Source organism: Amycolatopsis heterodermiae (genome assembly GCF_034929455.1).
Taxonomy (GTDB): domain Bacteria; phylum Actinomycetota; class Actinomycetes; order Mycobacteriales; family Pseudonocardiaceae; genus Amycolatopsis; species Amycolatopsis heterodermiae.
The window spans coordinates 1-114530 of sequence record NZ_JAYFSI010000020.1; the positions used below are offsets into that span (position 1 = coordinate 1).

The 114530-nt window shown below is 69.3% G+C and carries 112 protein-coding genes and 4 pseudogenes; 59 read left to right on the forward strand and 57 right to left on the reverse strand.

Going from position 1 to position 114530, the window contains the following annotated elements:
- The 7 genes and pseudogenes from VA596_RS46790 to VA596_RS46820 all read left to right on the forward strand — a co-directional run.
- Nucleotides 1-1045: cytochrome c oxidase subunit I (locus VA596_RS46790; protein WP_323336841.1), on the forward strand; the 1045-nt coding region annotated here is incomplete at its 5' end.
- Nucleotides 1046-1049: 4 nt separating this feature from the next.
- Complete coding sequence (locus VA596_RS46795; protein WP_323336843.1) at nt 1050-1307, forward strand: hypothetical protein; 258 nt, start codon at nt 1050-1052, stop codon at nt 1305-1307.
- Nucleotides 1295-1537, forward strand: coding sequence for a hypothetical protein (locus VA596_RS46800; protein ID WP_323336844.1), 243 nt, complete (start codon nt 1295-1297; stop codon nt 1535-1537). Before VA596_RS46795 ends, VA596_RS46800 begins: the two co-directional genes overlap by 13 nt.
- A 57-nt stretch (nt 1538-1594) precedes the next feature.
- Nucleotides 1595-2080 carry a hypothetical protein gene (locus VA596_RS46805; protein ID WP_323336846.1) on the forward strand — a complete coding sequence of 162 codons (486 nt, stop codon included), beginning with the start codon at nt 1595-1597 and terminating at the stop codon, nt 2078-2080.
- Nucleotides 2081-2325: 245 nt separating this feature from the next.
- Nucleotides 2326-2793 (forward strand): DUF4383 domain-containing protein, encoded by a 468-nt coding sequence (locus VA596_RS46810; RefSeq protein ID WP_323336848.1) that lies wholly within the window; start codon nt 2326-2328, stop codon nt 2791-2793.
- 434 nt (nt 2794-3227) lie between these two features.
- The gene (locus tag VA596_RS46815; protein ID WP_323336850.1) at nt 3228-3488 is read left to right on the forward strand and encodes a DUF3040 domain-containing protein; all 261 of its coding nucleotides are present in this window, start codon (nt 3228-3230) and stop codon (nt 3486-3488) included.
- Between the two features lie 18 nt (nt 3489-3506).
- Nucleotides 3507-3821, forward strand: a pseudogene (locus VA596_RS46820) (DUF6098 family protein); the annotation flags it as partial.
- Nucleotides 3822-3838: 17 nt separating this feature from the next.
- On the opposite strand, the gene VA596_RS46825 reads toward VA596_RS46820, so the two are convergent.
- Nucleotides 3839-4207, reverse strand: a complete 369-nt coding sequence (locus tag VA596_RS46825; RefSeq protein WP_323337099.1) for a hypothetical protein — start codon at nt 4205-4207, stop codon at nt 3839-3841.
- A 298-nt stretch (nt 4208-4505) separates the two neighbouring features.
- Here VA596_RS46825 and VA596_RS46830 point away from each other — a divergent pair, with 298 nt between their 5' ends.
- Complete coding sequence (locus VA596_RS46830) at nt 4506-4748, forward strand: acyl carrier protein (RefSeq protein WP_323337091.1); 243 nt, start codon at nt 4506-4508, stop codon at nt 4746-4748.
- A gap of 98 nt (nt 4749-4846) precedes the next feature.
- On the opposite strand, the gene VA596_RS46835 is transcribed toward VA596_RS46830, so the two are convergent.
- The 4 genes from VA596_RS46835 to VA596_RS46850 form a co-directional block, all read right to left on the reverse strand.
- On the reverse strand, nt 4847-5314 hold the full coding sequence (locus tag VA596_RS46835) for a hypothetical protein (RefSeq protein WP_323336851.1): 468 nt from the start codon (nt 5312-5314) through the stop codon (nt 4847-4849).
- Nucleotides 5311-5670: a hypothetical protein gene (locus VA596_RS46840; RefSeq protein ID WP_323336853.1), complete on the reverse strand. Its 360-nt coding sequence runs from the start codon at nt 5668-5670 to the stop codon at nt 5311-5313. The genes VA596_RS46835 and VA596_RS46840 overlap by 4 nt, the downstream gene beginning before the upstream one ends.
- Before the next feature lie 163 nt (nt 5671-5833).
- Entirely contained in the window at nt 5834-7288 is a 1455-nt protein-coding gene (locus tag VA596_RS46845; RefSeq protein ID WP_323336855.1) for a PP2C family protein-serine/threonine phosphatase, read from the reverse strand.
- Nucleotides 7285-8007: a GAF and ANTAR domain-containing protein gene (locus VA596_RS46850; RefSeq protein ID WP_323336857.1), complete on the reverse strand. Its 723-nt coding sequence runs from the start codon at nt 8005-8007 to the stop codon at nt 7285-7287. Before VA596_RS46850 ends, VA596_RS46845 begins: the two co-directional genes overlap by 4 nt.
- Before the next feature lie 395 nt (nt 8008-8402).
- On the opposite strand from VA596_RS46850, the gene VA596_RS46855 reads away from it, so the two are divergent.
- From VA596_RS46855 to VA596_RS46870, 4 genes are all read left to right on the forward strand, one after another.
- A complete protein-coding gene (locus tag VA596_RS46855) occupies nt 8403-9494 on the forward strand; it encodes an L-dopachrome tautomerase-related protein (protein ID WP_323336859.1) in 1092 nt (363 codons plus the stop codon).
- Nucleotides 9495-9563: 69 nt separating this feature from the next.
- Nucleotides 9564-10757 carry an acyl-CoA dehydrogenase family protein gene (locus VA596_RS46860; RefSeq protein WP_323336860.1) on the forward strand — a complete coding sequence of 398 codons (1194 nt, stop codon included), beginning with the start codon at nt 9564-9566 and terminating at the stop codon, nt 10755-10757.
- A 166-nt stretch (nt 10758-10923) separates the two neighbouring features.
- Complete coding sequence (locus VA596_RS46865; RefSeq protein WP_323337093.1) at nt 10924-12054, forward strand: zinc-dependent alcohol dehydrogenase; 1131 nt, start codon at nt 10924-10926, stop codon at nt 12052-12054.
- A 14-nt stretch (nt 12055-12068) separates the two neighbouring features.
- Nucleotides 12069-12653 carry a hypothetical protein gene (locus VA596_RS46870; protein WP_323336862.1) on the forward strand — a complete coding sequence of 195 codons (585 nt, stop codon included), beginning with the start codon at nt 12069-12071 and terminating at the stop codon, nt 12651-12653.
- A gap of 45 nt (nt 12654-12698) precedes the next feature.
- On the opposite strand, the gene VA596_RS50775 is transcribed toward VA596_RS46870, so the two are convergent.
- From VA596_RS50775 to VA596_RS46920, 10 genes and pseudogenes are all read right to left on the reverse strand, one after another.
- On the reverse strand, nt 12699-13364 hold the full coding sequence (locus VA596_RS50775) for a hypothetical protein (protein WP_410171994.1): 666 nt from the start codon (nt 13362-13364) through the stop codon (nt 12699-12701).
- Between the two features lie 392 nt (nt 13365-13756).
- Entirely contained in the window at nt 13757-14065 is a 309-nt protein-coding gene (locus VA596_RS46880) for a chemotaxis protein CheB (RefSeq protein ID WP_323336864.1), read from the reverse strand.
- Between the two features lie 130 nt (nt 14066-14195).
- A pseudogene (locus VA596_RS46885) lies at nt 14196-14484 on the reverse strand (glycosyltransferase family 1 protein); the annotation flags it as partial.
- A 118-nt stretch (nt 14485-14602) separates the two neighbouring features.
- Nucleotides 14603-15064 (reverse strand): DUF2231 domain-containing protein, encoded by a 462-nt coding sequence (locus VA596_RS46890; RefSeq protein WP_410171995.1) that lies wholly within the window; start codon nt 15062-15064, stop codon nt 14603-14605.
- 119 nt (nt 15065-15183) lie between these two features.
- The gene (locus VA596_RS46895) at nt 15184-15321 is read right to left on the reverse strand and encodes a CDGSH iron-sulfur domain-containing protein (RefSeq protein WP_323337094.1); all 138 of its coding nucleotides are present in this window, start codon (nt 15319-15321) and stop codon (nt 15184-15186) included.
- A gap of 124 nt (nt 15322-15445) precedes the next feature.
- Nucleotides 15446-16222 (reverse strand): annotated as a pseudogene (locus tag VA596_RS46900) (alcohol dehydrogenase catalytic domain-containing protein); the annotation flags it as partial.
- 45 nt (nt 16223-16267) lie between these two features.
- Nucleotides 16268-16822: a hemerythrin domain-containing protein gene (locus VA596_RS46905; protein ID WP_323336868.1), complete on the reverse strand. Its 555-nt coding sequence runs from the start codon at nt 16820-16822 to the stop codon at nt 16268-16270.
- A 170-nt stretch (nt 16823-16992) separates the two neighbouring features.
- Entirely contained in the window at nt 16993-17856 is an 864-nt protein-coding gene (locus VA596_RS46910; protein ID WP_323336870.1) for a manganese catalase, read from the reverse strand.
- 178 nt (nt 17857-18034) lie between these two features.
- Complete coding sequence (locus VA596_RS46915; RefSeq protein ID WP_323336872.1) at nt 18035-18643, reverse strand: STAS domain-containing protein; 609 nt, start codon at nt 18641-18643, stop codon at nt 18035-18037.
- 248 nt (nt 18644-18891) lie between these two features.
- Nucleotides 18892-19083: a hypothetical protein gene (locus VA596_RS46920; protein ID WP_323336874.1), complete on the reverse strand. Its 192-nt coding sequence runs from the start codon at nt 19081-19083 to the stop codon at nt 18892-18894.
- Nucleotides 19084-19105: 22 nt separating this feature from the next.
- Here VA596_RS46920 and VA596_RS46925 point away from each other — a divergent pair, with 22 nt between their 5' ends.
- Entirely contained in the window at nt 19106-19621 is a 516-nt protein-coding gene (locus VA596_RS46925) for a GAF and ANTAR domain-containing protein (protein ID WP_323336876.1), read from the forward strand.
- A 4-nt stretch (nt 19622-19625) separates the two neighbouring features.
- Here the strand turns inward: VA596_RS46925 and VA596_RS46930 are convergent, their stop codons facing one another.
- Together VA596_RS46930 and VA596_RS46935 are read right to left on the reverse strand one after the other, a co-directional pair.
- Nucleotides 19626-20204, reverse strand: coding sequence for a hypothetical protein (locus VA596_RS46930; protein ID WP_323336878.1), 579 nt, complete (start codon nt 20202-20204; stop codon nt 19626-19628).
- 140 nt (nt 20205-20344) lie between these two features.
- Complete coding sequence (locus VA596_RS46935) at nt 20345-20614, reverse strand: hypothetical protein (RefSeq protein ID WP_323336880.1); 270 nt, start codon at nt 20612-20614, stop codon at nt 20345-20347.
- 1310 nt (nt 20615-21924) lie between these two features.
- On the opposite strand from VA596_RS46935, the gene VA596_RS46945 reads away from it, so the two are divergent.
- From VA596_RS46945 to VA596_RS46980, 8 genes are all read left to right on the forward strand, one after another.
- Nucleotides 21925-22374: a Fur family transcriptional regulator gene (locus VA596_RS46945; protein WP_323336883.1), complete on the forward strand. Its 450-nt coding sequence runs from the start codon at nt 21925-21927 to the stop codon at nt 22372-22374.
- Nucleotides 22371-24647, forward strand: a complete 2277-nt coding sequence (katG, locus tag VA596_RS46950; protein WP_323336885.1) for a catalase/peroxidase HPI — start codon at nt 22371-22373, stop codon at nt 24645-24647. The genes VA596_RS46945 and katG overlap by 4 nt, the downstream gene beginning before the upstream one ends.
- A gap of 286 nt (nt 24648-24933) precedes the next feature.
- Nucleotides 24934-25677: a hypothetical protein gene (locus VA596_RS46955; protein WP_323336887.1), complete on the forward strand. Its 744-nt coding sequence runs from the start codon at nt 24934-24936 to the stop codon at nt 25675-25677.
- Nucleotides 25674-26102: a phage holin family protein gene (locus tag VA596_RS46960; protein WP_323336888.1), complete on the forward strand. Its 429-nt coding sequence runs from the start codon at nt 25674-25676 to the stop codon at nt 26100-26102. The genes VA596_RS46955 and VA596_RS46960 overlap by 4 nt, the downstream gene beginning before the upstream one ends.
- Complete coding sequence (locus VA596_RS46965) at nt 26099-26695, forward strand: DUF3618 domain-containing protein (protein ID WP_323336891.1); 597 nt, start codon at nt 26099-26101, stop codon at nt 26693-26695. Before VA596_RS46960 ends, VA596_RS46965 begins: the two co-directional genes overlap by 4 nt.
- A gap of 307 nt (nt 26696-27002) precedes the next feature.
- Nucleotides 27003-27401: an STAS domain-containing protein gene (locus VA596_RS46970; protein ID WP_323336893.1), complete on the forward strand. Its 399-nt coding sequence runs from the start codon at nt 27003-27005 to the stop codon at nt 27399-27401.
- Between the two features lie 306 nt (nt 27402-27707).
- Entirely contained in the window at nt 27708-28436 is a 729-nt protein-coding gene (locus tag VA596_RS46975; RefSeq protein ID WP_323336895.1) for a GAF and ANTAR domain-containing protein, read from the forward strand.
- 228 nt (nt 28437-28664) lie between these two features.
- Nucleotides 28665-29180: a GAF and ANTAR domain-containing protein gene (locus VA596_RS46980; RefSeq protein ID WP_323336897.1), complete on the forward strand. Its 516-nt coding sequence runs from the start codon at nt 28665-28667 to the stop codon at nt 29178-29180.
- Between the two features lie 84 nt (nt 29181-29264).
- Here the strand turns inward: VA596_RS46980 and VA596_RS46985 are convergent, their stop codons facing one another.
- Entirely contained in the window at nt 29265-30329 is a 1065-nt protein-coding gene (locus tag VA596_RS46985) for an ANTAR domain-containing protein (RefSeq protein ID WP_323336898.1), read from the reverse strand.
- Here VA596_RS46985 and VA596_RS46990 point away from each other — a divergent pair.
- Nucleotides 30328-30840: a hypothetical protein gene (locus tag VA596_RS46990; protein ID WP_323336900.1), complete on the forward strand. Its 513-nt coding sequence runs from the start codon at nt 30328-30330 to the stop codon at nt 30838-30840. The genes VA596_RS46985 and VA596_RS46990 overlap by 2 nt on opposite strands.
- Complete coding sequence (locus VA596_RS46995; RefSeq protein WP_323336902.1) at nt 30779-31552, forward strand: hypothetical protein; 774 nt, start codon at nt 30779-30781, stop codon at nt 31550-31552. Before VA596_RS46990 ends, VA596_RS46995 begins: the two co-directional genes overlap by 62 nt.
- Here VA596_RS46995 and VA596_RS47000 read toward each other — a convergent pair whose 3' ends face one another.
- From VA596_RS47000 to VA596_RS47020, 5 genes are all read right to left on the reverse strand, one after another.
- Nucleotides 31553-32713: a hypothetical protein gene (locus VA596_RS47000; RefSeq protein ID WP_323336904.1), complete on the reverse strand. Its 1161-nt coding sequence runs from the start codon at nt 32711-32713 to the stop codon at nt 31553-31555. It abuts the gene before it with no gap.
- 141 nt (nt 32714-32854) lie between these two features.
- Entirely contained in the window at nt 32855-33487 is a 633-nt protein-coding gene (locus VA596_RS47005) for an arsenate-mycothiol transferase ArsC (RefSeq protein ID WP_323336906.1), read from the reverse strand.
- A 35-nt stretch (nt 33488-33522) separates the two neighbouring features.
- Nucleotides 33523-34242: an MIP/aquaporin family protein gene (locus VA596_RS47010; protein ID WP_323336908.1), complete on the reverse strand. Its 720-nt coding sequence runs from the start codon at nt 34240-34242 to the stop codon at nt 33523-33525.
- A gap of 49 nt (nt 34243-34291) precedes the next feature.
- Nucleotides 34292-34951 carry an arsenate reductase ArsC gene (locus VA596_RS47015; RefSeq protein ID WP_323336910.1) on the reverse strand — a complete coding sequence of 220 codons (660 nt, stop codon included), beginning with the start codon at nt 34949-34951 and terminating at the stop codon, nt 34292-34294.
- Nucleotides 34944-35642: an arsenate reductase/protein-tyrosine-phosphatase family protein gene (locus tag VA596_RS47020; protein ID WP_323336912.1), complete on the reverse strand. Its 699-nt coding sequence runs from the start codon at nt 35640-35642 to the stop codon at nt 34944-34946. The genes VA596_RS47015 and VA596_RS47020 overlap by 8 nt, the downstream gene beginning before the upstream one ends.
- 70 nt (nt 35643-35712) lie before the next feature.
- Here VA596_RS47020 and VA596_RS47025 point away from each other — a divergent pair, with 70 nt between their 5' ends.
- Both VA596_RS47025 and VA596_RS47030 read left to right on the forward strand, forming a co-directional pair.
- Nucleotides 35713-37065: an FAD-dependent oxidoreductase gene (locus VA596_RS47025; protein WP_323336914.1), complete on the forward strand. Its 1353-nt coding sequence runs from the start codon at nt 35713-35715 to the stop codon at nt 37063-37065.
- 38 nt (nt 37066-37103) lie between these two features.
- Entirely contained in the window at nt 37104-37628 is a 525-nt protein-coding gene (locus VA596_RS47030) for a DinB family protein (RefSeq protein ID WP_323336916.1), read from the forward strand.
- Here the strand turns inward: VA596_RS47030 and VA596_RS47035 are convergent.
- The 3 genes from VA596_RS47035 to VA596_RS47045 all read right to left on the reverse strand — a co-directional run bounded on the left by VA596_RS47035 (nt 37625) and on the right by VA596_RS47045 (nt 39637).
- Nucleotides 37625-38842: a GNAT family N-acetyltransferase gene (locus VA596_RS47035; RefSeq protein ID WP_323336918.1), complete on the reverse strand. Its 1218-nt coding sequence runs from the start codon at nt 38840-38842 to the stop codon at nt 37625-37627. The genes VA596_RS47030 and VA596_RS47035 overlap by 4 nt on opposite strands.
- Nucleotides 38839-39186 carry an ArsR/SmtB family transcription factor gene (locus tag VA596_RS47040; protein ID WP_323336919.1) on the reverse strand — a complete coding sequence of 116 codons (348 nt, stop codon included), beginning with the start codon at nt 39184-39186 and terminating at the stop codon, nt 38839-38841. Before VA596_RS47040 ends, VA596_RS47035 begins: the two co-directional genes overlap by 4 nt.
- A gap of 85 nt (nt 39187-39271) precedes the next feature.
- Complete coding sequence (locus VA596_RS47045) at nt 39272-39637, reverse strand: metalloregulator ArsR/SmtB family transcription factor (RefSeq protein ID WP_323336921.1); 366 nt, start codon at nt 39635-39637, stop codon at nt 39272-39274.
- Between the two features lie 82 nt (nt 39638-39719).
- Between VA596_RS47045 and VA596_RS47050 the strand changes: the two genes are divergently transcribed.
- From VA596_RS47050 to VA596_RS47065, 4 genes are all read left to right on the forward strand, one after another.
- The gene (locus VA596_RS47050) at nt 39720-40199 is read left to right on the forward strand and encodes an ArsI/CadI family heavy metal resistance metalloenzyme (protein ID WP_323336923.1); all 480 of its coding nucleotides are present in this window, start codon (nt 39720-39722) and stop codon (nt 40197-40199) included.
- 330 nt (nt 40200-40529) lie between these two features.
- Nucleotides 40530-43856, forward strand: coding sequence for an error-prone DNA polymerase (locus VA596_RS47055; RefSeq protein ID WP_323336925.1), 3327 nt, complete (start codon nt 40530-40532; stop codon nt 43854-43856).
- A gap of 291 nt (nt 43857-44147) precedes the next feature.
- Nucleotides 44148-46829, forward strand: coding sequence for an ATP-binding protein (locus tag VA596_RS47060; RefSeq protein WP_323336927.1), 2682 nt, complete (start codon nt 44148-44150; stop codon nt 46827-46829).
- A 653-nt stretch (nt 46830-47482) separates the two neighbouring features.
- A complete protein-coding gene (locus VA596_RS47065; RefSeq protein WP_323336929.1) occupies nt 47483-49234 on the forward strand; it encodes a hypothetical protein in 1752 nt (583 codons plus the stop codon).
- 514 nt (nt 49235-49748) lie between these two features.
- Here the strand turns inward: VA596_RS47065 and cas2 are convergent.
- From cas2 to VA596_RS47085, 4 genes and pseudogenes are all read right to left on the reverse strand, one after another.
- Nucleotides 49749-50030 carry a CRISPR-associated endonuclease Cas2 gene (gene cas2 / locus VA596_RS47070; RefSeq protein WP_323336931.1) on the reverse strand — a complete coding sequence of 94 codons (282 nt, stop codon included), beginning with the start codon at nt 50028-50030 and terminating at the stop codon, nt 49749-49751.
- Between the two features lie 383 nt (nt 50031-50413).
- A pseudogene (locus VA596_RS47075) lies at nt 50414-51038 on the reverse strand (glycosyltransferase); the annotation flags it as partial.
- Between the two features lie 106 nt (nt 51039-51144).
- Entirely contained in the window at nt 51145-51726 is a 582-nt protein-coding gene (locus VA596_RS47080) for a hypothetical protein (RefSeq protein ID WP_323336933.1), read from the reverse strand.
- Nucleotides 51723-52040, reverse strand: coding sequence for a hypothetical protein (locus VA596_RS47085; RefSeq protein WP_323336935.1), 318 nt, complete (start codon nt 52038-52040; stop codon nt 51723-51725). Before VA596_RS47085 ends, VA596_RS47080 begins: the two co-directional genes overlap by 4 nt.
- Nucleotides 52041-52364: 324 nt before the next feature.
- On the opposite strand from VA596_RS47085, the gene VA596_RS47090 reads away from it, so the two are divergent.
- The 6 genes from VA596_RS47090 to VA596_RS47115 all read left to right on the forward strand — a co-directional run bounded on the left by VA596_RS47090 (nt 52365) and on the right by VA596_RS47115 (nt 56208).
- Entirely contained in the window at nt 52365-52508 is a 144-nt protein-coding gene (locus tag VA596_RS47090) for a hypothetical protein (RefSeq protein WP_323336937.1), read from the forward strand.
- A 453-nt stretch (nt 52509-52961) separates the two neighbouring features.
- Nucleotides 52962-53867 (forward strand): helix-turn-helix domain-containing protein, encoded by a 906-nt coding sequence (locus tag VA596_RS47095; RefSeq protein ID WP_323336938.1) that lies wholly within the window; start codon nt 52962-52964, stop codon nt 53865-53867.
- Between the two features lie 795 nt (nt 53868-54662).
- Complete coding sequence (locus VA596_RS47100; protein ID WP_323336940.1) at nt 54663-55208, forward strand: dCTP deaminase; 546 nt, start codon at nt 54663-54665, stop codon at nt 55206-55208.
- Nucleotides 55199-55408: a hypothetical protein gene (locus tag VA596_RS47105; RefSeq protein ID WP_323336942.1), complete on the forward strand. Its 210-nt coding sequence runs from the start codon at nt 55199-55201 to the stop codon at nt 55406-55408. Before VA596_RS47100 ends, VA596_RS47105 begins: the two co-directional genes overlap by 10 nt.
- A gap of 156 nt (nt 55409-55564) precedes the next feature.
- Nucleotides 55565-55741, forward strand: coding sequence for a hypothetical protein (locus tag VA596_RS47110; RefSeq protein WP_323336944.1), 177 nt, complete (start codon nt 55565-55567; stop codon nt 55739-55741).
- 44 nt (nt 55742-55785) lie between these two features.
- On the forward strand, nt 55786-56208 hold the full coding sequence (locus VA596_RS47115) for a hypothetical protein (RefSeq protein ID WP_323336946.1): 423 nt from the start codon (nt 55786-55788) through the stop codon (nt 56206-56208).
- 152 nt (nt 56209-56360) lie between these two features.
- Here VA596_RS47115 and VA596_RS47120 read toward each other — a convergent pair whose 3' ends face one another.
- The 9 genes from VA596_RS47120 to VA596_RS47160 form a co-directional block, all read right to left on the reverse strand.
- Nucleotides 56361-57350: a UDP-N-acetylglucosamine--N-acetylmuramyl-(pentapeptide) pyrophosphoryl-undecaprenol N-acetylglucosamine transferase gene (locus tag VA596_RS47120; RefSeq protein ID WP_323337096.1), complete on the reverse strand. Its 990-nt coding sequence runs from the start codon at nt 57348-57350 to the stop codon at nt 56361-56363.
- Between the two features lie 723 nt (nt 57351-58073).
- Entirely contained in the window at nt 58074-58961 is an 888-nt protein-coding gene (locus VA596_RS47125; protein WP_323336948.1) for a hypothetical protein, read from the reverse strand.
- A 208-nt stretch (nt 58962-59169) separates the two neighbouring features.
- Nucleotides 59170-59430 (reverse strand): hypothetical protein, encoded by a 261-nt coding sequence (locus VA596_RS47130; protein WP_323336949.1) that lies wholly within the window; start codon nt 59428-59430, stop codon nt 59170-59172.
- A gap of 341 nt (nt 59431-59771) precedes the next feature.
- Nucleotides 59772-60983 (reverse strand): M20 family metallopeptidase, encoded by a 1212-nt coding sequence (locus tag VA596_RS47135; protein ID WP_323336951.1) that lies wholly within the window; start codon nt 60981-60983, stop codon nt 59772-59774.
- A gap of 51 nt (nt 60984-61034) precedes the next feature.
- Nucleotides 61035-61466, reverse strand: coding sequence for a hypothetical protein (locus VA596_RS47140; protein WP_323336953.1), 432 nt, complete (start codon nt 61464-61466; stop codon nt 61035-61037).
- A 306-nt stretch (nt 61467-61772) separates the two neighbouring features.
- Nucleotides 61773-62138, reverse strand: a complete 366-nt coding sequence (locus tag VA596_RS47145; RefSeq protein ID WP_323336955.1) for a hypothetical protein — start codon at nt 62136-62138, stop codon at nt 61773-61775.
- A gap of 97 nt (nt 62139-62235) precedes the next feature.
- The gene (locus VA596_RS47150) at nt 62236-62580 is read right to left on the reverse strand and encodes a helix-turn-helix domain-containing protein (protein ID WP_323336957.1); all 345 of its coding nucleotides are present in this window, start codon (nt 62578-62580) and stop codon (nt 62236-62238) included.
- Between the two features lie 894 nt (nt 62581-63474).
- The gene (locus VA596_RS47155; protein ID WP_323336959.1) at nt 63475-63834 is read right to left on the reverse strand and encodes a hypothetical protein; all 360 of its coding nucleotides are present in this window, start codon (nt 63832-63834) and stop codon (nt 63475-63477) included.
- Between the two features lie 220 nt (nt 63835-64054).
- A complete protein-coding gene (locus VA596_RS47160) occupies nt 64055-64552 on the reverse strand; it encodes a hypothetical protein (RefSeq protein ID WP_323336961.1) in 498 nt (165 codons plus the stop codon).
- Nucleotides 64553-65509: 957 nt separating this feature from the next.
- On the opposite strand from VA596_RS47160, the gene VA596_RS50780 reads away from it, so the two are divergent.
- Complete coding sequence (locus VA596_RS50780) at nt 65510-65851, forward strand: exonuclease domain-containing protein (RefSeq protein WP_410171996.1); 342 nt, start codon at nt 65510-65512, stop codon at nt 65849-65851.
- Here VA596_RS50780 and VA596_RS47170 read toward each other — a convergent pair.
- Entirely contained in the window at nt 65833-65976 is a 144-nt protein-coding gene (locus VA596_RS47170) for a hypothetical protein (RefSeq protein ID WP_323336965.1), read from the reverse strand. The two genes, VA596_RS50780 and VA596_RS47170, sit on opposite strands and share 19 nt — an antisense overlap.
- 11 nt (nt 65977-65987) lie before the next feature.
- Entirely contained in the window at nt 65988-66446 is a 459-nt protein-coding gene (locus tag VA596_RS47175) for a thiopeptide-type bacteriocin biosynthesis protein (RefSeq protein ID WP_323337098.1), read from the reverse strand.
- Nucleotides 66447-66453: 7 nt separating this feature from the next.
- Here VA596_RS47175 and VA596_RS47180 point away from each other — a divergent pair, with 7 nt between their 5' ends.
- Nucleotides 66454-66621 (forward strand): hypothetical protein, encoded by a 168-nt coding sequence (locus VA596_RS47180; protein ID WP_323336967.1) that lies wholly within the window; start codon nt 66454-66456, stop codon nt 66619-66621.
- Between the two features lie 27 nt (nt 66622-66648).
- Here VA596_RS47180 and VA596_RS47185 read toward each other — a convergent pair whose 3' ends face one another.
- From VA596_RS47185 to VA596_RS47195, 3 genes are all read right to left on the reverse strand, one after another.
- Entirely contained in the window at nt 66649-66939 is a 291-nt protein-coding gene (locus tag VA596_RS47185; protein WP_323336969.1) for a hypothetical protein, read from the reverse strand.
- Between the two features lie 19 nt (nt 66940-66958).
- Nucleotides 66959-68206, reverse strand: coding sequence for a methyltransferase, FxLD system (gene fxlM / locus VA596_RS47190; protein WP_323336971.1), 1248 nt, complete (start codon nt 68204-68206; stop codon nt 66959-66961).
- A gap of 532 nt (nt 68207-68738) precedes the next feature.
- The gene (locus tag VA596_RS47195; RefSeq protein WP_323336973.1) at nt 68739-70067 is read right to left on the reverse strand and encodes a helix-turn-helix domain-containing protein; all 1329 of its coding nucleotides are present in this window, start codon (nt 70065-70067) and stop codon (nt 68739-68741) included.
- 195 nt (nt 70068-70262) lie between these two features.
- Between VA596_RS47195 and VA596_RS47200 the strand changes: the two genes are divergently transcribed.
- Genes VA596_RS47200 through VA596_RS47215 form a run of 4 tightly spaced genes read left to right on the forward strand, consistent with a single transcriptional unit; the run spans nt 70263 to nt 73729 of the window.
- Nucleotides 70263-70874: a dTDP-4-dehydrorhamnose 3,5-epimerase family protein gene (locus VA596_RS47200; protein WP_323336975.1), complete on the forward strand. Its 612-nt coding sequence runs from the start codon at nt 70263-70265 to the stop codon at nt 70872-70874.
- 43 nt (nt 70875-70917) lie between these two features.
- A complete protein-coding gene (locus tag VA596_RS47205) occupies nt 70918-71898 on the forward strand; it encodes a dTDP-glucose 4,6-dehydratase (protein WP_323336977.1) in 981 nt (326 codons plus the stop codon).
- Nucleotides 71895-73082: a DegT/DnrJ/EryC1/StrS family aminotransferase gene (locus tag VA596_RS47210; protein WP_323336978.1), complete on the forward strand. Its 1188-nt coding sequence runs from the start codon at nt 71895-71897 to the stop codon at nt 73080-73082. Before VA596_RS47205 ends, VA596_RS47210 begins: the two co-directional genes overlap by 4 nt.
- Nucleotides 73082-73729, forward strand: coding sequence for a formyltransferase family protein (locus tag VA596_RS47215; RefSeq protein ID WP_323336980.1), 648 nt, complete (start codon nt 73082-73084; stop codon nt 73727-73729). Before VA596_RS47210 ends, VA596_RS47215 begins: the two co-directional genes overlap by 1 nt.
- A gap of 34 nt (nt 73730-73763) precedes the next feature.
- Here the strand turns inward: VA596_RS47215 and VA596_RS47220 are convergent, their stop codons facing one another.
- The 4 genes from VA596_RS47220 to VA596_RS47235 form a co-directional block, all read right to left on the reverse strand.
- Nucleotides 73764-74957 (reverse strand): UDP-N-acetylglucosamine--N-acetylmuramyl-(pentapeptide) pyrophosphoryl-undecaprenol N-acetylglucosamine transferase, encoded by a 1194-nt coding sequence (locus VA596_RS47220; RefSeq protein ID WP_323336982.1) that lies wholly within the window; start codon nt 74955-74957, stop codon nt 73764-73766.
- Nucleotides 74958-75280: 323 nt separating this feature from the next.
- The gene (locus VA596_RS47225) at nt 75281-77893 is read right to left on the reverse strand and encodes an ATP-binding protein (protein WP_323336984.1); all 2613 of its coding nucleotides are present in this window, start codon (nt 77891-77893) and stop codon (nt 75281-75283) included.
- 31 nt (nt 77894-77924) lie between these two features.
- Nucleotides 77925-80345 carry an NACHT domain-containing protein gene (locus VA596_RS47230; protein ID WP_323336986.1) on the reverse strand — a complete coding sequence of 807 codons (2421 nt, stop codon included), beginning with the start codon at nt 80343-80345 and terminating at the stop codon, nt 77925-77927.
- Nucleotides 80346-80446: 101 nt separating this feature from the next.
- A complete protein-coding gene (locus VA596_RS47235; RefSeq protein ID WP_323336988.1) occupies nt 80447-80662 on the reverse strand; it encodes a hypothetical protein in 216 nt (71 codons plus the stop codon).
- A 320-nt stretch (nt 80663-80982) separates the two neighbouring features.
- Here VA596_RS47235 and cutA point away from each other — a divergent pair, with 320 nt between their 5' ends.
- A complete protein-coding gene (gene cutA / locus VA596_RS47240) occupies nt 80983-81291 on the forward strand; it encodes a divalent-cation tolerance protein CutA (protein ID WP_323336990.1) in 309 nt (102 codons plus the stop codon).
- Here cutA and VA596_RS47245 read toward each other — a convergent pair.
- Both VA596_RS47245 and VA596_RS47250 read right to left on the reverse strand, forming a co-directional pair.
- Complete coding sequence (locus VA596_RS47245) at nt 81288-82517, reverse strand: helix-turn-helix domain-containing protein (protein WP_323336991.1); 1230 nt, start codon at nt 82515-82517, stop codon at nt 81288-81290. The two genes, cutA and VA596_RS47245, sit on opposite strands and share 4 nt — an antisense overlap.
- Before the next feature lie 163 nt (nt 82518-82680).
- On the reverse strand, nt 82681-83799 hold the full coding sequence (locus VA596_RS47250) for a helix-turn-helix transcriptional regulator (protein WP_323336993.1): 1119 nt from the start codon (nt 83797-83799) through the stop codon (nt 82681-82683).
- Between the two features lie 161 nt (nt 83800-83960).
- Between VA596_RS47250 and VA596_RS47255 the strand changes: the two genes are divergently transcribed.
- From VA596_RS47255 to VA596_RS47320, 14 genes are all read left to right on the forward strand, one after another.
- Complete coding sequence (locus VA596_RS47255; protein ID WP_323336995.1) at nt 83961-84143, forward strand: hypothetical protein; 183 nt, start codon at nt 83961-83963, stop codon at nt 84141-84143.
- The gene (locus VA596_RS47260; RefSeq protein WP_323336997.1) at nt 84140-84493 is read left to right on the forward strand and encodes a hypothetical protein; all 354 of its coding nucleotides are present in this window, start codon (nt 84140-84142) and stop codon (nt 84491-84493) included. Before VA596_RS47255 ends, VA596_RS47260 begins: the two co-directional genes overlap by 4 nt.
- 35 nt (nt 84494-84528) lie before the next feature.
- Nucleotides 84529-84882: a hypothetical protein gene (locus VA596_RS47265; RefSeq protein ID WP_323336999.1), complete on the forward strand. Its 354-nt coding sequence runs from the start codon at nt 84529-84531 to the stop codon at nt 84880-84882.
- Nucleotides 84883-85539: 657 nt separating this feature from the next.
- Nucleotides 85540-86010, forward strand: a complete 471-nt coding sequence (locus VA596_RS47270) for a helix-turn-helix domain-containing protein (protein ID WP_323337001.1) — start codon at nt 85540-85542, stop codon at nt 86008-86010.
- A 107-nt stretch (nt 86011-86117) separates the two neighbouring features.
- Nucleotides 86118-87068 (forward strand): SAM-dependent methyltransferase, encoded by a 951-nt coding sequence (locus VA596_RS47275; RefSeq protein WP_323337003.1) that lies wholly within the window; start codon nt 86118-86120, stop codon nt 87066-87068.
- 308 nt (nt 87069-87376) lie between these two features.
- Nucleotides 87377-88360, forward strand: coding sequence for a S1 family peptidase (locus tag VA596_RS47280; RefSeq protein WP_323337005.1), 984 nt, complete (start codon nt 87377-87379; stop codon nt 88358-88360).
- Between the two features lie 120 nt (nt 88361-88480).
- Nucleotides 88481-89347, forward strand: a complete 867-nt coding sequence (locus VA596_RS47285; RefSeq protein WP_323337007.1) for an SAM-dependent methyltransferase — start codon at nt 88481-88483, stop codon at nt 89345-89347.
- Between the two features lie 168 nt (nt 89348-89515).
- Nucleotides 89516-90040, forward strand: a complete 525-nt coding sequence (locus tag VA596_RS47290; RefSeq protein ID WP_323337009.1) for a hypothetical protein — start codon at nt 89516-89518, stop codon at nt 90038-90040.
- Nucleotides 90041-90479: 439 nt separating this feature from the next.
- Entirely contained in the window at nt 90480-91388 is a 909-nt protein-coding gene (locus tag VA596_RS47295; RefSeq protein ID WP_323337011.1) for a trypsin-like serine protease, read from the forward strand.
- 145 nt (nt 91389-91533) lie between these two features.
- A complete protein-coding gene (locus tag VA596_RS47300; protein ID WP_323337013.1) occupies nt 91534-92154 on the forward strand; it encodes a hypothetical protein in 621 nt (206 codons plus the stop codon).
- Entirely contained in the window at nt 92151-92591 is a 441-nt protein-coding gene (locus VA596_RS47305; RefSeq protein WP_323337014.1) for a hypothetical protein, read from the forward strand. The genes VA596_RS47300 and VA596_RS47305 overlap by 4 nt, the downstream gene beginning before the upstream one ends.
- Before the next feature lie 93 nt (nt 92592-92684).
- On the forward strand, nt 92685-92867 hold the full coding sequence (locus VA596_RS47310) for a hypothetical protein (RefSeq protein ID WP_323337016.1): 183 nt from the start codon (nt 92685-92687) through the stop codon (nt 92865-92867).
- Between the two features lie 928 nt (nt 92868-93795).
- Nucleotides 93796-94413 carry a DUF7715 family protein gene (locus tag VA596_RS47315; protein ID WP_323337018.1) on the forward strand — a complete coding sequence of 206 codons (618 nt, stop codon included), beginning with the start codon at nt 93796-93798 and terminating at the stop codon, nt 94411-94413.
- Nucleotides 94414-94741: 328 nt separating this feature from the next.
- Entirely contained in the window at nt 94742-95578 is an 837-nt protein-coding gene (locus VA596_RS47320) for a DUF4192 family protein (protein ID WP_323337020.1), read from the forward strand.
- Between the two features lie 847 nt (nt 95579-96425).
- Here VA596_RS47320 and VA596_RS47325 read toward each other — a convergent pair.
- From VA596_RS47325 to VA596_RS47335, 3 genes are all read right to left on the reverse strand, one after another.
- Nucleotides 96426-97673, reverse strand: a complete 1248-nt coding sequence (locus VA596_RS47325; protein WP_323337022.1) for a hypothetical protein — start codon at nt 97671-97673, stop codon at nt 96426-96428.
- 315 nt (nt 97674-97988) lie between these two features.
- Nucleotides 97989-99365 (reverse strand): MFS transporter, encoded by a 1377-nt coding sequence (locus VA596_RS47330; RefSeq protein WP_323337024.1) that lies wholly within the window; start codon nt 99363-99365, stop codon nt 97989-97991.
- On the reverse strand, nt 99362-100207 hold the full coding sequence (locus VA596_RS47335) for an alpha/beta hydrolase (protein WP_323337025.1): 846 nt from the start codon (nt 100205-100207) through the stop codon (nt 99362-99364). The genes VA596_RS47330 and VA596_RS47335 overlap by 4 nt, the downstream gene beginning before the upstream one ends.
- A 76-nt stretch (nt 100208-100283) precedes the next feature.
- Between VA596_RS47335 and VA596_RS47340 the strand changes: the two genes are divergently transcribed.
- The gene (locus tag VA596_RS47340; RefSeq protein ID WP_323337027.1) at nt 100284-101234 is read left to right on the forward strand and encodes a LysR family transcriptional regulator; all 951 of its coding nucleotides are present in this window, start codon (nt 100284-100286) and stop codon (nt 101232-101234) included.
- A 12-nt stretch (nt 101235-101246) separates the two neighbouring features.
- On the opposite strand, the gene VA596_RS47345 is transcribed toward VA596_RS47340, so the two are convergent.
- Complete coding sequence (locus tag VA596_RS47345; protein ID WP_323337029.1) at nt 101247-102149, reverse strand: LysR family transcriptional regulator; 903 nt, start codon at nt 102147-102149, stop codon at nt 101247-101249.
- A 125-nt stretch (nt 102150-102274) separates the two neighbouring features.
- Here VA596_RS47345 and VA596_RS47350 point away from each other — a divergent pair, with 125 nt between their 5' ends.
- On the forward strand, nt 102275-103024 hold the full coding sequence (locus VA596_RS47350) for an SDR family NAD(P)-dependent oxidoreductase (RefSeq protein WP_323337030.1): 750 nt from the start codon (nt 102275-102277) through the stop codon (nt 103022-103024).
- A 666-nt stretch (nt 103025-103690) separates the two neighbouring features.
- Here the strand turns inward: VA596_RS47350 and VA596_RS47355 are convergent.
- Genes VA596_RS47355 through VA596_RS47365 form a run of 3 tightly spaced genes read right to left on the reverse strand, consistent with a single transcriptional unit; the run spans nt 103691 to nt 113665 of the window.
- A complete protein-coding gene (locus tag VA596_RS47355) occupies nt 103691-104122 on the reverse strand; it encodes a hypothetical protein (RefSeq protein ID WP_323337031.1) in 432 nt (143 codons plus the stop codon).
- Nucleotides 104123-104136: 14 nt separating this feature from the next.
- On the reverse strand, nt 104137-104820 hold the full coding sequence (locus tag VA596_RS47360; RefSeq protein ID WP_323337033.1) for a hypothetical protein: 684 nt from the start codon (nt 104818-104820) through the stop codon (nt 104137-104139).
- A 58-nt stretch (nt 104821-104878) separates the two neighbouring features.
- The gene (locus VA596_RS47365; RefSeq protein WP_323337035.1) at nt 104879-113665 is read right to left on the reverse strand and encodes a LamG-like jellyroll fold domain-containing protein; all 8787 of its coding nucleotides are present in this window, start codon (nt 113663-113665) and stop codon (nt 104879-104881) included.
- A gap of 187 nt (nt 113666-113852) precedes the next feature.
- Between VA596_RS47365 and VA596_RS47370 the strand changes: the two genes are divergently transcribed.
- On the forward strand, nt 113853-114092 hold the full coding sequence (locus VA596_RS47370) for a hypothetical protein (protein WP_323337037.1): 240 nt from the start codon (nt 113853-113855) through the stop codon (nt 114090-114092).
- Nucleotides 114093-114530: the final 438 nt, after the last annotated feature.

A 114530-nucleotide genomic window follows, 5' to 3' on the forward strand; every position in this document is an offset into this window, starting at 1 on the left:
CCCCGAAAACGGCGGCCCGATCCTCTGGCAGCACCTGTTCTGGTTCTTCGGCCACCCCGAGGTCTACGTCGTCGCCCTCCCCTACTTCGGCATCGTCACCGAAATCCTTCCCGTGTTCAGCCGCAAACCCCTCTTCGGCTACAAAACCATGGTCTTCGCCACCATCGGCATCACGGCGCTGTCGGTGGCGGTGTGGGCGCACCACATGTTCGCCACCGGCGCGGTGCTGCTGCCGTTCTTCTCCTTCATGACATTCCTCATTGCGGTGCCGACCGGCATCAAGTTCTTCAACTGGATCGGCACCATGTGGAAAGGCAGCCTCACCTTCGAATCGCCGATGCTGTGGTCGGTCGGGTTCCTGGTGACGTTCCTGCTCGGCGGCCTCACCGGCATCATCCTCGCCTCACCACCACTGGATTTCCACGTCCACGACAGCTACTTCGTCGTCGCCCACTTCCACTACGTCCTCTTCGGCACCATCGTCTTCGCCACCTTCGCCGGCATCTACTTCTGGTTCCCCAAAATCACCGGAAGAATGCTCGACGAAAAACTCGCCAAGTGGCACTTTTGGACCACGTTCCTCGGCTTCCACACCACGTTCCTCGTCCAGCACTGGCTCGGCGACGCCGGCATGCCCCGGCGTTACGCCGACTACCTCTCCACCGACGGCTTCACCTGGATGCACATGGTCTCCACCATCGGCGCGTTCCTGCTCGGGCTGTCGGTACTGCCGTTCATCTACAACGTCGTCAAGACCTACCGCTACGGCCCGCCGATCGACGTCGACGACCCGTGGGGCTACGGCAACTCCCTCGAATGGGCCACCACCAGCCCACCACCCCGGCACAACTTCCTCGAGCTGCCGCGGATCCGCTCCGAACGACCCGCGTTCGAACTCCACTATCCGCACATGGTGCAACGGATGCGGGACGAAGCCCACATCACCAAAGGACACCCCAAAGACAAGGCATCCCCCGCCGAGGTCGTGGCCGGCGCCCTTCAACCGGACGACCAAGGTGGCAGCGACGACCCCCGTGGCCGGTGACGCCGTGGCAACCCGCCCGGAGTCCGTCCGTCTGACCGCCCGGGAACGGCGGCAGCTGCACGGAATCGAGCGCGGACTGCGCGGCGCGTCCGGCCTGGGCGGGACGGTGGTGCGCCTTGGGCTGGACGCCGCCGCACTCGCCCTCGTGACCGCCGGGATCTTCGTGGACCTGTCGTGGCTCTTCGCCGGCTGCGTCGCCGCGAACTTCGCCGCCTGCCTGCACCTCGACCGACGACCCGGAGGACCGAAATGCTCGAAGTGACCATCGACGACCTGCGCCGCCTGCTCGGGTCTTCGCTGCCGGAGCCGGTGCTCGTACTGACCGGCGGCCGCATGGAGGTCGAGAACGCTGCTGCCGAGACGGCCGGAGCGAGCGACGTCATCACCCGCGCCGACCTGCGAGCGCGGCTGGACGGGGAGGAGGCGACGGACCACGAGCTGAAGCTGATCGCGGCCACGCTCACCACAGGCGTCGTCCAGCGCGGAGGCTGAACCGATGGTTCCGGGTTCTTTCCGGTTGAGCACGACGATCCCGGGTATGCCGGCCGGATGACCGACGACCGAGATCCGTCACCAGCACCGGAGGTGTCGGTCCAGCAGTTCACCGACGAACTGCTGGACGCCGCGACGGCGGGCGCCTACGACAACGTCGCCGAGGCGCTGGCCGTTCTGGCCGGCGCGGATTCGGCACGGGCTCCCGCCGGCGTCGTCACCGAACTGGTCGGCCGGTGCGCCGCCGCGGTCCGCGCCCACCACGGCGAAGACGCCGGCACGCTCTTCACCGTCGTCCTGGAGGACGAGCGGGGAGACCTCGCCGAAGTGGAACGGCTGCCGCCGGGGCCGAGGTCCGCGATGCGCGCCCTCCTCGCGGCGCTCAACCACGACGGGCCGAGCCGCGACATCCAGGTCGAGCTGGCCACCAGCGGCACCCCGGCCGACGTCCTGGGTGTCCTCACCCACCTGCTGGTCTGGATCGCGGAACTCTCGGTGCCCTCCGCGGCGGTGTTCCCCCCGCTGAGCTGCTTCACCGACTGAGAACCGACGCCATCCCGGATCGGCCGCCGGTGGGCGACAACGTTCGCGGTTCTGACGACCGGACCGACCCACCAGACCGCGCACGCCGCGTAGGTCTCTTGCCCGATCGAGGTGTGTCCGGGGCAGAAAGGGGAAGCCAGCCGGAACCCTGCCCGAACCGAATCGAGGAATCGGAGGGCGGCTTCCTCCCGGCCGTCCTGCACCCTGAATCCGCTGTACCCCTGTATCCCAAGGAAAGGAAAGTCATGTCGGCAACCACTCCCACCCGCACGCGGACCCCGGTGCAGCTCACCGCGATGGTCGTCTCGGCCGTCTTCCTGCTCGTCGGCCTGCTGGGCTTCGTCCCGGGCGTCACGACCGACTACGACCAGCTGAGCTTCGCCGGGCACGACTCGATGGCGATGCTGCTGGGCGTGTTCATGGTTTCGGTGCTGCACAACATCGTGCATCTGCTGTTCGGTATCGCCGGCTTCGCCGCAGCGCGCACCGCGCGTGGCGCGAAGACGTACCTGATCGCCGGCGGTGCCGTGTACCTGGTTCTCTGGTTGTACGGACTGCTGATCGATCACGGCAGTGACGCCAATTTCGTGCCGGTCAACACCGCGGACAACTGGCTGCACCTGGGCCTGGGTGTCGGCATGATCGCCCTCGGCCTGCTCACCGCCCGCGCGGGAACCGCCGCGCGTACGGACCGCGGCCCGGGGCTCGGCTAGTGTCGCAGATCCAAGGTCCGTTGACAGAGATCCGGCGGCGCGCACCGCTCCCCGCGGAATCGTCCGGCTGAGGCATCGCCGCGAGGTGACGATGGAGGCCCTGCGGCGTCACGACCTTGAAGGCGCCACCATGAGCGACCTGGTCTCGCCAGAACTTCTCTGGCAGAACCCCGTTCCGGTGTCCAACATCTTGCGACGCGCGACATTAGCGGGAGCCTCCGCTCCGGGGTCCGGGTGGAGGAATCCCGATTTTCGTCAGTGGATCCGACCAGGTCGCCGTCCGGCGGCTTGGTCGGGTTCGTGGTGGGCCGGGTGTGCCGGTTCCGCCGGCCGGGTGATTACATCGTTCGGGTGACGTGTTCCGTTGTCGGGTTGTCGGTCACCCAGACGGGCACCCGCACCGCCACCGGCTCGCCGCGGCGAAGGAGGTTCCCGTGTTGCACGACCACGAACGGCGAGCGCTCGAACGGATCGAGGCCGAGATCACCGCCACGGATCCCACTTTCGCCGACCGCCTCCGCCGGCCGCTGACGAGCTGGCGGTTCGTCCTCATGCTGGTGGCGATCACCGGCGTCTGCGCGCTGGCGGTGGGGATCTTCGCCGACCAGGTCACCTTGGCTCTCGTGGGGGTCGTGACGGTCGCGGTGTTCGTCATGCGGCGCTTCTCGCGGCGGACCGGCACCACCGGCGAGTGATGCTCCCAGCACCAGACGATGCGCGGCCATCCGGCGGGGTCGTGGCTCGGACCGGCAGAGCCGCGACGGCCTGATCGGCCTGTGGCTCCCGGGTTGTCCGCGAACCTGGTGAAACCGGGGCCGTGGTGGCACGGTCGCTCGACGAGGTTGTGGCTGGCTTGCCGGCTTTACGACTACCAGCACCTGCGCGATCTCCGCGGACGGGGAGTGCGGCCTTGGTTGCTGCGCGCCACCGAAGTCGCGCGAGGACCCGACAACGAGCCCCTCGTGCGGTGCGTCGTGCCGCCGGCCTGGGTCGCGGACGCCGTGTTGGTGGAGGCGAAGGCTCTGGTGGACATGACCGGAAGGGATCAGGGTCCGGTCAGGTCTCTCATGGCCGTCTGCGAATGCTCGAGTTCCTTGGTCATCCGCAGCGCCAGCGTACGAGCGTGGGCGAGCGCGCACCCCACCTCGCCCACCCGGTCCCAGGTGTCGGTGACTTCGTCGCCGACGGCGTGCCGGACCAGCCGTCCGGCGAGCAGGCCGTCTTCGAGTTCTGCCTGTACCGAGGGCAGCAATTGGCCGACGTCCTCGACCAGCAGTTGCAGGATGCCGAGCACCTGGTACATCTCGGCCGGTGCGCGCAGCTTCCCGCCGTCGACGCAGCAAGCCAGCCGGCGCACGGCGACGCCTGCTTCAGCGGCCAGCACCGAGGGCGTGGCGTCGTCGTGCGGTTCCATGCCGGATCGGATACCCGCTTCGCCGAGAGAAAACCGGCCGAACCGAAAGACTGTTCGGTGGCCGGGGTCCGGGGGTTTCCCGGCACGCACCGGCGGACAACCGCGTCGCCGGCCGCTACCCGCCGATGATCGGTCCGAACAGCGGACCGGCCGTGGTGGACGGCGGCCCTTCCCGCCGCACGTGACATCCGGGTTTTCGGTGAGTGTCGCAGGATTATCCGCCCGCGCCGCGGGAACGCCCTCTTCTACGCCGGTCCCCGGCCGGCCTGGTGAACACCGAGATGAGAGGAACCGATTCATGGCTACCGGAGAAACCGGCTTCGACGACGTCACCTTCGACCTGGTGTCCGTGCAGTACCACGCGTTGAAGGCCGGGCACGACTACGGCCAGTACGTCCGCGATGCCGACAACGCGGGCCGCTCGGACATCGCCGACTTCTTCCGCTCGGTGATGAAGGAGGATTCGGCGCGGGGAAAGCAGTGTCACGAGTTCATCAAGAGCCTGTCGGGCAGTTCCGAATCGGGCCCCGCGGTCTCCTGACCTCGTAGGACCCAGCGCACCACCTCTTGTCACCGAGTCCGCCACGGATCCACGGGTCAGCCGGCCGTCGTGGCCGTGGCGGACTCGACGACACCGCGTCAGAGCCGGTCGGCGGGGTTGAAGGTGCGTGCCTCGATGTGCTGGCGGATCCGGTGCGCCAGCCGGTAGGACTGCTCGACGGTCACCGTGATCGACCGTGCGCGCGGTACCGACCAACCGGGAACTCCGGGAACCGCCCCGTCGAGCTCGATCGCGATCCGCGGTCCGGCGCCGGTGATCAGGCGCAGGCCGTGGCGCGTCGCTGTGATGCGCGGACCCACCACCGGCTCGCCGAAGGAGAAAACGGAACCGACCGACGACACCGGCGTGCGCATCGTCAACGGCCCGAACCGCAGGTGCAGGTGTTCGTCGTCGACCTCGACCCACGCGGTGTCCTGGTGCACGCCCAGCACCGCCAGCGCCGGTGCCAGCCGGCGGCCGATCACGAACGGATGCCGCACCCGTCGGGGGGCCGGCACTTCGCGGGCGGCCGGGCTCGCGGCCGGGATCATCAGGCGGGCACTCACCGGGTCACCGCCGAGATCGCGCACAGCGCGGCCCAGAACACGGCGAACACCGCGACTTTCCTGCGTGCGCGCTTGTCGGGCAAGGTGAGGCCGAAGATCAGCGCGTCGGCCGCGTCCGAAGCGACTCGCGCGGCGAGGGCCGTCCGCAGCACCCGGCCGGGCGGGGCGGCCATCATCGCGACGCCGATCGCGGCGTCGCGGGCCCCGATGCCTTTGATCAGCGTTCGCACCGGAGCGGGTGTCGACCCAGTCACCGTGGTCAGCCGGCAGGGTTTCGCGAGGACTTGGGGTGCGGCGATGATCGTGGCGCTGTAGGCGGCGGTCGCCGCGCCGAGCACTCGGGTCAGGGTCGGCATGCGGATCCTCCTGGGCTGGCCGGTACTTGCGTGGTCACCGGAATAACCTGTCGAATCGACGACAAACCGTTTCACCGCAGTTGATCACCCGGTTTCGGCCACCCGGCACGAGAACGCGGCGCACGATCGGGACGCCGAGGCCGGGCGCGCCGGGACCGGCGTTTCACGGCAGCACCTGTCCGGGATCGGGCCAGCGCGCGAGGAGGACCGTGGCGTCGTCCTGGAACTCGTCGTCCTGGTGCGCCGACACGGCTCGGATGAGCCGCCGGACCGTCTCCGCGGGCGGGTATCCCGCCGAGGCTTCGCGCACCAGGAAGTCGGCGAGACGCCGCTCGCCGAAGAACTCGCCGGCGGGGTTGCGGGCTTCGGTTATGCCGTCGGTGTGCAGCACCAGCCAGTCGTCCGGTTGCAGCCGTTCTTCCCCCAGGGTGAACTCGCGGCCGGGGCCGAGCCCGAGCGGCAGCCGCCGGCCGCCGGACAGCGGCTTGAGGACCTTGCCGCCGCGCATGATCCACGGCGGTGGGTGTCCGGCGTTGACGTAGCGCAGCCGTCCGCTGACGAGGTCGATCTCGGCGAGGACCGCGGTGGCGTAGGAGGCGTCGCCGAACGTGGTGCTGATGGTTTCGTCGATGAGCCGGGCCTGCTCGTAGAGACCGTGACGGGCGTGCCGGGCGGCCCGGTAGGCCGCCACCGCGGCCGTGGCGAGCAACCCGCTGCGGAGGTCGTGGCCGACGGCGTCGAGGACCAGCAGGCGCGCGGTGTCTTCCGACAGGTCGTAGTCGAAGGCGTCACCGGCCACGGCGTGCCGTGGCTCGACCACTCCGCTGACGATGAAACCGTCGACGCCCGCGGTCAGCGGGGGCAGCAGCGACCAGATGAGCTCCCCGGTGACCGTCCGCGGCCGTCGGTGACGGAACTGGTCCAACCCGTCGCCGTAGTGGGTCATCACCACCACGAGGTGCCCGATCAGCAGCGAAGCCCACCGGCACTGCGTGCGCAGGCCGGGATCGTAGAGGTCTTCGACGGACGCCACCTCGGCCGACAGCACACCCAGTCGCTCGGTCCCGTCGAGAAGAGGCACCCACAACCGCAGTGGGCCGGCCTCCGCGGGCAGCGTCTCCAGCCGGCGGAACGCCCTTCCCGCGAGGGTCGTCTCGATGTGCAGCGCGGGCTCGTCCGATCCAGTTCCCGGCGGCACCACCGCGTTCAGGTACCGCTGTTCGTAGTCCACCAGGTAGAGCGCCAGCCGGATGCCCAAAACCTCGCCCGCGGCCGCGACCAGCACCGGCAGCCGCTCCGGCGGCGCGAGTTCGGCGCCTTCGAGCAGTTCGATCAGCGCCGTCAGCGGCACGCCGTGCGGGAGTACCTCCCGGACCGTCCGGCTGTAGGAGGCCCGCCGGTGCCAGGCCAGCTCGTCCAGGCGCTCGTTCACCGCGTGGGCCAGCACGTCGCGGTCGAAACCGGGTGCCTGCAGGACGCCGCGCAGATACCCGTCGACTTCCAGGAATCCCAGTGACCCACCCAGTGCGAAGTACCGCATCCACAGCTCTTCCGCGGTGAGTTCGGCCCGTGCGAACGCCGACGCGAGAGCCTTCTGCTGGTCGTCGCCGGTGGTCACCGCAGCCGCCGGGCCGTCGCCCGCGACGTCTCCTCCGCGACCTCGCGCACGCTCCGGCGTCGCTGCCGGGCGGTGTCGGCCAGTTGCAGGAACGCGGTCTGCTCGTCGACGCGGCCCTGGCCCATCAAGATCCCCTTGGCCAGGTTGACCACATCCCGGTCGCGGAGGGACGCCTGGAGGGCGGTACTGACCCGGCTCGTGTCGGCGTACGACTTCGCGTTGGCCACCAGCACGGCTGCCTGCGTGGCGAACATCGCCAGCAGCGACTCCTCCCGCGGGCCGTAGACGCCGGGTTGTCCCGCGTAGATCTTCATCGCGCCGACGGCGACGTCACCGGCGACCATCGGAGCGCTCATCACCGACCGCAAGCCCAGCTCGGCGGTCTGCCGGCTCCACGCCGGCCATCGGGTGTCGGTGGCGAGATCGTCGATGCGCACGACCGTCCGCTGAGCCCACGCGGTCAAGCAGGGACCCGCCTTCATCTCGTACTGGATGCGATCGGCCCGCTCGACCAGCTCGCCGGTCGCCGCCTTCGTGATCCGTTCCCCGTCGGGATCGAGCACGCTCAGCCCCGCTCCCCGGCACTCGGGAAACACCTCGCGGGCCAGCGTCGCGATCAGCCGCAGCACCGAGCCGACCGTCTCCTCGGACAGCAACAGACCCGACATCCGGGCGAACACGGTCGCCAGCTCGTCCGACGTCGCTGGTTCGTGCGCCACGCGCATCACGTCCATCCCTCGCGTCCGGCATAACCGTGGACGCCGTTTACCCACTGCTGCGAGCGCTAACCAGCGGGGTTATCCGGGCGCCGGCCGGGCAACCACCACGCGCCCGGCCGAATCCGGTCGCGGCCGCCGCTACGCCGGCTTTGACAGGAGAGACGATGCCCCGTCGAACGCGCCCACCAGCCGAGGGGCCGTTCCTTGAGCGCGTTTTTCCCACCCCGAGCGTCTCGAGGTGGTGCGCGTACACGGCGACTCCGAAGGCATCGTCTTCAGCTTGTACGGCGAGCTGGACGCCGCCACCGCACCGAAACTCGGGCAGGTCCTCGGCTCGGTGCTCGCCGCGAGGTACCTGCCAAGCCGCCAAGAACACCCCGAACGGAGCAGCCACCGTGCCGGAAACCGACCAGCCGCTGGGCAACCTCGAAGTGGTGCACGAGTTCACCGGGCCGATGCCGACCGGAGTCAGCGTGTCCCGCCACGGCCGCGTCTTCGTGAACTTTCCGAAGTGGGGTGATGACGTCCGCTTCACCGTCGCCGAAATTCGCGACGGCGGCCTTCTCCCCTACCCCAGCCAAGCCTTCAACGACTGCAAAAGCCCCACCGATCCGGACGCGCTGGTGTCGGTGCAGAGCATCGTCGTCGACCCCGCCGATCGGCTCTGGATCCTCGACACCGGCAGCCCGCTCTTCCGGCCCACCGCACACGGCGGACCCAAGCTGGTGTGTGCCGACCTCGGCCGGGACGAGGTGGTGCGCACCATCCTCTTCCCCGAAGACGTCGCGCTGCCCACCACCTACCTCAACGACGTCCGCTTCGACCTCGGCCGGGGCAACGCCGGTTTCGCGTTCATCACCGACTCCTCGGACCAGGGTCCCAACGGCATCATCGTCGTCGACCTGGACAGCGGCCAGTCCTGGCGGCGGTTGCACGACCACCCCAGCACCAAGGCCGAGACCCCGCCGGACCTGCGCATGGTCGTCGAGGGGCAGGAGTTCCTCGAGCGGTCCGAAGACGGCTCCACGAGCCCGGTCGAGATGGGTGCGGACGGCATCGCCATCGGCGCCGACGGCGCCCGCCTGTACTACTGCTGCCTCGCTTCCCGCCGCTGGTGGAGCGTCTCCACCGCCGCGCTGATCGACCGCGCCCTCGACGACGACGCGGTCGCCGGGACGATCATCGACGAAGGCGACAAGGGCGCGGCCGGCGACGGCATGGAAACCGACGACCAGGGCCGTCTCTACGTCACCGACGGCGAACACAACGCCATCCACCGCCGTCACCCCGACGGTCACTGGGAAACGATCGTGCACGACCCGCGTCTGTTGTGGCCGGACACGATGTCCGTCGCCGACGGCTACCTGTACGTCACCGCGAACCAGCTGCACCGCCAGGACAAGTACCGCGGTGGCAAGGACGAACGGCAGTACCCGTACCTGCTGTGCCGCGTTCCGATCGACGCTGGCCCGGTCAACCTGCGCTGAGGTCGTGAGTGGTCAGGAGGGTTCCCACCCTTTTGACCACTCGAGGCCATTTGACGGAAAGGACCTGGCATGACCACGACCCAGCCCGCATTCACCACGCACACCGGTGACTTCTACGGCTTCGAAGACCTGCTGTCCGGCACCGAGCGCGGCATCGTGCTGCGGGTGCGCGACTTCCTGCGGACGCAGGTCGACCCGATCATCAACGACTACTGGGCCCGCGCGGAGTTCCCCTTCCAGATCATCGACGGCTTCCGCGAACTCGACATCGCCGGCCTGATGTACGACGGGCTTTCGGCTCACCGGGGAACCCGGCTGCTCACCGGGTTCCTCGCCCTGGAGATCTGCCGCAGCGACCCCTCGGTCAACACGTTCTACGGCGTCCACACCGGACTCGCGATGGGCAGCGTCAACCGCTGCGGCTCCGAGGAACAGCGGCGACGCTGGTTACCGCCCATGGCCCGGATGGACCGGATCGGGGCGTTCGCGCTCACCGAACCGCACGGCGGTTCCGACGTCGCGGGCGGGCTGGAGACCACCGCGCGACGCGACGGCGACAGCTGGATCCTCGATGGCGAGAAGAAGTGGATCGGCAACGCCACCTTCGCCGACCTGGTCGTCGTCTGGGCCCGTGACACCGAAGACGGACATGTCAAGGGATTCGTCGTCGAGAAGGACACCCCGGGCTTCCACCCCACCAAGATCGAAGGCAAGGTCGCCCTGCGGGCGGTGCAGAACGCGAACATCGTCTTCGACGGCTGCCGGGTCAGCGAAGAGAACCGGCTGCAGGGGGCGCACAGCTTCCGCGACACCAGCGACGTGCTGCGCCTGACCCGCGGCGGCGTAGCCTGGGGCTCGGTCGGCTGCATGATGGCCGCCTACGAGCTGGCCCTGGCCTACGCCAAGGAACGCGAACAGTTCGGCCGCCCGATCGCGAAGTTCCAGCTCGTCCAGGACCACCTCGCGACCATGCTGGGCAACGTCACCTCGTCGTTGGCCATGGTGGTCGGTCTCGCCCAGCTGCAGGACCGCGGCGTCAACCGGGACGAGCACTCGGCGATGGCGAAGTCGGTCGTCACCACCCGCATGCGTGAGACGGTGGCACTCGCGCGGGAAGTGTTCGGTGGCAACGGGATCCTGCTAGAGAACAATGTCGCCCGCTACTTCGCCGACGCCGAAGCCCTCTACAGCTACGAGGGAACTCGCGAGATCAACCAGCTGATCGTCGGCCGCGCGGTGACCGGCATGGGCGCGTTCGTCTGAGTCCTCGCGCGCCGCACCGGAGTCCGCCGGCACGGTCGTGCGGGTCGCGGTTACGCGGACCGGACCCGGGTACTCCGCCCGCTCGGCTCGGGTGACCCGCTGTCGCGACGACCGGTTCGCCCGGGCTCCCGCCGAACGACTGGCCGGAGGTGGCCCCGTGCGTGCCATGGTGTATCGCGGACCGTACAAGATCCGTGTCGAAGAAAAGGACGTTCCCCCGATCGAACACCCCGGCGACGCGATCGTCCGGGTCACGACGGCCGCGATCTGCGGCTCCGACCTGCACCTCTACCACGGGATGATGCCGGACACCCGGGTCGGCATGACCTTCGGCCACGAGTTCATCGGCGTGGTCGAGGAGGTGGGCTCCGGTGTGCAGCGGCTCAAGCGCGGCGACCGCGTCATGGTGCCGTTCAACGTCTACTGCGGGACGTGCTGGTTCTGTGCGCGCGGCCTGTTTTCGAACTGCCACAACGTCAACCCCAACGCCACCGCCGTCGGCGGCATCTACGGCTACTCCCACACCACCGGCGGCTACGACGGCGGCCAAGCGGAGTTCGTCCGGGTCCCCTTCGCCGACGTCGGCCCGGCGGTGATCCCGGACTGGCTGGACGACGAGGACGCCGTCCTGCTCACCGACGCGCTGGCCACTGGGTACTTCGGCGCCCAGCTCGGCGACATCGTCGAAGGCGACGTCGTCGTGGTCTTCGGCGCCGGGCCGGTCGGCCTGTTCGCCGCCAAGTCGGCCTGGCTGATGGGCGCGGGCCGGGTCATCGTCATCGACCACCTCGAGTACCGCCTGGAGAAGGCGCGGACCTTCGCCCACGCCGAGACGTACAACTTCGCCGAGTACGACGACATCGTGGTGCACCTGAAGAAGCTCACCGACCACCTCGGCGCGGACGTGGCGATCGACGCGGTCGGCGCCGAGGCCGACGGCAACTTCACCCAGCACGTCACTTCGGCCAAGCTCAAGCTGCAGGGCGGTTCGCCGGTCGCGCTCAACTGGGCGATCGACGGCGTCCGCAAGGGCGGCACCATCTCGGTGATGGGCGCCTACGGCCCGATGTTCAGCGCCGTCAAGTTCGGCGACGCGCTCAACAAGGGCCTGACCCTGCGGATGAACCAGTGCCCCGTCAAGCGCCAGTGGCCGCGGCTGTTCGAGCACGTCCGCAACGGCTACCTCAAGCCCAGCGACATCGTCACCCACCGGATCCCGCTCGAGCACATCGCCGAGGGTTACCACATCTTCTCCGCCAAGCTGGACGGCTGCATCAAGCCGCTCATCGTCGTCTGAGGAAGGCAGCAACCATGACCTACACATCGGAGCGGCCGCCGATCGCCGAGTCGAGCGACGAACTGCGCGCCCGGATCCCCGGCTGGGGCGCCGACCTGGACCCGAAGGACCGGCCGTCGGTGCCGAAGCTGCAATGGCAGGAGGACCGCTCGGGCGCCCACTGGGAGTTCCCCGAACGACAGCCGGAGAAGTGGCCGCGGGAACGGTCGATCGAGCACAGGTTCCTCACCCCCGTCTTCGGCACCTCGTGCCCGCCGAAGGGGATTTCCGGTGCACTGCGCAAGCTCTCCTACCGCAAGTACAGCGAGGGACGAGCCGCGCACTGGCTCCTGCTGCTGGCCGCCGACCGGGTGGACGCGTGGGAGAGCCACCTGCGCTCGTTCGCCACGCTGCGCCCGGACAACCCGATCACCGAGACCGGCGTGCTGAGTGAGTTCCGCCGGCACGGGATCTCCTCGCGGCTCGGGAAGAACCGCGCGGACGTCAAGCACCAGGTGCTCGATCCGATCATCGTGGCGGGTCCGTGGGTGCTGGCCGGCGGTCTCGCTTTCTCCGCCGCCCGGAAGCTGGTGCGGCGGGCGGGACGCGGCCCGCGGTGACGACGGTTCCGGCGCGGCCGTATCCGTCGGCCGCGCCGGAACCGCTCAGCGCTCGTCCTCGACGTGCAGGGAGGCCTGCTCCGGTCCGGCCGCCGGGCCCGAGCCACCCGCCACGGCCACTTCGTCCGGCTCGGTGTCGACCGGCGGACCGTCACCCTCGACCGCGTGCAGCTGTGTCGGCCGCCGGGACGACGCGCCGGCGTCCGGGTCGTCCCGCTCCCAGGCGCGGGAGTCGAGCCCGCCGGGTTCGGGATCCCCGTCCAGCTCGAGCCGCTCCTGCTGTTCCGAACCGAGGGCCGGTCCCGAACCGGCGACGTCCGGTCCGGACGTTCGCGGTGGCTCCCGGATCTCCGCCGCCATCGAACCGCCGGGGACGTCGGCGGAGATCCCGGTGTCTTCGGCGTACTGCTGATCGGACGCGTCCTCTTCGGACGGCTCGGCGTCGAGGACGACTTCCGCGGCCGGGTCGGGGCGCTCCTCGGCGAGCCGCTCCCCCAGCGGCCGCGGGTGCGCCTCCTCCCACGGCGTCATGCCGTACTTCGTAACGCCCGACCAGTGCTCGGGCGGGTCCATGCCCTGCTCGAGGGGATCGACGTGGAGCCGATCCTCGTCCAGGTCCTCGGCCGCGTTCAAGGCGGCCGGGTCGGTCTCCACGGAATCCGGCGGACCGGTGTCCTGCGGGGCGTCGTAGGGCTGGCTGGGCTCGGTCAACGGTGCCACCTTCCTTCATCCGGTGGTCCCGGGGCTTCCCGCTGCCCAGCCCGCGAAACCCGGTCCGCGCCGAAGAACCCGGTGAAACCCTCCTGGCTTCCCGTGAACGGCCGGATCGCCACGACGGCGTACCTGCGATCCGGCACCCGGCACGGTTGAGCGTTCCCGTGAACCGCGTTTCCGCTGTACCCGCAGAACGCGCGACAGTGAAGATCAGCGAACTCGAACCCCCGGCAAGGATGTCCGGCGCGATGACATCCACAGATCAAAACGCAGCTGACCATCCACCCGGCGGGACAGCCACCGGCCCAGCCGACACGGTAGCGACGCTGACCGGGCTCGCGGAGGTCTTCCCTCTCCAGCCGTGACCGCCAAGCCGGGAAGGCGACGGGTCACCCCTCGGCTTGCCGGGTGCCGAGGACGCCGGATCCGGTGAAGGCGGTCAGCAGGCCTGCGATGTCGTCGAGGTCGACGACGGCGTTGACGATCGAGTCACGGTCGATGGCGGCTTCGGGCATCGCCGAGGCCGTCGCGGTGGCAGGTGCGGTCGCGATGACCGTGCCGCCGAACCGGCGGACCGCGGTCGCGCCGGTGGCGCCGTCGTTGCCGCGGCCGGACAACACCACCGCGACGACGCGGGGCCCGGCGACCACGGCCAGCGTGGCCAGCAGCAGGTCGGCCGAGGGGCGGTAGGGCGGCACCCCGGCCGCGAGGGATGGTCGCGACCGTGCCGTCGGTGGTGGCCACCAGGTGCTGCCCGGGTGCGGCGACCAGTACCCGGCCCGGCAGCAGAGGCGAGCCGTCGACGGCGGGACCGACCGGCAGCGCGGGCGGAGCGTTGTGTTCCACGTAGACGGCCGGCACGTTCAGGCCCGCGACGAGCTCCAGCTCTTCCGGACGTTGCAGCACAACGACCTCCGGCTGCGCTTCGCCGAGCCGGTCCAGCGGTACCTCGGTCACCGAAGGCCAGTCCCGGCCCGCGCGTCCCGGCCCCCAGGGGTGCACCTTCACGGGAAACCGGCACGAGGTAGTCGTGGCGGCCCCGGACGAAGGCGTCCGTCCACGAACCGTGGACGTGCCAGAGCAGCACTCTCGAACGCCGGGAACCGGATGCGGTCATGGGCACAGGGATTTCCGGGAAACGGCCGGATAAACGCGGAACGGCCGGATCGGGTGTGCCCGGACGCTCTCGCGTCCGGCCACCGAGGACGGTGGCCTGGTGATCGAGCGCGCGGCGATCAGGCGGGGTCGCGCGGAGCGGCCGGGTCGGCACCGGCCAGTTCGGCGGGATCGGCGAGCTCCTGCCAGCGGTACGCCCCGGCGCCCTGGGCGTAGGACAGGTGCCCGCCGAGAGCGCCGGCGGCGCTCGCCACGGCGAGGCCGGCCGCTCCCGGCAGCTTGCCCCGGGTGAGCCGCCCTTCGCGGCGAGCGAGGTAGGAGACGGCGAACAGCGTGGTGGCCACGGCGTTGGCCGCGGCGTGCGCCACCCCCACGCGGCGCTGCCGTCGGTCGAGATCGGCGTAGTCCGCCAGCCCGAGCACGACGGCCACGGGCACCGCGGCCAGACCGGTCGCGACCAGCCGCCGGGCCGGTTCTTCCTGGCCGGGAACCAGGTCGAACACCGCCGAGCACAGCCAGGCCTCGATCGGCACGGTGACGGCCAGTGGGTGCAGCGGGTGCCCGAGCCACGGGCCGCGCAGTACCTGGCCGAGCGCAGAACCCGGCCGCCGCGGCCGACGTCCTCTTCGGCGCGGCCTGCGGGCTGGCGGTGGAGCCGGAGTTCGGCCGGACGCTGCTCACGGCGTGGGAGAACGGCCGCTCAGCGCTGATCATCGCCGGCGGCGCGGAACCCACGGACCTTGTGGGTGCCGTAGCAGAAGGGCTTGACGACGGAGAGCCCGCACCGGCACAGCGCGACCGTCTTCGTACGGGGTGATGGACGCGGGTGCCGCGCCAGTGAATCCGGCGCTCAGCCGAACAGGTCGACCGCCCGCAGCAGGAAGAACGCGGCCATCCCGATGACGAGGACACCGATGATCACCAGCGCCACCACCGGGACCGTCCTCGACGGCGAGGCCGCCGCCGTGGGCTTCCATCCCGACGGCGTCGATGGTGGCGTCCGGGCGGCGGCCGTCGACCAGCTCGATCAGCGTGGCGGCGACGTCGTCGAGGTTGACGGGTTCGACGCCGTACCGCGCGGCGAGCGCGAGCCGTTCGGGGACCCGGTCGACGCCGATGATCCGGCCGGCGCCGAGGTGCGCGGCGATGCGGACGGCGAACTGCCCGACCGGCCCGAGACCGAGCACCGCGACGGTCCCGCCGGGTGGCACGTCGGCGTAACGGACGGCCTGCCACGCCGTCGGCAGGATGTCGGACAAGAACAGTAACTGCTCGTCCGGCGTGCCTTCGGGGACGACGATCGGCCCGAACTGGGCCTGCGGCACCCGCAGGTACTCGGCCTGGCCGCCGGGCACGGAACCGTAGAGATCGGTGCAGCCGAAGAGGCTCGCCCCTTTGCCGTGCGCGCGGACCTGGGTTGTCTCGCACTGCGCGAACAGGCCCCGGCCGCACATCCAGCAGTGCCCGCAGGAGATGGTGAAGGGCACCACGACCCGGTCCCCCACGGACAGGTGACCGGCGGCGCCGGGACCCACCTCCTCCGCGACGCCCATCGCCTCGTGGCCGAGCACGTCACCCGGTTTGAGGTACGGGCCCAGCACGCCGTAGAGGTGCAAGTCGGACCCGCAGATCGCGGTCGAAGTGACCTTGACGATCGCGTCGGTCGGCTCCTCGATGCGCGGGTCCGGTACGTCGGCGATCTCGACTTTTTCGGTGCCTTGCCAGGTGAGCGCTTTGATGCCGGCTCCTCGGTCGAGCGGTTCGGGCGGTCCGTCCTGCCACGGCTACTTTCCGAGCGCGGTGCGGATGACGTCGCGGGCCCGGTCCATGATCGCCGCCGGCGGGCCCAGCAGAAGGTTGGCCTTGGCGCTTTCCACGCCCGGGTGCGGCCGTGTCGGTGCCACGGCTTCGGCCAGCCGGACTGTCGCCGCCATCGCCCGCAGCCGCTCCGGCGAGTGGTGCGCGCGCAGGAACGGGAACTCTTCGCGCTCTTCGTGTTCCGCGTGCGCGAGCACGTCGTCGCGCAGCTGGACGAGCAGCGTGTCGAATCCGTCGGCGTCCGGGCCCATCTTCTGCAACGTCGTCAGCAGCTCCTTGGCCCGGTGCTCCTCGCCCAGCCGCGCTTCGACGACGGTCTCCGCGGCCGGCTCGAGATCGCGGATTTCGGGGTGCACGACCTCTTCTTCCGCGGTTTCGTGCACGGCCAGCAGGCGGACGAGGTCCCGGAAGACCTCTTTCCGCCGGTCGTCGGCCGCGGTCTCGAGGTCGGCGAACATCGCCCGGATCTCCCCGTGCTGCCGCTGCAGCAACGCGATGACGTCTTCGTCGTGGTCGGCCATGGGAAAGCTCCTCGTCGAACGGGGGGTTGAGTGCCGCGAACACGGCGGGGAAGGCGACGACGGCCCGGCCGGGGTGGCCGCGGCGTGAACCGCGGCGACTGAGCTCGAACTCACCGGACCGCCGTCTCCTTCCCCGGTACCCGATCCCGTTGCCGTCAAACGGCGCGCGATCAGGTGAGCTTGTTCTTCACCGACTTCGCCTTGCCCTTCGCGGTGCCGACGGCGTCCATCGTCGGCGAGTACGTGCTGTAGAGCGCGGGATCCGGGTGGGGCGCGGTTCCCGGGCCACCGAGGGGCTTCGGGTCGGTCAGGTACTCGATGCCCGCCTTGGTGGTCCAGCCGCCCTTCGGGCCGTCGGGTCCGTCGGACAGGCCCCAGATCGTGTTGTTGTGCGTCTGGTCCTCGACGTCGAGCAGGGCGTTCGGCACGATCTCGCCTTCGAGACCGTCGGCTTCGAGCTCTTCGATCGCGGCCAGCCACTGCTTCTGGTGCACGGTGTCGCGGGCCAGGTTGAACTGCAGCATCGCCTTGACCCCTGGATCGTCGGTCATGTTGTACAGCCGCGCGGTCTGCAACCGGCCCTGCGCCTCGGCCGCGGCGTTGGCCCGGAAGTCGGCGAGCAGGTTGCCGGAAGCGACGATGAACCGGCCGTTCCACGGATAACCGTTGCTGTCCGCGGGAAGCGCGCCGCCGCCGGCGACGATCGCCTGCTGCGGATCCATCCCGCCGATGACCGCGGCCATCACCGGGTCCTTCACCGCTTCGGCGGTCATCGTCGCCGGAGCGCCTTCGAGCAGGCGGGCGACCATCGTGGCCAGCATCTCGACGTGGCCGATCTCCTCGGTCGCGGTGTCCATGATCAGGTCCTTGTACTTGCCCTCGACCCGGCAGTTCCAGCCCTGGAACAGGTACTGCATCGTCACGGTCATCTCACCGAAGGCCCCGCCGATGAGTTCCTGGAGCTTGTGGGCGTACACGGGGTCCGGCTTTTCGGGCTTGGCTTCGAACTGCAGCAGCTTGGTGTGGCGAAACATTCGCGCTCCTCCGTCGTGCGGGTGGCGTGCCGCCGTTCTCCGGCGGCCGCACCGGCATTCCCGGCCGGGCGGCCGATAACCGTTCTTCCGGAGGATTCAGGCGCTCATTCGACGACGGCCGTCCGGGTATGGGCGACACCCGCGGCGTCCAAAGCCGCTACGAGCAAGGGATCCGAGGTCAGGACGCGGAGGTCGCGGCGGTCGCGGCGGTCGGCGGCCCGCACCGCGGGGGCCAGTACTCCGGCGGGCAGCGCGCACGCGGACGCGTCGAAAACGAGGTCACCGCACTTTCGGCTTCGCGCAGTTCGTCGGTGACCTGGCGGCCGTCGCTCGACGCCGATCCGCCGATGGCCACCACCAGTACCGCCGTGCCGGCGACAACCGTCCGCATGCGCAGCGGAGGAGACATCACTTCGTCACGGTGCCGGCAGACGGTCAGGGACCGGGCCGTGTCCGTCAGGAACAACGGGCTCCGGCAGGCCCGGGTGGGGGCGACCACCACCATCCGGGTCACCGCACCGGCCAGCCGGTGCGCGGCGACAAGCACGGCCAGCCCGCCGCACGACAGGAACCGCACGGGAGCGAGATCCACGACGAGCAGCGGCGGCCGCCCGCCGACCGCCCCGGCGAGGGACGTGCCGAAGAGGTCGGCGGTCGCGAGGTCGATTTCCCCGTCGGCCACGAGCACCACGGCGGCGGCCGTGTGCTCCGTGGTGAGGCGCAGAGTCGGCGGCGGACGGGCAGCCAGGTCCACCGAACGCAGGTCCGGTTGTCCGAGGTGATCCACGATCAGCTCCTGAGCACGCTGACCGCCCGGCGAGGCGCGGTCCCCTGTCGTGTGGGGATCGTCGCGAGCGCGTGGTCCCGGCCCTCCCGGCGCGAACGATTCCACCGCAACCCCGGGAGGCCGATCACGCCAACGCGCGAACCTGCCCGGGCCCGGGCAGCCGCGTAGAATCAGATCTTTCCGCCGCAGCCTTCCCGGGGAGACCTGCGATCATGACCGCACCGCCGCCGGAGGCCCGGGTGGCCGTCTCAGCCATCCGGGAACGCCGGGTTTCCCGGGCGTTCGTCGCTCTGGCCGACACGCTCGTCGCGGACTTCGACGTCGCGGACTTCCTCACGATGGTCACCGCGCAGATCGTCGACCTGCTCGAGGTCACCGCGGTCGGGGTCACCCTGCGGGCTCCGGACGGCGGACTCGGGGTGGCGGCGACGTCGTCGCACCGAGCTGCTCGAGCTGTTCGCGGTGGAGACCGACGACGGCCCGGGCATCGACTGCGTCCGCGGCGGCGCTCCCGTCTCGAGTGCGGACCTGCGCGCCGAATCCGGGCGGCGGACCCGGTTCGCCGGGGCGGCTCGCGAGTGCGGATTCCGCTCCGCGCACGCATTGCCGATGCGGCTGCGCGACACCGTGATCGGCGGCGTGACGCTCTTGGGCGCCGAAGCCGGGGTCATCGGCGACGACGACCTCGCTCTCGCCCAGGCCCTGGCGGACGTGGCGACCATCGGCATCCTGCAGCAGCGCACGATCGAGCACGGCGACGACCTCGCCGGCCAGCTGCAGGCCGCGCTCGACTCCCGGGTGGTGATCGAGCAGGCCAAGGGCATCCTGGGGCAGGGCGGCGGGGTGTCGACGGACGAGGCGTTCACCCGGCTGCGGGGCTACGCCCGAGCGCACCGCCGCCGGCTCACCGACCTCGCGGCCGCGGTCGTCGACGGCCGCGCCGACCTGGCCGCGGTGGTGGGGCACCCCCTGGTCTGACGCCTCAGCCGGAGGTGTCCCCCGACGGCGTGAACCGCAGGGTCCTGGCCACGACCTGGTGTGCGACGCAGCTCAACGTCTCACCCCGGAGGAACGCCTGCCCACGCAGCCGCAGCAGGGCCGCGTCCGTGGTGGTGCGGAGCTGGACCGAAACCATGCCCGCCGCCTGGTGGACTTCGGCGTGGACATCGGCCGGCCAGGTCAGCTCGGCGCCGTCGTGGCCGTCGAGCCGGCCAGCCACGGCCTGGGTGGCCAGCCCGGCCAGCAGGAGACCGTCGGCCACCTGCTGCCGGGTCAGGGCGCCGGGGCGGTTCCGATGCAGGTCGAGCGAGCCGAGGCGGACGGCTCTACGCCGCAGAGGGAAGGAGAAGACCGCCGCCACGCCCAGCCGGGCCGCCGCCGGACCGAACACCGGCCAGCGGGTGAACTCCGCGGCGAGATCGGCGACCAGGACCGGTCCGCCGGCGCAGGCGTCACGGCACGGGCCTTCGCCGACGGTGAGCTGAAGTTCTTCCAGGGCCCGCCCGATCGCGTCGCCGGCGTGGACCAGGCTGCGGAGCTGACGGGTGCCCACCGTGCTCACCACGGTCACCCCCGGCGCCGGAGACGCCGAGCACCGCGGTGCAGGCGCGGCAAAGGCGATCGACGCGAACCCCGGCACGGTCGCCGTCGGCGAGCAGGCGGCGCAGCAGGCGACGCCGGTCTTCCGTCACGGCGGGGCGCTCACGTCGCGGCCGCGCGACCAGCAGAGGACCGTCTCGTGGACGGCGTCGCGTGCTGCAGGGTGGAGTGGTTCAGCCCGCCCAGCCACGCGACGTCGGTGCCCTCGGTGAGTTCCGCCGCGGCGAACGGCGTCACCAGGAGGTCGCGCGAGAGCGTCGCGGACACGAACAGCCGTCGGATGCCGTCGCGGCGCAGCGCCAGGAGCCGGGTCAGCGGCGCGATCAGCACCGAACGACCGAGCAGGCCCGTCGGCCGCGTGACCCGGGACAACCACAGCACAGTGCGTTGTTCGACTTGGTACCACGCACTTCGTACCACCAGGCCGATTTTCGAGTGTCCGATGAGGACGATGTCGGTGACCGGGACGCCACGCCGCGACCAGCCGCGTGACGAGTTGCGCTCGGTCCCGGTCGACCGGTGCAGGACCAGCATCAGCCGGCCGGCGCACGAAAACCTTTGCCCGGCCGGAGTTCCGGCTCGGATTCGCCCGGTGGCAGCAGTCAATCGCGGACGTCGTCGGTTTTCGTGGCCTTCCGGAACGTCTTCGCCGATTCGACCTCGCCGTCGCTGTCGTGGACGACGTGGTCGACCTTGCGGTTCCGGGCCATCGAACGTCCCGAATGGAGGCATCGGTACGACGGATCGCGGTATTCGAGGCGCGTGAGCCGCCTTCGACCCGGTTCTTCCAGGCGCCGTCTTCGAAATAGGTGTGCACATCTCCCTGGGCCATGGTCAACCTTCATCCACGGGGCCCGACGTGCGCGACGCCGGACCGGCAAACGGGTGATCGTTCGCCGAGGTCCGGGGCGAGTCATTTCAGAGTAAGGCATCCGGCAACCCCCCGTTCACGCCGGACACGGCCGCAGCACTGGGCCCACTTCGCGGCGGTTCTGGGTGCGACCATGAACATCTTCGCCGCTGCTGTGCAGGTCCAGCCCTGTTCGAAGATGAGGCGGGTCAGTCGTAGTCGGGTGCGTGGGGTCAGGGTGGCGTCAGGGTGGGACATGAAGGCCTCCGGGCGGTGATGGGGTTCCTCGACAGCTCCACTTCACATCCGGAGGCCTTCACCTGTATGCACGACAGGCCGCCGCTGGTCACCTCAACTCGGGACAACGTCCCTGAACATCACACCTAGGCCAGTGCCTGCACCCGCAACCCCCCTTCCGGCGCCACATCTTCGGCGCTCACGCGGTCCACGATTTCGCGGGCGGCACCGGGTTCCATCGTCAAGCTCGTCATCCCGCCCGGCTACCCGTTCCGGGCGGGACCACAACGGTTCACTCGCCCTGGATCTCCGGTTCCGGGCACTGTCCCCGGCTCCGGTCGAGGGCCGTCGTGGCGATGCCGGCGGCGATCATCGCGACGCCGAGGTGCAGCCAGTCGTCGGCGTCGTCCATCGGGAGGAAGTTGGCCGGACCTCCGTCATCACACCTCCGCACCAGTCGTGGAGGTGGACGGCTTCCCGCCCGACCCCGGGCAAACCCGGCGTTTATTGCCCTCGAAGCCGGGTATTAGTGGCAAACTTCTGGCCTCCACGCCGTGATTTGACCCATTCAAGAAAGCGGCTTACCGTCGTGGTGATGACCGACTTCGAGGCGCAGTTGCGGGCGGTCTCGCTGCGCGTGACCCGGCCTCGGCTGGCCGTGCTCGCGGCGCTCCGCGATCACCCGCACGTCGACACCGACACGGTGATCACCTTGGTGCGCGCCGATCTTCCTTCGGTGTCGCACCAAGCGATCTACGACGTCCTGCGCGCGCTCACCGACGCCGGCCTGGTGCGGCGCATCCGGCCCGCCGGGGCGAACGCCCGCTACGAAACCCGGGTTGGTGACAACCACCACCACGTCGTGTGCCGTTCGTGCGGCGCGATCGCGGACGTCGACTGCGCCGCCGGCCACACCCCCTGCCTCACCGCTTCGGACGACCACGGTTTCGTGATCGACGAGGCGGAGGTCGTGTACTGGGGCACCTGCCCCGCGTGCACGGCCGGCCACACACCGAATGATCCGCCCGCGGAAGGAAAACGATGAGCTCCACCCAGGACAACGGCCCGTCCAGCGCCCAGGGCGTGGACGAAAAGGCAGCGGCCGGTTGCCCGGTCGCACCGGACTCCGTGACCTCGCACGGCAGCGAGAGCGAGAACCCGGCGATCGATTCTCCGACCCCCAAGACGGGCGGCCGACCGCGCACGAACAAGGACTGGTGGCCCAACCAGCTCGACCTGTCCGTGCTGCACGCCCACTCCTCGAAGGGCAACCCGCTGGGTGAGGACTTCAGCTACGCCAAGGAGTTCGCGAAGCTCGACGTCGAGGCGCTGAAACGCGACATCACCGACGTCCTCACCACCTCGCAGGACTGGTGGCCCGCCGACTTCGGCCACTACGGCGGCCTGATGATCCGGATGAGCTGGCACGCCGCGGGCACCTACCGCATCCACGACGGCCGCGGCGGCGCCGGTGACGGCGGCCAGCGGTTCGCCCCGCTCAACAGCTGGCCCGACAACGCCAACCTCGACAAAGCGCGCCGCTTGCTGTGGCCGGTCAAGGAGAAGTACGGCCAGCAGGTCTCGTGGGCCGACCTCCTCGTCCTCGCCGGCAACGTCGCCCTGGAGTCGATGGGCTTCAAGACCTTCGGTTTCGGCTTCGGCCGCGTCGACACCTGGGAGCCCGAAGAGATCTTCTGGGGACCCGAGGACGCCTGGCTCGGCGACGAGCGCTACGCCACCGACAGCGAAATGATCCCCGACGTCGGCGCGACCGAGATGGGCCTCATCTACGTCAACCCCGAAGGCCCGCGCGGCAACGCGGACCCGGCCGCCGCGGCCCACTTCATCCGGGAGACCTTCGCCCGGATGGCGATGAACGACGAAGAGACCGTGGCCCTCATCGCCGGCGGCCACACCTTCGGCAAGACCCACGGCGCCGCCGTCGCCGACGACCACATCGGCCCCGAGCCCGAAGGCGCTCCGCTGGAAGCGCAGGGCCTCGGCTGGCTGAACACCCACGGCAGCGGCGCCGGCAACGACACGATCACCAGCGGTCTCGAGGTGACGTGGACCGACGTCCCCACGCAGTGGAGCAACCGCTTCTTCGAGATCCTCTTCGCCCACGAGTGGGAGCTCACCACGAGCCCGGGCGGAGCCAAGCAGTACGTCGCCAAGGACGCCGAGGAGATCATCCCCGACGCCCACGACCCGGCCCGCAAGCACAAGCCGACGATGCTCACGACGGACCTGGCGCTGCGCGTCGACCCGGCGTACGAGAAGATTTCGCGCCGCTTCCTGGAGCACCCCGACGAGTTCGCGCTGGCGTTCGCCAAGGCCTGGTATAAGCTGCTGCACCGCGACATGGGCCCGGTCGGCCGCTTCCTCGGGCCGTGGGTCGCCGAGCCGCAGCTGTGGCAGGACCCGGTGCCCGCGGTCGATCACGACCTCGTCGGTGACGAAGACGTCGCCGCCCTCAAGGCGAAGGTGCTGGAGTCCGGTCTGACGGTCGCGCAGCTGGTCGGCACGGCGTGGGCGTCCGCCGCGAGCTTCCGCTCCACCGACAAGCGCGGCGGCGCCAACGGCGCCCGGATCCGCCTCGAGCCCCAGCGCGGCTGGGAGGTCAACCAGCCCGAGCAGCTCGCCACGATCCTGGACACCCTCGAGGGCATCCAGCGCGCGTTCAACGACGCCGGTGACGCGAAGATCTCGCTGGCCGACCTGATCGTGCTGGCCGGCTCGGCCGCGGTCGAGAAGGCGGCCCGCGACGCCGGTTCCGAGGTGACGGTGCCGTTCCGCCCGGGGCGTACCGATGCCGCCCAGGAGCAGACCGACGTCGAGTCGTTCGGGGTCCTGGAGCCGCGCGCTGACGGGTTCCGCAACTACCTGCGTGCCGGCGACAAGCTGCCGCCGGAGGTGCAGTTGGTCGAGCGCGCGTACCTGCTCGACCTGACCGCGCCGGAGATGACGGTGCTGGTCGGCGGCCTGCGGTCGCTCGGAGCCAACGCCGGCGGCGTCCGGCACGGCGTCCTCACCGACTGGCCCGGCACCCTCACGAACGACTTCTTCACCCACCTGCTGTCCCCCGGCAGCCGGTGGAAAGCGGCGGAGTCGGAGGAGCACGTCTACGAGATCCGCGACGTGGCCACCGACGAGGTGAAGTGGACCGCCACCGCGGTCGACCTCGTCTTCGGGTCGAACTCCCAGCTGCGGGCCCTGTCCGAGGTCTACGCCGGCGAACGCGCGCAGCAGAAGTTCGTGACCGACTTCGTCGCGGCCTGGGTCAAGGTCATGGAGGCCGACCGGTTCGACCTGGCCTGATCTCCTCCGGGCGGACCCGGCTGGTCCACTGTGGACCGGCCGGGTCCGGTTCCGTCCGGCGCGACCGGAGCCCGGCACCGCGCAAGCATCGCCGGGCTCCGGTCGCGCCGGCGCACAGCACCTGCCCGCCTCGCCCGTGATCGTCCGCGACGGGCCGGATCGTGCGCTCGTCGTGCCGGTGTCCCGGCTGCCCGTTTAGCCGGGTGCGCTCCGGGTAGACCGCTGCCCTACCGACCCGGTGGCCGCAGTCGCGTCACCGGAAATGCTTGTCCCGCAGGAGGTTGCGATGACACACGGATCGGGCGGCGAACCGCCGTCGACACCCGAAGCCGCGAAGGACGTGGCCTCGACCGCCGTCGATCGTGGCGGCCAGGTGGCACAGACCGCTGCCGAAGAGGTCAAACACGTGGCTGCGCACGCGCAGCACGAAGCACGCGACCTGCTCGGCGAAGCTCGCGAGCAACTGGAGTCACAGGCGCGGGACGGGCAGCACAAAGCCGCGCAGAGCCTGCACGAGCTCGCCGGCCAGCTCGACCGGATGGCCGAGCAGACCGACTCCCCCGGCGTGGCTTCCGACGTCGTGCGCCAGGTGTCCGGGCGCACCCGCACGGTCGCGGACTGGCTGGAGCACCGTGAACCCGGCGACCTGCTGGACGAGGTCCGGCGCTTCGCCCGCCGCCGGCCCGGCGCGTTCCTCGCCGGCGCGGTCGTCGCCGGTGCCCTCGTCGGCCGCTTGACCCGTGGGGTGGTCGCCCAGCAGCAGGAGCCGTCCGGCGACACCCGGCCGGACCAGCCAGCCCCGCACCCGGGTCCCGCCGCGACCACCCCGATCCCGTCGGCCGCGCCGCAGCACGCGTTGCCGCAGCCGGGCGGTGCGGCGCCCCCGGCCGCGCTTCCGCAGCCGTCCGGTCCCGGTGTCCCGGCGGCGCCGCCCGTCGCCCCCGCCGGCTACACCGCGCCGCAGGTGCCCGAGTCCCCGGCGCCCGGCGGCGGAGCCGGTTTCACCGAGCCGGGCCCGGTGCGGCGATGACCCGGCCACCCGGTCCCGCGCCGCGGTCGGACGATCCCGTCGACGTCGCCGACGTCTCGGTCGGCGATCTGCTGTCCAACGTCATGAAGGACGTTTCCACCCTGGTCCGGCAAGAGGTGGAACTGGCGAAGGCCGAAGTGAAGACCGAAGCCGGCAAAGCCGCGAAGGGCGCGGGCATGCTCGGCGGCGCGGGCTTCGCCGGCTACATGATCCTGCTGTTCCTCTCCGTGGCCCTGTGGCAGGGCCTCGCGAACGTGCTCGACTCGGGTTGGGCCGCGCTCATCGTCGCGGCCGTGTGGATCGTGATCGGCGCCGTCCTCTACGCGACCGGGCGCCGCGAACTCCGCCGCGTCAACCCCAAACCGGAACGCACCGTCGAAACCCTGCAGCAGGTTCCGAGCGCAGTGAAAGGCGAACGACCATGACCGAACCCGACCGGATCCGCCGTGAGATCGAAGGCACGCAACGGAACCTGAGTACCGACGTCAACGCGCTGACCGAGAAGGTGAGCCCGGGACGTGTCGTCGAGCGCCGGGTCGGCCGGATGAAGACGGCGCTGAGCGGGGCCAAGGACCGCGTCATGGGCACAGCCTCCGAGCAGGCGTCGACCATCGGGGACAAGGCCGGCTCCGTCGCCTCCAGCGCCGCGGACAAGGCACACGCGGCCGGCGAAGCCGTCACCGGCGCCCCGCAGTCGATCCGCCACGGCACCCGGGGCAACCCGCTCGCCGCCGGCCTGATCGCCTTCGGCGCCGGCTGGCTCGTCTCGTCGCTGCTACCGGCCAGCGAACCGGAGCGCCGCCTCGCCGGGCAGGTGACCGACGTCGCGAAGGACCAGCTGGCTCCAGTGGCCCAGCAGGTAGCCGAGGATCTGAAGGACAACCTGCGCGAGCCCGCACAACACGCGGTCGAGTCGGTGCGCTCGGAAGCCGCGGACTCGGCTTCGACCGTGACGGACGAAGCCCGGTCGGCGACCGGTGAGGTCACCGACCGTGCACAGGAAAACCTCCGCGGCTGAAAGCTGCCGGGGTGCGGTGGCCGACCGCACCCCGGCGCTGGTTCCCTTGACGAGCTCGGGGTCGCGTCATCCGAAACACCCTCAGCGCCATGACGTTTCGTCTGTTCGACGTCGAGTGTCACTCACACAGCCCCAATCGGGCGTTTCCTTGCGCCGAACGAGTCGCGCGGGCGTAAGATCCTCGTGTCGCGGTTCATTCGGCAGCCGCCGCCCCGCCCAGGGTTCACGTAGTACGCCCACGGGTGAGAGGCCGGTGCGCCGCGCGTCTCCTGCACCTCATGCCTCCGCCCGTACAAGGAGGCCGATCATGCTGCAGGACAACACCATTCCGCTTCCGGGCAGAATGACCATCACCGTCCACACCATCGGCGACACCACCATCATCGCCGTCGCCGGCGAACTCGACGCCGCCGTAGCCGACGACCTGCGCCGACATCTCCTGGCCGGCGTCGCCTCGAGCTCGGCACTGATCGTGGACCTGACCGCGGTGACCTTCTGCTCGGCCGGGACCCTACGGATCCTGCTCGACGTCACCGGCGCGGCCCGATCGGCGGGCGCCTCGTGCGCTATGGTCAGCGACCACTGGATCGTCCTGCGGGCGATCACCGCCTGCGGATTCGAGTCCCGGCTGGCGGTGCACCCCACGCTCGGCGCGGCCCTCAGCTGGCTGTCCGGCGAAGCGCCAACGATCGTGCTGCGGGCGTGACACTTCCTACGCCCGTGTCCCAGAGAGCCGGGTTACCCCTACCGGATCCGGTCGGCGGCTCTTCGGATCCAACGCGCCGAGCAACCGGAACACCGAACTGTCACCAACTGATCGCGGCGCGCCCTCGGTCGATCGGCCGCGCGTCCGCGGCAGCACAGTCAGTGCGTCTTGGTGTGGGCCTTGAACCTGTCACCGCCGGGAGTTCTCGCAGCCGAGCACGACCCAGGCGAAGGTTGGCCCCATGCATCCCGGCCGTTTCCCGGTCATTCCGCGTCACCCGGCACACCTCGGCGTTGCGGGTCCGCGGTGACCGCACACGAGGCTGCTTTGGGCCGGCTACGTGCCGAGGTCCGAGCCGCGCTACGCGAGCACACCGACGTCATGATCCCGCTGGGCCGGTTGTGCCGCGCCTGCGCGGAGCTGCTGCCGGTCGATGGCGCATCGGTTTCGCTGATGACCCGCGCCGGCACCGGACACCGGGAAACGCTCTACGCCAGCGACGAGGTCGTCGACCACATCGAGACCCTGCAGTTCAGCCTCGGCGAAGGCCCCTGCTTCGAAGCCTTCACCACCGGCCGCCCCGTCCTCGTCGCCGACCTGGCCACCGACGCGGCCACCGCCTGGCCCGTGTTCGCCGCGCAAATGACCGACCAGCCGGTCGGGGCGATCTTCGCCTTCCCCCTGGTCCGTGGAGCTGTCCGAGTCGGCGCCATCGACCTCTACCGCCGCACCCCCGGCTGGCTCACACCACCGGACCTCGCCATCGCACTGCAGATCGCCGACATCGCCGCCACCGCCCTGGCGGGTCCACCCCTGCACGACCCGGACGTCGACGAGACGTCACTGATGGCCGTGCCCAACGACCGCGAACGCGTCCACCAGGCCACCGGCATCCTCATCGCCGAGCACGCCATCCCGGCCGACCAGGCACTCGCGCGGCTGCGAGGTTACGCGTTCGCCACCGGCCGGCTGGTCGACCAAATCGCCGCCGACCTCGTCACCAGACGGCTGCACCCCCGCGACATCGGCGAGTGACACCGCCGCCCGGCGCCTCACGTTGGTATGCGAAGAAACAGGAGACAGCGACGATGACCGACACATCCCCGACTGCGACAGCCCGGGAAGCCCGGATGGTGGGGGCGTTCGTCGAGATGGCCGACACCCTCGTAGCCGACTACGACGTCGTCGACGTCTTGCACCGGCTCGTCGAACACTGCGTGGACCTGCTGGACGCCGCCGCTGCAAGCCAACGAAGGCCCGTGCATGGACGCTTTCCGCACCGGCGAACCCGTCCTGATCGCCGACCTGTCCACCTCACGCCGACGGTGGCCCACTTTCACCCCGCAAGCCCGGGCTCAGGGCTTCGCCTCCGTGCACGCGGTACCGATGCGGCTGCGCGGCGAAGTCATCGGGGCGCTCAACCTGTTCGGCCTGCACACCGGAACGCTCTCCCCAGCGGACCTGCAGCTCGCCCGGGCCTTGGCCGACACCGCCACGATCGGCATCCTGCAGGAACGCGCCATCCGCCGCGGCGAAGTCCTCACCGAACAGCTGCAGACCGCCTTGAACAGCCGAGTCACCATCGAACAGGCCAAGGGCGTGCTCTTCCATGCCGGCGGCCTCGACATGGACGACACGTTCGACGTGCTGCGCGGCTACTGCCGGTCCCATTCTGCCCGGATGTCCGACATCGCCACCCAGCTGGCCACCGCCACTCTCGACCCGCGCGTCCTTCTCGAAGATCACGCACGCCGTACGCACACGACCTCAACACGGTGACCGCGATCGAGCCGAGGCCACGCCAAGCCGGCATCCGTTGCCGCCGTGACAAGCGAAAGTCTCAAGACGGCCCTTACGGCGACGTCACCTGTCCAGCTCGGAGTGGCGGTCGACGAGATTGCGAGCGATGTCAACGAGCTTGACGTTGAGGTTCTGGGACGTGGCGCGCAGCAACGCGAACGCCTCATCGGCAGTGATGCCCTGACGATGCATCAAGATGCCTTTGGCCTGGCCAATGACGTCACGGGTGTCGATTGCCTGGTGCAGCCGGATGTCGTTGAGGTCGGCGAGCTCGGTGCTGCGCGCGTGTGCCAAGGCGAGGGCGGCGTGGGTGGCCAGCAGCAACGCGGTGTGCCGGTCGGTGTCGTCGAGGGTGTAGGGGTCGATGAAGTAGATGTTCAGCGCCCCGGTCGAACGGCCCGGGCCGGCGCCGGGCAGCACCTCGGTGGAGTGCACGGCCCGGTAACCCGCCGCGGCGGCCGCGGCGGCGAATTCTGGCCACCGCCGCTCGGCTTCCAGGTCGTGGCTGGCGGCATATGCCGGGCCGCGGGGGTCGGCCGAGTCCAGGCACGGCCCGCGACCGGTGGCGTACTGCACCCGGTCGAGGTCGGCGGCCGCACCGTCGGTGTGCACGGGCGTGAACACCTCACCTTCCGAGGACCGCAGTGTCACGCTCACCACCGCGGCGGCGGGGATCGCGACCGCGGTGGCATCGACCACGTGCTGAAGCGCGCCGCCGACGGTCCGGGTGCCCAGCAGGGCCCGGGTCAGCATCTCGAACGGTTGTGCCACGACCTCGGTGTCGGTGGTGGTTTCGGACAGGGCCTGCTCGACGTCCGGGAATGACGGCAGTACGTCATGCGCGTCGGCGCCTTCGAATACGGCCGCCGTGGCAGTACCAGGCTGCACCACGACGCAACAGCGAACCCCATCAAGGGCGAGTTTCCCGGACAGCGCGGTCAGTGGACGCAGCCCTGATACCGACAGCAGGTCCAGCGCACGCAGGCCCAGCACCAGCGCGGACAAGCCCGGCGCGGCGTGATCGACGACATCGGCCACGGCGAGCACACTCGCCGGCGTCAGTTCTCCGGTGAGTTGTAACGCTATCGATCGCACCTGCACCGGGTTGATCACCACGTCGCGGTCCATGCGGCTGGCCCGCCGGTCCTGGCCGCTCGCCGCCGAGCACGCACACCCCGAGTTGGACCTCGGCCTGATCGACGAGCACGTCGTCAGCCTCGATCGCGAGATGGCCCGGCTGCGCGAGGCCGGGAAGCAGGCCGGCGATCTGCGGTTGCGCGGCGGCCCCGCCGAGGACCCGCGCACCTGCGGGCACCTGCTGGCGCTCGCCGACCAGGTCCGCTCGAACCCTGATGCACTCGCCGAGCTGGTCGCCTCGGTGGCCGGGGACAGCATCTGGTTCCGCGAGCTCCAGCAGTTCCTCCAGCACTGCTCACCTCGGGTGCGCACGGCCGCGGGTGCCCACCTCACCGCGAATCTGCCCGCACCGCGACCCGCTGCGCCGACCTCCGTCCCGCGGCGGCGCAAGCGGACGCGCGCGCCCCGTCCTCTGGCCGGTGGTGGGCTGCGGGGCACAGTTGTGGCTCGACCTGCGTCCGCTGCGGCTCGAGCTGCGCCGGATCCCCCAGCGCCTGCCTGAGCACTACCTGCAACCGCTGTGGGATCTCGGGGCTCCGGCGATACTGCGGCGTGCCCTCAGCCGGTTCGCGTCGATCACCGTGACGCAGGCGGCGACCGGTCTGAGCCTCGCGCGCGCGGCCGCGGTGCTCGACGTCCCGCCCGGCTGGGGGTACGCCGCCCGGCACGCCGTACGCGGCTGGGCGGAGCGGCACGACCGGCGCGCCGACCTCGAAGCCGCCCTCAGCGCGGTCATCGACCGGCTCACCGCCGACCCGCCCGAGGCCGACTACCGGGCCCGCCGGCAGGCACTGGCGGACTGGCTGATTCCTCCCGAGACCTGGACCTCGGTCACCGTGCCGCTTCAGGCGAAGCAGCTGGCGCGCAACCGGCTCCTCACGACCGACTGGGGCCCGGACAAGCACCGCGCGACGTCGCTGGTGCTCTGGGCGGTCATGACCCGCGGCGACTACCTCACCGCGCCGCTCTTCCGCGCCGCGACCACGCCGGCGGACCGCCCGTTCGTCAGGGTCGTGCACCGGCTGATGTTCTATCTCGACAAGCCCCAGCGGGCCGGGCGCGGCGGGCACGTGTTCGACCTGCTCGACGCCTTCGCCGACCTGCGGACCGAGACCGAGCACGCCATCGATACGGGCTCTGCCGCACCGCGCGACGTCACTGACGCCCGGACCCGGCCGCGAACCGGGGCTACTGCCCCTGGACCGGGCGCATGATCAGAAGTCCATGTTGTCCAGCATGCTCTGGTGATCGTCGGCGCGTTCGAGGAGATACTCGAACTCCTCGTCAGTACGTGCGGCGCCGACCTCGGAACGGAACGTCTCGTCGAAGCGGACGTTCAGGCCCGAGTCGATCCACTGCATTGCCCTGGGCATCGTGGTTTTCAGCCACGTGTCGATCTCGTCGAAGAGATCGAAGACCTCGGCGACGTCCGTCTCATTCGTCGGCAGCAGCGAGAACAGCGGGCTGTTGGCCACTTTCGTCAGTCCGATGGGGACGGCAGCCTCCACACCGGGCGTATGCAGGTAGACGGTAGCGCCCTGGCCCTTCTCGAACCCTCCGTGCGAGTACGGGTTGCGCCATCGCTCGACGACCTCGGTCAGGCGCTGCCGATACTTGCTGGCGTCCCCGTCGGTGCCGAGCAGACGCCCGAACTTCTCACCCCATCGCCACCCGATGATCGTCGTCAGGTTGTCGTTGGCCGGGTCGAACCCGCTGAACGGCAAGGCGAGGACAAGGACGTGCTCCACGAGGCTGAAGTAGGCCGTGATCGCCGCGACCATGTCGTGGAACGCGTTCATGTGCATGCGGATGGCGCCGCTCTCGAACGACGTTCCCGTGGCGCCGCCCTCGTGCTCGATGACGGTGGTCTTGTCCGCGATGACGGCCGGGTTGAGGGCCCGCTCCCGGAAGTACTCGTACGCGTCCCGCAGGGACGAGTGCTGGTTCACCACGGTCGCGTTCCCGGCGCCCAGGAGGTCGGGTGCGGCGTCCTCGATCAGCTTCTCGACCACGCTCAGGGACGACCGCAGCTGCTTGACGATCCGCCCCATCTTCTTGGCCGCGTCGTCTTTCGACGCCTCCGTTGCCAGGGTCAGCCGGACGCCGAACTTCCGATGAGCCAGCTGACACCACTCACCCTGATACAGGAAGTCGACCCACCACGCGACCTTCTCCCCCGGGCCGTCCGAGGGCAGCCCGATGAGCTTGAGCGCGTACTTGAGCAAGGCCGGGACCGGGGTGTCCTCCGGGCTCAACCGCAGCTCGTAGCCCGGGCGAGGATCTTCGCGCATCTCTTCGGGGACCGGCTGGAAGTCGCGCAGGGCTTGTGCTTTCAGTCGCTGACCTGCTTCGGCTTCTCCGGCGAGTGAGTCCACCGGACCAGCATGCCCTCGCATGCGGGATCTGCCGAATGAAATAGCTGCCACGCGAGCGACTGCCACCCGGTCGTGCAGCGCGCGGACGTCCCCTTCCGGGCGTCGGCTCCTGGCGATGCCCGGTCGTCGTGCGCTGATGGGTCAGATGGAAGTGGGGAGGAGTTCGGCGAGCAGGGCGTGGACGTGGTGGTCGATGTCGTCGCGGATGGCGCGGATGCGTGCTGCGGGTTGGCCGGCGGGGTCGGCGATGGGCCAGTCTTCGTAGCGGCGGCCGGGCAGGACGGGGCAGTGTTCGCCGCAGCCCATGGTGACGACGACGTCGGCGGCGGCGAGGACTTCGTTGGTGAGGGGTTTCGGGAACTCCTCGGCCAGCGACAGCCCGGTGTCGGTCATGATCTGCTCGACTTCGGGGTAGATCTCCTCGTGCGGGCTGGAGCCGGCGGTGCGGATGTGCACGCGGGTGCCGGCGTGGTGGCGGGCGAGGGCGGCGGCGATCTGGGAGCGGCCGGCGTTGCCGACGCAGACGAAGAGGATCTCCGGCACGCGTTTGGCGATCTTGCCGTCGGCTTGGGCGAGAGCGTCAAGGCGTTGGACGGTGAGTTTTTCGGCGAGGGTGGGCAGGAAGACGGTGACGCGGGCGGTGTCGGCGAGCCGGTCGTAGCTGTCGTGGAAGAGGGTGTCGATGCGGTCGCGGTCGAACTGGCCGTCGTAGCGGTAGGCGAGCTGGGCCACGATGCGGTCGGCGCCGACGTCGCGGTCGATGCGCTGGTGCATGGCTGCGTCCTTGCCGAGGCGGGTCGGTGGCTGGTTCAGCGGCTGGTGGCGGCGACGTGCGGGACGACCACGTCGGCGGCTTGCGCGGGCTTCATCCCGGGGTAGAGGACGCGGACGCCGAGCAGGGCGAGCGCGCCGCCGAGGATCTGTGCGGCGAGGAACAGGGGCACCGAGGCCGGGGCGATGCCGGAGAAGGTGTCGCTGAACATGCGGCCGATGGTGATGGCGGGGTTGGCGAAGCTGGTGGAGCTGGTGAACCAGTAGGCGGCGCCGATGTAGGCGCCGACCGCGGCCGGTGCGCGCTCGGCGCGGCCGGACCGGACGAGCGAGAAGATCATCAGGATCAGCCCGGCGGTGGCGACGACTTCGGCCAGGCCGTGTGCGGCGGTGGCGCGGTGGGTGGTGCTGATCGATACCGGGGTGGTGGCGAACATCAGGTTGGCCAGGACCGCGCCGCTGATGCACCCGGCGATCTGGGTTGGCAGGTAGGCCAGCGCGTGGCGCCAGGGCAGGCCGCCGAACGCGGCGTCGACGAAGGACACGACGGGGTTGAAGTGCGCGCCGCTGATCGGCCCGAACATCAGGATGAGCGCGAACAGGCCGGCGGCGGTCGCGGCGGCGTTCTCGGTCAGCTGCAGGCCGGTGTCGGCGGGCGAGAGCCGCTGGGCGGCGATTCCGGATCCGATCACCAGCGCGGCCAGCAGCATGCTGCCGAGGTATTCGGCGACCAGCTTGCGGGTCCGCGGCTGTTCCATGTGGTTCTCCTTGGCGGGCAACGGATGTCGTCGCGTCAGGTGCGGAGGGCTAGGTGAGGGCGGGGACGCCGAGTTCGTCGAGCAGGCCGCGGACGCGGCGTTCGATCTCGTCGCGGACCGGGCGGACGTCGTCGACGCTCTTGCCGGCCGGGTCGTCGAGTTCCCAGTCCAGGTAGCGCTTGCCGGGGAAGATGGGGCAGGCGTCGCCGCAGCCCATGGTGATGACGACGTCGGCGGCGCGGACGATCTCGTCGGTCCAGGGCTTGGGGAATTCGGTGGCGATGTTGATGCCGCGTTCGTGCATCGCCTGAATCGCCGACGGGTTGATCTCGTGACCCGGTTCGGATCCGCCGGACCAGGCCAGGGCGCGGTCGCCGGCGAGGTGCTGGAAGAAGCCCATGGCCATCTGGCTGCGTCCGGCGTTGTGCACGCACAGGAACAGCACGGTCGGCTTGCCGTCGTGGTGGCCCTCGACCTTCGCCAGCGCGCGCAGGCGCAGCCGGGCGAACCGTTCGGCCAGCAGGGGCAGGAAGTTCGGGATGGTGCTGTGGCCGGCGAACTGGTCGTAGCTGCTGTGCAGGAACTGTTCGATCGTCTCGGTGGCGAAGATGCCGTCGAACTCGCCGTGCAGGCGGGCCGCGGCGGTCCGGAGCGCGAGCTGCTGGTCGATGCTCAGGGTGGGGGTGTCGGGGCGTTCGATGTCAGTCATCGGTCTGCTCTCCAGGGAGGTGGACGGCGGGGGTGAGCCGGGTGATCCGGTCGGCGAGGTCGGCGAAGGCCTGGTCGAACGCGGCGTCGGTGTCGGTGCGTGCGGGGTCGGGGACCGACCAGTGCAGCCGGTCGCCGGCCCGGGCGCCGAGGTCCTCGTGGGCGTTGTCGCAGACCGCGACGACCAGGTCGTCTTCGTGCAGGATCTCCTCGACGCGGGAGGTGCGGGCCTGCGCCAGCGACAGGCCGCGGGCGCGGGCCACGGCCACCGCGCGGGGATGGACCGTCGTGGCCGGATGCGTGCCCGCCGAGGCTGCGGGCACTGGGCTTTGACTGGTCCAGAGCGCGGCGGCCAGCTGGGAGCGCGCCGAGTTGTGGGTGCAGACGAACACCACCCGCGGCGCCGAGCGCCGTCCGGTGGGCCGCAGCCCGGCCAGCGACGCCGGGCGCAGCCGCAGGTAGGTGCGGCGGCGATCGCCTTCGGACCGGGATCGCTCCAGCACGCCGGCCTGCTCCAGCAGCTTCACGTGATGCGCCAGCAGGTTGCTCGGCAGGCCGAGGTCCTGGCCGAGCTCGGTGGGCGAGGCGTCGCCGAGGACCAGCCGGTCGACGATCGCCAGGCGCGCCGGTTCGCCCAGGGCGGCATGCACCTGGGCGCGGGCCCGCAGCTCGGAAGTCCACTCAACGTTCATTGACTCAATCATGGTTGAATGAATGCACGGGTGTCAACCGGCGCCCGCGGGACGAGGGAAAGGCATGGTCATGACCCGTGTGCTGGTGATCGGGGGCAGCGACGCCGGGATCAGCGCCGGCCTGCGCGTCCACGAGCTCGCCCCGGACGTGCGGCCGCTGCTCGTGGTCGCGGACGAATACCCGAACTTCTCCATCTGCGGCATCCCGTACCACGTCTCCGGCGAAGTCTCCGACTGGCGAACCCTCGCCCACCGCACCCGCGCCGACCTGGAGAACGCCGGCCTGGACCTGCGACTGAACACCCGCGCGGTCGCCATCGACCCGGACAGGCGGACCGTCACCGTCGCCGGTGACCACCGCCAGGAGCAGCTCGGCTACGACCAGCTCGTCATCGACACCGGCGCGGTTCCGATCCGCCCGCCGATCGAGGGCCTCGACACCCTCGGTCCCGCCGAGGGCGTGCACCTGCTGCACACCATGGACGACACCTTCGCCCTCACCGCCACCCTCGACCGCAACCCCCGCTCGGCCGTGGTCGTCGGCGCCGGCTACATCGGCCTGGAGATGGTCGAAGCCCTACGTACCCGTGGTATCGACGTCACTCTCGTCGAACAGCTCCCGCAGGTGTTGTCCACCGTGGACCCGGAACTCGGGACGCTGGTCGCCGAGGAGCTCCGCGCTCACGACGTCGACATCCGCACCGGCACGCTCGTCCATCGCATCGAGCAGACTACGTCCGGGCTGAAAGTTAGTGGCAGCAACGGGTTCGAGAAGCACACCGACGTCGTGCTCGTCGTGGTCGGCGTCCGCCCGGACACCGCGCTCGCCGAAACCGCGGGCGTGAAGCTCGGCGTTCGCAGCGCGATCGCCGTCGACCGCGGCATGCGCACCAACGTCGACGGGATCTTCGCCGCCGGGGACTGCGTGCACACCTATCACCGGCTCCTGGGCCAGGACGCCTACCTGCCGCTGGGCACAACCGCACACAAGCAGGACCGGGTGGCCGGGGAGAACGCGCTCGGCGGCGACCGCGAGTTCGCCGGGTCGCTGAGCACGCAGGTGCTGAAGGTGTTCGACCTCGCGATCGCGCGCACCGGCCTGCGCGACCACGAAGCTGCCAGCTTCCGGCCGGTCACCATCGAGACCGTGGCCGACGATCACAAGGCCTATTACCCAGGTGCCCGCCCGATCCACATCCGCATCACCGGCGACACCGACACCGGCCGCCTGCTCGGCGCCCAGCTCGTCGGGCACCGCGAGAGCGCCGTGCACAAGCGCGTCGACACCTACGCCACCGCGATCCACCACGGCATGACTGTCGACGACATCGAAGATCTCGATCCGTCCTACACCCCGCCGCTGGGCAGCCCGTTCGACGCCGTCCAGACCGCCACCCAAGCCTGGGTCCGCCGGACTGGCTGAGCCTGGCCACCGGGCGTTCCGCGGCGGACACTTCCAGGATGGACAAGCGCGTCGTGCATCAGGACATGGAGCGGACGCGGCGTAGGTTTCACCGGCTCCTGGACACCGCCGGCTACGCCGAGCTGCGGCGCCGCAGCGCCGGGACACGCTGGACCAACCGGCAGTTGCTGTTCCACATGCTGCTCGGTTACCTGATCATGCGCGCCCTGCTGACGCTGGCCCGGCTCTTCGACCGCCTTCCGGCCGGCGCGAGCCGCCGCTTCGCCCGGCTGCTCGACGCGGCGACGACGCCGTTTGACGCGGTGAACTTCGCCGGCTCCTGGCTCGGCGGCACGATCCTGCCGCGGCGGTCGATGGACGCGCTGCTGGACCGGACGGTCGCCGCGCAGCACCGACGCCTCGACCGCGAAACCGACGCCGGCCTCGCCCGCGGCATGCACTACCCGACCCGGTGGGACCCGTTCTTCGCCGACTACATGACCGTCGCCGACCTCTACCGCTTCCCCGCCCGGCACTTCGAGTTCCATCAGGCCCAGCTCACCCTGCCCGACGCCCAGACCTAGCGGCCGACGGCCGTGCTGCGACGTTCGATCATGACGACGTCGCGCCACCGGCCGTGGTGGCAGCCGACGCGTTCGCGGGTGCCGATCTCGCGGAAGCCCGCGCGGCGGTGCAGGGCCCGGCTCGCGGTGTTCTCCGGGAAGATTCCACTGTGGATCGTCCAGATCCCGGCCTGTTCGGTCGAGTCGATGAGTGCCCGCAGCAGGGCGTGCCCGACACCGCGGCCGTGTTCTCGCGGGTGGACGTAGACGCTGTGCTCGACGACCCCGGCATACACGCAGCGGGCCGACACCGCACTGACCGCAGTCCAGCCGAGAACCGTCCCGGCCGGGTCGAGCGCCACCCAGCGGTGCTCCGGCAGGTGCGCGGCGTCCCAGGTGGCCCAGCTGGGCGCGGTCGTCTCAAAGCTGGCGTCCCCGGTGTCGAGCCCGGCCTGGTAGACCGCCAGGACCTGCCCGGCGTGCTCGGCGGTCAACGCGACGATGCTGATCGGCATCGGCCGGACGGCGCGGATGATCGCCGAGTGCAGCTTGTCGCCGACCTCGTGGGTGACCCGGACGTCGATACCGCCCAGCCCGGCCTCGCGCAGCAGCGCCCGGTACGCCTCGGCGGTGAGGGCGCCGCCGAGGCACTCGACCGCATCGGCGCGGGCCGCGCGTTCGGCGTCGGTGACGGTGTCGTCGGCGAGGATGTCGGTGATGCCGAGCCGGCCGCCGGGACGCAGGACGCGGGCGATCTCGGCGAACACGGCCGGCTTGTCCGGCGAGAGCGCGATGACGCAGTTGGAGATCACGACGTCGACCGAGGCGTCCGGCAGCGGGATCTGCTCGATGGCGCCCTTGACGAACTCGGCGTTGGTGACACCGGCCCGCTCGGCGTGGCGCCGGGCGAGGGTGACCATCTCGTCGGTCATGTCCAGGCCGATGGCGCGGCCGGCCGGGCCGACGCGGCGGGCGGAGAGCAGGATGTCGAGCCCGCCGCCGGAGCCGAGGTCCAGCACCGTCTCGCCGGGGTGCAGATCGGCGACGGCCAGCGGGTTGCCGCAGCCGAGGCTGGTCGCGGTCACCGCGGCGGGCATGTCCTCGCCGGCGTAGTGGACCGCACCGAGCCGGTCGGCGTCTCCGGCGCCGGTGAGCAGGCCGGTGCCCTCGCCGGCCAGGGCCCGGCGGGCTGCGGTGGCGTAGCGGTCGCCGACGGCGTCGCGGTCGGGGTTCATCGGTCAGGCTCGCAGGTCACGGCCATGAACGGGACGGCGCTGCGGCCCATGACCACGTCGGCTGCGGTCGGGAAGCACGACAGGCAGGGCGGGTTGATCCGGTAATGCCGCGACGTGCCGTGGCGTTCGGCGATCACGAAACGCGCCTCGGCCAGGACCTTGAGATGGCGCGACACCGTCGGCTGCCCCACCGGCACCTTCTCGACGATCTCACCGACCGACATGGGCGCGTCGGCGGCGGCGAGCAGGCTGAGGATCTGCACCCGCGTCGGCTCGGCGAGAGCGCGGAACCAGCCGGCGTAGGTCTCGGAGGTAGCGCGGTCCAGCACGGCAGCGCCTTTCATCGTTCATCGACGATAAACGATAGACCGCGACGGTAACCCTCGACAAACAGAGATCGCAACCCCCGGCCGAAGAGGCGACCGGGGGTCAGGCACTCACTGCGTCGGACTCGCTCGGCACCAGTACGGCGGACAGACGGGCCAGCACCTCGGGGTGCACGCGGTAGTACACCCAGGTCCCGCGCCGTTCGCCGGTGATCAGCCCGGCTTCCCGCAGCACCTTGAGGTGATGCGAGATGGTCGGGCCGGTCAGGTCGAAGGCGTCGGCCAGGTCGCACACGCACGCCTCACTGCCGGCATGGGAGGCGATCATCGACAGCAGGCGCAAGCGCACCGGGTCGGCCATAGCCTTGAACAGCTTGGACAGTTCGACGGCCTGACCTTCGCTCAGCGGTTCGCGGGCCAGCGGGGAGCAGCAGGCGTCCATCGCGACGATCGGCAGCTGTTTCGGCATACATCTATATTGACACCCATCTATCCAGGAGGCAATCTGGTCGGGTCACTACTTAGACCGATGTCTATCCAAGGAGGACGGGATGTCACGGGTTCAGCTCGCGCTGCGGGTCGGAGATCTCGAAGGCTCGATCGACTTCTACTCGAAGCTGTTCGGCACCGAGCCGGCCAAGCTCCGCCCCGGGTACGCGAACTTCGCCATCGCCGAGCCCGCGCTCAAGCTCGTGCTACTGGAAGGCGAGCCAGGTCAGGCCACGGTCATGGACCACCTCGGCGTCGAGGTCGAATCCACCGACCAGGTCAGCGAGGCAAGCAAGCGCCTGACCGGCGAGGGCATGGAGACTCTGACCGAGGACAACACCACCTGCTGCTACGCCGTGCAGGACAAGGTGTGGGTGCACGGCCCCGGCCAGGAACCGTGGGAGGTATACACGGTCAAGGCCGACTCGCAGAGCTTCGGCACCGACAGCGCCGCCATCGCCACCCCGGCCACGTGCTGCACCCCCGACGCGGAAACCGGTCAGGTCGACAAGGCCACCCAGCCCGAGGGCTGCTGCTCCTGACCAAGCCGGAGCGGGTAGTCACGCGACTACCCGCTCCGCGCCGCCGCTCGTTGATCGCCGCGGCCACTCCACGCGTCTCCGCCCGGCGCCGACGGCAGCAACCATCGAGTGATTGTTGCCATACAGGGAGTTTCGGCTGTCCGCTTAGGACCGCAGTGCACGCTGCCGAACGACGCCAGTTGCCGTCTGCAGATGCCATCTATCGCCTGTCGGCACAGTTGACAGACCCTGCCGTGACCCTCAAGCTCGACAGACACAAACCGTAGTACATACGTTCGAACTGTTGTCGCTGACTTCCCACGGCGATCTTGGTGTGGTGGGAGTTTCGTCGTGGCGTTCAACAACCCGAACGTGCCCTGGTCCGAGGTCGAACGGGTCGCGTCCGGCCGCGCCCCCTTCCCCGGCGACGGCAGCGACTCGCCCGCCTGGTCGCGCAAGCGCGACGGTTACGCCGGAGCCCCGGCCGACCTGCGCGACCGCCGCGGCCGCGACGACGGCGGCGAACGCCTCCGAGCCCCCTACGCCGAGCTGCACGTCCACTCCAACTTCAGCTTCCTCGACGGCGCCTCCCACCCCGAGACCCTCGTCGAGGAAGCCGCACGGCTGGAGCTGGACGCTCTGGTGCTCACCGACCACGACGGCATGTACGGCGCGGTCCGGTTCAACGACGCCGCCCGCGAACTCGGCGTCCGGGTCGGGTTCGGCGCCGAACTCTCACTCGACCTGCCCGCCCCGCAGGCCGGCGAACCCGACCCGGCCGGGTCGCACCTGCTGGTCCTGGCGCGGCAGCAGGAGGGCTACCACCGGCTCTGCCGCGTCATCTCCCACGCCCAGATCGCGGGCGGGGCGAAGGGCCGTCCGGTCTACGACCTGGAGGAGGTGGTCTACGAGCTGGCCGGGCACGTCGTCGTCCTCACCGGCTGCCGCAAAGGCCCCGTCCGCCGCGCCCTCACCGAACACGGCCCGGCCGCCGCGCGGGCCGAGCTGACCCGGCTGGTCGACTGGTTCGGCCACCGGCATGTCGCCGTCGAGCTGATCAACCACCGGTTACCGCTGGACGACGCGGCCAACGACGTTCTCGACGAGCTGGCCCGGGACCTGCGGCTGCCGACGGTCGTGTCGAACAACGTCCACTACGCCCGCCCCGGCGACGCGCCGGTCGCCGACGCGGTCGCCGCGGTCCGGGCCCGACGAGCAGCCGAGGATCTGGAAGGCTGGCGGCCGCCGTCGGGGCAGGCGTTCCTGCGCTCGGGGATGGAGCAGCGGCGCCGGTTCGAGCGCCGCTACCCCGGCGCCGTCGGGCGCGCCGCGGTGCTCGGTGTCGAGGTGGCGTTCGACCTGCAGCTCGTCGCCCCGGATCTACCGCCGTTCGACGTGCCGGCCGGGCACGACGAGATGTCGTTTCTGACCGAGCTGACCTGGGCCGGCGCCGCCAGCCGCTACGGCACCCGCGAGCAGTCGCCGCGGGCGTATGCGCAGTTGGAGCACGAGCTGGACGTGATCAAGACCCTTGGTTTCCCCGGCTATTTCCTCGTCGTGTGGGACATCGTCCGCTTCTGCAAAGACGCGAACATCCTCTGCCAGGGCAGAGGATCGGCGGCGAACTCCGCGGTCTGCTACGCCCTGGGAATCTGCCACGCGGACCCGGTGAAGTGGAACCTGCTGTTCGAACGGTTCCTGGCGCCGGAGCGGGACGGGCCGCCGGACATCGACATCGACATCGAGTCCGACCGCCGCGAGGAAGCCATCCAGTACGTCTACGAGAAACACGGCCGGTTTCATGCCGCGCAGGTCGCCAACGTCATCACCTACCGGGCGCCGTCGGCGGTGCGGGATGCGGCGAAGGCGCTCGGGCACAGCCCTGGGCAGCAGGACGCCTTCAGCAAGCTCGTCGACCGTTGGGGTGGCGTCGCGGCGACGAAACAGCAGAGCGCCGGGGAGATCCCTGCCGATGTGCTGGACCTGGCCGGGCGGATCGAGGACTTCCCGCGGCATCTGGGTATCCACTCCGGCGGGATGGTGATCTCGAAGCAGCCGGTGTCGGAGATCGTCCCGGTCGAGTGGGCGTCTATGGCCGACCGGTCGATCTTGCAGTGGGACAAGGATGACTGCGCGACCGTCGGGCTGGTCAAGTTCGATCTGCTCGGCCTTGGCATGCTCTCCGCCCTGCACTACATGATCGACCTCGTCGCCGAACACCACGACACCACAGTGGACATCGGCAAGCTCGACCTGGCCGACCCGGCCGTCTACGACATGCTGTGCGAAGCCGACGCCGTCGGGGTGTTCCAGGTCGAGTCGCGCGCGCAGCTGGCGACGTTGCCGCGGCTGCGGCCGCGGAAGTTCTACGACCTCGTCGTCGAAGTCGCCCTCATCCGGCCTGGACCGATCCAGGGCGGCTCCGTGCACCCCTACATCCGGCGCCGCCGCGGCGAGGAGGAGTGGCAGCACGCCCACCCGCTGCTCGCCGGCTCCCTGGACCGCACGCTCGGGGTGCCGCTGTTCCAGGAGCAGGTGATGCAGATGGCCGTTGACGTCGCGAGCTTCACCGGCGCCGAAGCCGACCAGCTGCGCCGGGCCATGGGCGCCAAGCGGTCAAGCGCGAAGATGCGCGCGTTGATGGCGCGGTTCTTCGACGGCTGCGCGCGCAACGGCCTCGACCGCGAGATGGCGACGCGGATCTTCGAGCAGATCCACGCCTTCTCCGGCTACGGCTTCCCCGAGGCGCACAGTATGAGCTTCGCGCTGCTGGTGTACGCGTCGGCGTGGTTCAAGCGCTACTACCCGGCCGCGTTCTACGCCGGCCTGTTGCGCGCGCAGCCGATGGGCTTCTACAGCCCGCAGTCCCTGGTCGCCGACGCCCGCCGCCACGGCGCCCTGGTGCGGGAGCCGGACATCAACGCCAGCCTCGCCCACGCCACCCTCGAACCCGAACCGGACAGCACCGGCGGCGTCGCGATCCGCTTGGGGTTGGCCGCGGTCCGCCACGTCGGTGCCGACGTGGCCGGCGCGATCGTCGCCGAACGCCAAGCGCACGGTCCCTACACGAGCATCGGTGACCTGACCGGCCGGATTCAGCTGAAAAAGACCGCCGCCGAAGCACTCGCCACCGCCGGCGCCTTCACCCGATTCGGCCCCGACCGCCGTCAGGCCCTATGGGCCGCCGGCGCCGCGGCAACAACCCGGCCCGCGCACCTGCCTGGTCTCGCGCCCGGCCTGGACGCGCCCGCGCTGCCCGGGATGACCCGGTTCGAGGTCACGGCGGCCGACCTGTGGGCCACCAGCGTCTCGCCGGACAGCAACCCGGTCGAGTACCTGCGCGAATACCTTGACAAGCGGGGCGCGCTGACCGCCGCCGAGCTGACGCAAGCCGAGGACGGGACCCGGGTCTGGGTTGGAGGTGCCGTCACCCACCGCCAGCGACCAGCGACCGCCGGCGGCATCACGTTCCTCAACCTCGAAGACGAGACCGGCATGGCCAACATCCTCGTATCACCCGGGCTCTGGACCCGGCAGCGGGTCATCGCCCGCACCAGCTCCGCTTTGCTGATCCGCGGCCGAGTTCAAACCGCCGAAGGAGTCGTCACTCTCCTGGCCGACCGTCTCGAGGCCATCGACCTGTCCATGGTCACCGCACCGTCCCGGGACTTCCGGTAGGCCAGGGCACCGACAGCTCGAATGTAGGTTCTCAAAACTGGCGTCGTAATCTCACTGGCCTTATCACGTGAATGTCCTAACCGACATTTAGGTGAGATTCTCAGCAGCGCAAGTTGATGTTTGACCCTCGCGTAGCGTCGCCGACAGGTTCAGAACTACTTAACCCCCGTGCGGCGGCTACCTCTCGCGCCCGCACCTTGCGAACGTGGTGAGAACCTGAATTCTTGCGGACGGGAGAAAGGTCAACCGATGGCGGCGCAGCGGGGGCCGGGGGCGCGACATCACCTGATCGTGGTCGCGGACATCGAGGGATTCGGGGATCCGAGCCGGACAGGTCCGCACCTGCAGGCAGTGCGCAACGGGCTCGACGCGGTCATGCAAGCAGCGTTCGCCGCCGCCGGAGTGCCATGGGACGACTGCTACCGCGAGATGCGTGGAGATGCTGTCGTCGTACTTACCCCGGTCGACACGGACAAGACTGCGTTCGTGGAAACGGCTTTGCCGGCCCTCGTAACGCGGTTGCGGGTGCACAACGACACTCACCCCGAGCCGCAGCGGCTCCGGCTACGGGTCGCGCTACACGCCGGCGAGGTCAGCTACGACACTCACGGCATCTCTTCCGCCGCGCTGATCCGGACGTTCCGGCTGTGCGACGCCCCGCCGCTGAAGGCGGCCCTGGCCGCCTCACCCGGCGTGCTGGCGGTCATCGCCTCCGACGGGCTGTTCGACGACGTCATCCGCCACACTCCCGCCGCCGCACCCGCCACCTGGCACCCCGCCGCGGTCACCGTGAAAGAAGCCGACACCACCGGCTGGATCACCCTGCCCGACCACCCCTATCCATCCGGTCCCACACTGCCGGGCCGTAGCAGGCGAGGCGCCGGGCATCCCCGCTCTGGCTCGGGTTGGGGTGGGGTGGTGCCTCGGCAGTTGCCTGCGGCAGTGCGGGACTTCACCGGCCGCACCGAGCACCTGGCCGCTCTCGACGCGCTGATCCCGCTCGATCCCAGCCACGACGGACTTACTGGGCAGACAGCTAGGTCGGTGGTGATAACCGTCATTGACGGGGCCGGCGGGATCGGAAAAACAACTCTCGCCCTGCACTGGGCCCGTCGCACCCAGGACCGGTTCCCCGACGGCACTCTGTACGTCAACCTGCGCGGCTACGGCCCCGGTACCCCCACCACCGCCAGTGAGGCCCTCGGCGGATTCCTGCGCGCACTCGGCGTCCCCCCACGTGCGATCCCCGCAGACCTGGACGAGCAGGCAGCGCTGCTTCGGTCGCTGCTGACAGGCAAACGGCTACTGGTGGTGCTGGACAACGCTTACAACGCCGAGCAAATCCGGCCGCTGCTGCCCGGCACACCCGGTTGCATGGTGCTGGTGACCAGCCGCGACAGTCTCACAGGCCTGGTCGTTACCGACGCCGCCCGCCGCTTGCCCCTTGATGTGCTCTCCCCATCTGAAGCGTTCGACCTGACTGCCAGCATCCTCGGCGCCGACTGTGTCGCCGCCGAGCCGGACGCGGTCGACGAGCTGATCCGCCTGTGCGCCCGGCTGCCGCTGGCATTGCGGATTGCGGCCAGCCGCGCCGCCGGCCTCCCACACCAGGCCGTCACCGATGTCGTCGCCGAACTCGCCGACGACCACACCCGTCTGGAGGTTCTCAGCGAAACCGAGGACGAGCGGGCCGCCGTTCGCGCCGTGTTTGACTGGTCCTACCAGCGACTCCCGCCCGCGCAAGCGCGCCTGTTCCGGCGCCTCGGCCTACATCTCGGACCCGACCTGTCTCTCCCCGCCGTCGCCGCACTGGCCGAACTATCCCCCGCCGACACCCGCCCGCTGCTGTCCGCTCTAGCCGCCGCGCACTTGATCGAATATGTCGGTGGTAGCCGGTACCGGTTCCATGACCTGCTGCGCACCTACGCCGCGGACCAAGCCCACCGCCACGACTCGCCCGGCGACCGCCTCCGCGCCGTCGAATCCTTGCTCACCTGGTACAGACATACCGTCCGCACCGCCGACCTCCTCCTCTACCCCACGGCCGTGCAGTTGCCGGCGGTCGTGGCCGAACCCAACTATCCGTATCCTCTCGCTGGTCCAGATGAAGCGTGGAGCTGGCTCACCACCGAACGCACCACCATCCTCGCCGCACTCCGGTACGGCGCCGAAAACCACCTCGACAACCATGTCCTTCCCCTCGCCGATGCCTGCAACTTCCTCCTTTCCGCGGGCAGCCCCCAGGAGTGGATCGACACTCTCAGTCTGGGGATCACCGCCGCCCGCAGGACCGGCAATCTCGCTCTGACAGCACATCTCCTGATCAGTCGAGGGGAGGCAGGCACCCTGTTGGGTAGATGGGAGCACGTCGAGGCCGACCTCGACCGCGCGGAAACCGTTGCCCAGCAACTCAACGACGCCACCGTCCAGCCCACCGTCGTCAACGCTCGTGGCCTGCTGTTCCTCCGGCAGGGTCGGTTCGAGGAGGCGCTGCGGTGGTTCCACCTGGTGCTGTCGTTGAGCCATCGGAACGACGCCCATGGATGGGAAGCCGGGGTGGAAGGCAGCCTCAGCGAGGCCTACACCGGGCTCGGGGACTACCCGCTCGCGCTCGAACACGGCGAACGCAGCCTGCGACTGCACCGGCAGTTCGGAAGCCTCACCGGCCAAGCATGGGCGCTGACGCGGCTGGCACGCGCCCGGCACGGCCTGCACGACCTTGAAGGTGCGATCGCATTGTGCCGAGAAGCGATTGCCATCGGCCGGCGCACTCCTCGCAACCACCTCATCACCCTGGGGGGCCCGCTGGAAGTCCTTGCGACCTGCCTCCACCAGCTCGGCCGCACCAGCGAAGCCGCCATCTGCTGGGAAGAAGCGGCCACCGTCTACGACATCGGCTACCCCCACAAAGCCGACGAAGTCCGCCAGCGTCTCAGAGACGCCCAACTACACTCTCGCACTCCCCACGCGTGAACCTGCCAACTCCACTCGGCGGAGGATCACCGCGAATCGCACCGGCGGCCAAGTGCGGCGAAGTTGTGCGGCACGACCCGGTGCGATCGCCCGGCGACATCGACCGCACCACTCCCGATTGCACCAGGCGCCAACGATGTCGCCATGGCGGGCCGGGTTGTTGGAGTACCGGCCGGTGGGTTGTAACTGGCACCCCCGAGTCGGGGCTCGGCGTGGTGTACGCGCCCGACTCGGGCAACCCGCCTGAACTGGCCCTCACGAGGAATGCCACGGACCTGACTGAGCAAGGGTGACATGGCCGTGAGACAGCCAAGAATACCCAAGCCGCGCAAGATCGCCCCTTCGGCCACGAGGTCGACGTCCCGGCTGCTCGCCGACGCAGCCCCGAGCTGGGCCGGACACCCTGGGAGCTCGACCACGCCATCTGGAAGACCGTCTGACCGGAGGTGGTCGCGTATCTGGCCTGGTCCCCGGCGAACTGGCGTCCGGCCAGGAGTACTGGGTAGCAGGCAGCGCGGGATCGGAAGTTCTCCGGTCACCTCGCCGCCTACGTCGGCATCGCCCGGTCACCTAGAAATCCGGCTCCTCCATCAAAGGCGAACACCCCGCGCTGTCAGGTGTCACATTCCGTAGTATGTGACGACTATGGGGGTGTGGACGAGATGCAGCCCTCACCCGTGTTGACCGATCTGACCGAGCTCGAGCAACGGGTGGTCAAAACCGCCTGCCGTGGGGAAGTCGCCAAACCCGCCACCACGATGACGGTGGAGGACCTGGCCGTTACCGACGACCCCGAATTGCAGGTACGAGCCGACCTGTTCCGCGAACTGCTCCGTGGCCTGCACGGTGACCTCGACCCCCGCGGAGTTCAGGTAGAGGGAGTGCGGGTCGTCGGACAGCTCGACCTTGATCAGGTCACCGCCGTCACCGGTCTCGCCCTGCACGGATGTGCGCTGCCGGACGGAGTTGTTTGCCGAGAAGCGCACCTTCGCTACCTGTACGTAGACGGCAGCCTGCTCGCCTACCTGCATGCCGACGGCCTCCGGACCGACGGCATCCTGTCCATGGAGGACGCCACTATCACCGGATTTGGAAACCTCGGCGCGATCCGGCTGCTCGGTGCCGGCATCGGCGGCCAACTCATCCTTGATGGAGCCACCCTCACCAACAACACCGGCCCCGCACTAATCGCCGACCGCATCCACACTCACAGCAAGCTGTCCATGGAGCACGCCACCATCACTGGCGCCGGCGAACATGGCGCGATCCGGCTGCTCGGTGCAGACATCGGCGGCCAACTCATCCTTGATCGAGCCACCCTCACCAACAACACCGGCCCCGCACTAATCGCCGACCACATCCACACCCACGGTGACGTGTTCATGGAGAACACCACCATCACCGGATCTGGAGACCGCGGCGCGGTCCGGCTGCTCGGTGCTCACATCAGCGGCGAACTCAGCCTTAGCCCATCTTCCATCACCAATACGGCCGGTCCCGCTCTGACCGCCGATTTTCTCCGCACCGACGACAGCTTCTCCATAGAGGACGCTATTATCACTGGCGCCGGAAAACTCGGCGCAATTCGGCTGCCCGCTGCCCATATCGGTAGCCAAGCTGTTCTGCAGGTCTCCAGCCTGGCCAACACCTCAGGCCCACTCCTGATGCTGCCTGAGGCGCAGATCACCGGGTCGTTGCTGTTTCCGCAGGAGGTGGTCTGCTCAGCCGGCGGGGAGGGGACGAGCCGCCGCGGCTGCCCAGACAGCGACCGCACCATCACAGCTCACGGCTTGACCTATTCTTTCCTGCGCGCGATCTCATGGCATCAATGGCTGCACCTGCTGGTCCACCACACCCCCACCTACCGGCCCCAACCCTTCCAGCAACTCGCCGCGACCGAGCGCGCCGCCGGCCACGACAACAACGCCCGCGAAGTCCTCATCACCCAGCAACACGAGCTCCGCCGCCGCACCCCCGAGGCTCTGGGCAACCGGCTCGCACGCGGGCGACATGCGCTCTGGGGCTGGCTGGGCTGCTACGGCTACCGCGCCCACCGCGTCGTCACCGCCCTCGCCGTCGTCCTCACCCTCGCCGCCGCACTCAGCCTGCTCGCCGGGCACGTCACCACCCATCCCGGCCACCACGCCGCCGAACGCGTCCCACCTGCCAGTGCGAAACCCGACGCGCCCGGCGCACCCTGTTCCCCCGTCGAACTCGTCGGCCTCGGCATCGACCGCGGGCTCCCCCTCGGCACCACCGGCATCCGCGCCCACTGCGACCTCGACACAACAACAGGCTGGGGCCAAACCTTCACCGCTGCCCTCTGGGTACTCCAAGCGCTCCTCTGGGGCCTGGCCACCCTCGCCATCGCCGCCTACACCGGCCTCGTCCGCAAACCCACCTGACGACGCGAATCTCCGTACACCCGGCGCAGACTCACGCGGCGTGCCTCGCCACGGCGTGGTTGTGACTGTCCGGCGTCCCTATTCGGCCCGTTGATCCCTACCCCGATAGAGGTGAAGTAGGGATCAGGTTGAACGCAGAACAGGTCCAGCGCCTCCCGAAAGAAGCATTAGAACTGCGTATTGCAGTCTCAACCGTAGTGCGCCCGAAGGGATTCGAACCCCTGACCTTTCTGATCCGTTTCTGCGGTAGTGCATTTTGACTGGTCACGTCCAGCTCAGGGGCCCTCTTAGCGGGCGGCGCCTCCGAGCTCTACCGAGTTTTCGGGGTACCTGACCTGCGGCGTTGGAGATCAACACGCGCACCTCCCCGAAGTCGATCTTCCACAGCGGCACACCAACGGTCGAATGCCGGGTTCCGAGCCTCTGAACAGCACTCTTGCCCTCGCGCGGACCTCGCCGTTTGCCTCTACTCTCCACTGTGACGGCCCCCACAGGCGGATGAACGTCGCTGCGGTCAGACGATGTAGAAATCGGCTCGTTCCTCGAGCCGTCGCCGGCCGAAGATGACTCTGCTGTCCATGGCCGCATTGCCCAGCTGGTAGATCCGGACCTGGTCTTCGTCCTGGTCGATGATGCGCTTGAGTGCTGCGCGCGCGGCCGTGACCTCACGCTTGGTTCGCAATGCACACTCGAACGTGCTGAGCTGGACATGGGCCCCGTGCACGGACAACACCGCCGAGACCTCGTCGCGGCGGTCGTCGCCGACGATGTCGTAGCACACCAGCAGCGTATACACAGCCGATTCCCTTCACTAGCGCCACGGTTGCGGCGTGTATTCAGGTGTCCGGCCCAGCAGCCAGTCGGCGATGCGGACGCCGCCTTTCTACTCGTCCTCCTTAAGAGGGAGACCCGGGCTCGTTCTCGCTGCGTACCCACCTGCGGTCGGTGCGCTCACCGGACGCATCGACTACGCCTGGACAACAGCCCGGTCGGGATCGTCACGATCACTCGCTGCCCGGCCTGCCGCACTGCGGTCCTCGACTACGTCCAGGTGACCGCCGAGTACCGCCGGCTCTGACCTGGTTTGCGGAGTGTGAGAAATCTCCGTAGTTACACGCCCTTCTGGGTGACGGCCTGGCGGCGCGGATTGAACACTCAGCCGCGCAGCAGCAGGAACCGGAGGACCATGGCGACGTCCGCGCGGATGGCCTTGAAGCCGCACTGGGCGTCGCTGAACTTCGCGGCGAGCGTCGAGCGTCGAGCGTCGAGCGTCGAGCGTCGAGCGTCGAGCGTCGAGCGTCGAGCGGAGGATCAGGTTGTAACAACGGGAAATGAACTCGCGCTTCGGCCCCCGCACCACACGCGCTCCGCGGGCGAGCCTGCTGCCGATGGCGAGGTCGGAGTGCCCGGACAGCAGCGGCGCGACGAGCGGCGCCAGCGCGGCCATATCGGTGGAGAGATCGACGTCCATGTAGGCGAGGACGGCGGCGTCGGAGGCCAGCCAGACGGCGTTGAGCGCGCGGCCGCGGCCCTTCTCGTCGAGGTGGCTGACCTCGACCTCGGGGAACTCCCGGGCCAGCCGCTCCGCGACCTGCAGCGTCGTGTCGGTGCTCGCGTTGTCGGCGACGGTGATCCGGTAGGGGTAGGAGACGTGTTCGGCCAGGTGCGCGTGCAGCCGGCGGATGCACGGTTCGAGGTCGGTCTCTTCGTTGTAGACCGGGATGACGACGTCGAGAACCGGCCGCGGGCCGGCCAGATCGACCGGGACGGTCCCGGGCCGCGAAGCGGAGGCGGTGGCTGTCATGACGACTACGGTCGCGGGTTCCGCTTTGGTGACCGTGTGATCGCCCTGTGCGCTTGCTGTGCGCCGGGCCCGGCGCCCACCAGGTGGACGCCGGGCCCGGCGTGGATCAGCTGTGCACCCGCATCGGGACGACGTGCTGCGGGTTGCTCCGTTGCGCAGGCACGAACCGCGGTGGGGCGGTGCACACCGCCACCGTTACCAGGCTCGGGAACCGCGGATGGCGCTCGACGAAGACCTCCGTGGCGAAGCACGCCGAAGCGATCAGCTTGCGCGCCTGGTGGATCTGCCGGAACTCCAGGCCGGCCGGGCAGAACACCGTCGCGAGGATCTCGCCGTCCCGTTCCCGGGTCCAGAGGATCGCCGGACGGCGGCCGTCCAGGGTGCAGACGCGGGCTCTGGTGAACGTCGCCCGCAGGCGGTGCTGCACCACGATCGCGCGCAGCCGGCCGCGCAGGTAGCGGCGGCCGGCGCGCCAGTAGAAGATCCAGTTGAACGCGCCGGCCAGCGCCACCGTGAACCAGAGCGGGCCGAGCCACTGGAAGAGCACCACGAGAGAGAACGGCAGCAGCGTGACCGCCGCGATCTCGTAGCGCCAGTGGTACGCCCACAGCAGCGGGTTGGTGCGCTTCACCGGGGTGAGCTGCCGGGCCAGCTCGGTGACGTGCTCGGGAGTGTGCTTGCGGGTCATGTCCGTGCTCCTCTCCAGCCGTCGGCGACCGGGACCGCGGTCTCGGTCGCCGAGCGAATGACTCCGGTACCGGCGCAGGCCGGGCAGGCGGCGCCGTCGGTGGGGCTGAGGCCGTGGCCGCCGCAGTCGCGGCAGGCGTGCACGGTGTCCCAGCGGGGATCGCGGTAGGTGCGGTTCCGGCCGTTCGGCGCGCGGTGCACCTGCCAGCCGCGGGCCTCGGCCCGGGCGTCTTCCTCGGCGGCGAACAGCCACTCGAGAACTCGATCGAACCAACGTCGTGATCCGGACGCAGGTAGGTTGTGGTGGTCTTCCATCGGGACACCCCCGCTGCGGCGCGCGAACTCGGAAAAGCGGTCCGGCCTGGTCGGCAGGGTGGCCCGCAAGCGGCTCAGGGAGGCCGCCTGACACGCTCTGTAGTGGCCCAGGTGCGCGTGGTCGCGACCGATCCCGGGCTCAGGTGGGCCGCGAGCTGCGGTTATCACCGCTTCGGGTCGACTCCGGCCCGCGTGCGGACCACGGGGAAGGTGCCGGGGTTACAGTCTGCCGGTCGACCTCGGAAGGACCTCGGCGCGATCCGGCGGGGGCCTTCGAAGCCACGTGGCGCAAGGAACAACCCCTACGCGCAAGCGGAGGTAGACATGGATGAAAAGCCGCGCTGCAGCGAGTGCAGCAAGGTGGACAGAGCGCTGAGATTGATCAGGGGCGCGGCGCTAGCCAGCACCCCGCCCCTGATCACGCTGACGCTGCTGGTGCACGAGGTTCGCGGCCTCGTGGGCAGCTGACAGCTAATTCACTCACCTAGGTGCGGGGTCGGCCAGCAGTTCGGCCGGCCTCGCACTGCTCTGACGTGATCGGCGTACTGCACCTCTCAGCGTCGTCCGCAGTATTGCACCGTAGTTCCAGCCTTCAAACTCCTGTTACCCGTTCGGGCAACGTCTGGTCACGGATAGCGCTGGACGGCTCCAGACGTCGACGACCGGACCGCGTCACGTTCGCCGAGCGAGTGACCCCGGCAGGTCGGGTAGGCGGCGCCCTCGACGGGGCTGAGTGCCTGGCCGCCACAGTCGCGGCCGGCTGCACGCTGTCCCAGCGGGGATCGCGGTAGGAGCGCGTCCGCCCGTTCGGTGCGTGGTGCAGCTGCCAGCCGCGGGTGTCGGCCCAGACCCCTTCCCCGGTGGCGAACAGCCAGTTGCCTAGCCGTTCGACAACTGCGGGCGTAGCCGATAGGTACTGATGTGATAACGACCCCTGAACAGGTGGGCGCCGAGCTGCGCCGGTTGCGCCAGGCGGCGGGCCAGACGCAGGCCGACGTCGCCCGGGCCGTCGGGGTGAGCCGCGCGAACCTGACGCAGTGGGAGACCGACCGCTACCTGCCGTCGGCGGAGAACGCCCGCCTGCTCGACGATCACTTCCAGGCGGCGAACACCCTGGTGGACCGCTGCCCGGAGGTCACCGCGGCGGTCGTGGACGCGCTGTTCCAGGCGAGCACGGTCCTATCCGCCGAGGACGGCCTCCAGTACCTCAAGCGGTCCCTCGACGCCTACAGCCGCACCCGGCCGTTCCTGCTCGCCACCGCGTTGCGCACCGCGGTCCGGCTGCGGCCGGACGCGCCGTTCACCCGCGAGCTCGCCGACGGCCTCCTGGCCACCCGGCTCGACTTCGACGGGGTCCTGCTCTGGGGCGAGAAGAAGGAAGAGGGCCTGGTGGCGCCCGAGGCGTCCGCGGTGCACACCGCGCGGGCGCTGGTGGCGTTGCGCGCGCTGTCCCGCAACGGCGACGACCGCGCCGAAGTCGAGGAAGCCGTCGAGGCGGGCACCGAGTGGCTGATCGGGCTGAACCAGCCCGACAACGGCGTCTCCGAAGGCCTCGTGCTGCCGCAACCGCACGGCGAGCCGCCTCGCCCGGTGAACATCAGCCACTTCACGTCGGCCTGGGTCCTGCAAGCCCTGACCGAGGCACCGCGGGTTCCGTCGTCCCGGTTCGACGGTGCCCTCAAATCCCTGTGGGAACGCTACGAAGCGGGAGTCGGCTTATGGGCCTGGGGCAGCGGAGACCTCCCGATCTGGATGACGCTCGACGCAGTCACCGCGCTCCGGGGGGCTGCTTTGGCGTTCCCGGCCTCAATTCTGACACCCCCGTAGCCGCAGAATCGAGAACTCCCCGCACCATGAGCACGTCGTCCTTCGTTGCGGCCTCCGACCCGTCGGCAGGCCATCCTTTCCTGCGCCAGCTCGCGGAAATCTTCCCCGGCAACGACTCCCGGCCCGGCATGGACCGCCTTTTGAACGCGGCCGAGCACATTCGCGACAACCGCGATTCCTTCGCGTCCTGGCTGGCTGGCCTCGCCGCCGACGGCGCGGCGGTCGCCGACATCGCGAAACGCTCTTACTGGCACCCCAACGGTTTCGCGAAGATCGTCCTCCACACGAGCGTCGAGCCCGAGTTCCGGATCAGGCTGCACGTCTGGCCGCGGAGCGAGGTCGTCTCCGCCGGGGAGTCCAATCCGCACAGTCACCGGTGGGAGTTCGCCTCCCACGTCCTCACCGGCGCCGGCACGCACATGGTCGAGTTCGCGGAGGTCGCCGAAACGGGCAAGCCCTTCCGGCGTTATCGCTACGGCACCGATCCGGCGAACCCGGCCGCCCTGGTCGCCGAAGGCGAGGCGCGGCTCAAGCCCATCCTGGCGCGGCACGTCGGAGACGGCGACGTGTACGAGTGCGAGTGCGAGTGCGAGTGCGAGTGCGAGTGCGACACGTCGATCGTGCAGGCCGGGGAACGGCGACGACCAGCCGAACCTCGACCTCACCGAGACGGATTTCACCTTGCTCGTGGGCGATGTCCTTTCGAGCCTCGACCGGACGGTCTCACCATGACGTGGGTGCAGCCAGAAAACAAGATCAAGAAGCGCCGGATCCCTCTGGCAAGCCCATCGCGGCGTGCTGACCGACCGGGCCATCCGGCGCGTGTACAGCAGCGGCGAACTGCGGGTCGATCCGTTCGACGCGGCCTTCGTCCGCCCCGCCGCGCTGAGCCTGCGGCTCGGGCACGAGGCGTTCGGCCTGCAGAGCCGGGGCACGGTCGACATCGCCGACCGGTCGACGTACCCGGACCTGGTGCCGAAGGACCTCGACACCAAGGGACGCCTCGTTGTCGAGCCCGGCGAAGCTGTGCCCGCACGAGCAATGGGAAAGATCGGTCTTTCCGAAAACCTGGTCGGACTGGTCGACGGCACCAGCGACTACGCGCGGCTCGGCATCAGCGTCGTTCTGTGCGGTCAGGTGATCCCCGGCTTCGGCCGCGGCAAGCTCGCGGCGATCACGCTGGAGATCGTCAACCACCTCCGCCACCCGGTGCTGTTGTATCCGGAGACGCGCACCTGCAACTCGATGCTGCTCTCTTCGACCGGGAGCGAGCAGCCCTACGACGTCATGCCGCACAGCTACTCCAGCGATCAAGAAAGTGGGTCCTCCCTGTGGAACTGATCAAGACCATCGTCGTCTTCGGAGTGCTCGCGCTTCTACTCGCCGCCGGCGGCCGGGCCGTCTGGCAGCAGGAGAAACCTTCGCTGCGACTGATCGTCATCTTCGGCATGATCCTGGTCGCCGTGCTCGCGCTCGTCCTCGGCTACCCGAGCGTCGCGGAGCACCTGTTCGGTGGGGGTGGCGCCGGCCTGGCCAAGTAGCGCGGGATGTGACAGAAAGTGGGCGAAATCAGGACACGACCGGTCGTGCGATGCGCCTCACCGGCCGGGCGGAAGACTGGCTCGGCGGCGGACGGGTCGCGTGCGGCGAGTGCCACGGCTACCCCGACCGCAGCGATTTCGCCGACCTTGCCGACTTTGTTCTGCTACGCACAGCTCGAGCTGGTGCCGTGGAATGGCGCGCCGTACAACGTCGCCAAACCGAAGTCCCCGATGCGCGTGCTGACCTTCACCGCCGGTCGCGGCCTGGTGGCCTACCTCGTGCTGAACAACCAGGAGCGCGCCGACACCATCACAGCCACCTGGTTCGACTGAGGCCCAGGGGACGCGTCGCCGAGAGGGCTGACAGATTGTGCGGCATGAACAACGTGCCCGAACCGAGCTGGCTCCAGGACGGCGCCTGGATCGCCACGATACTCAGCGGCTTGTCCATCGTGGCCGGCGTGATCGTGTGGATCAACAAACAGCTCAACGGATGGCGAGAGCGTCAGCGAGCCCTCAGGCATCGCAACTGGCACGGCTACATCATCATGGGCACTATTTCGAGCTGGTATGTCCGGGCCGCCGATGATCCCAAGAGCCCGACCGGTCGGATCGTGCTGGATGTGCTCGACGGCCCTGACGGCACGCCGAACGCCAACCGCGCCCACTCGCTGCGCCTGCAGATCGCGGCAGACGGCATCATCGCCCGAGCACCGACACCGGAAGAAGACGCCTTCCTCAAGTCGCTGAGCCGCAAGCGCGGCGGAGGCAACGACCCGGAGGGGTTCCCGGTTCGCTGACTGCCGCGGCCGCCCGTGCGGCGGCGTGCTCGACGTCGAGTCTCGCCGAGCCGGACCAGCGCCGCGACCGCACCGACTGGACCCGCGCCCTCTCCAACTTCCCCACGACCTGACCGCACACAGGCTCCGGTGGTCGTTGGCCCGGCGCAGGGTCAGCAGCTACCGGCTTTGGCCAGGTCCAGCACCACGTCGACCTGCCGATCCCCGGCGTCCGGGCGCCCCTGCTCCCGCGCCTTGCCCGCCATCTCCTGCCGTCGTGCAGGCTCGGCCAGCAGCGGTTCCAGAGCTTCGCACAGTGCTGTCGGCGTGACCTCACCCAGCAGAGCGCAGACGGCGCCGACGTCAGCGAGTTGACGTGCGTTGTGGGCCTGCTCTCCTCCGGCCGAAGACGCGAGAGGGACTAGCACCGAGGGCAACCCCAGCGCGGTCGGCGCGGTAATCGAGCTCGCCCCGCTGCGCGAGATCACGACGTCGGCCAGCGGGAACACGTCCGGCAGCTCCGGACCCACGAACCCGACCGGCAGATACCGACCCGCCGCCTCCGCCGACAAGGTCTCGGCAGTCGCCTGCATAGCCGTCACCGCGGCTGGTCCGCACTGGTGGATCACGTTGGCTCGCTCCAGCAACCACGGCAAAACCTCGCCGATGAGCCGGTTGATCTGGGTGACGCCCTGCGCGCCGCCGGTCACGTAGACCGTCGGCCGCGTACGATCAAACGCCGTCAGCCCGGGAGCCTCGAGGGCTTTCTCAGCGTGACCGTTCAGGACTTCCGGCCGCACCGGATTGCCGGTAACCACCGCGCGTTTCCGTGCCCGCTCCGGCAACAGCGGTACCGTCGACACCGACGTCGCTGACGCGACCCGGGCCAGCAGGCGATTCGCCAGGCCCAGGCGCACCGTCTGCTCATGCACCACCAGCGGCCGCCGGCACACCCACGCCGCCAGGCTCATCGGCACCGACACGTAGCCACCGGTCGCCAGCACCACGTCCGGGTGAAACGCTCTCACGGCACGGACCGCTTGGATCACACCGAGCGGTACCCGCGCCACGTCATTTACGTTGGACCACGCCAGCGCCCGGATCGACGGAGCCGGTCGGATATTTCGAGATCTTGTGGCATGTCGACGGGAAGCCGACGCCAGGCTGTTCTAAGGTTGCCTCGTTCCCTAGCCGCACCGACTCGGTAGCGACCGACGAGGAGCGCAGCGATCCAGGCAGGGTTGTCACGGCCGCAGGCAGTCGGCCGCAGTCGACAACCCCGCCCGGATATGAGGGTCAAGCCCAGGGATGCCACGCGGCGCCGGCCAGCAACGCGAGCATCAGGGTGACCGGTCCGGTCACCAAACGCCAGGTGACCGGACCGCTCCACTCAGCCTTCGCCGAGATGACGAGATGGACACCGCCCCTCTTTCTGGGACTCATCTGTTCTGCCTCCCTTCGAGCACTTGGCGTGACGCTGGACTCCCAGCACTTCGTTCCTTGGATCCGTTGCGGCGCAAGCCTATCCTGTCGAAACACGTCCGGCACGCGCGACACCCGCGAAGCATCCACAATGGACTCCCCGGCGCAGTCGGTCACGGAAACGGCAGGTCGACGCGTCCTGCGCTACGCTGTCAAAGACACCATTATTTGCCATAATGGTATGGATATGTAAAAGTTATCCTTTTGTTATCGCATTAAGTCTTAACAACTGTGGTCGATTAGCGACAAAGGACCAGGTCAGAGCATTATCCCCGGCAACGCCGAGTGGCCTACAAGCACTGACGGCCACATCATGCTCGCCAGCATGAGAGGTCACCCGGCACGGGGTGAAACCCGAATCTCTACTAGCTGACAACCGCGGCGGCAGGCCAAACTTATGCTCGTCACAAAACCGACAGGGTCCGGGACGGTCCCGTCCTTAATGGACTATCCCTCAGCCCGCAGTAACGAGTGATGGTTCGACTACGTCCGTCGCCCCAACTCTGCCGACACAGCTCGGCCTTCTCATGCTCGTCCAACGCCGCCGCCGGGGCGGGGTCGGCGGTGACGACCAGGTTCGGGAAGGCGATCTTGGCGGCGGCGAGCAGGTCGACGAACGTCGGGAACTGCGGAACGTCGTCGTCCTGGACCGCGGCAGGTGAGGCTGGAGTCTGCGGCATGTGGGTCAGCAGGTGCGTGGTGCGGCGCAGTGCGCCGTGCAGTTCGGCTTCGACCTCGGTCAGCGCGGCTGCCTGGCGGGCGTTGAGCTGGTGCAGCATGGCGTTCTCGGCGGCTAGGCCGGCCCCGTGGACGAGTGCGGCGAGCTCGACTCGCAGCTTCTCCAGCTCGGCGAGGTCGACGGCATGCCGGCGCTCGGCCTCGATACGGGCCCGCTGTTCGATGCTGAGGCTGCGACGGACCTCCTCCACCTCCCGGCGGAGCCGATCCACCTCGACGGTGCCGGAGTCGGCGTCCGGGTGCTCGGGTTCGGGGGCGAACGGGTTGGCGCAGCGCCACCACGAGGCCACGGCGGGGTCGTCCCGCCAGGTGGTCGGTAGCTCGGCGCGGCGGCGCCACTGCAGCAACGCCTGCCGGAAAGAATCGAAGAATTGCTCGGCGGTCACGCTGGCGGCGACGGTGACGTCCGGTTGCTGATCGCAGGGCGCTGCGTAGAGCCGGTAGCCGGTTGGCAGCTGCTGCCCGAGCGGGAGGCGGGCGTTGATCGCCCATCGCATACCGTCTCCGATTGCGACGACCTGCAGCAGCCCGGACCATCCGGTCACATCGGCCACGGCGGCGGCCGCGTCGAGTAGAAGGACCGCACTCGAGCGGTCCGGTGCGGTGATGGCCGGGGCCAGCAGCTCGGCGATCTCGTCGCGCTGAGGTCCGGCCTTGACGAGGTGAGGCCGGCAGGCGTCGATGGCCAGTTCCGCCGGTGTCGTAGGAGTCGGCGAAAGCGGTCAGGCCGATCCGGTCGGCCGGCGGTTCGAAATCCGGGCGCTAGGGACGGGTCGCGGCCGCGGCGAGCAGCCACCGCGCGCGGTCCGCGCCCGGGACATGCCGCAGCGACAACAGCGCCGCGGCATCGACGCGCAGGTCCGGCTCGCTCCAGCTGACCTCGATGTCGAGCCGGTGCTCTGATCCGGTCTCATCCAGGCTCTCGGTGATCACCGTGTACGGGCCGCGGGCACCCTGAACTTGCTGGCCGGAGGTGAACACCTCACGCAGCAGCCGCAGCGGGCGCGCGTCGGTGAACGTCACGTACCCCTCGTGCCAGATCCGGTACAGCTTGCGCGGCTGCTCGGTGCGGGCCTGCGGCTGTCCTGCCGTGAGGGCCGTCGCCAGGCTCGGCGCCGTCGCGTCGCTGTCGATTGATCTGTCCTCTCTGGCCGGGAAGGCGTCCCAGTATCCCGCATGTCCACGAGGCAGCCATCAGGCCCGCAACCAGTTCGGGCTCTGCTGCCGACTACCGCTGTCGCACCGGTAACTGCCGGCTACCCGCCCTGCCGTCACCGGTGCGACAGCGGACAGAGGTGTCGCCTTCCGCGAGAGGACCGTTTGATCCCGAGGGCTATCCCCGCCACCAAAGCGTTGGCACGTGCCTACACACTCAAAAGAGCGAGTACCGCAGCGTGGTAAGTGGCTTGAACGACGGGAATGGTGTCCAGCCGGATGCGTTCGTCGGTGCCATGCAGGCCGACGTAGTGGACGCCATAGCCCGCCGTGGCGGGGATGTTCAAGCCGGCGAGGTAGTTGCCGATGTTGGACGGGCCGGCGATCTTGGCTTCTACTTCAACGCCAAGCCGGGAAGCGGAGTCAACGATGGCGGTACGCAAGGGAGAGCCCTCGGGAAGCGCGAACGCGGGCCAGCGGGTGTCGATTTGGATGAGGGTCGGTTGTGTCCCGGGCCATGCGTCGTCGACCTGGTCGACCAGGTGCTTGAGCAGGCGAGCCGCGTCCTCGTCGTCAAAGGTTCGGGTCGTGCGGACGTCGACGTTGAGGGTGCAGAGATCCGGTGTGACCGAGTAACCGTGGCCGCCTTCGATCGCGGTGACGGTGAGTTTGCCGGCCAGCGGGAACTCGGGGCTGGCGCCGTCGGGAAGCTCGGCGGTGGAGAGCACTCGGATCAGGTTGGCGGCCTTTTCGATGGCGCTGGGTGTGGCCTTGCTGCCCCCGGAGTGCGAGGCCACGCCGTGGACGTGCAGTTTGGCGCGGTGCACGCCGCGGCCGCCGACGACGAGCTTGTCCATTCCGGGGTAGCCGATCATCACGCCGGTCACGTCGTCGGGCGCGTCAGGGCCCTCGAAGTAGCGTTTCGCGCCCCCGAAGACCCCGGTGTGCTCGTCGACGTCGAACAGCAGCACGAGGCTGCCGTGCAGCCGATCCGTGATCGCGGCGAGCCGGGCGCCGAGGTGGCAGAAGATCGCGGCGCCGGACTTGGAGTCGGCGCTGCCCCGGCCGTAGAGCCACCCGTCCTCGATGGTCGCGGAGGTCGGATGGTGTTTCCAGGCGCGCTCGTCGCCGAAGGGCGCGGTGTCCAGGCAGGCGTCGAGCACCCACCGGGGACCAGGCTGGTCTCCCCTGATTTCGCAGGTCATGCCGACGATGGCACCCGTCTTGTCTTTGAGCACGGTGGTGGACAGGTTGCGTTCGTTCAGCCAGCCGCTCAGCTGGTTGAGCACCGGCTCGTAGGGATCGATTCCGCCTCGGCTGGGGATACTGACCAGCTCGCGGGTCAAGGCGATGACCGACTCGTGGTCCTCCGTGGCCGCGGCCAGCACGTCGTGCCCACCGGCCCGGTTGATCGCATTCACGACCGGCACCTCCTTACATCCACGCTCCGCTCTGGGTGTCGTCTCTGACGTCTAGCTTCGCACGGTCGGCAGGTCACGCAGGGCCTGATCACTCTCGACCCGGCGGGCTCCGGCGTAGACCTGCCGTGCGTGGTCGATCAGCCGTTCGGCCACGGCCGGTTCGAACAGCACCCCGGAGTCGAACGCCTGGGACGAGGTCAACGATGGGATCGGCACGACGGCGGAGGACTCCGAAGCGCAGAAGAGGCGTTCCGGCGTGCCGGGGTCGTCCTCGACGATGCCGATGTGCAGCGTCTTCAGCCCGAGGCTGCGGTCATATGGATCGCGGATGTTCGCCAGCCGCAACCGGTGGTCCTTGAGGACCTGGTGACGCGGAGGGCCGAACAGCACCCGGTAGAGCACCAGTTCGGGTCGCTGCACCAGCACGGCTTCGATGGTCTCGAGATAGGCCGCGTCGCGTGAGCGCGACTCACCGCCGGGCAATCGCTGGGCACCTTCTACGGCAGGGACTTGCGGGGTTTCGAGACGACATGCCGGCAGGTCGAGACCGCAGTGCGTCAGATGATCCCGATCACCCGGCAAGTCCTCGGCCGCCCCGACGCCGATCCCACACGGCGCTGATCGCTAGCCATGCAGCAGCAGCGACATGCGCGAATGCCGACCGATGAGGTGGATCAGCGAGGTCCGCAGCGAAATGGGCATCCGCTGGGGCGGAAACACCTCACTCCTGCCGCCGGACCACCCCGGCGAACCTATCTGGACACAGCACCAGCCTCACACCGCCACGGCTCAAAAGATTGGGCAGGGCACCGAGCTACCGCCGTAGGGCAGGTAATCTTCGAACGCCCAACCGGCGAAACCTCGTTCGTAGACGGACACGTACGTCCATCCACGGCCGTCATTGCCGATGGTGGTGCAGTAGTAATCCAGCCAGTCCCCCGGCACCATCGTTCCGTTGGCGCCGCAGCCGAACGAGGAACCCCGATAGACGCCGGTCGTGTTGTTCGCCTGCACCGGCCGGGAGCCGTCCCGCTGCGGAGGCCGCGGCTGGCCGCACGAATAGTGATCGGTCCCGGGCTCACCGGCCTGGGCGGTCGGTGTGAAGAACGCGAGCGCCGCCGTCAGCGCACCAGCGACCGCGGCGATTTTCGGCATTTTCTTGAACATGTTTCCCCCCGGAAGTAGTCACGTCACGCCGAATATTTCACAGACATGGACGGGACGAATCGGCCGTTCGTGTGGCTCGGTCACCTCAGGACTCCGGTGGGGCCACCACGCGTAGCTGGAGCATCGCCGCGAACCGTGCCTCCGGGTCCGTCACATCGAAGCCGCCGACCTCCGCGAGCCGGCGGAGGCGGTACCGGAACGTGCGGGGGTGGACGTGGACTGCCGCCGAAGGTGTGGAGCCAGCCCGGAGCGTCTCGACGAGGTGCGTGTAGTGCTGCTCGTCGTACTCGAGCTGGCGGGTGACCGGACCAGTCGGGCGGTCACCGCGCGCGGCGACCACGTTCTGCATCTCCAGCAGTAGCGCCTCGACGTGCTCGTCGGCCAGCAGCGCCACCCGGCGGCCCACGCCGCTGCCCGACCACAGCAGCACTCGAGCGGGCTTCCGGCACCTCTGCCGTGCTGCGCGCCATCAGCCCGATACCACCCACATCTGATGGCGATCACGGACCAGAATGTCGATGCTGCCCTGGTGCCGTGTGCGTTGGGTAGCGGGTATTCCTCGAGCTGAACCGGCCGTAGTCCCGGTTCGATCAGCCCCAGGTTCTGTACGAGTGCGTTGCGAAGAACATTTTCGAGAGGCGCTCGCATGGCCAGAGGCTAGACGGGAGCACCGACAATAACTCTCTGGTGGGGCGTAGTTGGCGAGCCCCTGCATCGCCGGGCGAGAAGCGCAACTCGGCCTATGCGGAAGCCTCACTATCCCGGTGGAGGTCAACGCATTGCCGGAGGCCAGCGGCGGCATCCGCTGATGTCGGTTGGTGACCTCGGTAGGTGGCGCCGCCTGGCCGGACCTCGGGCGGGCCCAACCTATGGGCTGAGATTCCGAGGAACCCGCGATGCGGACGCACCGGGTGCCGTACGTCTCGCCACGTCGCGTGGAAGACCTCGATCACCCGGCGCTCCACCTCGAACCGATCACTCGCCCGAGAGCTGATCATGTAGGACACCTCGGCGCAGTACCGCTGCACCAGCTCCCAGAACGCGTCGACATCCCCCGCCCGGGCCTGCCGTTCCAACTCCGCATCGGTGCCGCCGCCGGCATGAGCGGGCGGGCGCAAGACCACCTTTCATGGAGCACGCACGTCCGTCACCGTCCCGGATCCGCAGGCACGGGATTCATATGGTGAAGGCGAGCCAGGGCCCTGCCCATCTGCATAGCCCGATTACGTCGACGATCGCCAGCACACGCAACACCGTCATCACCATGCGACGGCCCACTGACGTCGGATCGTGCTCCGGTCTGTTCATCGCATGCGAAGTTGGCTCAGCAGACGCGGGCGTACGGCACGCCACGCCAGATCGTGAAGTAGCGCGACACCGATCGGCAGCTGCTAGCGGGGATTGCCAGCGGCATCGACGCCTGCGTTACTGCGCCGGTCTGGGCCGACATTGTCACCGTCGCCCCGGCGGGGCCGCCCTGGGCGACGTTCCTCGCCAGCCGAGACTCGGCCATGACCGGCGCCAGCACCTCGCCGGTGGCAGTGTCGGTGGCGTCACCGGTGGTTGCGTCGATGAGGTAGTGGTGCCCGGACGGTGGTTCCGGTGCAGCCGGTACCGCCGCAGCCACCAGCACCGACACCCCAGCGGCGGCGACGGCCAATGAACCCCAGGTCGCTTTGCGCACGAACCCTCCCGAGCCTCGTACAATCTGCGTTCATGTTCGCGGCCCCGGAGTCGCCGCCGCGGCGACCGCTCGGCAAGCGTGGAACGAACATGATCAGGTGCGAACCTATCCGATCCGCCTTTCACTGACCGGGCGACATGCCGGAGGGCTCAGATAGCCGGCCCGGGTGCGGATGCGGTCGTGAAAGCCGCGTCCGCGCCCGGGCCGGGTCATGAGGGTGCTACTGGATCGACACCGAGGTGACGGTGACGGTGCCGGTGAAGGTGCCAGTCGAGCCCGGGCCGAGGACCGGGCTGAACGCGGTGCCGCCGCCGGAGAGGGTGTAGGCGACCGCGCCGGTGTAATTGCCGGTGGTGAACTGGTACGAACCCGGCGCGTTGGTGCCGGTGGTGCCCGAGTCGGCCCAGCACAGGTGCGCATACGGCACGCCGCGCCAGACCTTGAAGTAGATCGACGAGCTCGCGCAGGTGGTGGCGGGGATCGGCCGGATCGTCACCGTGGCCGGCGATGCCTCACTCACCTGGCCGGTTGCGCCCGACATGGTCAGCGTCGACCCGGCGGGGCCGCCCTGAGCGACTTTCCCGGTCAGCAGCGACTCCGCTGTGGCCGGCTTGAGGACCTCGCCGGTGGCGGTGTCGGTGGCCTCACCGGTGGCCAGGTCGATGAGGTAGTGGTGTCCCGTCGGCAGTGCCGGTACTGCCGAGGCGACGGGCGCCATCAATAGCGATATCCCGGCTCCGGCCGCTGCCAGGGCACCACAGATCGACTTTCGCATGATCCCTCCCGAGTCTGATGCGAAACATTTCCGGCCCGCGGTCGCGTCGCCGGGATTGCCACTGTGGCGACGATTCGGCCTGGCCGGAACAGACATGATCGAGAATCACTGCATCGGCCCAGGATGCCACCGCGCCCGCGAAGCACCGCGAAAAACAGACAATTGCCGGTGTCACAGCGCAGGTTGATACGTCGCTTTACCTGCATATTCTGAGCCTTTCATCGAGCTGGAATAGACAGGACAAAGTGCGGTTTTTCACGCCACTTTCGGTGATTGTTAGCGCGCAGAAGATCGACTTTGCGTGCCGTTGATCACCACCTTCCGGTGGCTGCTTGTCCGGTTCGTGCCGTGGTCGACTGTTCAGTTGGACGGTGAACAGTTCGCCGGATCTTCAGCGTCTTCGTGAGGGAGGAACGCGATGATGAGTGCACGTCACGCTGCGCTCGCCGCGATGACCGGCGCCGGTCTCGCGGCCCGGCTCTTAACCGACCCCGCCACTTCGGCCGCACAGCCCACCGGCCCGAGCGAATGGACCACGATCACCGACTCCGCCGGACAGCGACGGCGGGGACTCGCCGGCCCGGTCACGCAAGGACGACGGCTACCACCCGCCGCCGGATGTGCCGGTGCGGCGCAACCACGACGACGGCGCCTAACCTGACTTGGCTCAAGTTCGCTGATCTTGGGTAGGTGCTCTGGCTGTTGAGCTGCGGTTTCGTCGTGTGAACGGCGAAATCTGCGCACTAAGCGGCCCGTTCCAGGGGCCTGCCCATCGCTTCCCGGTTACGGCTTCAGCGACAAGCCGGCCACGCGGTCCTGCTTGTCGCGCACCACGCCGCAACCGAGCGGACCCTGCTGCACGGCCAGCGCAACCACTGTCCGCGCCTCGCCGACACCCCGCTGCTCGACACCGTCCGGCTCGCCCGCACGTGCATGCCGGAACTCGCCTCTCACAGCCTGGATCACCTGGCCCGGCACATGCAATTGCCGATCCCACCCGACCGGCATCGCGCGCTCGCCGATGTCCGCCTCACCCTCGCCGTCCTCCAACGCCTCCTGCAGCGAGGCAGGTGGTCCACGTTGATGGACTCGAGCGCACCGCTCTCATGTCGGCGAAGAAACCAGACTCGTGCGCCGCTGACCAGCCCGGCCTCTTCTGACCAGGAACGCCACGGAGCGTTTCTTCGCATAGTCCCGCGAGCTGTCCACAGGTTGCCCACAAGTCAACTCATCTGTGGATAAGTCGACTTGGTCCGATCGCCGTCAGCAGAGCCCACCTCGATCAGGCCGATCGGACAAGGCCGGACCGGCCGGCCCAGCAGCGGAAAGCCGCGGATCACGGCGGCCAACGCGGAGGTGTTCAGCATGGGATTCATTGTCAGCTCCGGGGCAGTAGCGCGGTGGCGGCTGCGCGGGCGAGGATGCCCTGGCTTACGGCGGAGAGGCCGAAGCGGTTCCAGCGGAAGATCACCACGTGGGTGAGGATGGCCCGCAGCCCCCGATCCAGGCGACCGGCTCCGGCATCCGCGCCGAGCCGATCGCCGCCGGCGTGCAACGCGGCGAGCCACGGCGCGTCGTACGCGACCGGCCCGCCCGGGGTGGACAGCTCGCTGCCGGCCAGGTCAGGGATCAACAGGAGCAGGCGAACGTTCTCGACCAGGTTGCCCAGGCGTTCGGTGTCGGCGTCGGCTGGTGCGGGTCGTAGCCGGGCGACCCGGTCGAACACGTCGCCGCACTCGAAGATGTCCGAATCGGCCGCGCGCATCAGCCGCTCAGCAGCAGGACAGACCGCTCCCGACGGCCGAGGCTGGGGACGTCGCGGCGCAAGGTAGTCCAGGACACCTGTGCTGTCGGCTCAGAACAGCTCGTGGACGGTGTCGATGCTGGCCGCCCCGCCGAAGGTGGCGGTCCGGCTCGTGCACCGTCGGCCACCAGCACGCGACGGCGCCGATACCGGTCAGCTCGTCGAGCACGCCGCCGACCGCTGCGGCGTCCGCGCCCAGCAGGCGTAACCGCCAGCACGGGTGCTTGCGCAGAAACTACCATCCGGCGACCGCTTCGTCGGCGCAGAGCCAATCGAGGGCAGGGCCGAGCGTTGTGGCTCCGATCGTCTCGGCGGCCGACCAGTCGGTGAACTGGATGCGGACCTGGTACCAGGCGTCGTCGGCGCGTCGTTCCACCGCAGCGAACCCGGCGGCCTGGTAAGTCCGCACAGCATCGTCGAGGTCAACCGGGCCGAGGGCGTGGCGAGCCGCAGCGTCCGCCGGGTCGACTCCAGCGAGGACCGTGCGCACCGCGGCGTTGAGGCCGGTGGGCAGCGGTGCAGTCATCCGGGCGTGGGGCACCCGGTCACCGAGCGGCGGACGCCGTCGGAGGCCAGGAGATCGTGGACACGCCGTGCATCTTGAACAGCACGGCGGTGTCCTTGCCGAACTCGGGCCGGTCGGAGCCGGCCGGCCAATAGGCGAAAGCGGGTTCGCGGTCGCGGGCCTGGCCGTCCCATGCCTGGATCTGCTCGACCAGCGCGGTGGCGGCGGCGACGCCGTGTACTCCATAGGCGCGCGCGCCGAACTCCGATCCGCCGCCGTCGGGAAGGGGCCGGACGGCTAGGTAGGCGAAGGAGTCGCCGTGCACCGCGCCGAAGGGGAACCAGCCCTTGCGTTCGGCGGCCAGGTCGGTGCCCTCGTCTGCGGCCAGCCTGCAGAAACCGGGCATGAACACGGCGAGCCACAGGTGCAGGTCGGCGAAGGACACGCCGTGTTTGATGGTGACGCCGGACCAGGCTTCGGTGCGCTCGGTTGTCAGCACCCCGTCCAGCAGTTGCAGCCCGGGCGGGACGCCGTCTTCGAAGCGGAGCTTGACGTGGTGGCCGTTGCGGTCGGGCAGCAGGAAGACCCGTTCGTCGCGTGCGCCTTCGCCCTGCATCGGGACGAACCCGGCCACCTCGGACGAGGTGCTCACCAGGTGGCCGCCTTCGCGGCGGAAGCCGATGACGCGGGTAACTCCGTTCATCCGCAACGGGACGACGATCGTGCCGCCCTCGGCCAGGTGCGCAAGCCACGCCGGTGCCAGGTCCCAGGCCCCGACCGTCACCAGGATCGCGTCGAAAGGTTCGTGCGGCCCCGGTAGCGGGTTCTCGGCGTCGGCCAGCACCACGTCGACCCGGTTGCCGTATCCGGCCTGGTCGAGCAGTTCGCGGGCGCGGTCGGTGACGTCCCGGTCAATGTCCACGCTGACCACGTGTCCGGCCGGGCCGACGATCTCGGCCAGCAGTGCGGCGTTAAAGCCGCCGGACCCGATCTCCAGCACGCTCATGCCCGCGGCGAGCCCGACCTGCTCGATCATCCGGGCCTGGATGTAGGCCGCGCTGGTGGAGGAGATGATCACGCCGTCCGGGTCGCGTTTGATCGCAACCGAGTTGTCGACGTTGTAGGTGTCCTCCAGCGGAGTGCCCTCGGCGACGAACAGATGCCGGGGCACCGTGCGGAACGCCCGCTCCACCTCCGCCGAGGTGATTATCTTGTTGGCGAGAAGTGTGTCCGCCAAAGTGTCGCGGTGCTTGGCGGCGCTGGCGTCGTTATGTCGGAGTGTTTTCACGTGATTACCTTTTCAGGGAGCTGACGGTTTGCGAAGTTGCGTGTCTCGTTGGACCAGGGGCAGTGCCGCGTCGGGCCACGGCGCGGCCCCTGTTCAGGAGGCCCCCAGCACTCCGATGGTCGACCGGCCGGCGGCAGCCGCGTGCCTGCCGGCGCGGCCGTCGGGAAGGCCGTCGGCGGCGATCAGGTGCTGGTGGGCAATGCTCCACGCCGAGCGGGGATGGCGGCGAGACCGCCGCCGACCTGAACACTGCGGGCAACGGCCGAGTCTGTCCGGATGGTGCGCGGTCAGGAGGCTCCGCCACGCCCGGCCAAGCGGGTGATCTCGGCGTCGGCGAGGGCGGCCCTGGAAGGCTCGTCACCCACGCTGGCGAGCCGGTCGAGATAGTCCAGCCGCTCGAACACCGCGCTCTGCAGGGCTGAGCCGAGAACTTCATCTACGGTCGGTCGCCGATGGACTTCACTCGGTGACGATGTCGTCGGTCGGCCTATCCCAGCAGCCTGAGTGCGTCCTTCGCGCGCGAAGGACGCACTCAGGCTGCCACGTGAACCCGCGCGGCCAGATCGCGGATTCCGGGGACGGCCACGCGGCTCTGATTCAGCAGCGCGTTGACGATGTTTCGCACGGCCGCGCGAGTGCGCACCTCACCGGGTGCGCGGCGTTCGGCGAGCAGCAACGTGTTGTACGCCGGTCCGGGCTGACCAAGCTGCAGCTGCACGGCAGCCAGATCAACCAAGTAGCGCCCCTCCCGCTCGACGTCCGGGAACCTCACCCCTCGAGCCATGCGAGCGTGCTGCAGCGCAGCCTCCGGCTCACCGAGCAACTGCTCTACCGAGACCCGATGACTCAGCAAGTTCGCCTGGGCCCGCGCGGCGTCGGCGCCGTCGAGCCGGTCCGCGGTTGCAGCAGCGGCCGCCAGCAGGTCATGGGCCCGGCCGCCGTCGCCGGCCCGAGCCGCAGAATAGCCGCCGGTGCACAACAGGTTGGAGTGCAGGAGCAGATGGCGCGGATCCCGGCCGTCAAGCGCCAGCCTGCCGGCGGCCTGCAGGACGAGGGTCTCGGCCCGGTCGTGGTCGCCGGCTCGGCGGCATACCCCGGAGAGCATCCGTTCTGCCTCGGCCAGCACGAGCGGTTGGCCGGCCTCGCCCCCCGCCCGCACGGCACGATCGGCGCTGATCCACTCCAGACCACCGGGCCTCAGCTTCACCAACGCCCGGGTGACCAGCGTGTAGGCCTGCGCCTTCGCCCCGGCGTCCTGCGTGACCTCAGCAGCTCGGACCAACTCCGGCAGCACGGCGGCGAGCGTGAGGAAGTCGGACTTGCCGAAGGACACGCGGGCCGCCGCGAGCGCGCGGGTCAGCTGCGCCGCGGGGAGTTCCGGACCTGCGGCCGCCGGGGCGCCCACCAGGACGTCCGACAGCCGGGCCGTCAGTACGACGGCCGGATCGGGCAACGCAGATGGTGCCCCTGGGGCGGCCTCAGCGACCGAGGCGCCGCTGACGGCGGCGCCCATGGCCACGCCACCTGCTTTCAAGAAGCTTCGTCGGCGCACGTCGTCCTCCTCCAGGGCGGGCTTGCCGACCACCCTAGAAGCCTTCGGGTCGAGATGCCCCAGCGCCACGCTTTCGTGGTCCTCGAGTCCGAACGCCGCCGCGGGAAGCTGCAGGACGCCGGCCAGGCGCCGCAGGGTGTCCACGTTGTCCATCCGACGATGGCCCGCCTCCATACGCGAGATCACGCTCGGGTGGAACCCGAGTCGGTGGGCGAGTTCGGTCTGGCTCAGCTCGGCCCGGTCGCGGGCGTAGCGCAGGACCGCGGGGTGGTCGCGGCGCTCGATCGCGCCGAGCAGGAGCGAGGACATGGTCGGGAGCATCGGGCGTCCCTCCACCGCCGGAAACGATGACTAACCCAGGGTAGCGGTTCGGTGACCCTGTCAAGAGCACTGTGCCAATCCAGCACAGCCATGCCGAGCTGGCACAGCACACCGCCCCTCCGGCCTCCACATTCCTAGATTGGACCAGGGCGCGATGACGCGCCGATTCCGGAAGGGAATGGGATGGATTCACGAATCGAGCCGCTGCCGATCTCTGGAGCATGGCGAATATCGCCAACGGTCTTCGCTGACGATCGTGGAAGCCTGCACGAGCCGTTCCACAGCGGGCAATTCGAGGCGGCTACCGGCATTGACTTGGTCGTGCGGCAAGCGACCTGCTCGATTTCGCAGCGCGCCGTCCTGCGCGGCATCCGCGTGTCTGCGGAGGCCAGGTCGGCGAAGTACGTGACGTGCACCGCGGGTGTGGTGCTCGACGTTGTTGTTGACGTGCGAGTCGGCTCGGAGACCTTCGGTCGCTGGCACGCCGAACGCCTCGACCACGAGACCCGAACTGCGCTCTACCTCCCGTCCGGGCTAGGACACGCCTTCCTGGCCTTGTCGGACACGGCGACGTTGCTGTATCTGCTATCTCGCCCGCACCAGGACAAGAACGAACGCACCATCAACGCACTCGACCCTGACCTCGCGATCACCTGGCCGCCCGACATCACGCCCCTGCGATCGGCACGCGATGCCGCCGCCCCCGGGCTAATCGAGGCCCGTCAGGCTCAGATGCTGCCCACCTTTGCAACCCATTCCGCCCTGCACCGCGACACATTCGCGCGCCGCGGCTGACGCCACCGATTTCTCGTCATCCGATTCACCGAAAGGGATCACGATGCACACCGTTTTCGTTACCGGCGGCGCCGGATTCATCGGCTCGCACCTGGTCGACCGGCTCGCCAGCTGCGACGACGTCGAACACGTCACCGTGCTCGACGCGCTGACCTACGCAGGTGACCGCCGCAACCTCGCCGCCGAAGCCACCGGCAAGGTCCGGTTCATCCACGGCGACATCCGCGACCACGACACCGTCTCCGCTGTGCTTCCCGGCCACGACTGGGTCGTGCACCTGGCCGCCGAATCCCACGTCGACCGCTCCCTGATCGACGTCGGCCAGTCGGTCCGCACCAACGTCATGGGCACCCAGGCGCTGCTCGACGTCGCGATGCGCGCCGGCGTGGCCAAGGTGGTCCACGTGTCCACCGATGAGGTCTACGGCCCCCTGTCCACCGGCGCCGCCGCCGAGGACGCACCGCTGCGCCCGACCGTGCCGTACGCGGCGAGCAAAGCCTGCAGTGACCTGCTCGCCCGTTCCTACTTCGTCTCCTGCGGGGTCCCGGTGTGCATCACCCGCAGCTCGAACAACTACGGGCCTCGCCAGCACCCGGAGAAGCTGATCCCGCGGTTCCTCGGCCTGCTGCTGGCCGGGCAGCAGGTGACCGTGCACGGCCGCGGGCGGCACGTCCGCAACTGGCTGCACGTCGAGGACAACTGCCGGGCTATCGAGCAGGTCCTGCGCGCCGGTGTGCCGGGCGAGATCTACAACATCGGCGGCGGCACCGACCTGACGACCCTCGAGCTGACCAAGCTGCTGCTGCAGGCCACCGGCCGCGGCGCCGACGCGATCACCTACATCCCGGACCGGCCGACCAACGACATCCGCTACAGCATGACCTGGGACAAGCTCGCCGCCCTCGGCTTCGCACCCACCCGGGAGCTGGAAGCCGGCCTTGCCGACACGGTCGCCTGGTACCGCAGGCACCCCGAACGCCTGGCAGCCACCGCTGCGGCCGAGCTGGACGGAGTGCCCGCGTGAGCATCGTGTCCAGCCCCAGCGGGCCCGGCGCCAACGCCCGCCCATATCTGCACGGCACCGAGCTCGCCGCCATCGGCCGGGTCCTGGAGACCGGCCAGTACGGGCACGGACCGGAGACCGACGCCTTCGAACTCGAGCTCGCCGCCTACCTGGGCGTCGACGACGTCGTCGCCGTCGCCACCGGCACCGCGGCATTGCACCTGGCGCTGCTGGCCGCCGGCGTCGGCCACGGCGACGAGGTCGTCGTGCCGTCGCTGACCTTCTGTGCCTCCGTCCAGGCCATCCTCGCCACCGGCGCCCGCCCGCGCTTCGCCGACATCGACCCCGGCACCCTGTGCGTCACCCCCGCCCACATCGAAGCCGCCCTCACCCCGGAGACCCGCGCGGTCATGCCGGTGCTCTACGGCGGCCGCGCCGTCGACCTCGGCCTGGTCAGCGACCAGCTCGCCGACCGCGATATCGCCGTGGTCGAGGACGCCGCCCACGCTTTCGGGTCGCTGACCGCGGGACGTCGCGTCGGCGCTGCTGGAGAGCTGACGTGCTTCAGCTTCGACGCCATCAAAGCCCTCACCTGCGGCGACGGTGGAGCGATCGTCCCGCGCACCCCAGCCGACGCTGACTGGCTGCGCGGAGCCCGGCTGCTGGGGATGACCGCCGCACGGGAGCAGCGGGTCCGCACGGTCTCCTACCAGGTTGTCGCGCCCGGGTTCCGGTATCACCTCTCGACGCTGCACGCCGCGATCGGCCGCGTCCAGCTCGCCAACTTCGACAAGGTCGCAGCCCGCCGCCAGTATCTCTGGCGCCGCTACGCGACCGCCCTCACCGACATCCCGCGCGTCAGCGTGATCGACCTCGACGTGGCCAACACCGTGCCGTTCAACTGCGTCGTCCGCATCCCCGCGCCGGTGCGCGACGCCGTGCACGCACGGCTGCACGCCGCCGGGATCCAGGCCGGGGTGCACTACCCGCCCAACCACCTGCAGCCCGCGTTCGCCCGCTGGTCTGCGTCGCTGCCCGCCACCGAGAGCGTGGCTGCGGAAATCCTGAGCCTGCCGTTCCACCCCGACCTGACCGACGCCGACGTCGACCACGTCGCCGCCAGCCTCTCCGCCGCCATCGCCGACGAGCACGCCGCACTTGACCGCAGCGACGCCGTCACGGCCGGACCGCGGGGAGGACGCTGATGCGCCGCGTAGCCGTACTTGGGAAAGGCACGCTCGCGGTCCACGCCTGCGAGATCCTCGCCGAACTGCCTGGGATCGTCCTCGACACCGTCATCCCGACCACGCCCGAACCCGGCTGGGACATCAGCCTCACCGACACCGTCACCACCCGCTGGCCCGACGTGCGCGTCCTCGGTTCCGGCGACTGGCGCGACCTCGAACCGGGCCGGTGCGACCTCGTCCTCAGTGTCCTCTACGACAAGATCATCGGCCCGGAGCTGATCGACGCCACCCCGCAGATCATCAACTGCCACCCCGGCCGCCTGCCGCAGTACCGCGGGGTCCGGCCGGTCAACTGGGCGCTGCGCAACGGCGACGACCTGGCCGGCATCACCTTGCACGTCATCGACGACGGCGTCGACTCCGGGCCGATCCTGGCCGAAGCGCTGTTCTCCATCTGGCCGGAGGTCGACGAGGTCCGCGACGTGTGGTGGCGCGCCATCGCCCACGGCCGCCAGCTCCTCACCGACGCCCTTCCCCTACTCGACCAGATCGTGCCCCGGCCGCAGGACCCGGCCCTCGCGGTCACGCACTACAGCCGCGACAACCATCAGCTCGGCGATCGCGCCGACTGGACCCGCGCGCAGTCCACCTTCCCCGCCGCGTGACCGCGCACGTTGCGTCGGCGGCCGCGGCACGAGGTCAGCGGCCGCCGGCTTTGGCCAGGTCGACAACGACGTCGACGAGGCGTTCCCCGGCGTCCGGGCGCCCCTGCTCGCGCGCGCTGTCCGCCATCTCCTGCCGCCGCGCGGGGTCGGCCAGCAGCGGTTCGAGAGCGTTCTGCAGCGCCGCCGCTGTCACGTCGCTCAGCAGCGCGCTGGCTGCGCCCGACTCGGCGAGATGCCGCGCGTTGTGGGCCTGCTCGCCCCCGGCCGAGGACGCCAGCGGGATCAGCACCGAGGGCAGCCCCAGCGCGGTCAGCTCGGCGATGGTGCCTGCGCCGCTGCGCGAGATCACGACGTCGGCCAGCGCGAACACGTCCGGCAACTCCGGCCCCACGAACCCGATCGGCACGTACCGTCCCGCCGCGTCGACGGGCAACCGTTCGGCGGCCGCCTGCATCTGCGTGACCGTGCCCGGGCCGCACTGGTGAATCACGTTGGCCTGCTCCAGCAGCCACGGCAGGACGTCGCCGACCAGGCGGTTGATCTGGGTTGCGCCCTGCGCGCCTCCGGTCACGTAGACCGTCGGCCGGGCTCGGTCGAATCCCGTGAGGGCGAGCGCGTCGAGGGCCTTCTCTGCGTGGCCGGCCAGGACCTCCGGCCGGACCGGGTTGCCGGTGACCACTGCGCGTTTGCGCGCCCGCTCCGGCAACAGCGGCACCGTCGATGCCGAGGACACCGCCATCACCGACGCGACCCGGGCCAGCAACCGGTTGGCCAGCCCCAGCCGCACCGTCTGCTCGTGCACCACCAGCGGCCGCCGGCACGCCCACGCCGCGAGGCTCACCGGCACCGACACGTACCCGCCGGTCGCGAGCACCACGTCAGGCCGGAACGCGCGCACCGCGCGGACGGCCTGGACGACACCGAGTGGCACTTTGCCCAGGTCTTTCAGGTTGGTCCACGACAGCATCTTCACCGGGTTCTTCGCGCGCCGGATCTTGCCGGCCGCTACTGCAGCGAACGAGATGCCCTCGCGCTCGGCCGTGCGCGCCTCAAGTCCTGCGGCTGTACCGACCCAGCGAACCTCCGGCCGCTGATCAGTCATGAAACGGTGTTCCAGGGTACGGATTGCTGTCAGGGCCGGGTAGGTGTGCCCGCCCGTGCCACCTCCGGTGACCAGCAGCCGTACCGACCGCGTGCCACGACCGTTGCTGCCACTTCCAGCATCCACGCGGGTTGCCCTTCAATCCTTGAACAGCGCGACCGATACGCGACGTCCTGAATAGCCAGAAATCCTGCCATGAGGCTGCTGAGAAGTCGCAGCCAGGGCAGTGCTCAAACTTCCTTTGGGCCTGCGTTGTTCTGTTCAGAACTGCGAGATGATCGAAGTAGCTGATCGACGATTGTGTCGATATACGACGGATATTCGCGTCTGCATCACGGGAGGAGTTCGGCGAATAGGGCCGCCACCCGGGCCGGGCAGCTTCGCTCAGCGGCGTAATTACCTGAGCGGGCTACGTCAATCCCTTGCCAGTTATGGCAAAGCGCTCTCGTTCACAACTTGCGCTGCGCGCTGCGTGGCATAGGCTGCCCGTGCCTTCCTGCCCGGTCGATCTTGGCCCGGACGGACGCGCCTTCCGGGTGGTGCTGTGCCTCCAGGATCGCGGCCGCCTCGGCCCACGCCGCCATCGCTTCTGCGGTCGCCCCGAGCAGGTCGTGCACGTCGCCGAGCTGATTCAGCGCTTGGGCCGCCCAGTACCGCACGCCCAGTTCGCGGTCGAGCGTCAACGCCAGCTCGAACCACTCGAGCGCGCGCTGGTATTCGCCGAGCCGGCGGTGGGCTGACCCCAAAGTCATGGCGGCGAAGGCGGTTCCGTCGGGATGGTCGACGCGGCGATACAGCGCGAGAGCGCGCTCGGCGAGCCGGACGGCCTCGGCGGGCGAGTCGAGCCAGGTCAGCTGCCGCGCCAGGCCCGCGAGTGCGTCGGCGTGGCGCAGGGGGTTCGGCCGGTCCGCGACGAGCGCCCACACGCGCTGGACGTAGGGCAGCGCCTCGGCGTACCGCTCCTGCAGCTCGAACAGGGTCGTGTAGGCCATCAGCAGGCTGACCCGCCCGTCGTGCCCGGCGCCTTCGGCCAGCTCGCCGGCGCCGTCGAGCAGGGCCTGCGCTTCCTCGTACCGTTCGAGCCGGATCAGGGCGCGGGCGAGGCCGAGCGACGCGGTCAGCCGGGAGCCGTCGTCGGTGGCCGCGGCGAGCGCGGCGCGGTGCACGGCGGCGCGTTCGTGGCGTTGCCCGGTGCGGTTGAGGAAGCTGGTGATCGTCCAGGCGAGCCGCCCGGCCCGGTCGGTGAAACCGGCGCGCCCGGCGAACTCCAGCACTGCGAGGACGGTCGCGTTCTCCTCGGCCAGCCACGCCATGGCGTCGTGGTAGCCGGACAGGTGGGGCACCGGTTCCGCGGACGGGCGGGGGCGGATCACGCCCTCCCGGCACGGGAGGATGTACCGGTCCGCCACCGAGACGGCGGTGACGTAGTAGTCGATGACGCGGGCCTTGACCGCGTCGAGGTCGGGCTCGTCGGTTTCGGCGCACTCGCGGGCGTAGACGCGAAGCAGGTCGTGGAAGCCGTAGCGGCCGGGCAGGTGCTCCTCGACCAGGTGCGCGGCGGTGAGCTCGGTGAGCAGCGGACCCACCCGGTCGTTGCCGAGCAGCGCCGCGCAGGCGAGCGCGTCGATGTCGGGCCCAGGGTGCACGCCGAGCAGCCGGAACAGCCGCGCGGCCTGCGGCGAGAGCACGCGCACGGACCAGGACGCGACCGCTCGGAAGCTCAGGTCGGGCCCGCCGAGGTCGAGGGTGTCGAGCCGGGCCCGCTCGTCACGCAGCTGGCCGGCCAGCCTGCCCAGCGGCAGCGCGGGCTGGTTCGCGGCACGCGCCGCCACGATGCTTAGCGCGAGTGGGAGCCGGGCGCACAGCTCGACGAGGTCCGCGACGGCGTCGGGCTCGGCGGCCATCCGGTCGGCCGCGATGTGGCACCCGAGCACGCGCACCGCGTCGTCCTTCGGCAGCAGGTCCAGGTTGAGCCGGTGCGCGCCTTCGTGGACGACCAGGCTGTCCAGCCGGTCGCGGCTGGTCACCAGCACCAGGCAGGTCGGCGAGTTCGGCAGGAGCGGGCGGACCTGGCTGGCGGAGCGGGCGTTGTCCAGCAGCACCAGGACGCGCCGGTCTGCGAGCAGGCTCCGGTAGCGCGCCGAGCGCCCGTCGAGGTCGCCCGGCATCGCCGACGGCGCGACGCCTAGCGCCTCCAGGAACCCGTGCAGCACCTGGGCCGGGTCCAGTTCTGCGCGGTGGTCGAAGCCGCGCAGGTCCACGTGCAGTTGGCCGTCGGGGAACCGGTGGCGGACCGCGTTCGCCCAGCGGGTCGCGAGCGTCGTCTTGCCGATGCCGGCGGTGCCCGCGATGGCCGTGATCACGACCGTCGGAGCGTCGTCGTGCGCGACGATCGACGTCAGGAGGTCCAGTTCCGCCGCGCGGCCGACGAAGTGCCGGTTCCCCGGCGGGAGCTGCCGGGGCGCGGCGGACGTCGACGGCGGTGCGGTGGCCTGGCCGTCCCACACGCGCACCCACGCCGTCGTCTCGGTTTCCTTGACCACGGCCTGCACCGGCCGGTATGCGTCGGCCTCGCCCGGCTCGCCGTTGCGCACCACCTCTTCGAAGATCCAGGAGGAGACGATCAGCCCCAGCTCGCCGCCCGAGCGTGCGAAGATCGACCGGAAGGCGGGCGACTCCACCAGCCGGAACGTGTGGTTGACGGCCGTGCCCACCACGCCGTGGTCGTCGTAGACCACTTCGCCGGCGTGCAGCGCCATCCGCAGCCTGACGCGCCGTGCGGCACTGCTGCGTTCGTTGTACCGCCGCAGTTCGGCGATCAGGTTTCCGGGCAGGGACTGCACGAAGACGCTCTTCGGCACGGTCGGCGGGATGACGACGAGGACGCCGTCACCGCTGTTGGCCCGGTCGCACCCGGCCCACACCACCGCGGCCGCTGCGAACGCCGCTTCGAGCGCCGCGTACAGCCCGGCCCGCACGGCGACCCGGTCGAGGTCGGACCGCGCCGGGGAGCCGTACCGCTCGACGTCGACGACGAGGATGGTGCGGTGTACCGCCGGCATGGTGGCCCCGTCCCCTGCGCTCGCAGTTCCGTCAGTCCAGCATCGCGACGACCCGGTCCCGGTCGGCGAGGTCCCGGATCCGCCCGGCCGCCCGCCGGAGGTGGACCAGCAGGTCCGGGCGCGAGCGGCCGGCCCGCTCGGCGAGGTCGAGCACGTACCGCCAGCCCGCGTCGAACCGGCCGACCGCCATCATCCAGGCCACCTGCTGGGCGAGCTCCTCGTCGTCCCCGGCGTCCGCGACGACCGCGCGGGCGGCCAGGTATTCGCCGTAGGTGTCCTGGACGACGGCGTACAGCGGCTCGCCGTCGGGCGCCGCGCCGGATTCGTAGATCGCGCCGATCGTATCGCTCAGATCGTCGAGGAGTTCGGTGTGGAAGTGTGTCGGGACGCGAAGTGCCACTGTCTCGAGCAACTGCGGCCGGGGCACGCCGGCGGTGCGTTCCGCGTCGGACTTCATCCACGCGGCGAGGAAGCACGCCGCTTCGATCAGCAGGTGTCTCGGCAAGCTGGACCGGGTGATTCCGCGGCTGCGGTCGCGTTCGCCGATCGTCAGCTCGAAGGTCGCCTCGTGCAGGTCCAGCTCGTTCTCATACCAGCGCCCCCAGCCGGCGAAATGCGTGAGGGCCCAGGTCAGGAGCAGCGGATTGGCCGCCCACGCAGCCGATGACGGCTCCGGGGCGAACGCGGAGGTGTCCGGCAGGCCTGCGGACTCGAGCCAGGTCTTCGTGAAGGTCCGGATCTCGTCCTCGGTGAACGCGGCGACGTCGTACGGGCTGAAGCCCTCGATCCCGTCCTGGCCCAGCTTGTCGTCGGGCCTGCTGGTCACCAGCATGGCGACCGCCGGGTGCTTCGCGCAGAACCGCTCGATCGCGCCGACGGCCCGGGTGCGGGCCGGGCGGGGCAGCTCGTCGAGGCTGTCGAGGACGAGGATCGTCCCGAATTCCTTGAGCAGCCGCTTGAGCACGGCCCGGGGGAACCGGAGGGCGAACCGCTGGCCGACCGACGTGGCGACCAAGTCCACGAGGTCGTCCTGGCCGCGGTAGTGCCGCATCGGCACCGAGAGCGCCAACTGGGCGGGTTGCCCGGTGGCCAGTTCGAAGCAGATCCGTTCGGCCAGCGTGGTCTTCCCCGAACCGGCGCCGCCGAACACGAGGACGCGTGCGCCGGGGGTGAGCCGGTCGCGCCAGCTCACTGCCGCGGCGTCCCGGGTCAGGCGTTGCGGGATGTAGGGCTGCGCGTGCGGGGGAATGAAGGCGAAGCTTTCCTGCCAGCGGCGTCGTAACAGCCGGCGAGTCGACCCGGCGGCGGCGCGGTAGCCGGTGACGAACTCGGCCAGGACGTGGCCGGCGAGCCGCTGCTCGGCGTCGGTCGTGTCACTCGGATCGTCGGCCTTGGCCTTGTCGCGGGCGAAGAGCGCGATCAGGTCGTGGTAGCGGAACCAGGTGCCGTCGGCGGTTTCGGCGAGCTGGGCGTCGGCCAGTTCGTAGGCGGCTTTCTCGACCGTGGCGCGGTCCTGGGCCAGCAGCGCGGTGAGGTCGGTGATCGAGAATTCGGGCGTCAGGCTGAGGCCCGCTCGCCGGAACGCGAGCTGCGCCGGCGCGGACAGCGCCTGGTAGCTGAGTTCGAAGGCGCTCCGGACGTCGAGGTCGGCTTCGGAAAGCGCGGACAGCCGGGTGCGTTCGTCGGTCAGGGACTCGGCCAGCCGGTCGTAGGTGAGGTAGGGCCGCTTCCGGGCGATCGCGCCGGCGATCCTGATGGCCAGGGGCAGCCCGCCGCAGAGGCCGGCCAGCTCGGCGGCCGCCGGTTCGCTGCCGGGCGGCCGGCCGGCGACCGTGTCCAGGAGCGCGACGGACTCCGCCGCGCCGAGCAGCCCGACGCGCTGCAGGTGCGCGCCGGCCAGCGTGGTCAACGGTTTCCGGCTCGTGGCGATCACCGTCGCCCATTCGTTGCTGGGGATCAGTGCGCGGACCTGAGCCGCGTCCTGGACGTTGTCCAGCAGGATCAGGCACCGCCCGAACCTGGTGGACGTCAGGAACCGGGCGCGGAGTTCGTTCGGCGAATCGAAGGGACCGGGCTCCTGCGGCATGAGCGCGGCGACGAACTGCGCGACGGCGGCGTGCGGCTCCGCATCGGGAGCCGTACTGAAGTCGAAGTAGAGCTCGAAGTCGAACCGGTTCGACTGCCGGTGCGCCAGGTGCACGGCCAGCGCTGATTTGCCGACCCCCGGCGGGCCGAATAGGTTGATGACGAGCGCCGCGGGTCGCTGGGGCCGGACGTCCTCGAGCTCGGCGACGAGGTCCTCCCGTCCGGTGAAGTCCGGGATGTCGGCGGGCAGCTGGTGGGTGATCGTGGGCAGCGGGAGCCGTCCGTCGACGATGCCGGGGGTGAAGTTGTCCGCAGCGATGTGGGCCTGCGATGCGCGCCCGGCGGCGCGTGGCGGGAAGTCGGCCATCGGAGTCAGCGGGTGATCCCGCCGCGCGGACGCGGTACCGCGGTGGCCGAGCCCAGGGTCACGGGATCCATGACTACTGGTCGCGGGAAACCTGGCCGTCGTTACTCCGGCGTACCGGTCACGATCCCCGCGAGGCGGCGGTCGGCGTGCCGGCCGACGACGCCGTCCGGCGGCGGCCATGGGAAACCCGGCGCGGTGTGCAGCATGCGCGCGAGCTTCGGCCGGACAGGACACGGTGAACAACTCGTCGCGAGCTCGCTAACCGACATCACCGCAGTCCCCGCGACGTCGTCGACGGCGGCCAGGCTCGCCGGCATCAGCCAGAGTGTCGCGGACTCTCGCGCCGATCCCAGCGATCCCGCCGCGGAGATGGACCATGACGTTGGAGCCGTCGCGAATCAGCTCCGCCCCTGCGACGTCAATCTCAGCCGTGCGTGCAGCTTCCGCCAAGACATCATCGTCGGCCATCCGGTTTGTTGTCACGGTGTCAATCGTCTCAGGGGCCACAGGTCGAGCAGGTGAAGTCGAGCAAACAGGTAATCAACTGCCGAGGCGACTCAACCCCAGTCTCTAACCATGGCGCGTGCCCAACGTTGCGGTTCAGACCTAAGCTGATTGTATGGCTGTTCATCTACTCGTGACGACGACGACCCCAGACCGTGTCTCTGGCGCGAAGATCGCTGCCTCGGCGCTGGCCGCGCGCTTGGCGGCCACGGCGCAGGTCACCGGTCCCGTCGCGTCGTTCTTCTGGCACCTCGGCGAGCAGGGCGAGGGCGAAGAGTGGAACGTGACGTTTAAGACCACGGACGCCCGGTACGCCGACCTTGAAGCGCACATCGTCGAACAGCACCCGTGGCAGAAGCCGGAGGTGACAGCCGTGGAACTCGTCCGTGGATCTGCCGACTACCTGCGGTGGGTCGACGAGTCAACGAGCTCAGACACCTAGACGCCCAGCCGGGCGAGCAGGTCACCGACGGCCGGCATCGACCGGTATCGCTTCAGCTGTCGGGCCACGGACTCGATCCGGGTTGCCGGGCGCGCCGAGCTGACCCCGGCAGCCAGATCGGCGGCCCGTGTGAGCGTCGCGGCAGCCTGTTCGACCTCGTGAGCTTGCAGGTAGGATGTGGCCAGCCAGGTGAGATACAGCGCCTTGTCGCGTGCGTGCGTGTCATCGAAGCCAGACAGCACTTGCTCGAGCACCGGTACGGCCCGCAGCGGCCGGCGTAGCTCAGTCCAGCACCGCCCGGCCATGATGTCGATCTCAGCTTCGTTCACCCAGAACACCCAGTCCGGGTCCAGCCGGTCGTCTCGGACCTGCAGCGCCTCACGCGCCAGGTTCAGTGCCCGGTCGGCTTCCTGCGGCTCACGAGCGGTCGCGTGTGCCCACGCCTTCCGCTCGAGCAGCAGTGCGTTCACCTTCGGCGTCGCCATTGCCCGCGCGACCTCGCACGAGTCCGTTGCCAGCGCGGTCCCGCTCTGCGCCGTCGTGGTCTGCTGGTAGGCGGCATAGGCCAGGGCATTCCCGGCAAGGTCGAACGCACCGGCTTCCTCAGCGGCTCGCCGGCTGTCGCTGTAGAGCCGCTGGGCAAGCGCGTGCTGGCCGTGGTCGAACGCCGCCCAGCCGGCCTGCTGCTGTTGCTCAGCCAGCAGCGCGCGCAGCTGTTGGCCGATCTCGATCCCGTGGCTGGATTCACTGAGCAACCGCCGCGTGAAGTCGACCTCGGCCGAGTACACGGGAAAGGTTTCGGCGCCACCCATGATGTTGTCGAGGCGGCGGAGCCGGGCTGTCCGGCGGCGCAGTTCGTCGATGTCGGATTGTCCGATCCGGCGCCCGGTCGGTTGTTCGGTACGAGCAAGCGGAATCGCCAGGGAAGCCATTGCTCCGATGAACTCCCGCCGCTGCACTACCTCTCCTGTCTTCGCCTTCCGCTGTTCTACACGAGTCGACGTCACAGCTCGCCGAAGGTGTTGCACGTCGATTTCGAAGCTCGCAGCGATGTGCTTCTGCCAGAACGGTGTCGGCAACCGCCGCTCCGACTCCCACCGCGAGACCTCGTTGCGAGTGACGGCCCGCCCCGAAATCGCGGACAGCACCTCGGCCTGATCGGCTTGAGAACGGCCAGCGTCCTTTCGCTGGATTCGGAGCAGTGCGCCAACCCCTTGCTGCTCCACTCGTACTCCTCACCGTTCGCAACCTGCCAGGTGGCCATCATCTCTCTGGCCCCCAATTCTGGCCACCCCGTCGAATGGCCACCTTGTCGGGCTACTCCTACCAGCCATTATCGCTCCTAGCGTCAACGATGTGACAGCACGCGGTCGGCCGGATGAAGAGGACTCATCGATGCAAGATGAGCAGCTCGACCTCACCCATGCGACGAACGAGCCTCGCGGAATTGACATCCGCGGAGCCGCCCTGCGCCTCGGCGAGAGCAGCACGCGCCGCATCCAACTCGCCGGCACGGGCGTAGGACTCAGCCAGCCACGTCCGGTACAGCGCCACCTCACGAGCGTGCGCCTCGTCGTACCGAGCGATCGCGGCCGTCAGCAACGGCGCGGCCGCGACCGGATCACCGAGCTCGATCAGGCACCGGCCCGCCATGACATCGATCTCATCCCGCGACATCCAGTACACCCGTTCGGGTTCCGGAACATCGTCCGTCCGCCGCTCGAAGGCGACGTCGACCTCGTCCAGCGCCCGCCGGGTGGCCTCCCGGTCGCGGGCTCGGGCGCTCGCCCAGGCCAGCCGTTCCAGCAGCAGGGTGCGGACGACCGGCGAGGCCCGGCGGGCGCCGGTCACTGCGCTCCGGGCGAGCAGCTGGGCGTCGGCCGGGTCGCCGACGTTGGCCAGCTGGTAGGCCAACGAGGAGAACAGCTGCCCGACCAGCGCACCGTCTCCGGCCTCGCGAGCTGCGGAAACACCGTCCAGATACGCGTGCTGGGCCTGCGCGTACGCCCCGGCGTCGCTGGCAACCCAGCCGGCCAGCTGAGCGAGCTCACCGACCACCACCCGCAGCCGTCGGCCGACCAGCTCGGTGTAGCTGCCGTCATTCACGACCTCGGCCACGTCCGACAGTTCGCGCTGAACCAGCGGGCTCAAGTCGCCGCCGCCGACGGTGTCGTCCAGATGACGAAGCTCGATCACGCGGCTCTCCAGCCTGTGGACAAGGCTGGCGCCGACGCGGCGCCCGGCCTTCCGGTGCACGGCCACGGGGGTGTCGGATACCAGCCATTCGTGCGCCAGGCGCAGCGGGTCCAGCGGCGGGCCGTACAACGCGTCCACGGCGACGCTCAACGCGCGCGAATACGCGGTGACGTGCTCGGGCCTGACGACACGTTGGTTGTTCTCGAGCTGCCAGAGGTAGGTCTTGCTGTAGTGGGTCTTCGCGGCCATCTTCGACAGGCTGACCTTGGCGGCTTCGCGTGCCGCCCGCAGTCGCCCACCCAGCTCGTTCACGATCTCCCATCCGGCTGCGAACGCTTGCGAACGGCGATTCAGTTCCCATTACGCCCCGTAGCGGTAAGGCTACCGGATATCCGGATGCGGCGGAGCGATTCCGTTCGAGAACAAGTGTTGAAACGGCTTTACACCATACGTGTGAATGCGAGGAGAGCACGATGACAGTGGATTACGAATCATTGGCGACGCTGCTGCCGATCACGTTCGCCGCCCTGTTTGCCGTCGCCTTCCTTGCGGGGTTATTCGGGCAATGGGCATCAAGTCGTAAGCAGGTTCCGGTCGATGCCCGGCACCACCCTCGTCGGGTACAACCGGGCGCGGCGGGACGTGTCCGCCGATGACGACTGCACCGAGCCCGCTCCTCTTCCTGTGGTCTGAGCCGACGGACGAACCGCTCGCCATCCTGATCCGACGCAAGTGGCTGTTCCTCCCAGGGTTCGACAGCGAAGGACAGCTTGACCGGGTCACGGGCCAGTTCATCTGGGACGTGGACGGCTTCGTCGACGCATTGCGAGTCAAAAGCCAGACCGACGCCGCCGCCATGCGGGTCCAACGCGGCAGTGGAGTGGTATGGGACTGCAACGGCACCGCCGCCGAGGTTCTGCAGCGCCTTGTCGAGCTACCCGCGCCCAGCGACCGCCTGGCACCCCGCCTAGTGGTGGCCGCCGCGCCACGGCTGTGGACACCGTGATCTCGCCCTGGGCGCGCCACCGCGCACGACGACGGTTGGCCGTCCTCCAGGCACGGCAAGCCCTGGCCGGCTTGCCGGAGATCCGCTGGCGCGACAACACCTCCGAACAACAGGGGCGTATGCAGCTTGAGGAGGTCGCCGCGATCATCGGCCGTGCACTACGGCGAGTTCGTGCGTCATCAGACGAAGCGCGTGCGTTGAAATACGCGCAGGCGAGGTTGACGGCGTTTCTGCAAGGCTGGGGCGACCCCGGTCTGATCGCGACTATTCACGTCGTCCCCATGTACCAGAGCCTTCAAGCTGCGCTGCGCACACTCTCCCTCCGCCTGGAAACGGCAGAGAACGCTGATCCTCCAGAGGAGCCCGACGAACCCACGCCTCGATCGTGAACAACCCCGAATCTCGGCCCGGACAGGCGGCATGCCTTACCTCCCTCCCGTCCGGTCCGCGCGCCTCGACCGACTGCGAACTCCCCGATTCCGGGCGGTCGAGGCGCATCCACTTACCCACCCGCGACTCGGAGCGTGATCAACAATGGAAGCGCAGGCCTCAGCATGACGGCGACGGCACCGGCGGCCAGCCGGCCGACAGCGGCCGTCCTGCGATCTCCCTCGACCAACCATCCGCGAATCCACCGCACCGACCCCGCGACGTTCGACACCACCGGCGTCCACGCGCCTGCCTGCGCGTCAGCGGACTCCCGCCGCGACCTCATCGAGGCGGCCCGCTCCCGCCGCCCGCGCTACCGCGGCACCTCAGCCGCCGTGACCTGCCAGGCACCGCGCTGCCGCGACGACATCACCGACACCGACCCAGCCGACGAGCCGACCACACACCCAAGCACCCCGGAGCCACCATGCCCGTGACCGACGGTGCGCGGCCAGAGACCTACTGGTGGACCACGGTCCGCGCGCGGCCGCTGCACGATCACCTCGACTCGCGCACCGCCACCATGCGGCTGCGCTACGCGGCCCGGCACTGGCCGACCCGGGACCGCGACGATCCGTTCACTAACCACCCACTACAGCTAGCACGGGAACACTTCGATGGCGAAGAGCGACACCGACACCGGCGAACTCGCCCACGCCCTCGGGGCGGAGCTGCAAACCCTGCGCGAAGGGCTGGGCTGGTCTCGCCAGGATGTGGCCGCCTGCTCCGACGGCGCCGTAACACCCAACACCCTCCGCTCCTGGGAGAAGGCGACGAGGTCGGTCACCGTGGGGCATCGGGAGCTGGCCGGGCAGCTATATGTGATCCAGCCGTCCGAACTGCTGCTGCGAGCCCAACGCCGCATCGAATGGGTTCCGGGCCTGACCGTCGACCTCGACCAGCCCGCCGCGTCCCAGCTGCCCGCATTCCACCCGCTCGTCCCGTGGGCTCGTGAGCAACGACGACGCGGCGCGCCCCGGCTCCAGCGCCTCAGCACGCACGACGTCATCTCGCTCGCGGCCGAGCTCCAGCTCACCACCAATCAGCTGACCATGCTCTTCTCCATCGGACAACCCACGCACTCATGACACAGACACCCAGCGCTCCCGAGCACACCGCCGGGGACCACCAGCCACCTGCACGCACCGCGCCCGCAGACGCCCACGACCGGCCGACAGCCACGGCCCGGTCTCACGTGACGGCTCCATGGTGGACGCCGCACGAGACCGACTACTACACGGTCAACCTTTCCTATCTCTACGACGCTTTCCGCGAAGCGTGCAACGCCGACGGCAATGTCGTTCCCTGCGTCAAATTCGCCCACGACATCGAACGTGAGGCCGCTCTCCGGCTGAACGCCCGCGTGCCGGGCGCAGGGTTCGTGTTCCGGTCCGAACGCAGATTCTTCGACCGTGTCGCCGCCTACCTCGTCACCGAACAACGCGTCACCAGCATCGTCGTCGCCGGCGCGGGCCTGCCCCACATCAGCGGAGACGACGACCTGCATTCCGTCATCCGCCGCAGCGAAGCGAACAACCGCAACCGCACGGACAACACGGCTCGGACGACCGTGATCTACGTCGAACGCGACCCGCTGACCCTCGCCCAGCTGCGCACGCTCGCCGATGACGGCGAGGGCGTCCACGTCGTCGAGGCCGATCCCTGGGATCCCACCGCGATGTGGGACACCCTTTACAACACCGCCAGCGAAAACCCGGGTCTGATCTCCCCCGACGACGACCGTGTGGCATTGCTGCTGGGCGGGGTGATGTCGTTTCACCGTGGCAGCCGCGCAGAAGCCGCCCAGGTGGTGCAGGACCATCTCGCTCGCCTGCCCGTCGGGGCGTTCCTGGCCATGACGCACCTGCTCATGCCTGAGCATCCCGACCTCGCCGCACAAGCACGCGAATTCGAGAACGCTTTGCGGTTTCTCGGACCCGGCACCGGAAGCCTCGCAACACAGGCCCAGGTCGAAGCGATGGTCAACGGCACGACCCTGCTGCCACCCGGGATCGTCCCAGCGTTCACCTGGTACCCCGACGGGCCGCTGCGGGACTCGCCGGTGTGCGGACACTTCAACGCCGCGGTCCTCACCCAGAAACCTGAGCCCGACGACGAGCTGCCAGAACCACCATGGCGTACATGAGAAGCTCGATGACTTCCTGACCGCTCACTTCCCGATATTCCAGGCGGACAGGAATCCGGAACCGGAGTCGTCGATACGAAAGTGGTTACCTGCGCGACGACACCGGTAGCCCGGATCGACCGGTCACCGGGGGGTGGCCAGTCACCGCCGCGCATCGCAGGGACCGCCCCTCGGCTCTGCGATGCGCGGCTCACCCCGGCGCCCCGGCGGCGCGCACCTCGTGTGCGCGTGGCCGGAGTTCCCTTTCAACGCGCGTCGCGATTCTGTGACGCGTCTCATCCTGTTCTAGAGTAAGGAGATCACTGCTCGTGCGTCTCAGAAAGACCACAGCGACAGCCCTGGCGCTGCTCGCGATGCTGCTCGGCGTCTCCACCGCCACCGCATCCTCACCACCACCCCCGCCGCCGGGTACCTCGGTGTCCCCGCAGATCGTCGGCGGCGACCCCGCACCCATCGCCTACGCCGGCGCCGGATCCCTGCAACTGCTCGACCACGACGACCCGGACTGGCACTCCTGCGGTCTCACCCTCATCGCGCAGGACCAGAACGCGGCTCTCGAGGCCACCAACGCCCACTGCGTCAGCAACCCGCTGAGCCAGGCCCAAGTGGCTCGGATGAGCTCAGCAGGCAAGGCGAACTTCGCGGCGTTCCGTACCGACCTGCGCGACGCCGGTATCGACCGCAGCGACCCCGCGATCTACCACGCCCGGTTCGGCTCCACCGACCGTCTGCATGGCGGCACCGTCACCACGCTGAAGGCGATTCTGGTCCCGCCCGGCTGGAAGTGGGGCGAGCCAGACAAGGGCGGCCGGATCTGGGACATCGCACTCGTCTTGTCCGGGCCGATCCCCGGCGTCGCACCGGCCCGAATCGCCGTCCCGCAGCTGTGGCAGGCGGCACGTGAGATCGGCTGGGGCATGACGAACCCGGACCCCTCAACGTGGACCGGGCCCGCACCATCGCAGTTGAGCCAGCTCGACGTTCCCCTGCTGCACGACAGCAAGTGCGCCGCGGCCGGGATCGGCATCGGTGAGCTGTGCGCCGGCGTGCCCCCGACCGGCGGCGGGACCTGCCAAGGTGACTCCGGCTCCGGCATTCTGCAGCACCACGGCCGCGACTGGTACCTGATCGGCACCGCCTCACGCGGCCCAGCCGCCTACTGCAGCACAGTCAACGTCTACACCCAGACCAGCTCCTACCTCGGCTGGATGGCCTGGCAAGCCCACCAACTACTGCCCCGCGCATCGATCATGACCAGCGACGGCCCCCTGGCTAGCACCCCCGCCCGCTGATCCGCTCGCCGTCCACGACCGGCGTGGCCGCGGCTTCCCCCGCGGTCGCGGCCACGCCGCCCCGCCCAGCAGATGAACCGCACCAGCGGGCCGCCAGATTCACTGAAAGCAGCAACCTCTATGACCACATCTCCCACCGCGCCGACCGAACCTGCTCACCCCGCCGGTCCGCCCCGCATCCCTGAAGGCGTCCGCGTCCCCGACATCGAGGCCCCGCGCCTGGACCCGGTCGCCGACTACCTGCTCGGCGGCAGTGACAACTCTCAGATCGACCGGGATTTCGCCGCCGACCTGGTCGCCGCGTTCCCGCGCTTGCCCCAGCTAGCGATCACTGCCGCCAGCTGGTTCCGCGACGCCGCCCAAGAAATGCTCGACCAAGGGATCCGGCGATTCCTGATCCTCGGGAACGGCGGGCTGCCCATCACCGCCGGCCCATCCACGCTGTCCACCCTGCACGAGGCAGGCGCGCAGCTCGTGGTGGTCGAGCACGACCTGATCACCTGGTGTCAGCACTACGTCGCCGAGAAGGGCGCCGTCGCCGGCCGCGCCCACATCCTCTGCCTACCTGCCGGGCAGCACCATGACCTGGCCCAGCATCACGACGTCGCCGACCTGCTCCGCGGAAGCAAACCGGTCGGGATCCTGGCGACCGCGTTGCTGCGGCCCCGCGACCACGACCTCGCCACGATCCTGTCCCTGCTGGACGTGGCCGCGCCGGGCAGCGTCCTGGCGATCACCCAGCTGATCACCGACGCCGAGTTGAGCGGGCTTGCCGACCGCTTCGCCGACGAGCGCATCCCCCTCTCGATCATCGATCGTACCGCGCTCGACCGGCAGCTGAGTCCGCTGCGACGCCTGACAATCGACATGTCTGCTTTCGGCGTCATCCCTTGCCGAATAGCCGCACAGGGGATTGAAGACGTCGTCGTGACCGCTCTGCTCACTCGCCAGGCCGACCCGACGCTGCCGAATGGCCGGTCATCATGACGGCCTGTTGTCTGATCCCGCACGATCCCGCCGCAGCCCAACCCGCCTCCGGCCAATCTCAGCCTGCAGGCGCGCACCCGACGTGCTCTCGTGTGCACTCGAAGGTCGTGTCCAGCTTCCCGGTGCTCCCGGCGGGCCACCGCACGCAGCCTGCGACGGAGCCCGCCGATGACTGACGCGCCACAGTCACCACTCGTGCCGGATCAACCGGGCACACCACCGATAAGGCTGCTCAAGCTGGTGACCGATGCCTACACCGATGCGCAGCTGCGGCTGGCCTACGCCGAGCGTGACGGACACGGCTGGGGGTCGTACCGGAAGCTCGGCTACGACCTAATCGGGGTCGGAGCACGGGTCATCGTGCACGCCTACGCCCGTTGCGAACCACCTGCCGGTGATCCTCGCACAGTTGCGGCGGAAGTGGTGCGGGCGCTGCGGACCACCCTCCGGCTTGCCGAGCAGCTGGAGAACAACCCGCCGGGCGCGGACTCGCTGGCGATGGACATCGAGTCGCTTGCCGAGGACTGCGCGCAGGCCGCGGGGCTGCTGTACCGGCTGTCAGCTGGGCTGTCCCCCGCGGCAATCGCCGAGATCCACCCGGTCGGCTACATGAGCCCGCGAGCGAAGGGTTCGCCGATATCGGTTGCTGCGTCACAGTTGTGGCGTTGGCTGCGGCGAGGACGGTCCGGCTGATGACGGGCTTCGCAACCAACCCGGATCCGCCCCTCTGCGCCCGCGACGTCGTCGTCGACGAGTCCGCGAAGTGCCCGGTCGTCCCCCGTCGAGACGACCCGTCCCACCGCCGACCTTGTTCCGCCGGTCCGGCTCAGCCACACCGAGCTCGTCCAAGCGCACGCCAACGGCGTGAGCATCGGCGTGCTCGCCGACCTGACTGGCCGCACCCACCAGTGGACCGAACAACAACTCGCGCAGTGCAGACGCCTGCACCCTCGCACAGGCGAAAGACCTGTACCGACTGAACGTCCGGCGCGGCACAGATCAGATAGCCCGTCGCCGCGGTGAACGTCCGACATCCGATCTGCCCGCTGGCCTCAGCTCCCCGCGCCGAGGCCAGGACTCGGAATCGCACGCAAGAGCCGCACGTCATCATTACTGCTTAAGGAGAATCACGTTGTCGACCTCCACCGCCGTTGACACCGACGGGCCTGCGCCCTTCGACCCCGTCCGCACCGCCAATCAGCTGGCCAAGCAGATCGACGAGCTCACCGCTCAGCGCGACGCCGCCCGAGAAGCCGCCTACGCCGCGGCGAAACAGGTCCTGGCCGGCCTACCGATGACGCCGCAGGTCGCACCAGCGCCTGCCGCTGCACCGTGGATGGTCGCGATGCGCTGGGACTGCCCCGCACGAGGATTCCACGACAAGGCCGGAGGCGTCGGCGTACTCATCGGAGACCGGCACGTCCTCACCGCCGCGCACCATTTCGACGCCACCCTGCCGGTGCCACCGGAACTCGAGAACGATCCGACGTTCGTGCCTCTCGGCCAACGCAAACGGTTCGTCCACATCGGCGCGTTCACCCCCGGTGGCGGCGAGCGGTACGAGATCGTCGACGTCCGGACGCCGGGCTTCGACAACGCCACCGCCTACGGCGGAGCGGCCGTGGCGATGAACGACATCGCCGTCGTGATCCTCGACCGCCCAGTGCCCCAGGCGCCGGTGCGACGCGCGAGCACTCCGGCGGCCGTCGGGGACACGGTGCGCCTGCTCGGCGTCACACCGCAGGTCAGTGACGCACGGAAACTCGTGCAGGTCGAGACCTGCGCCATCGATCCGGCCGCGGGTGCGGGACACCAGCGTGATGACGAGTTCTGCGTCGCCAACACCGCCGGACCCGTCCAGATCGACGCCGGATTCTCCGGCGCCGGACTCATCCGCCTCACCGACTCGGATGAGGTCGAACTGCTCGGCGTCTGCACCCGCGGAGCCGGCGGCATCCCCGACCTCGCCAGCCCGCCGGTCATCGTCGTCGACATCGTCGTTGCCCACGCCCAGTTCCTTGCCGACGCGCTCCGGTCATGAACTCAGATCGCTCGGACACCAGTACCCCCGGCCACACCAGTCTCACCGTCGACGCTGTCCATCTCGTCGACACCGAACGCAACCCCGCAGCCGGTCGCTACGACTCCACCGTGCTGCACACCTTCACCTTGACCCCGGATCGATCATGACCACAGAACCGCGAATCGGTTCCTACGACACCGAATTTCTGGCCAAGCACAACATCGAATTCAGCAGCGTCGATCTCTGCCCCGAGGTCGGGTCGTCGCTCTACCGCAAAATCTGGGTGATACGCCTGGAACGCGCGGACGCCGCCCGTCACCTCTGCTCCTTCACGTGGCTCTACACGCAGACGTTCCGCGGCGACGAACTGGACTGGGACGAGACGCTGTGGTGGCTGTCCTTGAGCGCCTTGCAAGGAACACAATCCTTTGACGGCTACGTTCACGACGAACTCGGCGAGACCAGCGACCTGTCCGTGCGCCCGAGCGACTACGCCGACTGGATCCACGCCACCCACCTCTGGCACCAGATCCGGGAATTCCTGAGCTGGGACGACGCGCTGATCGCGGAGTTCTTCCACATCCTCCGGCCGCCCCACCGAACCCACACCTACCCGTTCACCGAACGCCCGGTGCACGAGGGCGCCGCGCAGGGGCGAATCGGTGAGAGCGGCGAGCGGCGTTCGCGATGGATTCAGCTACCGAACTGGCTACGTCGCCATCCACCTACACCAGGACAGCGGCACCGTCGCCGCGACACCGGACCATCCGAGGCCACCCGATGAGCTGCCACGAACCCGGCACCGAGTTCCTCGGCCTGGACTTCGCCGCGCGGCATCAGATCCGCTGCTCGTCCTGGGACCTGGGCACCTTTCGGCGCGGTGAGCATGTTCGTCAGGAGTGGGCGGTGCGGATGCAACGCCAAGACCACAACCGCGTCTCACGTTCGCTGACGTGGGTGTATGAGAGCAACCCCGGCGAGACGACGCCTGACTGGGACTGGGTCATTTTCCTGCTCGCCCGCGACGCTGGAGACGGCAGGTTGTCCTTCGACGCCTACATCGACGAGAACCTCACCCGGAACGACGGGGACGACATCCGCCGGTACGAGCACCAGCGCTGGGTGCGTGCCGAGTACCTGTGGCACCAAGTCCGCGACTTCCTCGGTCGCGACCCGGCGCTGATCGCGTCGCTGTTCGCGGTCGTCCCGCCCGAGCATTGAATGCCGGTTCGCGAGCCCGTCACCTGGGGACGTGTCCTCGGGGACGCCCTCGCAGCACCGTGCGTCGCTGCGCTGGTCATTCCGATTATCGCCATGGTCTTCGACCGCTGGAGCCCGGCTTACGGCAGCGCCGCGATCTGGGTGCTGGTGACCGCGGATGTCGGCTGGAGCGTTGCCCTGTTCACCTCCGGGCTACGCCGGCTCGGAGAGGAGGATTCGACAACTGATGTCCACTTTCTACAGTCGCCAGTACCCGCCGAGGGCAAACGACTCTAGAACTAGGTGGCCGACGATCGGTGAGCACATCACCGCGCAGCACAGGCGATCCCGGCTCGACGGCGCACCGGACCCGGACTGGCTCCCGTGGCCGCCCACCGCCCGATCCGTCGGTTTGCCGCTGCCGAGGTATGAGCGGAGTCCCTACCGCGTGTGGGAGGTGATGGAACTGCGGGCCCGCGGCGTGCGGTGGTCGCAGGTCGCGGTACGCCTTCGTCTGCCCGAGAACGTCCTGCGCGGCTCGATGCACCGGCTCGCCACCCGGCGGCGCCGATCCTGAACAGCGACGAGGTCGACCTCGCACCACACGCGGGCCGGCCGCCGCGGCGCTCGGCGGGACGTCGGCCCGGCCGGGAAGTACACCGGCCGGGCCGACCCGCAATCGATCGGACCTAGGCAAGAGAACGTGGAGTTCGACGACGGCCATATCCGAGGGTCGCATCCACCGTCGGGCTTGACCGTCCGCCGAAGCAGGCGGCCGGCGGCGTTGTTGTTTTGGCTCGGGGCAGGTGCCCTCCCCAGAGACCTAGCCCCGAGCCGGGAACCCTGTGACCGCTGGGGGGTCGAGCGGATCAAGGTCCCCAGAAGGGTCCGCTGTGGCCGCTCCCGGTGGACCACAGTGGATTTCCTTCTACAACCAGAGTGCCCGAAGAATCAGCAATTCGCCACGAGCGTGGCCGATTACTTGCTATAACTTTGAGTGTCGAGCCCTGCACGAAACGCAGCACCCGACGACGACCTCACCCGCGTCGCCGCGGGCGGGCGCAGCCGCCGACCAGTGCAGCAGACCCGCAGCCCGGGGCAAGCCCACTGTCCACACGGGACACACACGGAACCCTGATGGGGACCTTGCCCCGGACTCGCGGGGCCCGCTGGCGAAAGCCGCGTCCACCGCCCACCCCCGGGCGTGGCCAGCGAGGAGGACTCCGTGCTCAAGTACTTCGTCTCTACCCATCGCACCCAAGGCGAGCGGGACAACGACTTCAACAACACCCGCGACGCCGAGATCGTCGATCTCGCCAGCCTGTCCCACGAGGACCCGGACAATGCCTACTGCGGCTGCGCGCGCAGCTTCGTCGGCATCCACAGCCGCCAGGCCACGACCACCGCCGAGATCATCGAAACCGACATGACCCCCGTGCAGTTCGTCCGCCGCTTCTACGCCGCCCTCGTCGGGATCGGCCTTCCCGACAGTGCCGAGCTACGCGGCGACAGATCTGCTGCGGGTGGCAGCACTGTGGCCGGTCGGCACCGTCGTCGAACGCCGATGCCACGAGATCCGCGTACGCAGCCTTCCCGACGAAACCTGAGCGGCCCTCACCGCTCACGCCCAGCACCTCGGCTGAAGGAGCCCTCATGTCCAGTTCCGCCGACGCGCGGCGCGCCCGCGCGTTCCTCCAGCACGCGGCCGAGCCCACCAGCCCAGTACTCGCGCGCTACGTCGCCGAGGTCCGCCTCCGCCGACGACGTCATCACCGCGATCGACAAGGCCGACGCCGCGGAACTGGAGGCGACCGTCCCGGCGGGTGAGGCCGGCGAACGCTAGCGCACGCCCGACGGCGGCCCGGACCTGACGACGACCTGTGACACCGGGCGGCGACGCGGGCCGCCGTCGGACGCGCGCTCGGGGCGGTGGCCGCTCACAGCCTCGTGGGCCGCCACCGCCTCCCACGGCCCACATGCCCGGGAGGCCGACTCCAGGAGCGCCGACCGTGACCCAGTACCTGACCCCCGGTGAACTGATCGGGACCCTGACAGACACCCGCTCCGACACCCTGCACGTCATCGCCCTGCCGACCCACCCCCGCCCCTCAAACCAGGGGCGGCTCGTTTCGCCCACAGGCGCCGCGTTCCCCGCCACCCGGGTGCGGGGTATGAGCACCAGCGAGCTCGCCGAACACGTGCAGGCCGCGCTACCGGCCGAGCACGGCACCGACCTGGCCGTCGTCGTGATCGCCGAGGACCGCGCTCGGCGGTGGCTGCCGCTGCGGGCCGCGCTCGCCGCGCTCGAGGCCGCGCTGCGTCCCACCTGGCACACCGTCCTCGGCCGGTACTGGGCCCCGCACACCCGCCCCGGCGCCCCGTGGCGCGACTACCGGCTCCCCACCCGTCTCGGCACCGTCATCGCCCCGCGCGCGGACCTCGACTTCGCCAAGCCGGTCCAGTTCTGCGGTGACGCCCCTACCCCGACCTGGGGCCTGCCTTTCGCCGAACCCGGCGAGACCCTGCCGGGCGGCATCGGCCGATTCGCCCGCCGGGTCGTACCGTTGCTGGTGCGCCGCGGCGGTGAAGCCAACCGGGTCGTCGCCCATGCCACCGTCCAAGCCGGCCGCGGCGAGTTCGTCGACGACATCGCCGCGTTCGCCGTCACGACCGCGCTGGCCGACAACGCCGTCTACGGGCCGATGCTCCTGCCTCGGGCCGATCTCGACCCGCGGCGGGTCGAGCAGCTGTGGATGGCCCTCTACCGCGGCAGCACCGAACCTGCTGCCCGGGCCCGGCTGGCCACCCTGATCGCGGCCAGCGCCCTCCGCCGCGGAGACCACCACCTCACCGCCTGCGCCCTGGTCCACGCTCACGGAGCGCCGGGCGCCGCGACCGTCGGGCTGCTGTTTCAACAGCACGCCAGCGCCGAGGTCGTCGAGCAGCAGCTGGACGACACCGCCGGCCGGGTCGGCGACATGCCCTGGGTCAGCGCGAAGCGCTGGTAACACATGTCCCCAGCAAGCCTGGTCGGCGGCAGTGTCCCGGGGCGCCGTTGCGCGCTCCGGGACACCGCGGCCCGCCTTTCGAGGAGGCAATATCGTGCATCACGTGATCCGATGGTCTGGCGGCATCGGATCCTGGGTGACCACCGAACTCGTCCGACGCGCACACCGCGGCGACCCGATCACCCTGCTCTTCGCAGACTGCAGATCGAGGACAGCGACCTCTACCGCGCAATGCCGACGCCTCCCACCGGCTCGGGATACCGATCACCCGGGTCTGCGACGGCCGGACACCGTTCGAGCTGTTCAGCCAGCGTAGCTACCTCGGCAACTCCCGGATCGCTCGCTGCTCGCAGGTGCTGAAGCGGAGAAGCCCTGTCGCCGGTGGCTAACCGAGCACACCCACCCGGCCGCCACCGTCCTCTACGTCGAGCTTGAGCCTGGCGAGCAGTGCCGAGCGCCAGCGGTGGCGCACCCGGGACGTCTTTCCCGATCGGTTCGCCTGGTGCGCCCGACTCGAACGGGGCTTCCTTTCTGAACCACACATGCGCCTCAACCGAACTCGAGCCGATGGTCCCCGTATTCCAGCCGCACTTCGTTGTGTTTGACATATCTGCGCTGGTAGCGCTTCATCAACGGTGACCCACCTTGCAAGAACGCCGACGTTCAGCCAGCACCATCACCTGAGCCAGACCCTCTGTCGCTGAGATCCGCCGCCCACCGAAGATGCGGATCGCCTGCTCGGCCTGGTGCCTGTCGAACGCGGTCGTCGCCTGTCCAGGCAACTCGGCGGAGAGGTCGAGGTCGAGAACCCGGTCATCGTCGACGCCCGGGTCCGCCGTAGGCAGGGCTACTTGAGGATGACGTTATTGGTCTTCAGTTCCTCGGCGGTCCTCGGGATCACTCGGACCCAGGCGCGGATGAACGAGCGGGGAACCTCCTTGTTAGCCTCGGCCGCCTCCTTCAGGCCGCCCTTGTCCAGGCTGTTGGCTCTTCTGACCATCGACAGACCGGCGGGGGCTTCCTCGATAGTCGGGGCTGTGGCGCCGGGCTTGTCCAGGCGTGCGTCACGGGAGATCGACTGGGCGACGTCGCCGACCATGCGCCACGGCTTTTCGGCGCGCAGCTTCACGTCCCTGGAGAAATTGGTGGCGTTGGGCTCGTACAACGCAAACCAGGCAGTTCTGGCCAACTCGAAGTCGAGGTCTTGTACGCGTTTGTGCTCCGCTGTCAACCACTTGGCCAGTCGGGTCTCCGGCTCGTCGGCGATTGTTGCCAGGAGTTCGACCGGATGGATGCGGACTGGGCCCTGAGAGAAACCCTTGCCGTCCTTGAGACCGATCGAGATCAACGTGTATGCCTCGATGGCGGCGTCCGCCGTGTAGGCGATGCGCTCGTTCAACGATGGCGTCGCGTGCCACACGAGGTCATCCACCCAGGACACGTAGATGTTTTCGCCTTCCAGTACACCGCCGTTCACCTTGGGTACCGTGTGTTGTCCACTCTCTTGCAGTTGCCGGCGTAGGGCAGCCAGGTCTTTCAGGTGCGCCTCAGGCAGGAGCGTCTTCTGCCATTCCGCCCTCTTGCCACTCGGCTCCTGAACGTCGACGAACCACTCGGTCGCCTCGATGGGCTTTTTGTTGTCGAAGATCAGATTGACGAAGAGATTGTTACCACCGGTGTCCTTGTGGAACAGCGGAGACATGGTGTACGCCTTGCTCGATCGATTGCCGTAGTAGTTCACCTCGATCGCGATCACGTAGTCATGATTTTTGTACCAGTCCTGACTCTCGATGTAACGCCACTGCCCTCGCGCGTCCATGAACTTCTTGAGGAAGGCGACAGTGTCGACGCCGAGTTGGTCGAATTTCGGCCGCTTCACCGCGGGTAACCGGTAGTTTCCGGCGTAACTGAAGATATGTGGCTCCTGTTGGTAGCCATAATAGGCGATGCACAGATAGCCGGGATTGTACTCCGCTGCCGGCAGCACGTCCTTGAGCCTCGTCGCGATGTCCACCCATTCACCCTGGTCTACAAGGAGATTGGCCAGCGGTTTTGCTTCCATCAGCAGTGGCTGCAACGCGTGAATCGGATCCATGAGCGCACGATACCGGCAGACGCGTGCCAATCGGGACGTTAGGCCGCATTTTAAGCTGAATGCCGCACCAATGTTAACATTTGTCTCCGAAGCCGTTGTTGCGGTTTGTGAATCTCCGCCAGCAAAGGCGGTGATAGTTGTCGGCGCGTCTTGTCGGCGCGTCGCGCCCACGGAGACGACCGAAACGTGATCGACTTGGGTGTGCCCGCATGGAGCAGGACCTCACGCCCTGCCAGAGACGATCCTCAGCCAGCACCGGCTACGGCCGCTCATCGACCGCGTCTTTCCGTTCACTGAGGCCCCTGATGCATTCACCTACTTCGCGAAGGGAGCGCACTCGGCAAGGTCGTCATCCGCCACTGACCCGCCCGGTCCCGGCTTCCGGTGCAGGTATGCCGTCGCCGCCGCCGTCAGCAGGAACACGACGGCCTCGTAGACCATCGCCGCGTCCATCGCTCCAGCGGCGTAGACGACTCCGGCCAGCGCCACCCCGAGGGTGCCGCCGAGCTGCTGCGCAGTGGGCAGCAACCCGGACACGGAACTGGCCACGGGCACCGGAACCCGGTTCAGGACCAGGGAGAACGCCGACGCGGTGAAGACCCCGAACGCGAAGCCGCCGGCGCCCAGCACCATCCACAGGACCGGCGCCGGCCCGGCGAGTGCCGGAACGACGAGCAGGGACACCACGGCCAGGCCGCCGGACGCGGCGGCAAGGGCCGCGGCGCCGAACCGGCGGGCCGCGGCCTCCGCGATCGCACTGCCCAACAGGGCGCCCACCGCGTAGGGCGCGACGGTCACCGCGGTCACCAGCGGGTCGCGGTGCAGCACGCCCTGCAGGTGCAGGGACAGCAGCAGGCTGAACGACGGGATCCCGGCGTTGAACAGCAGCACCGCACCGATGCCCCACCGGGTCGTCGCCGCGGTCAGCGCCTCCGGCCGCACCAGCGGATACCGCACCCGACGTTGGGACACGGCGAACGCGGCGAGCAGGCCCATCCCGAGGGCCAGACTCGCCCACGTCCAAGCCGGCCAGCCGGCGTCCTGGCCGAGAGTCAGCGGCAGCACGAGAAGGATCAGCCCGGCCAGCGACAACGCGGCGCCGACCGGATCCACCCGCCTCGCCTCCGCCGGACCGCGCCCGCCGGGCAGGATCCGGACCAGGGCCAGTGACACGACCCCCACCGGGATCGGCAGGGCCAGCGCCAGCCGCCAGCCCAGCCCGAACGGATCGAAGTGCAGCAGGACGCCGCAGCACAGCGGACCGGCCAGCGACGCCACGGCCATCGTCGCCCCGTAGCGGCCCAGCACCCCCGCCCGCCGGTCCGCGGGCACCGCCGTCTGGATCAGCGACAGGATCTGCGGCGCGACCAGACCGCTGCCGGTCCCCTGCACGAACCGGGCGACCACCAACGTTCCGGCATCCGGCGCGGCCGCCGCAGCCAGCGACGCCAGCGTGAACACGACCGTGCCGGCGACGAAGACCCGCCGGTATCCGAACCGGTCGCCGAGCCGAGCCGCGGTGATCAGCGCGCAAGCGTAGGTCAGCGTGTAGCCGACCAGTGCGAGCTGACCGGTGCCCGAGCCGGCGACCAGGTCGTGGCGGATGCGCGGAACCGCCAGCTGCATGACGGTGACGCTCATCAGCTGGACGAAGGTGCCCGACAGCAGCACGGCCTGAGCCGCGGGCCTCATGCCTGCTTCGCGATCCGGCCGAGGAGCTCGGCGAGCTCGACCGGCCGGGTCAGGAACGGCGAGTGGCCGCCGGGCAGGGAATGCACCGCGAACGGGTGCTCCGGCGTCAGGCGGTCGGCCTCGGCGATCATCAGGTCCTGCGTGGCCGGCGGCAGCGCCAGGTCGCCGGTCAGCCTGACGTAGCTGCGTGGCACCCGGCCCCACCGCCCGGCGGTCACCGGGAACGTCCCCGCCAGCGACGCCACCGGCTCGTCGGGGTGCAGCGTCAGCCGCCAGCCGGGCCGGTCCGCGGGCCAGTCGGCCAGGAACGCCCGCCGGATCGCCTCGACCTCAGCGTGGTCGGGTGAGAGCGGGTTGATCCGGAAAGCACCGAGGACCTCGGGGTCCCCGGTCCAGGGGGCGTGCGCCGCGCCGGCGTTGACCGGGTCGGTCACGTAGTCCCCGAAGCGCGGGCGTCCGGCGGGGACGAACGCCGACAGGTACACAACGTGGTCGACCAGGTCCGGATGGCGTTCCACCGCGGCCGAAGCCGGGCCACCACCCGCGCTGTGCGCGACGAGGACGATGCGGGCGAACCGGCGGCGCACCTCGGCGAGCTCGGTGACCAGTGCGTCGGTGAGCGCCTCGGTGGTGAGCCCGGCGAGTGCGGAGGGTTCGGTGGCCAGCCCGGGCTGCCCAGGCCGCAGGTAGCCGCTCGGCAGCGGCGCCGTCACGCCGTGGCCGGGCAGGTCCACGGCCATGCCGGCGGTGCCCTGGGCAGTCAGCGCCCGCTGGATCGCGGCCCAGTGCTGTGAGGAGTGCCAAGCACCGTGGACGAACACGCAGGCGGTGGTCTCGTTCATGAAGCCCACTTCACCGCGCACCGAGACCGCTATCCAGTTTCATAGCTTAATCACCCTCACGCGATATTCTGTACGTATGGAGTCCCGTCATCTCCGCTACGCACTGGCGCTGGCCGAGCACCAGCACTTCGGCCGCGCGGCCGCGTCCCTCGGCATCGCCCAGCCGCCACTGTCCACGCAGATCGCCGCCATCGAACGCGAAGTCGGCGAGCGGCTGTTCGACCGCACGCCCCGCGGGGTGTTCCCGACCGCGGCCGGCACCGCTTTCCTGGCCCGGGCCCGGCTCGCGCTGAGCGAGATGACGGCCGCCGCGATCGAAGCCGGCCGGGCGGCCCGCGGCGAGACGGGGCAGCTGCGCATGGGTTTCATCGGCTCGGCCCTGCTCGATCCGCTGCCTGGCGTGCTGGGCCGGTTCCGCGTGGCCCGGCCGGACGTCCGGCTCGATCTGCGCGAAATGAACAGCCTCGACGGGACCGCGGCACTCGCCGCGGGCGAGCTCGACGTGGCGGTCGGCCGCGGCGCCCCGCGCGGCGCGGGGGTGGACGGCCTGGTGACCGTCCCGATCGGTGCCGACCACCTGGTCGCCGTGGTCGGCACCGCCCACCCTTTCAGCGGCTACGCGGAGATCCGGCTCCGGCAGCTCACGGCCGAGCAGCTGATCATGTCGGCGCCCGCGCAGGAACCCGCTGTGGCCGCGCGCCTGCGCGACCTGTTCGGCGCCGATGCGGCCGCGCTGGACGCCGCCACGATCTCCCGGGACGTCCACACGATCATCGGCCTGGCGGCGTGCGGCGTCGGCGTCGGCCTCGGCCCCGCCCGGATGCGGCTCGTCACCCGCAAGGACATCTGGTTCTGCGACATCGCCCCGCACGTCCGCCTCCCGGACCTGCAGCTGTCCTTCCGCGCGGCCGACGACTCACCGGTGCTCGCGGCGTTTCTGGACGTCGTCCGCGCCAACTGCGCCGAAGTCGGCTCCCGCCTCGACGACGTCCTCGCCCGCCGCGAAGCCCGGTCGATCAAGCAGTAGCCGCAGCCACGCTCACCGCGACGGCGCCGGGCCACCGGCGCCTGACCAGTCCTGTTGCTTCAGCTGGTCCAGCAATGCGGTCTCCGCCCGGCCCGGCGCGCGGCGCACCCCTGCGACCACCGGCTCCGAGAGCGCGGGGCACAGCGGGCGGGCCAGCCGTTCGAAGTCGTCGGGGACCGCGGAGGACGGCGCGATGGTGACACCGAGACCTTCCGCAGCCAGCCGCACCGCAGTGGAGATCTGCGAAGCCCGGCCGACCGTCCGCGGAGCAAGACCGCGGTCGGCGAGCAGGCGCGCCAGGTACTCGTCGAGCTTGCTGGTGCGACGGAAGCGCACCCACCCCTCGGCCGCGAGATCTTCGAGCACCAGCGGCTTGCGCCGGCGAAGAAGCGGGTGACCTTGCGGAAGCACGGCAACGTAGGACTCCTCGCCCAGCGGACGGGTATCAAAGGTGCATCCCGGCGGTACCTCGTGCACCAGGAGCATGTCGAGCGTGCCCTGGCGCGCGAGTCGCTCCATGTCCGCGGGATCGGGTTCCTCGTGGATGGTGACCTGCAGATGCGGGTGGCGGCGGCGCAGCTCGCCGAGCGCGCGCGGGAGCTGGCGGGCCCCGAGCCCCATGTGGACGGCGATGATCAGCTCGCCCGTCAGGTCACCGTCGGCGGCGCGGGCCGCGGTGAGCGCACGCCGGGAGGCGGCGGCGGCAATCTCCGCTTCCACCAGGAAGGCCCGTCCCGCCACAGTCGGCGTCATGCCCTGCGGAGTCCGGGTGAACAGGCGCACCCCGACCTGCTTCTCCAAGGTGCCGATCTGCTGGGACAGCGACGGCTGAGTCACCCCCAGTCTCTCCGCCGCCGCCGTGATGCTGCCCTCCTCGGCCACCGTCAGCGCGTACTCGTACTGCCGCAGGTTCATCCGGAGCCACCTCCTGGCATAGAAGTGTTCTATACGGATCATAGTAGAAATCTCTTTGCGCCTATGTCCGGTCCGTGCGTACATTCTGGACGGTAAGCCGCAGTTCGTGCTGGAAAGGGAGAAAAATGCGCCTCGCCGACAAGGTCGTTGTGGTCACGGGTGGCGGAGCAGGCCTCGGGCTGGCGATCGCCACGAGGTTCGCCGCCGAAGGCGCGCACGTCTACATCACCGGACGACGCAAAGAAGTTCTCGACGAGGCAACGGCTCTCATCAAGGGACGGGTCACGGCGGTCGCCGCGGACTCCACGTCGTCTGCCGACCTCGACGGCCTGCTCGAAACCATCAGAAGGGAAAGCGGGCGCCTCGACGTGCTAGTCGCCAATGCGGGCATCATCGAGCGGGCGGACTTCGGCGAGGTGACCGAGGACCATTTCGACCGGACGTTCGACGTCAACGCGCGCGGCACGATGTTCACCGTCCAGACAATGCTGCCGCTCATGCCGGCCGGCGGTTCGATCATCCTGGTGGGCTCGATCCAGGGGTTCAAGGGACTCCCCGGATCGACGACCTACAGCGCGACGAAAGCGGCCGTGCGTTCCTACGCGCGCGTGTGGGCGGCCGAGTTCGGCGGCCGGGGCCTGCGAGTCAACGTGCTGACCCCGGGCCCGTTCGACACCTCCATCATCGACGGGCAGGCCGCGTACTTCGGACAGAACCCGGCAGCGCTGCGCGCGCAGATGGCCACGCGCGTCCCCATGGGCCGGCTCGGACGCCCGGAGGAGCTCGCCGGCGCGGCCCTGTTCCTGGCCTCGGACGACAGCAGTTTCATGACCGGCGCCGAGCTCTGCGTCGACGGCGGGATGGCTCAGGTCTGACGCCGTAGGCACCATCGATCCGGGTGCCCAGGAGACACGGTGCTGGAAGCACTGGCCTGATGCCGGTGAAGAAACGTCTGCCGCGGGATCGCCGGGCGTACCGGGCCCGCGCCCGGCGAGATCGCGGGCAGCATTGGCGGGCCAGCGGCGAGGTGGGACCGGCCCTCGAGGTCTTACCGGCGAAGGGGCTCGTGCGGAAGACTTACCTGTCCGACATCTGCGCTCACGACTTCTAGCCGACGCACTCACGTCCGGTCATGCAGGTGAGCGGTTGACCGGGTCGGCACCGGGCCGGATTTTCCCAACGGCGGGCACACGACCACGGAGACGCGAGGCCGGGTCCGTCTCGGCCGTACCGGGTCGAACTCTGTCGGGCTCCTCGCGGTTCGTGCTTTGCGCTTGCGCCGGCCCTTCGGTGCTCCGGTGCTGGCCGGCAACGGGTTCGCTCGCAAGGGAAACCGCTGTGCTCGCGGTTGCGGCTGCGCGGCACGAGCCACAGCCTTCGTAGATCGACTTCAGTCGTCGATGTTCTCTGGTCCGCACTGATGGCATGGCCGCGAGCATAAATCCCATCCACCACCGGGCATGTGATATGGGCAGACCGCGCGAACAGGCTGGCACGACTGTCTGCCGACTGAGCCGCGACACGGCCGACCGCGGGAGATATCAGGGAGCGATTCGACAGTACAGTTTGTGGCCATCCAAGAGGCCGCGACGAGCCAGCACTGCCAGCTCTGCCGTGAACTCCGTCAGCGCCAGACGATCGGCGACGATGCTGAGGGAACCTCCCGCACTGGAAGCATTCGACACCGCCCGTCGGAGTACGTCCGGCTCAGCCGAAGCGAGAACTCTCGTCAGCGGGTCGGTCAAGGACAGAACGACGCAGTCGCCTTCGTCGGACTCTGCGACCACTGAGCCGTGCCGAGGGTCGGATCGGATCTCGTCGAGGGATCGCCCCGTGAGAACCGCTTCCAGCCGTGTGAGTTCGTCCGTCGGATCGGCTCCCTTGACCATCAAACCGTCGAGTTCGTCGTCAACGCGAGCGGCGGCCTTTGCCGCATCTCGGTCTCCTTGCGCCGCGAAGTAGGTGTACAGCACGGTGATCCTTATCTTCAGGCTTCCGCGATGCCCAGGTCGACCAGTTGCAGGTGAAGCGCCAGGCTTTCCTTGAAGTCCGCTTCGTCACGGCCGACGACGAGAACGGTGGAGTCGAACGGGCTGCGGGCCGCGCGTTTCAGCCAGCGCCGTGCGGACCGCGGCAGCATCGAGAGATCCGCCCCGGCCAACCCTTCCTTCCGGACCAGGAACTGCGTCTCCGGATCGCGCCGGACGAGTTCTCCCGGCAAGGAGAACATCGACGCGGATTCGAACACCGCCTCGCTGATGTCCAGCGCGTACTCGCCTTCCGCGTAGAACTGCCGCTCGGCTTCGGCAAATGCCTCCCGGCGGTCATCGGGAACAGACTTCGGCATTTCGTCGAAGATCCACGAGCCCAGCCGCCCGCGCAGGACGACATGCCGGAACAGGCACCCGTCCAGGTAGACAGGGTCTGCCGGGGTGGGGCAGTCGGTGACCGTGATGTCTTCGAACCGCACGCCGATCGCCGCGCTGTTGACCAGTTGCGTTCCGGTGATCGCCGAGTCGATCACGCGGATCGGGTACGCCGGGTCGTCGACCTGCACGATCGCACAGTCCTGGAGTTCTCCGCCCCGCACCGAGATACCGGCGAGCGTCCACGGCGGCTCATCAAGCCTGAGGTGGTGAAACTCCCGGTCTTCGTAGGTTACGTGGGTCATGTCGCGCACTCACAAGGTCGGGCCGGTTGCGAACGGTCAAAGCATACCCGGCAGGCCGTCATGCTTCGCCGAAGAGTTCGATCATCTCCGGGATGGTCAGCCTCCGGTAGGTCAGCAGATTCTCCTTCGAGTCGATGTAGTCACGGTTAAGGTGTATTCGTTCCGAATATTCGGTGTCCGTGGTGATGTCGATGTTGAACTTCCCCGCTTGGAAGTCCGGTTCCACCTGGAACGGGCGACCGCGTCTGGTGATGTTCTTATCATTTCTGACCGACGGGTCCCTCGCAACGGCCTTTTCCATGTACTTGCCGAAGAACTGCTTCACACGCCAAAATTGCTTCTCGTCGAACGCTCGCTCCATCCGATCGAACTCGGGCCTGGTCAAGGTTCGCTCGATGTCGTCGATCGTTCCGTCCCTCGCGCGGTCGACAGCGTCCCTCAGGTTCTGGATGCTCGCCCTGTCGTCGTCGCTCAGCCCACTAATCCGGCTCCCGTCCGCCGCCGGCTCCGAGGACGCCCCGCCCGGCTGGGTGGCGCCTTCGAACGGTGACTGATCGTCAGCCGCGGGATTGACCTCGGCTTCAGTTGCCGTGTTCGCCGGCTCGACCGCCGGGCCGCTGTCAGCGTTCTTCGTACCCGGCTGGCTCGGCGAAGTGTTCTGCCCGCTAGGCCGTTCGTTGACCGGCCTCTGGTTGATGCCGTCTTCGGCAGTCGGCTTATGCGGCTCCTCGGGCAGATCGCATTCCCCGGCGGACGCCGGGAAGAGGCCACCCTCGAAGAACTCCTCGAACAGTTCGTCGTAGAAGTAGCGTCCACCGCTACCTACGCGGCGACCGTTCTCGAAGATGTCGCCCTCTTCGGTGATATAGGGACCCGAGAAGCCACTCTTAATCGGCTTTTGTGCTGGCGCTTCCCCGAAAATGTTTGACCAGGACAGGTAGCCGCCCGCAGCGAGGGCTGCGTGGCCATAGTCGTAGCCGAGGTAGCTGGCCGATGCACCTCCGCGCTGTTGCGGGCCTCGAGACTTGTTACGGGTACCACCTCGGCTCGAGCTGGTGGTACCGCGTGATTTGCCGCCGCAGGAGCTGTTGCCGGTGGGATCGAGGTTGTCGAGTGGGTCGTCGTCGCCGTAGGCGTAGCCGTTGCCGGTGGCCGCCGGCCCGCCGATGGTCAGCATGGTGTCTTGGCTGGTGAACCCGCCTGACGCCGGGTTGTACCAGCGCGATGCCGTGGCGACGAAGCCGGTCGTGGGACTGGTCCAGCCACCTTGGTAGCCAAGGTCGTAGCTGTTCCCCGAGACTGCGGCCGGTTGCCCGTAGGGATCGAACGCCGTGGAACCGTCGAGCGAGGCGCCGCCGGCGGTGAAGGTCGCGGTGAGATCGCCGTGAGCGTTGGTGAACGCCAGCGCCGAATGCCCGCCCCGGCTGACCGACAGCAGATCGCCGTCGGGACCGCGACCATAGGTGTCGGCGCCGTCGCCGGTGAGAACGCTGGTGGTGCCGTCGTAGCTGAAGGCATTGGCGCCACTGGTCAGCATGCGGCCGAGGGAGTCGTAGCTGTAGTTGTTCGTGCCGTCGGTGCCGAGCTGGCCGAACGCGTCGTAGGTGTAACCGGTCGTCGTCCCACCGGAGGTCTTCGACGTCAGGGTTCCGCGAGCGGTGTAGGTGTAGGTCGCGGAACCGTTGCTGACCAGCTGGTTGCGTTCGTTGTACGTCGCCGTTGCCGACCCGGCTTGGGTCCGGTTGCCCGCACCGTCGTAGCCGTAGGTCGTCGTGGTGGCGCCTCTGGTGACTGAGGTCAGCCGCCCGGATTGGTCATACCCGTAGCTGTTCGCGCCAGCGCCTGCGGTGCCGGTGGTGGTGAGGCTGGTGATCCGGCCGTCGGGGTCGTGACCGTAGGTGATCGACGCCTCGCCGGCGCCGCCGGGTGCGGTCAGGGATTGGCCGGTCAGCTGGTGCTGATCGTTGTAGGTGTTGGTCTGGGTGGCGGCCGAGGTGCCGTACCCGATCGAGGTGACTTGCCCGATCGTGTTGTAGCCGTAGGTGGCGGTGGTGCCGGTCAGAGGGTCGGTGGCCGTGGCCAGCTGCCCGGCGGCGTCGTAAGTGAAGGCCGCGGTACCTGCGCGGTCGGTACGGGTGGCCAGCTGTCCGTTGCTGTTGTAGCCGAAGCTGCTGGTGCCGGCGGGACCCGCGGCCGTCAGCAGGTCGCCGCGGTCGTCGTAGGTGAACGCCTCGTCGCCGCCGGGAGCGCCAACGGAGGTGAGACGGTCGGCAGCGTCGTAGCCGAACCTGCGGTTGGGCGTCGGGGCTTGTGCTCCGGTGCCGGTCTCCGCGGTGACGCGGCCCAGCGCGTCGTAGGTGACGGATGTGCCGACTCCGCCGGGTAGCGAGACCGCCGTCGGCCGGCCGGCGCCGTCGTAGGACAGCGTGGCTGTGCTGTCGGCGGCGGTGGTGTATCCGGCGACGTGCGGCGCGATCTTCGATTCAAGTAGCCCCAGGCTGTTGTAGGTGAAGGTGGTGACGTGGCCCGCGCCATCGGTGGAACGGGTCAGGTGCCCGGCAGCGTCGTAGCCGTTGCCGGTGGTGATTGTCGCCCCGGCCGAAACGGGGTCGACGCGCTGAGTCAGGTGGTTCGCGGCGTCGTGGCTGTAGATGGTCGTCGCGCCGGTCGCGTCGGTGCTGGTCGCCAGGTTGTCTGCGGCGTCGTATGTCGCGCTGGTGGTGGCCAGGGTGTGGCCGGAGGCGTCGAGCTGTGCCGCTCCGGTGTGCCGGCCTGCGGGGTCGTACGTTTCGGTGGTCGCCGTGCCGTCGGGCAGGGTGGTGCGGGTCGCCCGGCCGAGGTCGTCGTAGTCGTAGGTGGTCTTGTGCTGGAGTGGGTCGGTCTCGGAGGTGGTTTCGCCGAGGCGGTTGTACTCGTAGGTCGTCTGCTGCCCGCCCGGTTGCGTGACGATCGTGGGCAGGCCGAGGAAGCGTCCCTCGAGGCCGTAGGTGAACCGGGTGGTGTAGGCGGCCGCGGCGGGCTGACGGACGATGTCGGTTGAGGTCAGCTGTTCACCGGCGGCGTCGTAGGTGGCTTCGTGGCGTGCCCCGGTCGGATCGGTGGCCGAAAGGACGTCACCGTCGAGGTCGTAGCCGTAGCGCCAGGCCGGGGTGGTACCGCCGGCCGCGGGCAGGGTCGTCCTGGCGAGGCGGCCGAGCTGGTCGTAGGTGTTGGTGGTGACGTGGTTGAGCGGGTCGGTGCTGGTGAGGACGTCACCGAGGGGGTCGTAGGTACGGCTGGACGTCGGGGTGATGCTGGTCGTGGTCCCCGGCGGGGTGTATGCCGGCGAGGAGACGGCCAGGAGCTCGCCGTCGGCGTCGTAGGTGTCGGTGGTGATGTTTCCGTCGGGATCGGATGTCGAGGTCGGTTCGTCGAAGGTGTCGTAGCCGGTCTGGCTAATTGGCCGGGCCTGGACCGGCGCGCCGCCACCGGTTTCCACGCTGGTGGCGGGCTCGGTCGTCGTGGTCGGCCTGCCGAGGGCGTCGTGGGTGTAGTCGGTGGTGTAGCCCGTTCCGCGTGGGTCCGTCGTTGAGGTCAGGACGCCGCGCTGGTCGTACGTCCACGACGTGACCAGGTCGGCGGTTCCGTTGTGGACGGTCTGGGACGTTTGGTCGCCGAGGGCGTCGTAGGTGTAGTCGGTGTTGTAAGTGGCGGTCCCGTCCACTTCGGACTTCTTGGTGATGTTCCCGGCGGCGTCGCGGGTGTAGTCGACGGTGGTCGAACCGTCACAGCTGCAGCTGTCGGTGAGGCGGAAGAGCTCGTTCAGGCGACCCGCTTCGTCGTGGAAGTAGTAGGTCTGCAGGACGTTGTCCTTCGGACCCTGGTCGATCTCGTTGAGAGCGCCGGCGTGGTCGTAGTCGTAGAACCGGAAGAAGGTAGCCGGATCCCCCGGGCCGCTGAGGGTGTCCGTGGCCACCGCGCCGGTCGCCGTGTAGGTGTAGGCGTGCTGACGCCCCATGGCGTCCGTGTCGACGGCCAGCAGCCCGGCCGGGTCGTAGGCGCGGGAGTCCAGGACGAGATCGGCGGCGGCCGAAGGAGCGTTCGGGTCGCCGGTCCAGCTCTTCAGGGTCGTGGTCAGGCGCTGCCTGTTGGCGTTGTAGCTGTAGGCGTAGGTGTTGCCGCCCGGGTCAGTGGTGGTGCTGACGTTGCCGTAGGCGTCGTAGGCGTAGGTGCTGTGGCGGTTGAGCGGATCGGTGCGGCTGTCGAGCTGGTTGTGGCTGTTGTAGGAGTCCACCGTGGCCCGTGCCGCGTCGCCGCCGGTCGTATCCGACACCGTCGACGTGAGCACGTTGCCGTCGGGGTCGTAGGTCAGCGTCGTCCGCCGGGTGTGGACCTTGCCGGTGACGGCGTCGGTGGCCGCCGGATCGGCCCGGCTGAGCAGCCGGCTGTTGCCGTCGTAGGCGTAGGAGGTGCCGGTGCCGGCCGGGAACGTGTCGGAGAAGTCGGTCTGCCCGGTGCGGCGCCCGAGGTTGTCGTAGGCGTAGGTCGTCCGCGCTCCGCTGGGCAGCAGGACCTCGGTCAGGTCGCCCGCGCTGTCGTAGCTGTAGCTGGTGACGTGGTGCAGCGGGTCGGTTTTGGTGGCGAGGAGCCCGGCCGGTTGCGTGCCGCCACCGGTCGCCGGTTCGGTGCCGGCGGTGTAGCTGCTCACCGTCTGCCCGCCGAGTGGATCCGTGACCGTGAGTGGGTCACCGCGGGCCGAATAGGTGTAGCCGGTCAGGTAGGTGTTGTCGTTCTGGTCGGCCGAGTTGCCGTTGCGGAACGCGGTCGGCAGGTCGTCGCGCGGGTCGGTGCTCGAATAGGTGCCCGTCGGCGGGTAGGTGTAGTACGCGGTGGCGGTGAGCCGGGTACTGGTGTCGCCAGTCGTGCGGGAGAGCACGTTGCCACGGGTGTCGTGCGTGGTCTGGACGTACGCGCCGTCCGGGTCGGTGGTCCGGTAGGGGAAGCCGTTGACGTCATAGCTGTAGGACGTCGTGTTCCCGAGGCCGTCCGTCGACGCGATGAGGCGGCCGCCGCCGGCGGGGTCGTAGACCGACTTGAGGATCGCCGAGCCGGGGTCGGTGACGGCGACCGTCGTGAACGGCGTCGTGCTGGCGGCGGCCGCGTGCGACGCGTCGTACATCGCCTTGATCGTCGCGGCAGTCGGTGAGGCCCAGAAGCCGAAGTTCGTGATGTTGGCGATCGAGCCGGTGAAGTAGCCCTGCGGGTTGGCCGCGGGCGCGGCGGGCCAGGCGCCGCCGAGGTAGCCGGCGCCGGCGTACGTGGTGTCGTCCCCGTCGCAGCCGCCGTAGTCCTTGCTCCGGGTGCCGACCGGCACGCCGTCGACGTAGAGCGTTTGGACCCGGGGCTCGGTCGTGTCGTCGAAGATCAGCGCGGCGAAATGCCACTTGCCGTCGGCGACCGGCGCGGTCGAGGCGATCGGCGAGTAGTAGCCGTCCCACTTCTGGCCGTACAGCTTGCCGTCGGTTCCCACGTAGAGCATCGGGTGGGCGTCGGCCGGCGTTCCTGCGGTGCCAGGTGCCTGGGATTGGCAGCTGAGCAGGACCCCGCCCGGGGTTGAAGTCTTGAACCACAGGCCGAAGTCGCCGTCGACGGCAGGTGGCAGCGCGACCCAGGAGCCGGTGCCGGCGAAGCCTGCGGCGGTGTCGGTGGCCCCGGCGATCATGCCGGGTTGCCCGAGGGTGACGTTGTGGTAAAAGGCGTTGCCCTCCGACCCGATCGGGTCGTAGCCGTCGCCGTGGGCGTTGCCGGTAGTCATCAGGTTCGCTGCCTGGGTACCGGAAGATTCCCCCAGTGACCAGTGGTTGCGCGGTAGCGCGCTCAGGACCGCACCGCGGTACTGGGCGCTGGAGCCGGAGGACGAGGGCGTTCCGATGGCCCAGCTGCCACCGTTGGCGTCGGTGACCCGGGTGGCGCGGTCGACGACGTTGTCGTACTCGACCTGAGCTGTCGCCTTCCCGTTGGGACTGGTGATCGAGGTCAGTTCCGCGGCGGCGGCGATTCCGGCGGAGTACTGCTGGGCGATGGCCGGGGCGCCGAGGGCGTGGGTGTAGAACGCGGCCTCGGAGATGTTCCCGGTGAAGTAGCTCCAGCCGGCGGGCGGGCCGTTGATCCACGCGTTGGTGTTCACGTAGCCAGCACCGACGAAGTCTTCGGGATCGTAGTTGCCCAGCTGCCCGGTCTTGGTGCCGACGAGCGCGCCGTCGAGGTACAGCGACTGCGTGGTGCCTTGGCCGGTCAAAGTGACCTGGTGCCAGGCGCCGTCGTTGACCTTTCCCGCCGAGATGGTCGGGGCCACGGCACCGGTCCAGAACTGGCCGTACAGCTTGCCATCGGTGCCCACGTACAGCACCGGCATCGACCCGGAACTCGGGTTGGCGCTGCCGATCGGGCTGTGCCCGGTCGACAGCAGCACTCCGGCGCCACCGTTGGCGGGCGTCTGGAACCAGAGCTGGACCGACAGGAACGTCGCGGACGTGACCAGGTTGTCGGGTAGCCGGACCGACGCGTTGCCGCCGAAGGCCGTCGACTTGTCCGGTGACCCCGGGTGCGGTGGGGAAGAGCTCGAGGACGTCGCCGTGGCGGTGCCGTTAAGGGTGCCGAGGTTCGGCCCGACCTCATCGACCGCGGTGGTCGCCGTCGACGCCTGGTTCAGCCGCCAGTAGGCATAGGGCTGGGCGTCGAGGACCATGGACCGGTAGTGCGAACCGGCACCACTGCCGCTGGTGTAGCCGTAGGTCGTGCACTGGGTCGCCGAGGTCGGTGGGCAGACCTTGGTGAGTGTGTCCCCGGCGTAGCTGTAGGTCCACGTCAGTTGCGCGCCGCCGGCGGTGACCGGGTCGGTGCTGACCTGGCTGACGTGCGCGCCGCTCCAGGTCAGGTGCAGGGCGCGGCTGCCGGCGGCGGTGATCGCGGTGAGCGCGCCACCGGTGCCGTAGGCCAGGGTTTCGGCCCGGCCGTCGGCGTCGGCGATGGTCGTGAGCTTCCAGCTCGCGCCGACCTGACGGCCGAAGGTGTAGGTGGTACCACCGCGGTCGGTCAGGGTGTAGCCGCCCCCGGAGGCGGGGCTGAACGTGGCGTAGGTGCCTTGCGGCGGCGCGAAAGTGGTGCCGTCGACGTTGAGGCCGAAGCGCAGGGTCCGGCCGTCGGGATAAGTCACCACCACGTTGCCGGAGCCGTCGTTGTCCTGTGTGGCGGCCATGTCGTACGCGGTGGACCAGCCGCTGCCGAACAGGTTGGTGGTTCTCGGGTCGAGCGAGTTGTACGACCGGGTGATCGTCAGGGCGGGTCCGGCGACGGTGACGCTGGCGTCGGTCGCGGTGCTGGTGTAGTCGCCGACACCGGCGTCGAAGCCGTGGCCGTTGCCGGCGGTCGCCGCGGTTCCGAGGTGGGACGTGATCAGCGGTTGCGGTACGGCTGTCGAGAAGTACGCGGGCACCGACGGTGCGCTCTGCCCGAGGTGGTCACGGACGGCAACGGTCCAGGAGTAGGACTGGTTCCACGCCAGCTTGTTCGCCGGAACGCTCCAGTTGGGCGTCTGCACCCAGCCGGAGTCGGCCAGCGCCGTCGGAGTCGTGCTCCCGGTGGCGGGCGGGGCGTAGACGACGAAGTCGTAGTCGAGCCCGCTCGCCGGGTAGTTGTCCGGGTCGTGGCCAGTTGCCGTCAGCTGGGGCGTCAGCGAGCCGACTGTGACGTTGGATGGCGGGTTGGTCGAGTCGATCTGCGGCGGCGTGTTGGCCGAATTGATCAAGCTGCAGGTGGAGGTCGGCACCCCGTAACCCGTGTTGAACGAGGTGGTTCCGTTCTGCATGTCCCAGCACAGGTAGTACTGGCCCGGTGTCACCGCGCCGATGGCGGCGTTGACGGTGACCGATCCGTTGGGCCCGACCGACTGCGGCAGCGAGGTCTTGGGCGCGGTCACGGAGACGCGCTGCCAACTGGTGGTGTACAGCTGGTAGGACAGGGTGCTACCCGGCGACGTCCAGGTCCCGGTTCCCCGGTTGGTCACGGTGACCTGCTGAGAGCCCGCGGCCGTCCCGGTCGGCTGGACGTAGCTGTTGGACACCCGGTAGTCCGCACCATAGGGGCTGTAGGTGATCGACAGGTACGGCGGATACGGGGAGTTGACGCTGTCGAACCGCTTCCAGGCATAGGTGTCGCTGCCGCTGGCGTACAGGGCGAGGCCAAGATTCCCGCCACCGTGGGCCCAGCTCTCGACGAGTTGGGTACCGGCGGCCGACGGGTTGTCGCCGAGGTCGATCGACTGCCACACCGGGCCACCGCAACTGGTGCCGCCCGCGAAGCTGTTGCTCCCGATCACGCCCCCGTAGGACAGGCCGGGGTACTGGTTGATCGACGACACCGACCAGCCACTGGTGATCGGCGCGACGTAGATCGGTCGGGGTGAACAGGAGTAGGACCAGATCTCGTCCAGGTCCAGGGTGACGGCCTCGACGTAGTTGTTCGCCAGGGAGCCACCGACGTTGAAGTTCAGGTAGGAGTTGGCGACGTTGTTGCCACCGTTGAACGTCCCGACCTTCAGCTCGGCGTCACTGCTGTAGTTGTTCTTGTACGGGCTCATCACGTACGTCGAGGACGCCGTGTTCAGATTGGACACCGAGGGATCCACCGCGACCGGGAAGACGCGAGCCGGGTCCCGCAGCCACACCTGGTCCAAGCTCACCCGCAGCACCTGCTGCCCGCCGACGACGTCGACGGCGTAGGTGACGCCGGTCGACATCGCGCCGTCGCCCGAGTGCGGATCGACCTTCGCGTCCTCCATGAACCCGTTGGTGATGGTGTCGACCACTCGGCCCCCCGCGTCCGAGAACTCGACACTGCGGCCATCGGCACCGAGCTTCGCGGTGACACCGTTCAAGCGCAGGGGAAAACTCCACCTGGTCGGCGCAGACGCGTCACGCAGAACGAGGGTTTCCTTGGCGCCGACTGCGGTTGCTTGGTACTTGAGGTCCGCATGCGGCCGGACCGACGGGTAGGTGATCGCACTGCCGGCTGGCACACCCGCCACCGGTGCCGCGTCCTGCAACGAGAATCCGATCGAAGACCCGCCAGCCAGCGGCACGGAGACCAGCTCCGGTGCGTTGCCCGACGCGGCGAACGTCACACCCGACGAGTTCGCTTTCTCGTGCCAGGCACCGTCGCTGCCACGGACCATGGTGGCGTCGATGTCGTTCCAGGCCCCCGTTGCCGTCCGGTATTGCACCGGAGTGCTGTAGACGCGAGCGGTGAAACTGCCGTCGTCATTGGCGAAGACCTTCGTGGTGGGGGTTCGGTCAGCGACGACCTCCGACTGCGGTTTAGGCTTCCGGACCGACGTACGCGCATCCGCGCTGCCCGCCGTGGGTATGACCCGTTCGGAGTTCGACAGCTGCGGAGTCACAGCAGGCAGCTTCGGACCGGCCTCCGGGGCTCCAGGTACAGCGCCAGGCTGGCTCCCCCTCTGTTTCTCGGACAGCGCAGAAGGGGCTCGATGGGACTTGCCGGCCGCCGTACCCGAAACCTGTTGCGGAGTTGACACACTCGCCGACGCGATAGCTGAAGACTCGACCAGCCCAACGGTCAGCGCGATCGCGAGAAACAAACTGACAGATCTTCGCGCGGATCCGGAAAATCGCGCACGCCAACGAGCCACGTCCACCACGTCCCCAGCATCG

Bases quoted from the DNA above. Each gene is read 5' to 3' on its own strand.
- VA596_RS47195 (WP_323336973.1), bottom strand. From the start codon at position 70,067: ATGTCCTCGCTCCTGCTCGGCGCGATCGAGCGCCGCGACCACCCCGCG.
- VA596_RS47350 (WP_323337030.1), top strand. From the start codon at position 102,275: ATGCGCCTCGCCGACAAGGTCGTTGTGGTCACGGGTGGCGGAGCAGGC.
- VA596_RS47035 (WP_323336918.1), bottom strand. From the start codon at position 38,842: ATGAACCCCGACCGCGACGCCGTCGGCGACCGCTACGCCACCGCAGCC.
- VA596_RS47080 (WP_323336933.1), bottom strand. From the start codon at position 51,726: ATGACCCGCAAGCACACTCCCGAGCACGTCACCGAGCTGGCCCGGCAG.
- VA596_RS47290 (WP_323337009.1), top strand. From the start codon at position 89,516: ATGACTGACGCGCCACAGTCACCACTCGTGCCGGATCAACCGGGCACA.
- VA596_RS46905 (WP_323336868.1), bottom strand. From the start codon at position 16,822: ATGGCCGACCACGACGAAGACGTCATCGCGTTGCTGCAGCGGCAGCAC.
- VA596_RS47345 (WP_323337029.1), bottom strand. From the start codon at position 102,149: ATGAACCTGCGGCAGTACGAGTACGCGCTGACGGTGGCCGAGGAGGGC.
- VA596_RS47310 (WP_323337016.1), top strand. From the start codon at position 92,685: ATGGTCTTCGACCGCTGGAGCCCGGCTTACGGCAGCGCCGCGATCTGG.
- VA596_RS47050 (WP_323336923.1), top strand. From the start codon at position 39,720: ATGTCACGGGTTCAGCTCGCGCTGCGGGTCGGAGATCTCGAAGGCTCG.
- VA596_RS47170 (WP_323336965.1), bottom strand. From the start codon at position 65,976: ATGCTGAACACCTCCGCGTTGGCCGCCGTGATCCGCGGCTTTCCGCTG.
- VA596_RS46810 (WP_323336848.1), top strand. From the start codon at position 2,326: ATGTCGGCAACCACTCCCACCCGCACGCGGACCCCGGTGCAGCTCACC.
- VA596_RS46970 (WP_323336893.1), top strand. From the start codon at position 27,003: ATGCTGCAGGACAACACCATTCCGCTTCCGGGCAGAATGACCATCACC.
- VA596_RS46910 (WP_323336870.1), bottom strand. From the start codon at position 17,856: ATGTTTCGCCACACCAAGCTGCTGCAGTTCGAAGCCAAGCCCGAAAAG.
- VA596_RS46830 (WP_323337091.1), top strand. From the start codon at position 4,506: ATGGCTACCGGAGAAACCGGCTTCGACGACGTCACCTTCGACCTGGTG.
- VA596_RS46945 (WP_323336883.1), top strand. From the start codon at position 21,925: ATGACCGACTTCGAGGCGCAGTTGCGGGCGGTCTCGCTGCGCGTGACC.
- VA596_RS46980 (WP_323336897.1), top strand. From the start codon at position 28,665: ATGGACGCTTTCCGCACCGGCGAACCCGTCCTGATCGCCGACCTGTCC.
- VA596_RS46955 (WP_323336887.1), top strand. From the start codon at position 24,934: ATGACACACGGATCGGGCGGCGAACCGCCGTCGACACCCGAAGCCGCG.
- katG (WP_323336885.1), top strand. From the start codon at position 22,371: ATGAGCTCCACCCAGGACAACGGCCCGTCCAGCGCCCAGGGCGTGGAC.
- VA596_RS46965 (WP_323336891.1), top strand. From the start codon at position 26,099: ATGACCGAACCCGACCGGATCCGCCGTGAGATCGAAGGCACGCAACGG.
- VA596_RS47325 (WP_323337022.1), bottom strand. From the start codon at position 97,673: ATGGATCCGATTCACGCGTTGCAGCCACTGCTGATGGAAGCAAAACCG.
- VA596_RS47255 (WP_323336995.1), top strand. From the start codon at position 83,961: ATGACAGTGGATTACGAATCATTGGCGACGCTGCTGCCGATCACGTTC.
- VA596_RS47085 (WP_323336935.1), bottom strand. From the start codon at position 52,040: ATGGAAGACCACCACAACCTACCTGCGTCCGGATCACGACGTTGGTTC.
- VA596_RS47305 (WP_323337014.1), top strand. From the start codon at position 92,151: ATGAGCTGCCACGAACCCGGCACCGAGTTCCTCGGCCTGGACTTCGCC.
- VA596_RS47260 (WP_323336997.1), top strand. From the start codon at position 84,140: ATGACGACTGCACCGAGCCCGCTCCTCTTCCTGTGGTCTGAGCCGACG.
- VA596_RS47330 (WP_323337024.1), bottom strand. From the start codon at position 99,365: ATGAGGCCCGCGGCTCAGGCCGTGCTGCTGTCGGGCACCTTCGTCCAG.
- VA596_RS47010 (WP_323336908.1), bottom strand. From the start codon at position 34,242: ATGGAACAGCCGCGGACCCGCAAGCTGGTCGCCGAATACCTCGGCAGC.
- VA596_RS47205 (WP_323336977.1), top strand. From the start codon at position 70,918: ATGCACACCGTTTTCGTTACCGGCGGCGCCGGATTCATCGGCTCGCAC.
- VA596_RS46985 (WP_323336898.1), bottom strand. From the start codon at position 30,329: ATGGACCGCGACGTGGTGATCAACCCGGTGCAGGTGCGATCGATAGCG.
- VA596_RS46825 (WP_323337099.1), bottom strand. From the start codon at position 4,207: ATGGAACCGCACGACGACGCCACGCCCTCGGTGCTGGCCGCTGAAGCA.
- VA596_RS47320 (WP_323337020.1), top strand. From the start codon at position 94,742: ATGAGCACCAGCGAGCTCGCCGAACACGTGCAGGCCGCGCTACCGGCC.
- VA596_RS47020 (WP_323336912.1), bottom strand. From the start codon at position 35,642: ATGAACGTTGAGTGGACTTCCGAGCTGCGGGCCCGCGCCCAGGTGCAT.
- VA596_RS47200 (WP_323336975.1), top strand. From the start codon at position 70,263: ATGGATTCACGAATCGAGCCGCTGCCGATCTCTGGAGCATGGCGAATA.
- VA596_RS47160 (WP_323336961.1), bottom strand. From the start codon at position 64,552: ATGGCGCCCGTCGCCTCGGCAGTACCGGCACTGCCGACGGGACACCAC.
- VA596_RS47335 (WP_323337025.1), bottom strand. From the start codon at position 100,207: ATGAACGAGACCACCGCCTGCGTGTTCGTCCACGGTGCTTGGCACTCC.
- VA596_RS47270 (WP_323337001.1), top strand. From the start codon at position 85,540: ATGGCGAAGAGCGACACCGACACCGGCGAACTCGCCCACGCCCTCGGG.
- VA596_RS47360 (WP_323337033.1), bottom strand. From the start codon at position 104,820: ATGACCCACGTAACCTACGAAGACCGGGAGTTTCACCACCTCAGGCTT.
- VA596_RS46805 (WP_323336846.1), top strand. From the start codon at position 1,595: ATGACCGACGACCGAGATCCGTCACCAGCACCGGAGGTGTCGGTCCAG.
- VA596_RS46990 (WP_323336900.1), top strand. From the start codon at position 30,328: ATGCGGCTGGCCCGCCGGTCCTGGCCGCTCGCCGCCGAGCACGCACAC.
- VA596_RS47340 (WP_323337027.1), top strand. From the start codon at position 100,284: ATGGAGTCCCGTCATCTCCGCTACGCACTGGCGCTGGCCGAGCACCAG.
- VA596_RS46800 (WP_323336844.1), top strand. From the start codon at position 1,295: ATGCTCGAAGTGACCATCGACGACCTGCGCCGCCTGCTCGGGTCTTCG.
- VA596_RS47030 (WP_323336916.1), top strand. From the start codon at position 37,104: ATGGACAAGCGCGTCGTGCATCAGGACATGGAGCGGACGCGGCGTAGG.
- VA596_RS47045 (WP_323336921.1), bottom strand. From the start codon at position 39,637: ATGCCGAAACAGCTGCCGATCGTCGCGATGGACGCCTGCTGCTCCCCG.
- VA596_RS46860 (WP_323336860.1), top strand. From the start codon at position 9,564: ATGACCACGACCCAGCCCGCATTCACCACGCACACCGGTGACTTCTAC.
- VA596_RS47285 (WP_323337007.1), top strand. From the start codon at position 88,481: ATGACCACATCTCCCACCGCGCCGACCGAACCTGCTCACCCCGCCGGT.
- VA596_RS47185 (WP_323336969.1), bottom strand. From the start codon at position 66,939: ATGACTGCACCGCTGCCCACCGGCCTCAACGCCGCGGTGCGCACGGTC.
- VA596_RS47090 (WP_323336937.1), top strand. From the start codon at position 52,365: ATGGATGAAAAGCCGCGCTGCAGCGAGTGCAGCAAGGTGGACAGAGCG.
- VA596_RS46870 (WP_323336862.1), top strand. From the start codon at position 12,069: ATGACCTACACATCGGAGCGGCCGCCGATCGCCGAGTCGAGCGACGAA.
- VA596_RS47235 (WP_323336988.1), bottom strand. From the start codon at position 80,662: ATGCCGGCGAGCCTGGCCGCCGTCGACGACGTCGCGGGGACTGCGGTG.
- VA596_RS46960 (WP_323336888.1), top strand. From the start codon at position 25,674: ATGACCCGGCCACCCGGTCCCGCGCCGCGGTCGGACGATCCCGTCGAC.
- VA596_RS46840 (WP_323336853.1), bottom strand. From the start codon at position 5,670: ATGCCGACCCTGACCCGAGTGCTCGGCGCGGCGACCGCCGCCTACAGC.
- VA596_RS47145 (WP_323336955.1), bottom strand. From the start codon at position 62,138: ATGCCGAAAATCGCCGCGGTCGCTGGTGCGCTGACGGCGGCGCTCGCG.
- VA596_RS46865 (WP_323337093.1), top strand. From the start codon at position 10,924: ATGGTGTATCGCGGACCGTACAAGATCCGTGTCGAAGAAAAGGACGTT.
- VA596_RS47025 (WP_323336914.1), top strand. From the start codon at position 35,713: ATGACCCGTGTGCTGGTGATCGGGGGCAGCGACGCCGGGATCAGCGCC.
- VA596_RS47015 (WP_323336910.1), bottom strand. From the start codon at position 34,951: ATGACTGACATCGAACGCCCCGACACCCCCACCCTGAGCATCGACCAG.
- VA596_RS47040 (WP_323336919.1), bottom strand. From the start codon at position 39,186: ATGAAAGGCGCTGCCGTGCTGGACCGCGCTACCTCCGAGACCTACGCC.
- VA596_RS47005 (WP_323336906.1), bottom strand. From the start codon at position 33,487: ATGCACCAGCGCATCGACCGCGACGTCGGCGCCGACCGCATCGTGGCC.
- VA596_RS47115 (WP_323336946.1), top strand. From the start codon at position 55,786: ATGAACAACGTGCCCGAACCGAGCTGGCTCCAGGACGGCGCCTGGATC.
- VA596_RS47225 (WP_323336984.1), bottom strand. From the start codon at position 77,893: ATGCCGGCGGTACACCGCACCATCCTCGTCGTCGACGTCGAGCGGTAC.
- VA596_RS47230 (WP_323336986.1), bottom strand. From the start codon at position 80,345: ATGGCCGACTTCCCGCCACGCGCCGCCGGGCGCGCATCGCAGGCCCAC.
- VA596_RS47215 (WP_323336980.1), top strand. From the start codon at position 73,082: ATGCGCCGCGTAGCCGTACTTGGGAAAGGCACGCTCGCGGTCCACGCC.
- VA596_RS47300 (WP_323337013.1), top strand. From the start codon at position 91,534: ATGACCACAGAACCGCGAATCGGTTCCTACGACACCGAATTTCTGGCC.